General features: G+C 71.8%; 91 protein-coding genes and 2 tRNA genes (1 of these 93 only partly in view). 46 read left to right on the forward strand and 47 right to left on the reverse strand.

Annotation, left to right across the window (positions count from 1 at the left end; translation table 11 throughout):
• Positions 1–165: 165 nt before the first annotated feature.
• The 3 genes from B1759_RS13985 to B1759_RS13995 form a co-directional block, all read right to left on the reverse strand.
• Positions 166–1,917, reverse strand: a complete 1,752-nt coding sequence (locus B1759_RS13985) for an asparagine synthase-related protein (protein ID WP_143537395.1) — start codon at positions 1,915–1,917, stop codon at positions 166–168.
• Positions 1,918–1,994: 77 nt separating this feature from the next.
• Positions 1,995–2,067: transfer RNA gene (locus B1759_RS13990), tRNA-Gln, on the reverse strand.
• Positions 2,068–2,119: 52 nt separating this feature from the next.
• Complete coding sequence (locus B1759_RS13995; protein ID WP_095515678.1) at positions 2,120–2,935, reverse strand: 1-acyl-sn-glycerol-3-phosphate acyltransferase; 816 nt, start codon at positions 2,933–2,935, stop codon at positions 2,120–2,122.
• Positions 2,936–2,992: 57 nt separating this feature from the next.
• On the opposite strand from B1759_RS13995, the gene B1759_RS14000 reads away from it, so the two are divergent.
• The 8 genes from B1759_RS14000 to B1759_RS14035 all read left to right on the forward strand — a co-directional run bounded on the left by B1759_RS14000 (position 2,993) and on the right by B1759_RS14035 (position 10,483).
• Positions 2,993–3,676, forward strand: a complete 684-nt coding sequence (locus tag B1759_RS14000) for a hypothetical protein (protein ID WP_095515679.1) — start codon at positions 2,993–2,995, stop codon at positions 3,674–3,676.
• A gap of 89 nt (positions 3,677–3,765) precedes the next feature.
• The gene (gene ribD / locus B1759_RS14005) at positions 3,766–4,905 is read left to right on the forward strand and encodes a bifunctional diaminohydroxyphosphoribosylaminopyrimidine deaminase/5-amino-6-(5-phosphoribosylamino)uracil reductase RibD (protein WP_198948891.1); all 1,140 of its coding nucleotides are present in this window, start codon (positions 3,766–3,768) and stop codon (positions 4,903–4,905) included.
• Positions 4,906–4,983: 78 nt separating this feature from the next.
• On the forward strand, positions 4,984–5,508 hold the full coding sequence (locus B1759_RS14010) for a hypothetical protein (RefSeq protein ID WP_095515681.1): 525 nt from the start codon (positions 4,984–4,986) through the stop codon (positions 5,506–5,508).
• Between the two features lies 1 nt (position 5,509).
• Positions 5,510–6,634 (forward strand): TlpA disulfide reductase family protein, encoded by a 1,125-nt coding sequence (locus B1759_RS14015; RefSeq protein ID WP_095515682.1) that lies wholly within the window; start codon positions 5,510–5,512, stop codon positions 6,632–6,634.
• A 3-nt stretch (positions 6,635–6,637) separates the two neighbouring features.
• Positions 6,638–7,240, forward strand: coding sequence for a riboflavin synthase (locus B1759_RS14020; RefSeq protein ID WP_095515683.1), 603 nt, complete (start codon positions 6,638–6,640; stop codon positions 7,238–7,240).
• Between the two features lie 498 nt (positions 7,241–7,738).
• Positions 7,739–9,229 (forward strand): tRNA (N6-isopentenyl adenosine(37)-C2)-methylthiotransferase MiaB, encoded by a 1,491-nt coding sequence (miaB, locus tag B1759_RS14025; RefSeq protein ID WP_369811374.1) that lies wholly within the window; start codon positions 7,739–7,741, stop codon positions 9,227–9,229.
• Between the two features lie 4 nt (positions 9,230–9,233).
• Positions 9,234–9,716 (forward strand): hypothetical protein, encoded by a 483-nt coding sequence (locus tag B1759_RS14030; protein ID WP_095515685.1) that lies wholly within the window; start codon positions 9,234–9,236, stop codon positions 9,714–9,716.
• Positions 9,717–9,841: 125 nt separating this feature from the next.
• Complete coding sequence (locus B1759_RS14035; protein WP_095515686.1) at positions 9,842–10,483, forward strand: DUF4919 domain-containing protein; 642 nt, start codon at positions 9,842–9,844, stop codon at positions 10,481–10,483.
• 15 nt (positions 10,484–10,498) lie between these two features.
• Here B1759_RS14035 and B1759_RS14040 read toward each other — a convergent pair whose 3' ends face one another.
• Both B1759_RS14040 and B1759_RS14045 read right to left on the reverse strand, forming a co-directional pair.
• Positions 10,499–10,897 carry a ferredoxin gene (locus tag B1759_RS14040; RefSeq protein ID WP_095515687.1) on the reverse strand — a complete coding sequence of 133 codons (399 nt, stop codon included), beginning with the start codon at positions 10,895–10,897 and terminating at the stop codon, positions 10,499–10,501.
• A gap of 27 nt (positions 10,898–10,924) precedes the next feature.
• Complete coding sequence (locus B1759_RS14045) at positions 10,925–11,644, reverse strand: copper homeostasis protein CutC (RefSeq protein WP_095515688.1); 720 nt, start codon at positions 11,642–11,644, stop codon at positions 10,925–10,927.
• A 201-nt stretch (positions 11,645–11,845) separates the two neighbouring features.
• Here B1759_RS14045 and B1759_RS14050 point away from each other — a divergent pair, with 201 nt between their 5' ends.
• The 5 genes from B1759_RS14050 (at position 11,846) to B1759_RS14070 (ending at position 18,769) form a co-directional block, all read left to right on the forward strand.
• Positions 11,846–13,198, forward strand: coding sequence for a sigma 54-interacting transcriptional regulator (locus B1759_RS14050; protein ID WP_095515689.1), 1,353 nt, complete (start codon positions 11,846–11,848; stop codon positions 13,196–13,198).
• The gene (gene lptE / locus B1759_RS19775; RefSeq protein ID WP_095515690.1) at positions 13,195–13,758 is read left to right on the forward strand and encodes an LPS assembly lipoprotein LptE; all 564 of its coding nucleotides are present in this window, start codon (positions 13,195–13,197) and stop codon (positions 13,756–13,758) included. The genes B1759_RS14050 and lptE overlap by 4 nt, the downstream gene beginning before the upstream one ends.
• On the forward strand, positions 13,755–15,191 hold the full coding sequence (locus B1759_RS14060; RefSeq protein WP_158225266.1) for a glycosyltransferase family 2 protein: 1,437 nt from the start codon (positions 13,755–13,757) through the stop codon (positions 15,189–15,191). The genes lptE and B1759_RS14060 overlap by 4 nt, the downstream gene beginning before the upstream one ends.
• Positions 15,192–15,328: 137 nt before the next feature.
• Positions 15,329–16,378: a hypothetical protein gene (locus B1759_RS14065; protein ID WP_095515691.1), complete on the forward strand. Its 1,050-nt coding sequence runs from the start codon at positions 15,329–15,331 to the stop codon at positions 16,376–16,378.
• A gap of 87 nt (positions 16,379–16,465) precedes the next feature.
• Positions 16,466–18,769 (forward strand): PAS domain-containing hybrid sensor histidine kinase/response regulator, encoded by a 2,304-nt coding sequence (locus B1759_RS14070; protein WP_095515692.1) that lies wholly within the window; start codon positions 16,466–16,468, stop codon positions 18,767–18,769.
• Here B1759_RS14070 and der read toward each other — a convergent pair.
• On the reverse strand, positions 18,756–20,075 hold the full coding sequence (gene der / locus B1759_RS14075; protein ID WP_095515693.1) for a ribosome biogenesis GTPase Der: 1,320 nt from the start codon (positions 20,073–20,075) through the stop codon (positions 18,756–18,758). The genes B1759_RS14070 and der overlap by 14 nt on opposite strands.
• Positions 20,076–20,317: 242 nt before the next feature.
• On the opposite strand from der, the gene msrA reads away from it, so the two are divergent.
• The 5 genes from msrA (at position 20,318) to B1759_RS14100 (ending at position 25,594) form a co-directional block, all read left to right on the forward strand.
• Positions 20,318–20,986: a peptide-methionine (S)-S-oxide reductase MsrA gene (gene msrA / locus B1759_RS14080; protein WP_095515694.1), complete on the forward strand. Its 669-nt coding sequence runs from the start codon at positions 20,318–20,320 to the stop codon at positions 20,984–20,986.
• A 44-nt stretch (positions 20,987–21,030) separates the two neighbouring features.
• Positions 21,031–21,555: a peptide-methionine (R)-S-oxide reductase MsrB gene (gene msrB / locus B1759_RS14085; RefSeq protein ID WP_095515695.1), complete on the forward strand. Its 525-nt coding sequence runs from the start codon at positions 21,031–21,033 to the stop codon at positions 21,553–21,555.
• An 84-nt stretch (positions 21,556–21,639) separates the two neighbouring features.
• Positions 21,640–22,143 (forward strand): peptide-methionine (R)-S-oxide reductase MsrB, encoded by a 504-nt coding sequence (gene msrB, locus B1759_RS14090; RefSeq protein WP_095515696.1) that lies wholly within the window; start codon positions 21,640–21,642, stop codon positions 22,141–22,143.
• A 416-nt stretch (positions 22,144–22,559) separates the two neighbouring features.
• The gene (locus B1759_RS14095) at positions 22,560–24,110 is read left to right on the forward strand and encodes an FAD-binding domain-containing protein (RefSeq protein WP_095515697.1); all 1,551 of its coding nucleotides are present in this window, start codon (positions 22,560–22,562) and stop codon (positions 24,108–24,110) included.
• Complete coding sequence (locus B1759_RS14100) at positions 24,107–25,594, forward strand: deoxyribodipyrimidine photo-lyase (RefSeq protein WP_095515698.1); 1,488 nt, start codon at positions 24,107–24,109, stop codon at positions 25,592–25,594. The genes B1759_RS14095 and B1759_RS14100 overlap by 4 nt, the downstream gene beginning before the upstream one ends.
• A 42-nt stretch (positions 25,595–25,636) precedes the next feature.
• On the opposite strand, the gene B1759_RS14105 is transcribed toward B1759_RS14100, so the two are convergent.
• From B1759_RS14105 to B1759_RS14120, 4 genes are all read right to left on the reverse strand, one after another.
• Complete coding sequence (locus tag B1759_RS14105) at positions 25,637–27,937, reverse strand: transglycosylase SLT domain-containing protein (protein WP_095515699.1); 2,301 nt, start codon at positions 27,935–27,937, stop codon at positions 25,637–25,639.
• A 103-nt stretch (positions 27,938–28,040) separates the two neighbouring features.
• Positions 28,041–28,916 (reverse strand): YDG/SRA domain-containing protein, encoded by an 876-nt coding sequence (locus B1759_RS14110; RefSeq protein ID WP_095515700.1) that lies wholly within the window; start codon positions 28,914–28,916, stop codon positions 28,041–28,043.
• Positions 28,917–28,978: 62 nt separating this feature from the next.
• Positions 28,979–29,791, reverse strand: a complete 813-nt coding sequence (locus B1759_RS14115; RefSeq protein ID WP_095515701.1) for an EcsC family protein — start codon at positions 29,789–29,791, stop codon at positions 28,979–28,981.
• Positions 29,792–29,929: 138 nt separating this feature from the next.
• Positions 29,930–31,543, reverse strand: a complete 1,614-nt coding sequence (locus B1759_RS14120; RefSeq protein WP_158225267.1) for a sigma-54 dependent transcriptional regulator — start codon at positions 31,541–31,543, stop codon at positions 29,930–29,932.
• A gap of 221 nt (positions 31,544–31,764) precedes the next feature.
• Between B1759_RS14120 and B1759_RS14125 the strand changes: the two genes are divergently transcribed.
• Complete coding sequence (locus tag B1759_RS14125; RefSeq protein ID WP_095515703.1) at positions 31,765–32,838, forward strand: TlpA disulfide reductase family protein; 1,074 nt, start codon at positions 31,765–31,767, stop codon at positions 32,836–32,838.
• On the opposite strand, the gene B1759_RS14130 is transcribed toward B1759_RS14125, so the two are convergent.
• The gene (locus B1759_RS14130) at positions 32,835–33,713 is read right to left on the reverse strand and encodes an undecaprenyl-diphosphate phosphatase (RefSeq protein WP_095515704.1); all 879 of its coding nucleotides are present in this window, start codon (positions 33,711–33,713) and stop codon (positions 32,835–32,837) included. The genes B1759_RS14125 and B1759_RS14130 overlap by 4 nt on opposite strands.
• 380 nt (positions 33,714–34,093) lie before the next feature.
• On the opposite strand from B1759_RS14130, the gene B1759_RS14135 reads away from it, so the two are divergent.
• Positions 34,094–37,066, forward strand: a complete 2,973-nt coding sequence (locus tag B1759_RS14135) for a M36 family metallopeptidase (protein ID WP_158225268.1) — start codon at positions 34,094–34,096, stop codon at positions 37,064–37,066.
• Between the two features lie 398 nt (positions 37,067–37,464).
• Here the strand turns inward: B1759_RS14135 and B1759_RS14145 are convergent, their stop codons facing one another.
• From B1759_RS14145 to B1759_RS14155, 3 genes are all read right to left on the reverse strand, one after another.
• The gene (locus B1759_RS14145; RefSeq protein ID WP_095515707.1) at positions 37,465–39,096 is read right to left on the reverse strand and encodes an NFACT family protein; all 1,632 of its coding nucleotides are present in this window, start codon (positions 39,094–39,096) and stop codon (positions 37,465–37,467) included.
• Between the two features lie 21 nt (positions 39,097–39,117).
• Entirely contained in the window at positions 39,118–39,582 is a 465-nt protein-coding gene (locus tag B1759_RS14150; RefSeq protein WP_095515708.1) for a carboxypeptidase-like regulatory domain-containing protein, read from the reverse strand.
• A 70-nt stretch (positions 39,583–39,652) separates the two neighbouring features.
• Positions 39,653–41,587: an ABC-F family ATP-binding cassette domain-containing protein gene (locus B1759_RS14155; protein WP_095515709.1), complete on the reverse strand. Its 1,935-nt coding sequence runs from the start codon at positions 41,585–41,587 to the stop codon at positions 39,653–39,655.
• Between the two features lie 154 nt (positions 41,588–41,741).
• Here B1759_RS14155 and B1759_RS14160 point away from each other — a divergent pair.
• Positions 41,742–41,813 (forward strand) — tRNA-Thr (locus B1759_RS14160).
• 196 nt (positions 41,814–42,009) lie between these two features.
• Here B1759_RS14160 and B1759_RS14165 read toward each other — a convergent pair.
• The 4 genes from B1759_RS14165 to B1759_RS14180 all read right to left on the reverse strand — a co-directional run bounded on the left by B1759_RS14165 (position 42,010) and on the right by B1759_RS14180 (position 44,550).
• A complete protein-coding gene (locus B1759_RS14165) occupies positions 42,010–42,414 on the reverse strand; it encodes a hypothetical protein (RefSeq protein ID WP_143537397.1) in 405 nt (134 codons plus the stop codon).
• Positions 42,415–42,508: 94 nt separating this feature from the next.
• Positions 42,509–43,564 carry a hypothetical protein gene (locus B1759_RS14170; protein ID WP_095515711.1) on the reverse strand — a complete coding sequence of 352 codons (1,056 nt, stop codon included), beginning with the start codon at positions 43,562–43,564 and terminating at the stop codon, positions 42,509–42,511.
• A 225-nt stretch (positions 43,565–43,789) separates the two neighbouring features.
• Positions 43,790–44,074: a hypothetical protein gene (locus B1759_RS14175; RefSeq protein ID WP_095515712.1), complete on the reverse strand. Its 285-nt coding sequence runs from the start codon at positions 44,072–44,074 to the stop codon at positions 43,790–43,792.
• Between the two features lie 80 nt (positions 44,075–44,154).
• Positions 44,155–44,550 (reverse strand): hypothetical protein, encoded by a 396-nt coding sequence (locus B1759_RS14180; RefSeq protein WP_095515713.1) that lies wholly within the window; start codon positions 44,548–44,550, stop codon positions 44,155–44,157.
• A gap of 174 nt (positions 44,551–44,724) precedes the next feature.
• Between B1759_RS14180 and B1759_RS14185 the strand changes: the two genes are divergently transcribed.
• Positions 44,725–45,675: a hypothetical protein gene (locus B1759_RS14185; protein ID WP_095515714.1), complete on the forward strand. Its 951-nt coding sequence runs from the start codon at positions 44,725–44,727 to the stop codon at positions 45,673–45,675.
• A gap of 79 nt (positions 45,676–45,754) precedes the next feature.
• Here the strand turns inward: B1759_RS14185 and B1759_RS14190 are convergent, their stop codons facing one another.
• From B1759_RS14190 to B1759_RS19370, 6 genes are all read right to left on the reverse strand, one after another.
• A complete protein-coding gene (locus tag B1759_RS14190) occupies positions 45,755–46,159 on the reverse strand; it encodes a hypothetical protein (RefSeq protein WP_095515715.1) in 405 nt (134 codons plus the stop codon).
• A 76-nt stretch (positions 46,160–46,235) separates the two neighbouring features.
• Complete coding sequence (locus B1759_RS14195) at positions 46,236–49,232, reverse strand: BPTD_3080 family restriction endonuclease (protein ID WP_095515716.1); 2,997 nt, start codon at positions 49,230–49,232, stop codon at positions 46,236–46,238.
• The gene (locus tag B1759_RS14200) at positions 49,229–51,988 is read right to left on the reverse strand and encodes a site-specific DNA-methyltransferase (protein WP_158225269.1); all 2,760 of its coding nucleotides are present in this window, start codon (positions 51,986–51,988) and stop codon (positions 49,229–49,231) included. Before B1759_RS14200 ends, B1759_RS14195 begins: the two co-directional genes overlap by 4 nt.
• A 282-nt stretch (positions 51,989–52,270) precedes the next feature.
• On the reverse strand, positions 52,271–53,155 hold the full coding sequence (locus tag B1759_RS14205; RefSeq protein ID WP_143537398.1) for a hypothetical protein: 885 nt from the start codon (positions 53,153–53,155) through the stop codon (positions 52,271–52,273).
• Positions 53,156–53,252: 97 nt separating this feature from the next.
• Positions 53,253–53,552, reverse strand: coding sequence for a helix-turn-helix domain-containing protein (locus tag B1759_RS14210; RefSeq protein ID WP_158225270.1), 300 nt, complete (start codon positions 53,550–53,552; stop codon positions 53,253–53,255).
• Positions 53,553–53,793: 241 nt separating this feature from the next.
• Positions 53,794–54,822, reverse strand: coding sequence for a hypothetical protein (locus B1759_RS19370; protein ID WP_143537399.1), 1,029 nt, complete (start codon positions 54,820–54,822; stop codon positions 53,794–53,796).
• A gap of 98 nt (positions 54,823–54,920) precedes the next feature.
• Here B1759_RS19370 and B1759_RS20265 point away from each other — a divergent pair, with 98 nt between their 5' ends.
• The 3 genes from B1759_RS20265 (at position 54,921) to B1759_RS14225 (ending at position 56,762) form a co-directional block, all read left to right on the forward strand.
• Complete coding sequence (locus B1759_RS20265) at positions 54,921–55,148, forward strand: hypothetical protein (protein ID WP_095515720.1); 228 nt, start codon at positions 54,921–54,923, stop codon at positions 55,146–55,148.
• 182 nt (positions 55,149–55,330) lie between these two features.
• Positions 55,331–56,344, forward strand: coding sequence for a site-specific integrase (locus B1759_RS14220; protein ID WP_158225271.1), 1,014 nt, complete (start codon positions 55,331–55,333; stop codon positions 56,342–56,344).
• 4 nt (positions 56,345–56,348) lie between these two features.
• Positions 56,349–56,762 carry a hypothetical protein gene (locus B1759_RS14225; RefSeq protein ID WP_095515722.1) on the forward strand — a complete coding sequence of 138 codons (414 nt, stop codon included), beginning with the start codon at positions 56,349–56,351 and terminating at the stop codon, positions 56,760–56,762.
• A gap of 299 nt (positions 56,763–57,061) precedes the next feature.
• Here B1759_RS14225 and B1759_RS14230 read toward each other — a convergent pair whose 3' ends face one another.
• The gene (locus tag B1759_RS14230) at positions 57,062–58,195 is read right to left on the reverse strand and encodes a hypothetical protein (protein WP_095515723.1); all 1,134 of its coding nucleotides are present in this window, start codon (positions 58,193–58,195) and stop codon (positions 57,062–57,064) included.
• Between the two features lie 140 nt (positions 58,196–58,335).
• Between B1759_RS14230 and B1759_RS14235 the strand changes: the two genes are divergently transcribed.
• Positions 58,336–59,067: a YgcG family protein gene (locus B1759_RS14235; RefSeq protein ID WP_158225272.1), complete on the forward strand. Its 732-nt coding sequence runs from the start codon at positions 58,336–58,338 to the stop codon at positions 59,065–59,067.
• Positions 59,068–59,121: 54 nt separating this feature from the next.
• Positions 59,122–60,792, forward strand: a complete 1,671-nt coding sequence (locus tag B1759_RS14240; protein ID WP_198948892.1) for a hypothetical protein — start codon at positions 59,122–59,124, stop codon at positions 60,790–60,792.
• Positions 60,793–60,836: 44 nt separating this feature from the next.
• Here the strand turns inward: B1759_RS14240 and B1759_RS14245 are convergent, their stop codons facing one another.
• From B1759_RS14245 to B1759_RS14255, 3 genes are all read right to left on the reverse strand, one after another.
• On the reverse strand, positions 60,837–61,358 hold the full coding sequence (locus B1759_RS14245; protein ID WP_198948894.1) for a septal ring lytic transglycosylase RlpA family protein: 522 nt from the start codon (positions 61,356–61,358) through the stop codon (positions 60,837–60,839).
• 159 nt (positions 61,359–61,517) lie between these two features.
• Complete coding sequence (bshA, locus tag B1759_RS14250) at positions 61,518–62,693, reverse strand: N-acetyl-alpha-D-glucosaminyl L-malate synthase BshA (RefSeq protein WP_095515725.1); 1,176 nt, start codon at positions 62,691–62,693, stop codon at positions 61,518–61,520.
• A gap of 224 nt (positions 62,694–62,917) precedes the next feature.
• Entirely contained in the window at positions 62,918–63,427 is a 510-nt protein-coding gene (locus tag B1759_RS14255) for a hypothetical protein (RefSeq protein WP_095515726.1), read from the reverse strand.
• Between the two features lie 91 nt (positions 63,428–63,518).
• Between B1759_RS14255 and B1759_RS14260 the strand changes: the two genes are divergently transcribed.
• The gene (locus B1759_RS14260) at positions 63,519–64,088 is read left to right on the forward strand and encodes an outer membrane beta-barrel protein (RefSeq protein ID WP_095515727.1); all 570 of its coding nucleotides are present in this window, start codon (positions 63,519–63,521) and stop codon (positions 64,086–64,088) included.
• Positions 64,089–64,228: 140 nt separating this feature from the next.
• On the opposite strand, the gene B1759_RS14265 is transcribed toward B1759_RS14260, so the two are convergent.
• From B1759_RS14265 to B1759_RS14280, 4 genes are all read right to left on the reverse strand, one after another.
• Positions 64,229–65,410 (reverse strand): peptide chain release factor 1, encoded by a 1,182-nt coding sequence (locus tag B1759_RS14265; protein WP_095515728.1) that lies wholly within the window; start codon positions 65,408–65,410, stop codon positions 64,229–64,231.
• A gap of 88 nt (positions 65,411–65,498) precedes the next feature.
• On the reverse strand, positions 65,499–66,257 hold the full coding sequence (locus tag B1759_RS14270; RefSeq protein WP_095515729.1) for an RNA polymerase sigma factor: 759 nt from the start codon (positions 66,255–66,257) through the stop codon (positions 65,499–65,501).
• 154 nt (positions 66,258–66,411) lie between these two features.
• Positions 66,412–67,401 (reverse strand): endonuclease/exonuclease/phosphatase family protein, encoded by a 990-nt coding sequence (locus B1759_RS14275; protein ID WP_095515730.1) that lies wholly within the window; start codon positions 67,399–67,401, stop codon positions 66,412–66,414.
• Between the two features lie 61 nt (positions 67,402–67,462).
• Complete coding sequence (locus tag B1759_RS14280; protein ID WP_095515731.1) at positions 67,463–68,080, reverse strand: cell wall hydrolase; 618 nt, start codon at positions 68,078–68,080, stop codon at positions 67,463–67,465.
• A gap of 278 nt (positions 68,081–68,358) precedes the next feature.
• Between B1759_RS14280 and B1759_RS14285 the strand changes: the two genes are divergently transcribed.
• Positions 68,359–69,534 carry a DUF3410 domain-containing protein gene (locus B1759_RS14285; protein ID WP_095515732.1) on the forward strand — a complete coding sequence of 392 codons (1,176 nt, stop codon included), beginning with the start codon at positions 68,359–68,361 and terminating at the stop codon, positions 69,532–69,534.
• Here B1759_RS14285 and B1759_RS14290 read toward each other — a convergent pair.
• Positions 69,512–70,210: a LytTR family DNA-binding domain-containing protein gene (locus B1759_RS14290; protein ID WP_095515733.1), complete on the reverse strand. Its 699-nt coding sequence runs from the start codon at positions 70,208–70,210 to the stop codon at positions 69,512–69,514. The two genes, B1759_RS14285 and B1759_RS14290, sit on opposite strands and share 23 nt — an antisense overlap.
• Positions 70,210–71,904, reverse strand: a complete 1,695-nt coding sequence (locus tag B1759_RS14295) for a histidine kinase (protein WP_158225273.1) — start codon at positions 71,902–71,904, stop codon at positions 70,210–70,212. The genes B1759_RS14290 and B1759_RS14295 overlap by 1 nt, the downstream gene beginning before the upstream one ends.
• A gap of 168 nt (positions 71,905–72,072) precedes the next feature.
• Between B1759_RS14295 and B1759_RS14300 the strand changes: the two genes are divergently transcribed.
• The gene (locus B1759_RS14300) at positions 72,073–73,485 is read left to right on the forward strand and encodes an alpha/beta fold hydrolase (protein ID WP_158225274.1); all 1,413 of its coding nucleotides are present in this window, start codon (positions 72,073–72,075) and stop codon (positions 73,483–73,485) included.
• A gap of 39 nt (positions 73,486–73,524) precedes the next feature.
• Here B1759_RS14300 and B1759_RS14305 read toward each other — a convergent pair whose 3' ends face one another.
• Positions 73,525–75,084, reverse strand: a complete 1,560-nt coding sequence (locus B1759_RS14305; RefSeq protein WP_095515736.1) for an acyl-CoA carboxylase subunit beta — start codon at positions 75,082–75,084, stop codon at positions 73,525–73,527.
• A 132-nt stretch (positions 75,085–75,216) separates the two neighbouring features.
• On the opposite strand from B1759_RS14305, the gene B1759_RS14310 reads away from it, so the two are divergent.
• Complete coding sequence (locus B1759_RS14310; protein ID WP_095515737.1) at positions 75,217–75,942, forward strand: HAD family phosphatase; 726 nt, start codon at positions 75,217–75,219, stop codon at positions 75,940–75,942.
• On the opposite strand, the gene B1759_RS14315 is transcribed toward B1759_RS14310, so the two are convergent.
• Complete coding sequence (locus tag B1759_RS14315; protein WP_095515738.1) at positions 75,943–77,670, reverse strand: hypothetical protein; 1,728 nt, start codon at positions 77,668–77,670, stop codon at positions 75,943–75,945.
• A gap of 165 nt (positions 77,671–77,835) precedes the next feature.
• Between B1759_RS14315 and B1759_RS14320 the strand changes: the two genes are divergently transcribed.
• Positions 77,836–78,321, forward strand: a complete 486-nt coding sequence (locus B1759_RS14320) for a hypothetical protein (protein WP_095515739.1) — start codon at positions 77,836–77,838, stop codon at positions 78,319–78,321.
• Between the two features lie 24 nt (positions 78,322–78,345).
• Here B1759_RS14320 and smc read toward each other — a convergent pair whose 3' ends face one another.
• Positions 78,346–81,888 carry a chromosome segregation protein SMC gene (gene smc, locus B1759_RS14325; protein WP_158225275.1) on the reverse strand — a complete coding sequence of 1,181 codons (3,543 nt, stop codon included), beginning with the start codon at positions 81,886–81,888 and terminating at the stop codon, positions 78,346–78,348.
• A 212-nt stretch (positions 81,889–82,100) separates the two neighbouring features.
• On the reverse strand, positions 82,101–82,382 hold the full coding sequence (locus B1759_RS19780) for a hypothetical protein (protein ID WP_158225276.1): 282 nt from the start codon (positions 82,380–82,382) through the stop codon (positions 82,101–82,103).
• Between the two features lie 104 nt (positions 82,383–82,486).
• On the opposite strand from B1759_RS19780, the gene B1759_RS14330 reads away from it, so the two are divergent.
• Together B1759_RS14330 and B1759_RS14335 are read left to right on the forward strand one after the other, a co-directional pair.
• On the forward strand, positions 82,487–83,584 hold the full coding sequence (locus B1759_RS14330) for a L,D-transpeptidase family protein (RefSeq protein WP_095515741.1): 1,098 nt from the start codon (positions 82,487–82,489) through the stop codon (positions 83,582–83,584).
• 69 nt (positions 83,585–83,653) lie between these two features.
• Complete coding sequence (locus B1759_RS14335) at positions 83,654–83,962, forward strand: hypothetical protein (protein WP_095515742.1); 309 nt, start codon at positions 83,654–83,656, stop codon at positions 83,960–83,962.
• Between the two features lie 6 nt (positions 83,963–83,968).
• On the opposite strand, the gene B1759_RS14340 is transcribed toward B1759_RS14335, so the two are convergent.
• Positions 83,969–86,233 carry a hypothetical protein gene (locus B1759_RS14340; protein WP_095515743.1) on the reverse strand — a complete coding sequence of 755 codons (2,265 nt, stop codon included), beginning with the start codon at positions 86,231–86,233 and terminating at the stop codon, positions 83,969–83,971.
• A gap of 90 nt (positions 86,234–86,323) precedes the next feature.
• Complete coding sequence (locus tag B1759_RS14345; protein ID WP_095515744.1) at positions 86,324–87,706, reverse strand: OmpA family protein; 1,383 nt, start codon at positions 87,704–87,706, stop codon at positions 86,324–86,326.
• Between the two features lie 151 nt (positions 87,707–87,857).
• Here B1759_RS14345 and B1759_RS19785 point away from each other — a divergent pair, with 151 nt between their 5' ends.
• The 8 genes from B1759_RS19785 to B1759_RS14390 all read left to right on the forward strand — a co-directional run bounded on the left by B1759_RS19785 (position 87,858) and on the right by B1759_RS14390 (position 98,425).
• A complete protein-coding gene (locus B1759_RS19785) occupies positions 87,858–88,331 on the forward strand; it encodes an LCCL domain-containing protein (protein ID WP_158225277.1) in 474 nt (157 codons plus the stop codon).
• 51 nt (positions 88,332–88,382) lie between these two features.
• The gene (locus tag B1759_RS14355) at positions 88,383–88,928 is read left to right on the forward strand and encodes an ECF-type sigma factor (RefSeq protein WP_095515746.1); all 546 of its coding nucleotides are present in this window, start codon (positions 88,383–88,385) and stop codon (positions 88,926–88,928) included.
• Entirely contained in the window at positions 88,929–91,583 is a 2,655-nt protein-coding gene (locus B1759_RS14360; RefSeq protein ID WP_095515747.1) for a serine/threonine-protein kinase, read from the forward strand.
• 54 nt (positions 91,584–91,637) lie between these two features.
• On the forward strand, positions 91,638–94,151 hold the full coding sequence (locus tag B1759_RS14365) for a serine/threonine-protein kinase (RefSeq protein ID WP_095515748.1): 2,514 nt from the start codon (positions 91,638–91,640) through the stop codon (positions 94,149–94,151).
• Between the two features lie 126 nt (positions 94,152–94,277).
• Positions 94,278–95,084 (forward strand): YciI family protein, encoded by an 807-nt coding sequence (locus tag B1759_RS20025; protein ID WP_198948895.1) that lies wholly within the window; start codon positions 94,278–94,280, stop codon positions 95,082–95,084.
• A 152-nt stretch (positions 95,085–95,236) separates the two neighbouring features.
• Complete coding sequence (locus tag B1759_RS14380) at positions 95,237–95,614, forward strand: VOC family protein (RefSeq protein ID WP_095515749.1); 378 nt, start codon at positions 95,237–95,239, stop codon at positions 95,612–95,614.
• The gene (locus B1759_RS14385; RefSeq protein WP_095515750.1) at positions 95,611–96,879 is read left to right on the forward strand and encodes an RNA polymerase sigma factor; all 1,269 of its coding nucleotides are present in this window, start codon (positions 95,611–95,613) and stop codon (positions 96,877–96,879) included. The genes B1759_RS14380 and B1759_RS14385 overlap by 4 nt, the downstream gene beginning before the upstream one ends.
• 103 nt (positions 96,880–96,982) lie before the next feature.
• On the forward strand, positions 96,983–98,425 hold the full coding sequence (locus tag B1759_RS14390; RefSeq protein WP_095515751.1) for an MATE family efflux transporter: 1,443 nt from the start codon (positions 96,983–96,985) through the stop codon (positions 98,423–98,425).
• Between the two features lie 76 nt (positions 98,426–98,501).
• Here the strand turns inward: B1759_RS14390 and B1759_RS14395 are convergent, their stop codons facing one another.
• Complete coding sequence (locus B1759_RS14395) at positions 98,502–99,548, reverse strand: succinylglutamate desuccinylase/aspartoacylase family protein (protein ID WP_095515752.1); 1,047 nt, start codon at positions 99,546–99,548, stop codon at positions 98,502–98,504.
• A gap of 144 nt (positions 99,549–99,692) precedes the next feature.
• Between B1759_RS14395 and B1759_RS14400 the strand changes: the two genes are divergently transcribed.
• The 3 genes from B1759_RS14400 (at position 99,693) to B1759_RS14410 (ending at position 101,216) form a co-directional block, all read left to right on the forward strand.
• Positions 99,693–100,094 carry an LCCL domain-containing protein gene (locus B1759_RS14400; RefSeq protein WP_095515753.1) on the forward strand — a complete coding sequence of 134 codons (402 nt, stop codon included), beginning with the start codon at positions 99,693–99,695 and terminating at the stop codon, positions 100,092–100,094.
• 32 nt (positions 100,095–100,126) lie between these two features.
• Entirely contained in the window at positions 100,127–100,480 is a 354-nt protein-coding gene (locus B1759_RS14405) for a VOC family protein (RefSeq protein ID WP_095515754.1), read from the forward strand.
• Positions 100,481–100,601: 121 nt separating this feature from the next.
• A complete protein-coding gene (locus tag B1759_RS14410) occupies positions 100,602–101,216 on the forward strand; it encodes a PEP-CTERM sorting domain-containing protein (RefSeq protein WP_095515755.1) in 615 nt (204 codons plus the stop codon).
• Positions 101,217–101,258: 42 nt separating this feature from the next.
• Here the strand turns inward: B1759_RS14410 and clpB are convergent, their stop codons facing one another.
• Positions 101,259–103,919 (reverse strand): ATP-dependent chaperone ClpB, encoded by a 2,661-nt coding sequence (gene clpB, locus B1759_RS14415; RefSeq protein ID WP_095515756.1) that lies wholly within the window; start codon positions 103,917–103,919, stop codon positions 101,259–101,261.
• A 293-nt stretch (positions 103,920–104,212) separates the two neighbouring features.
• Here clpB and B1759_RS14420 point away from each other — a divergent pair, with 293 nt between their 5' ends.
• On the forward strand, positions 104,213–107,623 hold the full coding sequence (locus B1759_RS14420; protein WP_095515757.1) for a PAS domain-containing protein: 3,411 nt from the start codon (positions 104,213–104,215) through the stop codon (positions 107,621–107,623).
• A gap of 6 nt (positions 107,624–107,629) precedes the next feature.
• Here B1759_RS14420 and B1759_RS14425 read toward each other — a convergent pair whose 3' ends face one another.
• From B1759_RS14425 to B1759_RS14445, 5 genes are all read right to left on the reverse strand, one after another.
• Complete coding sequence (locus B1759_RS14425) at positions 107,630–108,589, reverse strand: DnaJ C-terminal domain-containing protein (protein ID WP_095515758.1); 960 nt, start codon at positions 108,587–108,589, stop codon at positions 107,630–107,632.
• Between the two features lie 73 nt (positions 108,590–108,662).
• Positions 108,663–110,339 (reverse strand): TIGR00341 family protein, encoded by a 1,677-nt coding sequence (locus B1759_RS14430; protein WP_095515759.1) that lies wholly within the window; start codon positions 110,337–110,339, stop codon positions 108,663–108,665.
• 52 nt (positions 110,340–110,391) lie between these two features.
• Positions 110,392–111,045, reverse strand: coding sequence for a histidine phosphatase family protein (locus B1759_RS14435; RefSeq protein WP_198948897.1), 654 nt, complete (start codon positions 111,043–111,045; stop codon positions 110,392–110,394).
• Positions 111,046–111,128: 83 nt separating this feature from the next.
• The gene (locus tag B1759_RS14440; protein ID WP_095515760.1) at positions 111,129–111,956 is read right to left on the reverse strand and encodes a Pycsar system effector family protein; all 828 of its coding nucleotides are present in this window, start codon (positions 111,954–111,956) and stop codon (positions 111,129–111,131) included.
• A 46-nt stretch (positions 111,957–112,002) separates the two neighbouring features.
• On the reverse strand, positions 112,003–115,343 hold the 3' portion of the coding sequence (locus B1759_RS14445; protein WP_095515761.1) for a BamA/TamA family outer membrane protein. The gene runs 418 nt beyond the window's last position; the window shows 3,341 of its 3,759 coding nt (coding positions 419–3,759); the start codon falls outside the window, past its right edge; it ends in the stop codon at positions 112,003–112,005.

Raw genomic sequence — 115,343 nt, forward strand, 5'->3', positions numbered from 1 at the left:
GAGGGAAGGGAACGAGTAAGTACGCGTCAGAGAGGCTCCACCCTGTCGTGAGATCCCACTGTTCGAGTCCGAAATCTTTTCGGGGGGCAGACACCTGCGGATAGAGGGCCCGTGGGAGGATCGGCCGAGCCTGGCGCGAGGTATGGGTCGGCAAGGAGAACGAGCCTAACGTCTTAAAAGTGCTCCGATCCCCAGGTATCGAATCCCGTCCAGTGAGACCACTTCCCAGGGCGTCGGTGCGACAGGGAGGGCACGGACGGCAGCACGCAGGCGGTCGACATCGACGAAGGTGGCGCGATCTGCCACCGCGGCGGGCGTCAGCATGGGCCCCACCCGGCGGAGAGCATCGGCCTGGGCACGGAGCAGGGTCGCGTTCCACGACGGCTCGCGCTTGCCGCCGAGGCGGACCGCGTCTGGCACCAGCCCGGCCAGGGCTTCGCGGAACGGCCTGCGGCGCAGGCGGTCGCGGGTGGCCCAGGCCTCGGCGGGAACGCCCAGCGCGACGGCCAGCACGCGGCGGTCCAGGAGCGGGTAGCGGGTCCGGATGCCCACCTCGGCGCCCGTCAGCGCCCACGACCCCGCACGCGCGCCGAGGTGGCCGCGCCGGAGGAGCCACGCGGCGTAGCCATGGGGATCGGAGGGGGGCGGTGCGAGCGTGGGGAAAGTGGCCTGCCGGAGCCATTCCACACGGGCGAAGGTGTCCTGCTCGCCTCGGAGCGCGCCCTCCCGGAGGGCATCGAACGACGGCTCGGGTCCGCTGACGCGTCGGGCGGCTCGGTACGTGCGGAGGCGTCGGAGCACCTCGACCGGATCGCGCAGCGCACGCTCGGCGACCGGCCCCCAGCGGCCCGTCCGCAGCAGGTGCGGCGTCACGAGCCGTCGCCCGCTGAAGCTGGCGGCTTCGTCGCCCCCCCAGCCGGAGAGCAGCAGCCGCGTGCCTCGCACCTCGGCCTCGCGCAGCGTCGCCGCGTTGGGCGCATGCATCACGTGGGGCTCGCGGGTCGCGTCTCCGGTGAGCGTGGCGAGGATGTCGTCGGCAGTGGGCGGCGCCCAGACGAGGGGGAGCCCCCACCGCTCGGCCGTCGCCGCGACGGCGGCCTGGTCGACCTCGGGCGGACCGACGGGTGCCGGTAGCCACGAGTAGGCTGTGGGCGAGGCGAGCCCGCGCTCCGCGAGGGCCTCCGCCGCGAATGCCGTCACCGCCGACGAGTCGAGCCCGCTCGAGAGGTGGGTGCCGACTGTCCCGGGCGGTGCGTCCGCGATCGCCTCGGCAGTCACCTCGCGCAGGACGGCTCGGAGCGCCTCCCCGATCTCCTCTACGCGTCGGAACGGAAGGCGCGGGAAGGCCTCGGGGGACCAGGTCCGGTCCTCCCGCGCGCCATCGGCGTCGACGGTCAGACGGTGGCCGCCCTTCAGGCAGGCGACGGCGCGGAGGGCGGTGCGGCCGACCGTCTCAGGCTGAAACAGCGGGTCGAGGAAGACGGCCGCCAGCATGTCCTCGTCGAGCGCGTCCGGCACGGCCGGGTCGGTGAGGACCGCCCGCACATCGCCCCCGAGGACGATCTGGCCGGGGCGGTGGGCGTACACGAGGGGGCGGAGCCCGACCGGGTCGCGGTGGGCCACGACGGCCTGTTGCCGTCCGTCCCAGACGGCGAACGCGAACGCCCCCCCCAGGCGGTCGGCGGCTTCGGCGCCCCAGCGGCGGACCGCCGCGAGTACGAGGTCGGCGTCGGTCTCCACGCCCGTCGTGGGCAGGCCGAGCGCGCGGCGGAGGGCGGCGACCTCCATCAGGTCGAGGTCTGCGTAGAGCAGGTGGACGCCGTCCTCCCCGGCCCAGGTCTCCAGTGACACCGATGCGGCGGCCAGGGGCCCGCGTACGGCGTCGTCGCCCGGACGGAGGGGAGCGGAACGGGACACCGTCACGGGGCGAGGGGGAGGGAGGGCCTCAACGAGAAAACGCCCCTGGCGGCGTGGGCCGTCAGGGGCGTCTCGTGCTGCCCGACAAGGAATCGAACCTTGAACCTCCAGATCCAGAAACTGGCGCTCTGCCAATTGAGCTATCGGGCAATCGTCCACCGAAGCGGAGCGGCCCCAAGGTAGGGGCCGGAGGGGCCGCAGATCAACCCGCTCCAGACGCCTCGGGGAGGGGACGGGTGCTCTTCGCTTCGTCTTCGCCGGTCGCCGGAGTGAGCGCGTCCGCCGCCTCGGGGGCGACGCCGCGCCACGCAGCGACGTGCTCCACGATCATCTGGCGGACGCGGTCACGCAGCGCGGGAAGGTCCGCCTCGGTAAGGCCGTCGGTGGAGACGGGAGGCAGCACGTCCAGGCGAACGTCGGCACGGGAGAACTGCCAGCCGTGCTTCGGGAGCGCGTCCATGGTGCCGTCGAGCGCGAGCGGCAGCACGGGCACGCCCGCGCGGATGGCCAGCCGGAAGGCCCCGTCGTGGAACTTCTTGACGCGGCCATCGCGCGAGCGGGTGCCCTCGGCGAAGAACATCACCGAGGTGCCGTGGTCCAGCTTCCGCTGCGCCCGGACCAGCACCGAGCCGCGGCTGGCGGGGTCCTTCCGGTCGACCGGGATGTCGTCGGCGAGCCGCATCAGCCAGCCCAGCACCGGGATGTCGAACAGTTCCTTCTTGCCGACCCACTTCATCTCCCACGGCAGCCGCGACACCACCGGGATGTCCGCCTGCGACTGGTGGTTGCTCACGACCACGTACGGGTGCTCCAGCGCGGCCGGGTCGACGCCGCCGACCGTGATGTGCCAGGCCGGGTTGACGCGCGTGATCCAACTGCCCAGCACCCGGAACGTCCGCCCGGTGTAGACGCGCGTCGGGGTGCGGTCGAAGAGCCGCACGAGCAGCATCGTGGGGAGGGCGACGAGGACGTCGAGGACGACGAAGGCCCAGGTCAGGGCCGAAGAGAGGGCTTTCATCTGCGCGCGCGCGGTCGGACGGGGGAACGCGGCAGTGCGCGCGACGATTCAGCCGTCATGGACGTGATCAAGGTCTTCACCGAGGAGCCCATCGGGCTAGAGGCGCTCGTGCCGGACGCCGAGCCGGACGCGCGCCGCCGGGACGCGCCCCCGGCGACGCTGGAGGCGATGCTCGCCCCGACCGCGGCGCCCTATGCGCGGGCCTACCTCGCAGGCACCCATCTGGGCGACGTGCGGCGGGTCGGCGTCACGGCGCTCGACGCCGCCGAGGCCTGGATCCAGCCCCTCCTCGCCTGGACGGCGGGGCGCGACGTGACGGCACTCCACGCCGACGGATCGCCCCGCGGCCTGCTGGCCGCCGAACTCGCCGCCGTCTTCCGCCGACCCGCCGGCATTCGGGCGCTGGCCGTCGGCCCGGTCGCGCCCGGCGCACTCGCCGAGGCTGCCGGTGAGGCGTCCACAGACGGCACCTCCCAGCGGCGAGACCATCTTCCGGCCCTCCGCGCGCTCCTCGACGGGGGCGCGGCCGTCCTCTTCCCCGAGACGGCCTTCGACGGCCACGACTGGAGCCTCTTCGCCCGCGCTCCCCTGCGCGACGCGCTCGCGGACGCGTTCCGTCGGCACCCGGCGCCGGGCGTCCGCCGCTTCGTCGCCCCGTACCGCCGCGCCCGCGGCGAGCACACGTTCTACTTCGAGCAGTGGGCCCTCGACGCGCTGCCCGACTGGGCGGAGGAGGTGTAGCTCGTGGCGGAAGAGTGGACATGCGAAACCGCCGACGAGTCCTCCCACCTCGGTGCCGACGCGAACGCACCACCTCCGAACTCTGAACCATGACCTTCGACGCTGCCATGGACCGCGCACTCGCGCTCGCCGCGCGCGGCGCCGGAGCCGTCAGTCCGAACCCGATGGTGGGGGCGGTCCTGCTGGGGCCGGACGGCGAGACGTGGGGCGAAGGCTGGCACCGGCGCGTGGGCGGGCCGCACGCCGAGGTCTGGGCCGTCCGCGACGCTGAGGCGAACGGGTTCGGCGACCGGCTGTCTGAGGCGACGATGGTGGTCACGCTGGAACCCTGCAGCCACCACGGCCGGACGCCGCCGTGCGCCGACCTGATCGTCGACCGCGGCATCCAGCGCGTGGTCGTGGCGCAGGAGGACCCGTTCCCCGCCGTCGCCGGGCGCGGTCTCCGACGGCTGCGCGAGGCCGGCGCGGACGTGACCACCGGCGTCCGTGGCGACGCGGCGCGGCGCCAGATCGAGGCGTTCCGGACGCACGTCACGACGGGCCGGCCGCTCGTGACCCTCAAGACGGCCGCGACCCTCGACGGACAGATCGCGACCCGCTCCGGCGACAGTCGCTGGGTGACCGGCCCCGAAGCCCGGGCGCGCGTCCACCGCCTCCGCGCCGAACTGGACGCCGTCCTCGTCGGTGCCGGGACCGCGCGGGCCGACGACCCCGCCCTGTCCGTCCGCGACGCGCCGCTGGCCGAGGGCCAGTCGCAGCCGCTCCGCGTCGTCCTCGACCGTCCGGGGACCCTCGCGCCGACGCTCGCCCTCTTCACCGACCGCGCCGCGCCCACGCTCGCCGTCGTGGCCGAGGGGGCTCACCCCGACTACCGCGACGCGCTGGCCGAGGCGGGCGGGGTCGTGTGGCGCGTCCCAGAGCGCGACGGCCACCTCGACCTCGGCGCGCTGCTCGACCGGCTCGGCGCGGGCGACGGGCTGCCCGCGGGCATCGGGTCGGTGCAGTCGGTGCTGGTCGAGGCCGGTCCGGGGCTGGCGACTGCGCTTCTGTCGCAAGACCTCGTCGACCGCGTCCTCTGGTTCGTCGCGCCGAAGCTGGTGGGGGAGGGGATGCCCGCAGTCGGGGACCTGGGGACGGCACGCATGGCCGATGCGCTCGCGCTCGTGGAGAGCCGCTGGGAAACGGTGGGTGGAGACGCGCTGCTCCACGGGTTCCTGCGCCCGGCCTGACGCTCTCCTGCGAAGCTCGGGTGAGGGCGCTTCTTCGGCCCGACTCTCAGCGACCTTGCCCCGTCCTCGCCTCCTCCCATGCTCGCGCGACTCGCCCTCCTCGCCCTGGCTCTCGGTGTGCTCCCCACCGCCGCCCAGACCCCCACGCCGGTCCTCGACGGACGCCTCGTGGTCGAGGTGCCCGAGGGGCTCGACCGGCTCACCGAGGCGCAGCTTCTCGCCAAGTACGGCGCCGCTCGCAAGCCCGCCGACGGGTTCGGTGACGCGATCCTGGCGGTCACCGTCACGGCCACCGCGATGGCGCTCCCGACAGACGACGCCGACCTCGGGCAGGTCGTCGCGGCGTTCCGCCAGCAGCTCGGAGCCACCTACGCCGACGCCGAGTGGCTCCGCGCCGAGGTCGACCGCTCGGGAGACCGGCCGGTGGGCGTGCTCGACGTGTGGCTGCCGGTGGGCAGCGGTCGGGTCCGCAACGTGATGGTGCTGGTCGCGCTCGGCGACGCGCTCGGCGTCGTGGCGGCCAACGCCTCCGAGGCCGCGGAGCCCGGCTGGCGTGAGGCGCTGGAGGCCGCTGTGGCGTCCGTCCGCCACGCCGACGCCTGACATGACGCGCCTCGCTCTGGTCCTGCTCGTCGGTCTGGTCGCGGGGATGCCTGCGCGGGCGCAGCGCGCCGGCCCGGCCTTCGACCTGCTCCGCGAGGTCTACACCGTCGTCTTCGAGCAGCCCGCCTACCGACTCGCGTTCGAGACCGAGGTCGCCGGCCCCGACTCGACCACCTCCGACACCGGGGAGGCGACGGTTCAGGTGGACCTCGACTCGGGCCTCCCGTGGCTCTCCGTCACCTTCGACGAGGGCGAGACGCGCCGCCTCGCCTTCGACGGCGAGATCTACGAGGTCGACTTCCCGCGCACGCAGACCGTCTACGTGGACTCGACCGGGGACGAACTCTGGACGGGCTCGGCGTGGGCGCTCATGATGCACCCCGCGTTCGGCGTCGGCGCGCACTTCTTCGTGCAGGATGCGACGACGGCGACGATGGCCGGAATGGACACCTCGGCCGACCGGCCCTGCGAGCGCGCAGACTTCTGGATGCCCGCCGAGGAGGAGGGGCAGGTGGGGTACTCGCTCTGCGTCGACGTGGAGACAGCCTTCCCCCTGGAGAGTCGCCTCGTCGATCCCGACGGGACCGTGATCACGGTCCGCCTCACGGATGTCGAGTGGATCGACCCGTTGCCGCGCGCCGCCTTCCGCCTCGATTCTGCCGACGGTTTCGAGCGGGTGCCCTACCAGGACGAGACGCCGCCGCTGGCGGTCGGCCTCGCGGCGCCCGCATTCTCCGTCGAGGGAGAGGCCGGTCCGCTCGCGCTCGCCGACTACGCGGGCCAGTACGTGCTGCTCGACTTCTGGGGCACGTGGTGCGCGCCCTGCGTCGGCGCCATCCCAGACCTCCAGGCCAAGGCGGACGCCTACCCGGACCTCGTCGTGCTCGGCCTGGCCGCCTACGAGACGGACGACATGGACCCCGCCGCCTTCGTCCGCCAGCGCGGCGGGAGGTACGCCGTCGCCCGGGTCGACGATGCGCTTCTCGACGCCTACCAGGTCAAGGCCTTCCCGACCTACTACCTCGTCGGCCCCGATGGCCGCATCCTGTTCGCCGGCATCCCCGACCGCGACCCCGAGGCGGAGGACGCGCTCGCGGCCCTGCTGGTCTCGCTCTTCCCCGACTGACCCATGTTCACTGGCATCATCGAAGAGGTCGGCACCGTCGCCGACGTGACGCCGCTGGAGGGCGGGCGGCGCCTCCGCATCGACTGCTCGTTCGCCGACGCGCTGCGCGTGGACGAGTCGGTCGCGGTGGACGGCGTTTGCCTGACCGTCGTGGCGCATGACGCCGCCGGGTTCGAGGCGACAGCGGTCGAGGAGACGCTCTCGAAGACGGCCCTCGGCGACCGCGCCCCGGGCGACGGCGTCAACCTGGAGCGGGCGCTCGTACTCGGCTCGCGTCTGGATGGCCACCTCGTGCAGGGGCACGTCGACACGACGGGCGTCATCGACGCGGTGGAGACGCTGGCCGACTCGCACCTCGTCCGCGTGCGGTACCCGGCCGAGCACGCCGCGTACCTGATCCCGCGCGGCAGCATCTGCGTCGACGGCATCTCGCTGACCGTCGCCCGCCTCGACGAACCGGAGGGCACGTTCGCGCTCGCCATCATTCCCCACACCTGGGACAAGACGACGGCTGCGCGCTGGACGCCCGGCGCTCGCGTCAACCTGGAGTTCGACCTCGTGGGCAAGTACGTCTTGCGGGCCGGACCGACGGATCGTCATCAGTGAATTCCCCCAGCGGCAGGACGAGGCGTCAGGAGTGTAAGGGGAATCCTTATGCGGGGTGTGGGGGATTTGTCGGACGATCTCCCATCGGCCCCGGCGTCCTGTCAGGAGAGGCACCGTGGCACGGGGAGTGCAAGGGGGATCTGCACATTTAGCCCCCTGGCATCGTGACTGCTCTCTCTCTTCCCGCCCGTCTCGTCCAGACCCCGACCGCCCTCCTGCTTCGCCTCGGTGCTTTCTCGGCCGCTGTACTCGGCGTCGCTCTCTTCTAGGTCGGTTCCCTTCGAGCGCCGGAGTCCCATCGGCTCCTCCTGCCCTTCTCTCTGAGCCCGCCCACCTCCATTCCGTCTTAGGGCCTCTCCGACTGCTCGATTCGTCTCCGCCCCGTCCGGCCCCGTAAGGCTCGGCGGGGCGGTGGCATGTCTGGGCGATGTCTCCACCGAACGCTAGCCCGGAGCCGGGGGACGCCGGGCGTAGCTTCCTGGCCGGAATCCGCTCCCCGTGATGCAGCCCATCGCCGACCTCGACGTCCTCCCGGAGGACGCCCCCGCTCCCGTCTCGTCCGCCCCTGACGTGCACTCGGCCGACGCGCCGCGCATGGTCGCGGCCCGGCCCGGCACGAATGGCCGGAGCGTCTACATCGAGACGTACGGCTGTCAGATGAACGTCGCCGACTCTGAGCTGGTGGCCTCCATCCTGGGTGCCGACGGCTACGCGCTCGCGGAGCGTGAGGAGGACGCCGACGTGGTGCTGATCAACACGTGCGCCATCCGCGAGAAGGCGGAGGACCGCGTCCGCGGGCGGCTGACGCACGTCCGGGCGCGCAAGGAGAAGAGCCAGCCCGGTCTTCAGATCGGCATCCTGGGCTGCATGGCCGAGCGCCTGCGGTCGTCGCTTCTGGAGCAGGAGCGGCTGGTGGATTTGGTCGTCGGGCCGGACGCGTATCGCGACCTCCCGCGCCTGCTCTCGGAGAACCACGAGAGCGGGCAGGCGGCCGTCAACGTGCAGCTGTCGCGCGAGGAGACCTACGCCGACCTCGCGCCGGTCCGCTACGACACCAACGGCATCACGGCGTTCGTGTCCATTATGCGCGGCTGCGACAACATGTGCGCCTTCTGCGTGGTGCCGTTCACGCGGGGCCGCGAGCGGAGCCGCCCGGTGACGAGCATCCTGAGCGAGGTCGGCCAGCTGGTCGACGCCGGGTACAAGGAGGTCACCGTGCTCGGCCAGAACGTCAACTCGTACCGCGTCGACGCCGACGGCCACGCGGTCGACTTCGCGGAGCTGCTCTACCGGATCTCGCTGCTCAGCCCCGAACTGCGCATCCGCTACTCGACGAGCCACCCCAAGGACTGCTCCGACGACCTGCTGCACGTCCACCGCGAGCGGCCGACGGTGTGCGACTTCATCCACCTGCCCGTCCAGCACGGCAACTCGGACGTGCTGAAGCGGATGCGGCGGACGTACACGCGCGAGCACTACCTCGACCTGGTCGACCGCGCCCGTTCCATCGTCCCCGGCATCGCGTTCTCGACGGACGTGATCGCGGGCTTCTGCGGCGAGACCGACGCCGAGCACGCCGACACGCTGAGCCTGATGGAGGCTGTCCGCTACGACCACGCGTTCATGTTCGCGTACTCGGAGCGGCCCGACACCTTCGCCGCCCGCAAGTTCTCCGACGACGTGCCCGAGGCGGTCAAGAAGGCGCGGCTCTCCGAGATCATCACGCTCCAGAACGCGCACTCGCTGGAGAGCAACCAGCGCCGCGTGGGCACGGAGCAGGTGGTGCTCGTAGAGGGCACCTCGAAGCGGAGCGAGGAACAACTCCGAGGGCGGACGGACACGAACCACATGGTGGTCTTCGACCGGCCGGCCGGGCTCGCCGCGGGCGACTACGCGGTCGTTCGCGTGAACGAGTGCACGAGCGCGACGCTGCTCGGGAGCTTCGTCCGCGCGACGACGCTGGCGGCCGAGACTGCGATCCCGGCCTGACCCGGTGCTCCGCCTGCGTCTGCTCGTCGGCCTGCTGGCCGTGACCGGCTGCGATGGCGCCGAGCCGCAGGCCGTCGACGTGACGCCGCTCGCGGGCGTCTACACGGGAACGCACACCGCCAATGCGCTCGGCGAGGCCCCGGTGACATCTCCCGCCTCGGTGACGGTGGCGACCGACCGGACGACGCGGGCGATCTCGTTCACGCTGGCCGTGCGGGGCGAGGCGCCCGTGGTGGTGCCGGGGACGGTCGCCGCCAGCGGCACCATCGTGGCGGGAAACCTGCTCGCGGCCTCCGCCCTGGGGATCGAGTTCGTGGCCGACCCGGCGGGCACGATCCGCGGGGTGTACGAGGTGGCTGTGGAGGACTCGGTGCGGGCGACCGTCGCGGGCACGGTCGCGGGCACCTTCACGCGCGAACGGTTCGACCTGACCCTCGTCGAGCCCGAGGCCGGCGGGGTGCGCGTCGAGGTGCGGACGGTCCGGTAGCGGGGCGTGCTGGTCGGGTGGCGCGTCCCGTCGAGCAACCATCGGGGCCATTCGGACTCTCTGTAGGACGTGGCCTGCCCGTAGGGCTATGCTGCACGCCGACTCCGTCTCTGCTGCTCTGTCCCATGCGCGCCGTCCTGCTCCTGCTCGTCCTCTGGCCCTCGGCGGTGGTCGCCCAGGGAGAACTCGCGCTCGACTCGCTCGACGCCACGGACTACGAGGACGCCGTGCGTCGCCTGCACGACGGTGATCTGGACGTGGACTTCCAGACCATGCGGTTCGCCTCCGCACTGACCGACGCCTACGACCCGTACGACACCGAGCCGCGGGAGCAGCGCCAGCGCCTCAACGAACACCTGTACCAGCACGACGCCCCCGAGGCGGCGCTGCTCGTCGCCGACTCCCTGCTGGCGGTCAACTACGTCGACATGGACGCTCACTACGGGGCCGGCGTCGCGCATGACCGACTCGGCCACGCCGACGAGGCGGCGTTCCACTTCGAGGTGTTCGAGGGGCTGCTGGACTCGCTCCTTCGCACAGCGACCGGGACCGAGGACGACCCGTTCGTCGTGGTCCGCGTGGACGAGGAGTACGTGCTGATCGCCGTCCTCCGGCTGGAACTGCGCGGTCAGTCCCTGGTGGACTGCGCCAACACGCAGTGTGACCGGATGGAACTCCACGACCCGAGCGACGGCGGCGACGTGGACCTCTTCTTCGACGTATCGCTCCCGTTCGGGCACATGCGCCGGACGATGGCGGGGCGGTAGCGGCGCCGGACCCGTCTAGGGGTTCGTGTCTGTCGCCGTGGGCAGGGGCCGCTCAGCGAACCGGTAGGCTTCCACGATGCGCCCGCCGATCAGGTGCTCCTGGATGATCTGCTCCAGCACCTCCGGCGTGCACGAGTGGTACCACGTACCCTCGGGGTAGACGACGGCGATCGGTCCGCGCAGGCACACCCGGAGGCAGTTCGCCTTGGTGCGGTAGATGCCGCCGTCCTCGGACAGACCCAGTTCCTTGAGGCGGCCCTTTAGGAACGTCCACGACGCGAGCCCGAGGTCGGTGGCGCAGCACTTGGGCTTGGTCGGCTCGGCGCAGAGCAGGATGTGGCGGCGGATCGCCGGGATGCCGAGGGTCTGGACCTGCTTCTGGAGTGCGAGGTCGGCGCGCGGGTCGTCGGACATGAGGAAGCCGTGGGGGAGGGCGTCAGCCTACGCGCGGAGCGCGTCCAGGACTGCGCGGAGTCGGCGGACTTCGATGGCGTCCACGTGGCCTGAGCCCGGCAGGGACGCGCCGCTGTGGACCTCCCGTGCGCCCGTCCGTGGCACCACCTCAGCCACGTTCGACGCACGGACGCCGCCGCCCGGCATCACGGCCAGGTCGGCCCCGAGTCGCTCGATGAGGTGTGCCAGCCGGTCGGCCCCGGCGAGGGCATTCGCCGTCCCGCCGCTCGTCAGCACCCGGCGCGCGCCGCAGGCGACGAGCGCGTCCATCGCCTCGTCCAGGTCGCGCGCCGCGTCGACGGCGCGGTGGACGATCACCGGGGAAGGGCCCGCGGTCTCGACCAGGGCCCGGAGCGCGTCGCTGGCGATCCGTCCGGTCCGGTCCAGCGCGCCCCAGACGATGCCCGCTGCGCCGGCGTCCAGCACACGTCGGGCGTCCTCGCGCATGGCCGCGTGCTCCGTCGGCGAGAAGGTCCACCCGTCCGCGTGCGCGCGCACCATCACCACGACCGGCAGGTCGGTCGCCTCGGTGACCTCGCGGACCCAGTCGAGCGGCGGCGTCAGGCCGCCCGCCGCGGCGTCGCGGCAGAGCTCGATGCGGTCGGCCCCGGACCGGGCCGCCACGAGTGCCGAGGCGGGGTCGAAGGCGGCGATCTCCAGGAGGACGCGGTCGGTCATCGACCGGCGCGGTTCCGAGCGGTCGTCCATCGGCCCCCCGCAGGCGTTTGCCGGAGCGGGACGGGGAGGAGAGGAGTGGGCATGGGGATGGAAAGCCGGGAGACGAAATGTAGGCGGCTGCGCGCGGGGTCTGCAGAGAGACCGTGGGGGCTCACGTAAGGCGCCCGGACACTCGGGCGTCCCCGGTCACGGCGCGGTCTATTTTGACCGTTCCCCTCTGGCACCCCTCGTATGGATCGGCAGGCCCTCCAGGAACGGTTCGGCATCCTCGGCGACAGCCCCGCGCTGCGGCGGGTGCTGGAGCGCGTCCGCCAGGTGGCGCCACCCGACATCACGGTGCTGCTCGAAGGCGAGAGCGGCGTCGGCAAGGAACTGGTGGCGACGGCCATCCACGGGCTCTCGAAGCGTCGCCACAAGCGGCTGGTGGTCGTCAACTGCGGGGCGATCCCGGAGGGGCTGATCGAGAGCGAGCTGTTTGGGGCGGAGAAGGGCGCCTACACCGGCGCGACCGACCGCCGGACGGGCTACTTCGAGGAGGCAGACGGCGGGACGCTCTTCCTCGACGAGATCGGCGAGATGCCGCTCCAGGCGCAGGTTCGGCTCCTGCGGGTGCTCGAGACGGGCCAGTTCAGCCGGGTCGGCGGGACGGTCTCGCAGACCTCCGACGCCCGCGTGGTCGCGGCGACCAACAAGGACCTGGGCGAGGAAGTCCGCGCGGGGCGCTTCCGAGAGGACCTCTACTACCGACTGAGCACGGTCGTCCTCAAGATCCCGTCGCTGCGGCAGCGCCGGGAGGACATCGTACCGCTGTTCGAGGCCTTCCTGGCCCGCTTCTCTCGCCAGTACGAGGCCCCCTACCTTCGCCTCGCGCCCGACGCGGCGGACCTGCTGCAGCGCTACAACTGGCCCGGCAACGTGCGCGAGCTTCGCAACGTGGCTGAGCAGGCGACCGTGATGGTCCGTCAGAACCCGCTCTCCGCCGATGTCGTCCGGCCGTTGCTGCGCGGCGTCTCGGCGTCGGCCGGGCTGACGCTGGCGCCGCGGCCCGGCGTGGGCGACGAGGTCAGCGAGCGGGGCATCCTGTACCGCGCGCTCCTGGAGATCCGTGCCGAACTGCGCACCCTCCGCGGCGAGGTGGCGACGTTGCGCACCGGCGCGGCGGCAGCGCCCTCCGAGGGGGCGATGGTCCACGTCCCCCGCCCCGCCTTCGCGGACCTGTCTCCCTACGGCGACCTCGGCGAGGTCGAGCAGGAGGTGGCCTACGAGCCTCCCGCGCCCGCACCCACCGACGCGGCCGACACGCTCTTCGAGGTCGAGGAGGACAGCGTGCGCTTCGACCCCGCCCCCGGCTTCGACCGCGGGGACTCCTTCGAGGCGGCCCCCGCGTTTCACGGCGGCCAGCCGGCGTTACCGGAGTCGTTCGAGGCCGCGCTCGCCGACGGGCTCCCGCTGCCGACGATGGAGGAGGCCGAGGCTGCGCTCATCGCCGAGGCGCTCCGCCGCTTCGACGGCAACCGCCGCCAGTCCGCCGAGGCCCTCGGCATCTCCGAGCGGACGCTGTACCGCAAGCTGAAGGAGGAATGAGGCATCCTGCATCCGGCATCCAGGGGGGGGCTCGGCGGGCGCGGCGCGCGGTCGCCCTGTGCGCAGCCCTGCTCGCCGCGTCCTGCTCGCCGATGCTGCTCCAGGGCTGCGGCGTGTACTCCTTCTCCGGCGCCACCATCCCGGCGCAACTGCAAACCGTCGCGGTGCCGCTGGCCGAGGACCGTTCGACGGGCGGCCCGCCCGGCCTGGACCGTCTCATGACGGATGCGCTCATCGACCGCTTCGTCGACCGCTCCCGGCTGGCCCTCGAGCCGGACGAGGGCGAGGCCGACGCCGTCGTCCGGGCGACCATCGAGCGGTACAGCATCGCGCCGGTGGCCGTGACCGACCAGAACGTGGCGGCGCTCAACCGGGTCACGCTATCGGTCCGCGTCGTGGTGGAGGACCGGGTCGAGTCTGCCGAGCTGCTCTCGCGCTCGTTCTCGGCCACCGAGGACTTCGCCCCCGCCGATGGCCTCCAGGGCGAGGCCGACGCCTCGGCGACGGCGCTCGACCAGATCGCCCGCGACGCCTTCACTGCGGCCACCTCGGACTGGTGACGGCCGGGCTCACCGCCCTGGCCGGGGCCGTCTACGGCGCCGCCGGGCTCCTCCTGGCCGTCCTCGGCCTCCACGCGCTCGTGCTGGCGACCGTGCGGACGCTCCTGCCGAGGCGGGACCTCCCGGCCGCGCCCGGCCCGTGGCCCGCGGTCGTCGTCCAACTGCCGGTCTACGAGGAGCCGCCCGCGCTCATCGCCCGCGTCCTCGACGCCGCCCTCGCGTCCGACTACCCCGGCCGGGTCGAGATCCAACTCCTGGATGACTCGTCGGTCGCATCGCGACGGGTGAACGCGGCGCTCTGTGCCGAGCGGCGTCCGGGCGTCCGCCACCTGCCTCGCGACGCGCGGGAGGGTTACAAGGCCGGGGCCCTCGCTTACGGACTGGCGCAGACCGACGCCCCGCTGGCGGCCGTCTTCGATGTCGACTTCCGGCCCTCGCCGCCCACGCTCCGCGCCCTCGTCGGTCCGCTCCTGGCAGACGAGGGGCTGGCGTTCGTGCAGGGGCGCTGGACGCATCCGGGCGCTGACCGAACGTGGCTCGGGCGGGCGCAGGCGGCCGTCCTGGACCTCCATTTCGCCGTCGAGCAGACAGCGCGCGACCGCGCTGGGCTGCCGCTGCCCTTCAACGGCACGGCGGGCGTCTGGCGCCGCGCCGCCATCGACGATGCCGGCGGGTGGAAGGCCGACACCCTCGCGGAGGACGCCGACCTCGCGCTCCGCGCGCAGGCACGCGGGTGGCGCGCGCGCCTGGCGGAGGACGTGGCCGTCCCGGCAGACTTCCCCGAGACGGTCGGTGCGTGGCGGCGTCAGCAGGCACGGTGGGCGAAGGGCCTCGCCGAGGTCGCGCGCCTCCGCCTCGGAACGCTCTGGCGTGCGCCGCTCCCGATGCGCGCGAAGCTCGCCTTCACGGGGCACCTCGCGTTGTCCCTGAGCCTGCCCTCGCTGCTGGTGCTCCTGCTGCTCCACCCGGTGGTCTCCGCGCTGGGCGGGATGGGCGCCGCAGCCGTGCTGGCGGGGCTGGGCCCGGTGGCGCTGGTGGGGCTCATCGGGGCACACGTCGTCGCGCTCCAGGCGCTGCACCCGGCATCGTGGCGCGGGCGCCTGCTGAGGATCCCCGCGGCGCTGGCGGCGCCCATCGTGCTCGTCGTCCCCGTCGCGCGGGCCTTCGGCGAGGCCGTCGTCGGGCGCCGGACGCCCTTCGCGCGGACACCCAAGGGGGCGTCGGGCGGGGGCGAGGGGGGAGGGACCGAGGTCGCGCTGGCGGTGTACTCGGCTGCCGGATTGGCCGTCCTCGTGGCACTCGGCGCCTGGGGGGCAGTCCCGTTTCAGACGCTGCTGGCTGTCGCGACCGCCGCCGCCGCGTGGGCCATCCGCCGGACCCCGCCAGTGGCGCGTGCCGAACCGGTGCCGTCGCTCACCCGCGCGGCGGCGTGAGCCAACCGGCGGCATGGGTGCGGCCGAAGAAGGCGACCCCGCGGCGGGCTCTGGGTCGACCGTCCCCCCCGACTTCACGACGCGTCCCGAACCCTGCGACCGGACCGGCGTGGACCAGGACACGATTCCGTAACGCCGTGTCCGCCCTCGCCCGTTCGACGCCCGCCCCGCTCCAGGTCCTCGATGCTCGCCGCGTCCGTGCCGGGGGCGTGCCGGGCACGCGGTACCGACTCCGCCGGGAGCACCCGGTCACCGGTCACGCCGACCTCGATCTCGCCCTGGGCACCTTCGAGGCCATCGTCCTCCCGCCGACCGACGGCCGGACCGGTGCGCCTGCGGTGACGCTCCTGAACGGCATCACGAAGGGGATGGACCGAAGCCTCCCCGCCGCGACGGCGCTCGCGCGGGCGGGCCTCGGCGCTGTGCTGATCGACACCCCGCTCGGCGGCTCGCGGCGGATCGCCGAGGGGCACCCCGGCCTCGACCTCGCCGAGCTGGCCCGTCGCGGCGTCGACCTGGACGTGCCGTTCGCGACGCGGCTGTTCGACGGGGTCGCGGCCGACCTCGCAGCGGCGTTCGCGTTCGCCGAGGCCGAGCACGGGCTCGGCGCCGATCGCCGGGCGCTCTTCGGCGTCAGCTTCGGGTGCCTTCTGTCGAGCCTCGCATTCGCCCGCGACGGCGTGGGCGACCGCCTCTTCGGCGCCATTGGCCACCCGGACCTTCCCGCGATGGCGCGTGGACTCGTCGACAGCTTCGCGCAGTTCTCCGGCCTGCCGCCCGCCGTGGTGGCCGGAGGTCTCCGCCTCGGCCCCGTCGCCGACGTGGCCGCGCGGCGCATGGGCGGCGAGCCTGCCGTGGGCCTGCTCCGCTTCGCCCGCCTGCTCGCGGCGCTCGGTCGGGGCGGACGCGCGCTTGACGGTCTCGACCCGGTCCGCTTCGCGCCCGAGGTCGGGGCTCCCGCTGGCGGGGGGGACCGACCGGCGCACTTCCTGGCGGGTGCCCTCGACCCTGTCGCGCCGCCGGAGGTCGTCCGCGCGGCGGCGGCGGCGTTCTCCACCTCGACCGTCGAAGTGCTGCCGGGGCTCGGGCACGGGTGGTACGTCGGCGCCCGTCCCGCCGGCGCCGAGTCGTTCGAGCGGTCGTGCGGCGCGTGGCTCGTCCGCCACCTCGCCGACTGGACAGAGTGAGCGTCTCCGCCCCGGGACCGAGACGCCCTGACGGTTAAGCGCGAGGGGAGGAGCGGCGATACCTCGGTCCCATCCTGTGGACGTTCTATGCAGCCCTCCGCAAGCCCCGACGCCGACGCGCCGTCGACGGACCGACCGATGTCGATGGTCCTCCGCTGGACCCGACGTGCCGTCGGCCGCATCTCTGGGGAGCGAGAGGCGGCCCCCATGCCCGCGGAGGCGCCGGACACGTCGCTGCTGGACGCCCTGCCCGACCCCGTCGTCCTGGTGGATGCCGAGGACCGGATTCACGCCGTCAGTCAGGCCGTCGTGGAGGTCTTCGGCGTGGATGCAGAGGAACTCGTCGGAGCGGCCCTCGCCGAGCGGCTCATCGAATTCCCTGGCCGGGAGGCCTATCACGCCTGCCTCGGGCGGGCCGCAGACGACGTCGACAGCCGCGAGGAGCCTGCGCTGCTGGCTGCCGTTCGCGCCGACGGAACGGAGGTCCCCGTCGCCCTCACCATTCGGGCGGTCCGCGACAGCGCGCTGTTCGCCGTCACGCTCCGCCACGCCAAGGCCGCCCGCGCCGACGCCATCGACGACCGGCGCCGCACCCTCCGCACGATCCTCGACGCGCTGCCCGAGGCGGTCGTCGCCGTGGACCCTCAGGGGCGCGTCCTCTTCCGCAACCGGGCCAGCGTGGGCGGGCGCTCGCGCAGCGACGCGACGCAGCGCGCCCTCCCCGACGCCGAGTGGCGCGCCGCCGAGGCTGTCATGCGCGCGGGCCAACCCGCCGTGGGCGAGGAGCCGGCCGGCCCCGCGGGCGGCATCCGGCTGACGACGCGGATCCCCGTCCGCAGCGCCTCCGGCGCCATCGTCGGGCTCGTGGCGCTCTCGCGCGACGTGACGGCCGAGAAGGCCGACGCCGCCCGGCTGCTGGACGACAAGCGTGCCGCCGAAGCCGCCGCCCGCGCCAACAGCGAGATCCTCGCCACCACCAGCCACGAGGTCCGCACGCTCATGAGCGGCGTGACGGGCATGACCCAACTCCTCCTCTCCACCGACCTCGAAGGGGACCAGCGCGACTACGCCGAGACGATCCGCACGCAGAGCGCCACGCTCCTCCGCATCGTCAACGATGTCCTGGACCTCTCGAAGATGGACGCCGGGATGCTGACGCTGGAGCGCGAGCCGTTCCAGGTGGCGAGCGTGGTCGACGGCGCGCTGGCGGTCGTGGTGGTGCAGGCCGGGGCGAAGGGCCTCGCGCTGTCGAGCGAGGTCGCCGAGGCCGTGCCCGCCTCCGTCGTCGGCGACGGGGGGCGGATCCAGCAGGTGCTCGCCAACTTGCTCACGAACGCCGTCAAGTTCACCGACGAGGGCGCCGTTCGGCTCCGCGTCGGGCTGACCGGAGGCGGCCGTGCGCTGGGCTTCGCCGTCGAGGACACCGGCGTGGGCATCGCCCCGGACCGCCTCGACGCGGTGTTCGAGGAGTTCGTCCAGGCCGACGCCTCGACCGCGCGGACGCACGGCGGCACCGGTCTGGGACTCGCCATCTGCCGTCGGCTCGTGGAGCAGATGGGAGGCGAGCTGACCGCCGCCTCGTCCCCGAGCGGCGGCTCCGTGTTCCGGTTTACCATTCCGCTGGAGGCCGCCACCGCCGTGCCCGAGGCCGACGACGTGGCCGCTGCGCCCGTCTCCGTCTCGCCCGACCCGGCCTCGCCCGCTCCGGCTCCGCCTGCATCCGCCTCGCCCGCCCCGGTCTTGCCCGCCCCGGCGTCGACCCCGATGGCGGCGACGTTCGACGCGGAGCCGGAGTCAGAGCCGGTGCCAGCCGCCGCCGACGCGCCTGTGACGAGCGCGCCTCTGGCCCCGCCGCCCCCCTCTTCAGTCGCCCCCACGCCCCCCACGCCCCCCCCGGCTGCCCCCCCGGCGAAGCCCCCGGTCGCCCCGCGCCCGCTGAAGTCGGCGGTGATGGACACCGCCTCAATCCTGCCCGCCGCGCGCGTGCTCCTGGTCGAGGACGACCCGGTGATGCAGAAGGTCACCTCGCACACGCTCCTCCGCCTCGGCTACCGCCCGACGGTGGTCAGCAACGGCGCGCAGGGCGTGATGGCCGCCCGCGGCAAGCCGTACGACGTGATCCTGATGGACATCATGATGCCCGTCATGGACGGGCTCGACGCGACCCGCAAGATCCGCGAGGACTCTGGTCCGCACCCACAGCCTGCCATCGTCATGCTGACGGCGAACGCCATGAAGAACGACCGCGTGGCGGGCATGGAGGCGGGCGCTGACGCCTACCTCACCAAGCCGGTCGAGCCCCGCGAACTGGCGGCCACCATCGAGCAGGCCATCCGCACGCGCACCCAGCCGTCCGAGGACGGCCCCGAGGCGGAGGTCACTTCCGCTTGAACGACAGCGTCAGCGGGACGCCCTCGAACCCGAATGCTTCCCGGAGGCGGTTCTCGAGGTAGCGCCGGTAGCTCTCCTTGACGCCCTCCGGGTGGTTGCAGAAGAACGCGAACACCGGCGGCTCGTCGCGCACCTGGCTGGCGTACTTGATCTTGACGTACTGGCCGCGCCACGACGGCGGCGACTGCCGCTGGACGGCCTTCTCGACGACCTCGTTGAGCCGCGCCGTCTGGACGCGCTTGCGCCGCTCGTCGAACACCGCGAGCGCGACCTCCAGCACCTTCTCGGCCCGCTGGCCCGTCAGGGCGGAGGCGAACACGACCGGCACGAAGTCCAGCAGGCCCAGCCGCTCGCGCATCTCGCGCTCGATGTCACGCGCCGTGTTGGTCTCCTTGTCCGCGACGAGGTCCCACTTGTTGACGACGATCACGAGGCCCTTCTTGAGCTGGTCGGCCTCGCGGAGCACGCGGGCGTCCTGGCTCTCCAGGCCGCGCTCGCCGTCGATCAGGATGACGGCCACGTCGCAGGACTGGAGCGCGCGCTCGGTGCGGAGCGTCGAGTAGAACTCGACGTTCTCGGTGATGCGCGCCTTCTTGCGGAGGCCCGCCGTGTCCACGAGGACCACCTCGCGGGCGTCCTCGCCCTCGCCGAGCGTCAGCCGGGCGTCGATGGCGTCGCGGGTGGTCCCGGCCACCTCGGTCACGATGGAGCGCGTGCGGCCGAGCAGCTTGTTGGCGAGCGAGCTCTTGCCCACGTTGGGGCGCCCGAGGAAGGCGATGCGCGGGGCGGTGTCCTCCTCGTCGATCTCCGGCTCGTCCGGGAGGGCGGCCACGACGGCGTCGAGGAAGTCGCCCGTGCCGGTGCCGTTGACGGCGCTGAGCGGGTACATGTGCTCGAAGCCGAGGCTCCAGAACTCGGCCGCGTCGAGCGCGCGGGTCGTGTTGTCGGCCTTGTTGGCGACCACGAACACGGGCTGCTCGGCGCGGCGCAGCATGGCGGCCACCTCGGCGTCGAGGTCCGAGATGCCCGTCAGCGTGTCGACCACGAACAGGATCACGTCGGCCTCCTCGACCGTGAGCATGACCTGCTCGCGGATGGCGGCGTCGAAGCGTTCGGCCGAGCGCGGCACCAGCCCGCCAGTGTCGACGAGGTCGAACGTGCGCCCGCCCCACTCGACCTCGCCGAACAGGCGGTCGCGCGTGACGCCCGGCTGGTCGTCCACGATGGCTTTGCGCTCTTCGGTGAGGCGGTTGAACAGGGTCGACTTGCCCACGTTGGGGCGGCCGACGATCGCGACGAGGGCCATCGGAGAGGAGGGGAGGGGGAAGGTCGAAGCTAGGCGGGGCGGACGCGTCGGAGGGCGAGGAGGGGGGGAAGATGGCGGGCGAAGGGTGTGGAGAGCCGGCGCCCGTCCACCCCGCCCGCCTCGGCGCCGAGGCGGAGGGGGTGATCCTGTCAGACGACCTCTCACGGAACGGTAACATTCTGTGAGCGAGGGAATACGGAGCGCCTCCGCGTCGTCTAGAGGGCACACCCGTCCGCCCTGCCATGCGCCGTCTCCTGTTCCTCCTCGCCCTGCCCGCCGTCGTGCTGGCGACTGTCGCCGCCGGGTGCGGCACGTCCGAGCCGCTGCCGCCCGCCGGGCCGAGCGTCGGGATGGCGCTCGACCCCGCGCTCGCCGACACCGTCGTGTTCGCGGGCGGCTGCTTCTGGTGCATGGAGAAGCCGTTCGAGGAGCTGGACGGCGTCGCCTCAGTCGTCTCCGGGTTCTCTGGCGGCACGGTCGCCAACCCGACCTACGACGAGGTCTCCCGCAAGACGACCGGCCACTACGAGGTCGTGGAGGTGATCTACAACCCGCAGGTGGTCCCGTTCGACACGCTGCTGCAGGTCTACTGGCACAACGTCGACCCGTTCGACGACGGCGGCCAGTTCTGCGATCGCGGCAGCCCGTATCGCCCGGCCATCTTCGTGCGCACGCCCGCTGAGCGCGCCGCGGCCTCCGCCACGGTGGCGCAGGTGCAGGAGAAGTTCGGCCTGCCGGTCCTCGTGCCCGTCCTGGACGCGGCCCCGTTCTACGCCGCCGAGGACTACCACCAGGACTTCTACCGCACCAACCCGGCCCACTACAACCGGTACCGCACCGGCTGCCGCCGCGACGCGCGCCTCGACCAGCTCTGGGGCGACGCTGCCGGCCACCTCGGCCCCGCGCTCTAGCCCTGCCCGCCCCGTTCGCGGGGCGGACCGACCCCGTCGACCCCATGAAAACCGTCGTTCTCTCCCTCCTGGCCGTCACGGCGCTGGTCGCCGTCGCCGGCTTCGTTCTCTTCCGACCCTCAGCCATCGATCCCATGTCCGACGCCGCTCTCAAGGACCGCCTCACGCGGATGCAGTACTACGTCACCCAGAAGGACGGCACCGAGCCGCCCTACGCGAACGAGTACTGGAACAACACCGAGCCCGGCCTCTACGTCGACGTCGTCGACGGGACGCCGCTCTTCGCCTCGACCACCAAGTACAAGTCCGGCACCGGCTGGCCGAGCTTCTGGCAGCCGCTCGACGGCGCGCCGGTCGAGACCAAGGTCGACAAGTCGCTCTTCATGACGCGGACGGAGGTCCGCTCCGGCTCCAGCGACTCGCACCTCGGCCACGTGTTCGAGGACGGCCCCGAGCCGACCGGCCTGCGCTACTGCCTCAACTCGGCCGCGCTCCGCTTCGTCCCCGTGGCGGACCTGGAGGCGGAGGGTCTGGGCGAGTACGCGGCGCTGTTCGAGAGCGGGGACTAGGGACGGGGTGTTGGGGATGTCCATTGTGGCATCTCCTTCCCCTGACACCACTCCCAGTCTCTAACACCTAATCTCCATCGTCCGATGACTCGCCTCTTCTCCCTGCTCCTCCTCGCGGCCGTGGCCGCGCCCGCGTTCGCCCAGTCGTCCGGCTGGACGAAGCCGTCGGACGCCGAGCTTCGGCGCCAGCTCTCGCCCATCGCCTATCAGGTCACGCAGCGCGACGCGACCGAGCGCGCCGGCACGAGCCCGCTCAACGACGAGCACCGCGCGGGCATCTACGTGGACGTGGTCTCGGGCGAGCCGCTCTTCTCGTCGCGCGACAAGTTCGAGAGCGGCACCGGCTGGCCCAGCTTCACGCGGCCCATCCGCCCTAACGCCGTCGCCGAGCGCATCGACCGCTCGCTGGGCATGCCGCGGACGGAGATCCGGTCGGTGCGCGCCGACAGCCACCTCGGCCACGTCTTCGCCGACGGCCCCCGCCCGACCGGCCTGCGCTACTGCATGAACGGCGCCGCGCTCCGCTTCGTCCCGCTGGACCGGATGCGGATCGAGGGCTACGCCGCATACGTCGGCGACGTCCGGTAGCTCCGCCTCGGCGCCGACGCGGGTCTACTCCTCGACGCGGGTCAGCGTCATCTCGAAAAAAGGGCGCCACGTGGCGCCGTCGTCGAACGTCATGCGGCCGGTCTCGACCCACCGGTCCGTATATGCCGGACGGAGACGGCGTCGAAGTCGGCGGGTGTAGCGTGGCGAAGTGCGAGCCCGCCTCCTTGATTCTGGCGGCTGCCGGAGCCACGGGTCGGCGTAGGCGAACGTGCCCACCGTCAGCACGGGCAGGCTAGGCCCGAGAGCGCGGCCACGGTCTGCAAGAAGACGCCGATACCCGCCCAGCAGGGGAGACCGAGTCTACCCGGACCACAGGATCGGGAGGGTCCCCACTCTCGGCGGGGCCGGACCTCCCCAGGCCGGCTCTGGTTCGACCGTCCCCTCTCCCGACTGTGATGCAGACCGCGCTCTGGTGGATCAAGAAGGACGTTCGGCTGGCCGACAACCCGGCGCTGACCGCCGCGCTGGCGAACGCCGAGACCGTCGTCCCAGTGTTTCTGTTCGAGCCTGCCGTGCTGGAGGCCGAGGAGACGAGTGCGTTCCACGTCGCCGCGTGGTGCGAGGCGCTGGCCGACCTCTCGGAGCGGCTGGGCGGCCACGTCCTCCCGCTCCGTGGCGACGCCATCGAGACGTTCGCGAGGCTCCGCGCCGTGCTCCCGTTCGACGCGATCCACAGCCACGAGGAGATCGGGTCCGAGGTGACGTTCGCGCGCGATCGCACCGTCGCCGACTGGTGTGCTTCCGAGGGCGTCACGTGGCATGAGCACCAGCAGACGGGCGTGTTTCGGGGCGGCGTCGACCGCGACAAGCGGGCCAAAGAGTGGACGGCGTTCATGCGCGGCGGTCCGCTCCCGGCCCCGTCCGCTGCCGACCTCGCCCGGGTCCGCGTCCCGCCCGAGGCGGCCGGCCTCGCGATGCCCGTCGTCAGCCCCGACGCGGTCGGGCACCCGCTCACGGAGGCCCAGCGCGACCTGCGCCAGCCGGTTTCCGAGACCGCGGCTGTGGCCACGCTGGACGACTTCTTGACCGACCGTGGGGCGTGCTACTCGGGCGGCATCTCGTCGCCCAACCTCGCCTTCACCTGTGGCTCGCGGCTGTCGGTCCACCTCGCGTGGGGGACCCTCACCGGGCGGGCGGCCTACGCGGCCACCGAGGCCCGGCAGGCGGAGGTCCGCGCCCAGACCGGCGACGCAGCCCGGCAGTGGGGGCGCTCGCTGAATGCGTTTAAGAGCCGACTCCACTGGCGCGACCACTTTATCCAGCGGCTGGAGTCGGAGCCACGGATGGAGTTCGAGCCCCTCAACGCGGCCTACGAAGCCCTGCCGACGCCTGGCGACCACCACCTGGACGCGTGGCTCGCGGGCGAGACCGGCTGGCCCCTCGTCGACGCCTCCATGCGGTGCGCGGCGCAGACCGGCTTCCTCAACTTCCGGATGCGGGCGATGGTGACGAGCGTCGCCGTCCACACGCTCCGCATCGACTGGCGCAAGACCCTCTACCCCACGGCCCGCCTCTGGGCGGACTACGAGCCAGGCATCCACATCGCGCAGACGCAGATGCAGGCGGGCGTCGTAGGCATCAATCAACTCCGCGTCTACTCGCCCGACAAGCAACTCGCCGACCACGATCCCGAGGCGACGTTCGTCAGGCAGTGGGTCCCGGAACTGGCGGACGTGCCGCCCGAGGCGATCCTGAAGCACCACGTCCGCCCTGTGCCTGGCTACCGCGAGCCGCTCGTCGACCGGCTGGTGTGGTCGAAGGGGTTCAAGGACGACTACTACGCCATCAAGGGCCTGCCGGAAACGAAGGCGCTGGCGGACGCCGTCTACCAGCGCCACGGCTCCCGCCGCCCCCGCAGTGCGCGGACGTGGAAGAGCAACGCGCCGCGAGCGGGCGAACGGCGCATCGTCAAGGCGGTGGGGGCGCAGACCGAACTCGGCCTGTGACCGCTCTCGACGCCCTCCGTCTTCGCACGCGCCGCCTCTCCGACCACCCGGTCGCCGAGGACGCCGACTACGTGCTGTGCTGGCTCGGGCAGGCGCTCCGGGCCGAGGAGAACCCGGTCATCGACGCGTCGCTCGCGCTGGGCGACCGGCTCGGCCTGCCGGTGGTGGTGCTCCACACGCTGGAGAACCGGTACCCGTACGCCTCGCACCGCATCCACCGGTTCATGCTGGAGGCGAGCCAGGAACTGGGGCCCGGCGTCGAGGCGCGGGGCCTGCGGTTCGTGCGCTACGTCCGCCAGGGCGCGGCCGACGGCGACGCACCCGGTGCGGTCGACGTGGCGGCCCGGCTGGCCCGGCGTGCCGCCGCCGTGCTCACGAACGACGTGCCGACGTTCGTCGCCGGAGAGTACGCGGAGCGGCTGGCCACGGCGCTCGACGGCCGCGCCGTGTTCGCCGTGGACGCCTGCTGTGCCGTCCCGATGAACGCGTTCGACGCGCACCACACGGTGACGAAGGCCTTCCGCGCCGCCCACACCCCGCGCCGCGCCGACCACCTCGGGCTCGACCTCCGCCAGCCGAGCACGGGCCGGTTCGAGGGCGACCTCGACGTGCCGGTGACGCCCGACCTCACCGACTGGGACGACGACGCGCTCGACGCCTTCATCGCCGGGTGCGGCGTCGACATGAGCGTGCCCCCGGCGCCCGGCTGGAGCGGGCGCCGGAGCGCGGCGCTGGACCGACTGGCGTTTGCCGTCGAGCACGTCGTGCCGCGCTACAAGTGGACGCGCAACAACCCGGCGCTGGACGACGCGACGACCATGCTGTCGCCCTGGATGCACTTTGGGGTGCTCTCGCCGCGCGAGGTTGCGGCCGCCGTGCTCGACGCCGAGGCGGAGGGGCACGTCCACGCGGCGGCGCGGTGGAAATTCCTCGACGAACTGCTCACGTGGCGCGAGCTCTACCACCACCGCAGCCGCTGGGAGCCCGACTGGGCGCACTGGGACGGCCTTCCCGCATGGGCTCGCGAGACCCTCCTCAACCACGCCGACGACCCGCGGCCGCACCTCTACTCGCTGGACGCCCTCGCTCACGGCGAGACCGACGACGAGGTCTGGAACGCCGCCCAGAAGCAGTTCGCCATCGACGGCTGGATGAACAACAACCTCCGCATGTACTGGGGCCGCCAACTCCTGACGTGGCGCCCCGACCCGCGCGACGCCTTCGCCGCGACGTGCTATCTGAACGACCGCTTCAGTCTCGACGGCCGCAACGCGTCCACGTACGGCGGCATCCGGTCGGGCTTCGGGGAGGTCCGGCCGTGGAAGGAGCGGCCGGTCTACGGGACCGTCGCGGGCAAGACGAGCGGGGCGCTGATGAAGCGCGACGGCGTGCCCGCGTGGCTCGCCGAGCAGGCCGCCCGCGAGGTGCCGTTCCGCGCCGCCATCGCGTCCGACCCGCCGCCGGAGTTCGACCGCTACCGCTGACGGCCTCGGGGCCGAGGCGGGCGAGGCTGGCCGGTGGCTCGGTCAGTCCGCAGCCTCCCCGAGGCGGGCCGAGTCGGTGCCGTAGAGGCCCTGGTAGATCGCCCGATTGCGGGTCAGGATCTTGACGTAGTCGCGCGTCTCGCGGAACGGGATCCGCTCGGTGAACAGCGCGGCGCGGCCGAACTCGGGGAAGGCACGCCACGCGTCGACCTGGTGCGGGCCTGCGTTGTAGGCGCCGAAGACGGCCGGGAGCGACCCGCCGTAGGCCTCGACCTGCTGCCCGACGTAGCGCGTGCCGAGGTGGACGTTGACCTCGGGGAGGTAGAGCAGGGCCGGGTCCCAGTCGTCGATCCCGACCTCGGTGGCTAGCGTCCGTCCGGTCGCGGGCATGAGTTGCATCAGCCCCCGCGCGCCGACGTACGACGTGGCGCGGGCCGAGAACTGCGACTCCTGACGGATGAGGGCGGCGGCCGTGAACGGGTCGACGCCGCTCGCCCTGGCCTCGGCCTCGATCATGCGGCGGAACGGGAACGGGTAGAGGATGCGGAGGCGGCGCGCGTTCGTCCCCCCGCCCAGGCCCTGCCCCAGGAGGATGGCGCGACGGCCGTAGCCTCGCGCGATGAGCGCCTCGGCGAGCGCGTAGCGGTCGGCCTGCTCGCGCCCCGCGCCCGCGATCACGCGGTCCGCCTCGGCCTCGGCGACCTCGGGGAAGCCCGCCTCGCGGAGCACGTCGACGCCGCGCAGCGCCTCGGCCACGCGAGCGTCGGCGGCGGCATCCGCCGGGGGCGACGGGCTCAGGGGGAGTGGCCAGAACGGCTCGCCGAGTGCTTCGCTCGCGAGCAGGGCGTAGTACGAGTCGCGCTCCCGCCGCAGGACCTCCCGGAAGCGGTCGGCGGCGGCGGCCGAGTCTCCGGCCGCGGCGTGGGCGCGGCCCGCCCAGTAGCGCGCGCGCAAGGCGTCGGTGCCGCGGTAGCCGTCCCAGAGGGCGGCGGCTTCGGCGTAGTCCTCCGCCAGGAACGCCTGTCCGGCGCGCCGGAGGACGGCCAGCCCGGCCCACGCGGAGCCCGGCGCCTCCTGCTCGACGCGCCGGTAGAGCGGGAGGGCGCGGTCCAGGTCGCCGCCCTGGTGGAGCACGTCGGCGGCGAAGTAGAGGTGTCTGACGTCGTCCTCCGCCAGCTCGAGGTAGATCGCCGCGGCCTGGTCGGTGCGGCCCATCCGGCCGTACGCGCCCGCCATCAGCGCGCGCACCCGGGCGGGGCGAGAGACGGCGACATTCGGGCCCTTGAGCATGGCCAGGGCATCGTCGTAGCGCTGGGCGTCGAAGAGCGCGTCGGCCGCTTCGAAGCGGATGTCCTCGCGCTGGGCGGGCGTGCCCACGCTGGCGCCGCGCCACTCGGAGTCGATCCACTGACCGAAGGCGTCGGCCGCCTCCGCGTTGAGGCCGAGCGCGCGGTCGGTGCGCGCCAGCGCGAGCCAGTCGTCGGCCGTGGGCGTGCCCTGTCGGAGGCGCTGGGCCGCGTCGCGGGCCGCCGGGCTGGCGGGGGCCTCGTCGATGGCGTCACGGAAGAGCGCGCGGGCCTCGGCGTCGCCCATCGCCTCCGCCAGCCGTCCGGCAGTGAGGGCGAACGCGGCGCGGGCGGCGTCAGAGTCGGCGCGGGACCGGGCGCGGTCGGCCAGCCGGCGGGCGGCGGCGAGGTCCCCGGAGCGTTGCGCGGCCTCGATGCGGGCGGCGTCCATCCGTCGGCCTCGCTCGCCGCCGGATACGGACCCAGCGAGCGCCTCGACCCGGTCGGTCCGGCCGTCGCGGGCGAGCGCCTCGGCCGCCAGCACGGCCCGCCACTCGGGAGAGACCTCGGTGATGGCGTCGAGGGCGCGGTCGCCCGTCTCGGCGTCGAGGCGGGCCAGCACGAGCGCACGGCGGAGGCGGGCCGCGCCGCGCTCGACGGCCTGTGTCGTATCGGCTACACTCAGAAAGGCGTCGTACCCAGCCCGCGCGGCGTCGAGGTCGTCGGCGTTGTCGTAGGCCCGGGCCAAAAGGTAGCGGCCCCGGCCGCCCTCCAACGAATCCAGCCCCTCCGCCCCGTCGAGGAGGGCGCGGACGCGGGGCCAGTCGCGCGCACCCGCCTCTGCGCGGGCCGCCAGCAGGCGCGCCTCGGCCGAGAGATCGTCGTCGCCGATCTGGCGAAGGAGCCGCGCCGCGCTCCACGGACGGTCGGTGTCGAGTAGCATTCGCGCCTCCACCAGTGCGTCGGAGGCGTCGGTCGGGGAGTCGGGGGCGCCCGGCTTGGGGCCGCACCCTCCCAGGAGGACGGCCAGAAAGAGGGGGAGGAGGGGGAGACGCATGTGGGAACGAGAAGCGGCCTCTCCCACTAGCGCCCACTACCGGAGGTTGCACCAAGCACCATGCCGCCTCCCCCTGCTTACCTAAGCGCCGAGGCGGAGGTCGCTAGGGTATGCTGTTCGCTGCCTCGTACCGCTGGCGATGCTCCCGCAGGAACAGGAGGTCGAGGGGATGGGCAGGGTGAACCCGGAGCGTCCCGGTCCCCCCAGCGAGCGACAGGTCGTCGGCCACAGTGAAGACGTACAGATCGAACGCTACATGATGCGTGGGGCAGAGGCACAGGACGTTGGCGAGCACGTCCGGTCCGTCATGGGGCCTTCCCAGCGGCCGGATGTGCGCCGCCTCGGCATAGGGCCCGGTCGGGGTCTCGATGCGCTCGCCGCAGACCTGGCAGCGAAAGTCGTAGAGTCGTTTGACGTCTCGGGTGACGGCAGAGTCGCGCACGATCCTGGAGACGATGGTGTCTCGTCGCTCGGGCGGTCGAGACGCGCCGAACAGGCCGGGCTCCTCCGCGACCCGACCTCGTGAGGGCGCGTCGGGTTCGAGTCGTTCGAGCCGGAAGCGCCACACCCGGTACCCATCCCGGCCGGGCTCGGCCCAGTAGTCGGCCACGCGGTAGAGGCCGTCATAGCGGTAGCCAGCGGCGGGGCCGTCGTGCACGTCCGCGTGCGACCCGCGGATGACACGGACCGGGAGGCCGGTGCGGAGATTGTCCACCAGCGCCCGATTGGTCCGCGTGAGCGTCTGGTCTGCGACCTGTCGCCCGGACGACCGGTCGTTCCCTCCAGCGCCGGTGTAGATCACGACGTCCCCGAAGTCCTCGTCGTCCACGTAGCCACCGTTCAGGACGACCGATTCCGCACCCTCGCCGGCTCGACCACAGATACCAGCTTGTGTCGGACGATGAAGGCCGGCCTCCCGCAGGGCCTGGCGGTTTTCGAGAATCGCGCCGACCTCGATTCCTGGAATGTGTCCGAACATAGACGTTTGCCCTCACCGCCTCGATGCCGAGGCGGGCCGTGGCAGGAGAGGGTCTCCGAGCGCTACAGCCGCTCCTTCCGCTCCAGGTACAGCGCCCGCGACAGCATCACCGCCGCCTGCGCCGTCTGGTCGGTGAACCAGTAGTTGACGCCCGCGCCGACGGCCGCGCCCGCGATCGGGATCATCTGGGCCAGCTTCTGGGCGCCCAGGTTCTTGGCGATCTCGCGCGGCACGTGGCCCATTTGCTCGCGCAGCGTGCCCTGCGCCTTGCGCCCGCGGTAGCCGCCCCCGTCGATGGCCGCCGCCGCGACCGCCAGTTCGCGGAGCGCGTCCGACTTGGCCTCGCGGCTGCCCGAGGCGGCCACGTTGAAGATGGACACCACCAGCGGCGTGTAGCCGGGACCCTTGAGCGGGAAGCCGTAGGCCGCCGCGATCTGCTGGATGAGCCGGAAGTTGATCGTGAACAGGACCGGGATGTCGGCCGCGAGCAGGAGCGCGCCGCCGAGGCCCGCGCCGCCGCCGGAGAGCGCCGCGAGGACCGAGTTCTGCGAGGCGTACTGCTTGGCGAGCGCGTCGAGTTCGTCGAGCGGCCGGTCGCGCAGCTCGCCGACCGTCTCCACCTCGATGCCCACGGCGGCGGCCTTCGCGATCACGTCGTCGGCGTCGTAGGTCCAGGCGCTGGCGTCGTTGAGCGTCGAGAGCGCCTGTGTGAGCGCGTCGGTGAGCGTGTCCGTGACCGACTCCGGGACGAACTGGTCGAAGGCCCAGTCGACGGGCTTCATCGCGAAGCCGAGCGCCTGCTGAAGGAAGGTCTCGCCGCGTTCCCAGCGGTCGATTTCGCGCTGGGCGGTGCGTTCGTACTCAGAGAGGCGCATGGAGGAGGGTGGGGGACGGGGGCTAAGACGATGCCACGGCGACAATAGATGCGTGATCCGCGAGGCGGGCTCTCGAGGGAGGGCCCGACTCACGGATCACGCAGCCGCTCGGACGAGCGGGCGGAGCGGGCGCGAGCCCTACTCCGTGCTAATGTCGTACTTCTTGAGCAGCCGGTACATCGTCGCCCGGCCGATGCCGAGGTCGGCGGCGGCTCGCTCGACGTTGCCCTCCTGAAGCGTGTACGCCCGCTCCACGGCGCGCCGCTTGAGCTCCTCCAGCGGGACGATCAGGTCGTCCGGGGCGAGGCCTGCGATTCCGTCGCCCGACGCCTCCGGCGCGGCTCCGCTCGGTGCGCTCCCGCTCGGCGCGGGAGTCGCGACCGGCAGCGGGGGGAGGTCGTCCCAGGACTGCGGCGCGGACGCCGAGGTGGCCGCTGGCGCAGCCTCGGGCACCACGGAGGCGGGGCTGGCAGCGCCGTCGCCTGACGAGCCGCGTCCCGAGGCCCCATCGCCGCCGTGCGGCGCGGTCCCCATGCGCTCGGCCCACGGGCGGATCGCCTGCGGCCCGCCGATCAGCAGGTCGGCCGGGGCGATCTCGTCGTCGTCGGCGATCAGGATGGCGCGCTCGATGGTCGACTTCAACTCGCGGACGTTGCCCGGCCACGCGTAGTCGAGCACCGTGCGGACGGCGTCGCCGGAGAGGCGGCGGCCCTTGAACTGCGGGTGCGCCGCGACGTAGGCCTCCAGGAAGCCCTGCGCCAGCAGCAGCACGTCGTTGCCGCGCTCGCGCAGCGGCGGCAGCGCGATCGGGAACTGGAAGAGGCGGTAGTAGAGGTCCTCCCGGAACGTCCCCTCGCGGACCATCTGGAGCACGCTCTTGTTGGTCGCCGAGATCACCCGGCACTCGAACTTGATGGTGCCCGTCCCGCCGACGCGCGTGACCTCCCGCGTCTGGAGCGCCCGCAGCAGCTTCGCTTGCAGCCCGAGGTCCAGCTCGCCGACCTCGTCGAGGAACAGCGTCCCGCCGTCGGCCTGCTCGAACTTGCCGATGTGGCGCGCGTGGGCGCCCGTGAACGAGCCTTTCTCGTGGCCGAAGAACTCGCTCTCCATGAGCTCCTTCGGGATCGCCGCGCAGTTGACGACCACGAACGGCCCGACCTCCGGCTCGCCGGGCGGCGGCGTCGAGTTGAAGTGGATGGCGCGCGCCACGAGCTCCTTGCCCGTCCCGGACTCGCCCTCGATGGCGACCGTCAGGTTGCCGCGCAGCGTCTTCTGGACGAGCTGGTAGACGCGCTCCATGGCCGGGCTGTCGCCGACGATCTCCTCCATGCCGTACTTCTGCGCCACCTCGGCACGGAGCTGCTCCACCTCGCGGGCCAGCTTGACGCGCCCCTTGAGGCGCTCCACGACCATGTCGAGCTTGACGAGGTCGTCCTGGCCCTTCGTGATGTAGTCCGTCGCGCCGCCCTTCATGGCCTCCACGGCGACCTCGGCGGTGCCCTGGGCCGAGATCATCACGATGGGCAGGTCGGGCGCGAAGAGCTGAAGCCGCCGCAGCGTCTCCATGCCGCCGATGCCCGGCATCATGATGTCGAGGAAGACGAGGTCTGGCTTGAGGCGGTCGAGCGCGTCGAGCGCGTCCTCGCCGGAATGGAACACCGACACCTCGTGGTCCTTCGGCTTGTCGAGCCGGTACGAGAGGAGGCGGGCGTAGTGCTTGTCGTCGTCGACGACGAAGATGCGCGTGGTCACGGGGTAGGAGGGGGAGGAGGGGGACAGGTATCGCACATCCCCGGCCACGCTTGACCCCGCGCCGTTCACGCCGGACGCCGGACGCGGACCGGCTCCGTTTGTCGCCGTTGTTTTCTCACAATGAGACGGCGCGGAGGTCGCTGGCCCGAGCCCCGGCACCGGCCGGGGGCGAGGTGGGGGCACGGCTACATTCGTGGCCTCCCCATCCCGCCACCTGCTCGATGCGAATCGCGCTCCTCGCCCTGCTGCTCTGCCCCCTCGCGTCGGCCCAGCCCCTCCGTGTCGACCTCGTCCCGGGGGAGGCGGACCTCGGCCTCAGCTACAGCCGCGCGTCGCTGGGGGAAGACGGCACCGCGTCGCTGACCTGGCGGGACCGCGATGCGCCCGTGGAGGTCACGGTAGCCGATGGGACCCTCCGGCACGCCGATCGGTCCGTCCCACTGGAGCCGCTGAACGACCAGGTGTCGTCCGCCTCGATGGCCATCGAGGGCCTGGGGACGCTGGCCGTGCTCGTGCGCGAGGGAAGCACGGGCCTGCTCTACACCCTCTCCGACCTCCGCGTGGGGACCGCCGTCGTCGGGGAGCACCGTACCGGGGTGGCGATCCGGCGGCAGGCCGGGCAGTCGAGCTTCGACGGGGCCCACCTCTTCGTGGACCTCGACGGCGACGGCGCCCTCCGAGGGGCGACCGAGGTGGACAGCCTCGGCGTGTTGCACCAGCGCGAGCGGGCCGCCCCGGGGGAGCCGTTCTCGCTCGACGGTCGTGCGCTCGTCCTCGATGCGGTGTCGCCCGACGGGACGGCCCTGTGGCTCGACGCTCCGGCATCGGACGTGGCTGCCGCGCCGGGCTTCGTCGGGCCGGACATCCGGCTCACGTCCCTCGCCGACGCGGCCCCGCGTGCGGTGTCCGACTTTCGCGGGCGGACCGTCGTGCTGCTCTGGTGGTCCACCACCTGCACGTTCTGCGAGCAGGCACGGCCGGAGATGAACGAGGTGGCGGCGCGCTACGCCGACGACGAGGAGGTCGTCTGGCTCGCCCCTGCAGGCCACGCCGATGTCGACCGCGACGTGCAGGCGGGCGAGGTCACGGCCTTCCTGCAGGAGCGGCCGTACACCGCCGAGGTGCTGCTGGCCCCGGCCGACGCCCTCGGGGCCTACGCCGTCGACGGCTACCCACACTACGTCGTGCTCGCGCCGGACGGTCGTGTGGTGCTGGACGAGAGCGCCGCCTCCGAGGAGCGGGGCGCCCAGATCGAGGCCGCCATCGCGCTCGCGCGGGCGGCCTCTGCGGACTAGATCCAGATCAGCCCCGCGATGCCGATCGCGAAGCAGTAGTAGGCGAAGTACTGGAGCGAGTGCCGCTGCACCAGCACCCGCACCGCGCGGATGGCGAACACGCCCGAGGCGAACGCCACCACGGTGCCCACGAGCAGCGGCAGCCAGCCGGTCGTCATGCCGACCTCCAGCATGTCGAGCGTCTTGAGCAGCGTCGCGCCGAGGACGACCGGCAGCAGCATCAGGAACGAGAAGTCGGCCGCGTCCTTCCGGTCCACGTTGAGGTAGATGGCCGTGCAGATCGTCGAGCCCGAGCGGCTGATGCCCGGGATGAGGGCGCACGTCTGGGCGATGCCGATGAGGACCGACTTCAGCGGCGAGAGCTCGCCGTCGGGGTCCGGGCGGAGGCGCGTCAGCAGGAGCAGGACGCCCGTCACGATGAGAGCGCCGCAGACGAAGCGCGGGTCGCCGAAGAGCGCCTCCAGCCGCTCCTCGAAGAGGATGTAGCCGAGGAAGGTCGGCACCATCGTGATGAGGATGAACAGCGCCAGCCGCAGCGACGGCACGCGCCCGCCCGACGGCTGCGGCTGGTAGTGGATCTCCGAGCCGGGCGTCCGCTCAATCGGCCCTGGCCGAATGGCCTGCGCCCAGGCGCTCGGCGTGGTCAGCGCGCCGAACGCGTCGGCGAGGATGCGGCCGATGCGCTCGCGGTAGACCACCAGGATCGAGAGCGCGGTCCCGAAGTGGACGAAGACCTCGAAGGTGACGTCGTTGGCGTTCGACGTGTCCAGGCCGAGCAGGTACTCACCGAGCACGAGGTGCCCGGAGGACGAGATCGGAAGGAACTCGGCGAGGCCCTGGACGAGGCCCAGGAGCGCGGCTTGCCACCACGTCATGTGCGGAGGGGGAGAGGGGGCGCCAACCTACGCCGGGGCTGCGGCGGCCGTCCGTGGAGCCTCGGCGATGCATGCCGGCGCTCGGCAGCCGGTCCCGCCTCGGCTCCGAGGCGGGTAGGGGAGGGCGTTCAGACGCGCAGTGTGGAACGATCCCGTGTTTTCCCCTAGGTGTGAAGGGATTGACAAGTCTTGGAACGGCGGTAGATAGCGCTCCCGACTGGGGCTCGACCTCCGCTGGCAGGGAGGTCTCCCAGGGAGGCCCACGGCGCGACTGCGCCATGCGCACTCGTGCGCGGACTCGCCTGATCCCTGTCGGAGTCCGCGGCACGCACCGCGAGACGGGAGGAGGCGAGGCGACCCCCCAGCCACCCTCTCCCTACATGGCTCGTTTTGCTTCCCGTGCCGTTCTCGGCCTCCTCGTCCTCCTGAGTGCGCCCGCGGTGCTCGCCCAGTCCGCGGTGGACTCGGCCACCGACTACCTCCGCCAAAACGCGACGGCCGTCGGGCTCGCCCCGGCGGATCTCGCCGACCTCGTCGTGGCCGACCAGAACGTCAGCCGCGTCTCGGGCATCACGCACATCTACTACCAGCAGGCGATCGACGGCATCCCCGTCTACGACGCCATCGTCAACGTCGCCGTGGGGCGCACCGGCGCCGTGCTGGCGGCCGGCAGCCGCGCCGTCCCGAACCTCCGCCGCGCCGTCCGCAGCGACGCGCGCGGCCTCGGCGCGGCCGAGGCGGTCCAGGCCGCCGGGCGGGCGCTCGGCATCCCCGTGTCGCTCAGCGGCTCGCCGGAGCCCCTGACCGGCCTCGGGGAGGGCGTCGCCTTCACGGACGCTGTCTCGGGCGAATCCGTCCAGGCGCGGCTGATGTACGTGCCGGTGTTCCGGGGCGGCGTCGAACTCGCCTGGGTCGTCACGATCTCCTCGACCGACGGCGCGCACCTCTGGCAGGCGGCCGTCCACGCGGGCAGCGGCGCCATCATCCACCAGGACGACCTCGCCAACGAGGAGCAGTGGGCCGCAGACGACCACCTGCCCGCGGGCTGGGCCGTCGTCGCGCCGACGGCGCCGGAAGCCTCGCCCTCGACGCTGATGGACCTCGCGCGCCTGACCGACACCGCCCCCGTGGGCGCCACCCCGGGCGCTGTCAGCATGTACCGCGTCTATGGCGGCAACATCGAGAGCCCGAGCCACGCGGGAAACGCGACCCAGGACTTCCGGACGCGCATCTTCACGGCGGGCAACCCGGAGGCCTCGCCGCTGGGCTGGCACAACACCGGTGCGGCCTCCTACACGATCACGCGCGGCAACAACGTCCACGCGGGCGTGGACCTCGTCTCGCCCAACGGGATCGACGAGGGCACCGAGCCCGACGGCACGTCGCGCCTCTGGTTCAACTTCCCGTTCTCGCCGTCCACCCAGCCCGCAGCGGAGTACCGACCCGCCGCGGTGACGAACACGTTCTTCTGGAACAACATCGTCCACGACGTGACGTGGTTCTACGGCTTCGATGAGGAGGCCGGCAACTTCCAGACGGTCAACTTCTCGGGCCTCGCCGACGGCAACGACGCCGTCCGTGCCGAGAGCCAGGACTACAGCGGCACCAACAACGCCAACTTCTCGACGCCGCCGGACGGCTTCGCGCCGCGGATGCAGATGTACGTCTGGACCAACCCGCTGCCCAACGAACTCACCTACAACGGCCAGACGGTCGTGATGACGGGCGCTGCGTTCGGTCCCAAGTTCCCGCTCTCCGGCCTCACGGCGGCAGGCGTCCTCGTCACGGACGGCACGGCGCTGCCGAACGAGGGGTGCAACCCGCTCGTCAACGGCGCCCAGGTCGCGGGCAAGGTGGCCATCGTGTACCGCGGCTCGTGCGCCTTCACCATCAAGGTCAAGAACGCCCAGGACGCAGGCGCCGTCGGCGTCATCGTGGTCAACAACGCGGGCGGCAACCCGGGCACGCTCGGCGGTGCCGATGCGACCGTGACCATCCCCGCGGGCATGGTATCGGACGTGAACGGCGCGGCCCTCATCAGTGCGCTCCCGACCACCGTGACGGTCCGCAACCTCGGCGCGGCCGTGCTCGACCGCGACAGCGACTTCGACAACGGCATCATCGTCCACGAGTACGGTCACGGCATCTCGAACCGCCTCACGGGCGGGCGCCTCACCACGAGCTGCCTCGCGACCACCTACTCGGGCGGTGGCATGACGTTCGAGAGTGAGCAGATGGGCGAGGGCTGGAGCGACTACTACGCGCTCCTGCTCACCGACACCAACACGGACGGGCGCGGCATCGGCACGTACGCCGTCTACCAGCCGACGGACGGTCAGGGCATCCGCCCGTACCGCTACAGCACGGACATGAGCGTCAACCCGATGACGTACGACTACATCAAGACGGCCGTCGCCCCGCACGGCGTCGGCACGGTGTGGGCGACGATGGCGTGGGACATGACGCGCAACCTCGTCGGCCGGTACGGCTTCGACCCCGACATCTACACCGGCACGGGCGGCAACAACATCGCCCTGCAGCTCGTGACGGAGGGGCTCAAGCTCCAGCCCTGCCGCCCCGGCTTCGTGGACGGCCGCGACGCCATCCTCGCCGCGGACGTCGCCATCAACGACGGCGCCAACCAGTGCCTCATCTGGGACTCGTTCGCGCGTCGCGGCCTCGGCGCCAGCGCCGACCAGGGCTGGTACTACGACAAGACCGACGGAACGGAGGCGTTCGACCTCCCGCTTTCCTGCGCGACCTCCTCGATGGGCGTCGACGCGGTCCAGGCGCTCGTGGCGAGCACCGCGCTCACGGCGGGTCAGGGCGAGCAACTGGTCTCGAAGCTGACCTCGGCGCAGCAGGCCCTCGCCGCGTCGCGCCCGCGGCCGGACATCGCGCTCAACCGCGTCAACGCGTTCATCGCGAGCGTCCAGACGATCGGCATGCAGCGGCTCACGGATGAGGAGGAGCAGAGGCTCGTCGACATCGGTGCGGGCTACATCAACCGGATCAACGAGTTCTACCCGGGCACGGCGGCCCTGGCCGCGTTCGGCGGCACGGCCTCGGCCTCGGCCGGTCTGCCGACCGAGTTCGCGCTCGACCAGAACGCGCCCAACCCGATCGGCGCAGGCTCCGCGACGATCCAGTTCGCGCTGCCGGAGGACGCGCAGGTCCGCCTCGTCGTCTACGACGTGATGGGCCGCGCCGTCGCCGAGGTCGCCAACGGCGCCTTCCCGGCGGGCTTCCACCGCGTCTCCGTCGACACGGGCGCGCTCGCCAGTGGCACGTACGTCTACCGCATCGAGGCGGGCGACTTCACGGCCACGCGCCAGATGACGGTGGTCCGCTAGCGACCAGACGGATCCGGCGCCCTCCGGGGCGTCTCGGCGGGGCCGGGCGCATGTCGCTCGGCCCCGCCGTCATGTTCGGCCCTGCCCGCCTCGGGCTCGGGGCGGACCAGGGCCGCGCCCCACCGCTCTGCGGAGGCTCACCACGCCTTCGCCGAGGCTCACCACGCCTTCGCCGAGGCTCACCACGCCTTCGCCGAGGCTCACCACGCCTTCGCCGAGGCTCACCACGCCTTCGCCGAGGCTCACCACGCCTTCGCCGGGGCTCCCCATGCCTTCGCCGAGGCTCCCGATGCCTTCGCCGAGACTCCCCGCGCCTTCGCGGAGGCTCCCCATGCCTTCGCCGGGGCTCGCCACCGCTCCGCCGGGTCTGCCCACGACTCCCCCCGAGGCGGACCGGGTCAAGGGGCCTCCGGCACCACGTCCAGCACGTCCTCGCGGTCTACCCGCACCAGCCCCGGCGCGCCTCCCTTGATCGGGCGGACGTACTTCTTCTCGGTCACCGTCACCGGCACCACCGACTGCGTCTTGGCCGTCGAGAACCACGCCGCCAGCCGGGCCGCCTCGGCGACGGTCTCAGGCGGGACCACCGTCGACCGCCCGGCGCGCTTCACCACGACGTGGCTGCCGGGCACCCCGCGGGCGTGCAGCCACAGGTCGTGCGGGCTCGCGACGCGCGTCGTCAGGTGGGCGTTGCCCTTCCCGTGCTTGCCGACCAGTGCCTCGAAGCCGCCCGGTAGCGGGTACCGTCGGAACGGCTCCTGCGGCCCGTCGTCGGCGCGCGAGCCGAGGAAGCGGGCGAGGGCGTCGGCCTCGGTTTCCTTGAGGGTGCGGAGCTCCGTGACGGTCGTCGTCGCGCGGACGCGCGCCAGCAGGTCGGCGGCGGCCTCCGCGGTCGCGTTCACGTCCTCCCAGCGCGCCTCGGCCGACGCCCGCGCCCGGCGTGTCTTCCGCGCCTTGTCGTAGTACCGCTCGGCGTTCTCGATGGCCGTCTTGGCCGGGTCGAGCGGGATCTCGACCGGCGCCCCGTCGCCCAGGATGTCGGGTAGCGTAATCGCCTCGTGCCCCGGCCCTTGGCCCCCGGCGGACGCCATCAGCAGGTGTCCCCACGTCTCGTATCGGTCGGCCCGCGACGGTTGGGACAGCTCCTCCAGCATCGCCTCGGCCGAGCGGGCGCGGCGGGCGGCGGCGGCGGCCAGCGGCTTTTCGAGCGGACCGTAGACCTCCCGGTACGCGCGCTGCGCGAGCGACCGCTTCGACCACACGCCGAACGCGGCGTCGACGCTCTCGAACGGCTCGGCCCGCCAGTCGGCCTGGGGCGCCGCCTGGGGGACGAGGGCGAACGCCTCGGCCAGCGGACCGCGCCAGTAGACGACCGGCTCGGGCTGCTCCAGCGCGGCCTGGAAGGCGCGGACGGCCTGGAACAGCGCGGCCTGGTCGGCTCCTGCGGGCGACGCGTCCGGGTCCCACCCGGCGCGGCGGACGGCCTCGGTGGCCAGCCCGCGCGGGAACAGCGGCACAGCCGAGGCCACACTCTGCGCCAGCGTCTTCCGCTCCTTCCACCGGTCCGCGAACGCCTCCAGCGTCTCCACCTCGGGCGCCGGGCGGACGGCGGGCGCGGGCTCGCCGAGGTGCGTGTCCTCGTCCAGGAAGGCGGCGCGGACGATGCCGTCGGCGTCGGTCCAGAGCGCGTTGGGGCGCGACCCGAACAAGACGATCTGGAGGCGGCTGCCGTCGGTCAGGTCGAGGAACAGGTGTCGGTCCCGCTCGGCCACACGCACGCGGGAGATCCTCCGCCCGACGACCCGCGCCAGCACGTCGGCCGTGTTGCGCCGCTGGCGGCCCGCGCCGTCGGTGCGGAAGACGAGCGTGAGGGCGGGGTCGCAGATGACGCGGAGGGTCGTCGGCCCGGCGTCCGAGTCGAGGCCGAGCGACAGCTCGCGCGGGCTCTGCGTCCACGCCTCCGTGACGACGGCGCCGCCGAGGCGGGCGTCCCACTCACGGGCGAGGGCGCGCAGGGTGTAGACATCCATGCCCCAAGGTCGCCCCGTTACTCAGAAAGAGACCGTGTATCGGTACTCGGGATCCGGGTAGCACACGTTGGGTTGCCTCACATGTGCAACAACCCGTGCGGAGTAGATGCCAGTCTGGATCATCGAATAGTCCCAGGGGGCGTGACACATATAGACGGGCCCTGGGTAACCATTCACTAAGGCCACAGGCAGCGGAGTGGTCGCTCTCCTGCCTACTTGGACGTGGTCTCGAACGTCTTCGTATCCCGGATAGCTGATCTGGACGTCATGCGATCCCGCCGGCACGCCGAGGATGGTGTAGGAGCCGTAGACATCTGTAGCGGCCCCTCGCTGAAGGCCGGGGAGGTACACATTGGCCCCGATGAGCGGGTGGCCCGTCTCCGCGTCCGTCACCACGCCCGCGATCGTGCCCGCCTCGGTCGAGTCGGCGGCCGACTGCGCCGAGGCGGACGCAGTGAGGAGGAGGGCGAAAAGGACGAAGCGCATGGGGGAGGACGGGAGGCGACGCACTGGGAAAAGGAAGCGACCACGCCGAGTGCGCACAAGGGCAGGCGCGCTACCCCGCGCGCTCGGCCAGCTCCGCCCACCGGTCCACGTCTGCCTCCAGCTGGGCCGTAAGCGCGGCCAGCTCCGCCGAGAGCGCGATGACCGCGTCCGCCTCGGTGGCGCGCTCAGCCAGCTCGGCCTCCAGTTGGGGCTGCCGTTCCTCGTTGGCCGCGATCCGCTCTTCCAGCATCGCCAGCTCCCGCTTCTCGTTGTAGGAGAGCTTCTGCGGGGCGTCGGCCGGGGGCGTCGGCGTGGGAGCCGAGGCGGGGGGAGGGGGAGCCGACACCGCGGCCTTCCGGGCCACCTCCGCCGCGACACGCGCCTTCTCCTCGCGCGCCGCGATCTCCTGCCACGCCGAGTAGCTGCCTGGGATCTCGCGGATGGTGCCGTCGCCGTCGAACCGGAGCAGGTGCCCCACCGTGCGGTCGAGGAAGTAGCGGTCGTGGGAGACCACCACGACCGCCCCCGCGAACGTGTCGAGCGTGTCCTCCAGCGCGACGAGCGTGGGGATGTCGAGGTCGTTGGTGGGCTCGTCGAGCAGGAGCACGTTGGGCGCCCCGAGCAGGATGCGGAGCAGGTAGAGCCGCCGCCGCTCGCCGCCCGAGAGCAGCCCGACCGGCGTGTAGTGCTGGTCGCGCGGGAAGAGGAAGCGCTCCAGCATCTGCGCCGCCGTGATGAGCGAGCCGTCGGCCATCTTGATGTTCTCCGCGATCTCCTCGACGTAGTCGATCATCCGCTGCGTGCTGCCCTCCTGGTTGGCCGACGCGAGGGCGCGGCTCTCCTGGTCGTAGTAGCCCAGCGAGACGGTCGGCCCGCGCTCGACGCGTCCGGCGTCGGGGTCGAGGCGCCCCGCGATCATTTCCAGCAGCGTCGTCTTGCCCGTCCCGTTGGGACCGATGATGCCGAGCCGGTCGTCGCGCAGCACCTCGTAGGTCAGGCCGTCGATCAGGTGCTTGTCGCCGAACGACTTCGACACGTCGTGCAACTCGATCACCTTCTTGCCCAGCCGCGTGCTCACCGTCTCGATCTCGATCTCGCCCGGCCCCGCCTCGGGCTTGGCGTCGAGGAGCGCGTGGGCGCGGTCGATGCGGGCCTTCGACTTCGAGGTGCGGGCCTTGGCGCCGCGGCGGAGCCACGCCAACTCGCGCGTGGCGAGGTTCTGGCGCTTCGACTCCTCGGCCGCTTCCACGACCGCCTGCGCGGCCTTCTGCTCCAGGTAGTCGCCGTACGAGCCGACGTACCGCTTCACGTCGCCGCCGCCGACTTCGAGCATCCGGTTCGTCACACGGTCGAGGAAGTACCGGTCGTGGGTGACCAGCAGCAGCGCGCCCGTCCACGAGCGGAGCAGGCCCTCCAGCCACTCGATGGTCTCGGTGTCGAGGTGGTTGGTGGGCTCGTCGAGGATGAGCAGGTCGGGGCGCTCGACGAGGGCGCGGGCCAGCGCGGCGCGCTTCTTCTGACCGCCCGAGAGCGTCCCGACGATGGCCTCGGGGTCGGGCAGGCCGAGCCGGTCGAGTGTGGCGCGGGCCTGCGCCTCCAGATCCCACCCGCCGACGGCGTCCAGCCGCCCTGCCAGGCGGACGACCTCCTCGGCCAGCGCGGCATCCTCCGGCGACTTGTCGAGGCGGGCCAGCGCGTGGTCGTAGGCACGGACCGCCGTTGCGGCCGGCCCATCGCCCGCGACGACGGCGTCGAGCACGGTCGCGGCCTCATCGAGGTCGGGCCGCTGAGCCAGCACGCCGATCCGGGCGCCGGGCGTGACGAGCACGCTCCCGCTGTCCGGGGGCTCGGTGCCTGCGGCGAGCCGGAGCAGCGTCGTCTTGCCCGCCCCATTGGCGCCGATCACGCCCACCTTCTCATCGGCCTCGATTACGAACGAGACCTCGTCGAGGAGCGGCTTGGTGCCGTAGTCCTTGCGGACGCGGTCGAAGGTCAGGAGGGCCATGGGAGCAGCGAGGCGGGCGGAGTCGCAAGATCCGCCCGCGCGACGCGCGTCTCGTGTCGGGGCGACGGTTCACAGGGTTTTCGGCCGGGCCCATCTTGGCGCTCCCCGTCCGTCCGTCGTAGGTTTCCCATCCGCTGGCGCTCGCGCCAGTGACGCCAACGTAGCTCAGGGGTAGAGCAGCTCACTCGTAATGAGCAGGTCGACGGTTCAAATCCGTCCGTTGGCTCTCTCGGAAAACGCCCCTCACGGTATCGTGGGGGGCGTTTTCCGTTAGTATCGGCTTGGCGCTCCGAGAGGTCGATTTTGGTAAGTACGGCATATGTACGGCAAATCCGCGCGCCAACGTGCCCCTGCGTGCGGTCTACGGACGTCCCTGGCGGGCCTCATGTGGAGGCGTCACGTGACAGTCCTCGTCCCGACTCCTACATCCGTAGTGGCGCCCGCCTGTAACGGCTCGCGTACCACCGAGCCGCCCACCGTACTGGAAATGAGAGGATGAATGCGGGCACGACTGTGATCGCGGCCAGCATGGAGAGGATGAAACTCAGCGGAGAGTAGTTGATGGAAGCCTCGTACTCGGCGATGTCCTCGGCCGAAGGTGGGGGGCCTATGGTCCCTCCGATGTTGTAGGGCTCGCTCATGCTGACTTCCCAATTGTGGACGTAGCGGTTTAGGCTGTGGAAGTCCATGACGTAGTGGCCGCTGGCGCCTACGAGCGCGGCGACGGCAAACCCGAGCACGGCATAGTCGCGGAGTTGCAACTTCCAACCGGCCGAGCGCCAGCGCTTGATCACGGCCGGGGCGAAGGCGAAGAGCGCAGTTAGCACGACTAGAGTCGCGACCGGGTACGCAGTAGAGACGGATAGCGCCAGCGGGAGCATAGCTGTTGCGGTACTCAAGGGTTCTGACTCAGCCGTTCGACTAGGGTTCGGCCGTCACCTCTTCCGCCTCGGGCGATGCGTGGGCTTCCCCAGACCGAGACGGCAGAGGCGCGCGGATGGGAAGGTCGGCGTAGACGCTTCGCCGGTCTCCACGGGCGGGGAGAGTGCGCCGGGCGGCGTCCATCTGGAGGCCGTGCACGTCGGCGCGGCGGCGTTCCTTCGCCTCGACCTCGCGGAGCTTGGCGACGGTGGCCAGGGCGCGGAGGTAGCGCGTCTGTGCGGCGCTTTGCCGACGCTCCCACATGGTCGCCGAGTCGTTGTAGAACGTCCCCGTGAGGGCGGACACGTAGCCCCGTCGAACGCCGTCGAGGATCAGGCGGGCGTCAGCGGCGTGCCGACACGCGGCGCGGACGAGCGGGCCGTCTGTCTCCTCCCGTAGATCGGCCTCCATCGAGGCGGCTTCGGTCTCAATGATTGTGCGGACGGCAACATCATCTCCCCCGGCGGCGAAGCGCGCGGCGTACTGCCGGGCTTGCTTTGCCGAGAGCCCGTAGGCGATGCGTGGGCCTTCGAGTAGGATGCGCCGCAAGTCCTCCACGGCGCCGGGAGGCGGATCGGCGCCCCGGCACTTCCCGATGGCCTCGGCGAGTCCGTCGAGAGCGTCGGGGTCGGTCTCCACAAGGGTGCCCCCCACGAACATCTCGGAGTCGGGCGCGGGAGTCTTCTTCTTTGGCATCGGGGCGGGCCTTTCGGCCGGGTGAGAGTCGAGGGTGAAGGGGGGCAGTGTGAGGCCACGGCGACGCCTCCACTGGCCACGGTGGGAGCGGTGCCCGGTGGCCACGAGGTAGGCATCCCTCCAGAGCCGTAGGCGGGCCTCAGAGGCGCGGAGGGCGTTGAGGGCGGCGTCGATGGGGCCGAAGGTGCAGGCCAACTCTCGGCGGCGTAGAGACGCCTCCAGGCGTCGCCCTTCCGCGTACTCGGCGATACACTCGGACACCGGGCCGGTACCGAGGTAGACGGACCGCACGCGCCCGTCCTCGGTGCGCTCCTTGCCGTAGTAGTAGCGTCGGCCGTTGCGGCGTGTCTCCCATCCCATCGGCTCACGAGGTCGGGTGTTGTGCTACGCCTCGACTCACCCCCGCTTCGGGGGCGGCTCGTCGGTCGGCACTGGCCTTCAGCGGACGAATCAGTACCTTGGACATGGTCAATCGGGGTTGAGCCTTCACGGGCTCTGTCACGGTTGGTTTGTGGGCGTTCGGCTCGCGTCCCTCGCGGGATGCGGGCCGTTCGTCGTTCATGGGGTTACTCCGCGTTCATGGGGTTACTCGACGCGGTAGAGGGGACCGCTGAGGGTGGCCCCGGTCAACGCGCCGATGATGTCGAGCTGGAGCGCGGCGACGCTGGGGCCGGTTTCGCGGACGGCGTTCGAGATCGCCGAGACGGTCGGCGGCTTCTTCCGGTCAGGGTTGAACTCGGCGACGGCAGCGGCGGCTTCCGCCTGTTTGAGCCGGGCGGCCTTGATGGCCTCGGCGGCGGCGTCGCGGAGTCCCTCGTAGTCGAGGTAGCTCCCCCGCTCTGGAGCGGGGGCAAGAGGACCTGTAGACATGGGAGCGGGGAGGTGTGTGGTCGGGAGAGGTCGCCCGCCAAATCAGGCGAGAGGTCGGCAGGGTACGCGACGCGAGACAGTCAAGCAGCAGCACGGGCGGCCGTCACCGCCTCGGCACTGAGGGCGCGGAGACGGTCGGCCTCGACAGCGGGCGTCTTCGATACGCGGACGTACCCGGTCGCGGCCGTCACCGTTGCCAGCCCGCGCGAACGCTCGGCGGCGCGGAGGTCAGAGAGGTACTGAGCCGTCTCACGCTCTTCCTCAGAGTAGGCGTACGTCCGGCGGACGCGAGCCTCCAGCGTGAGACCGCGCACGCAGAACCGGCCGTCGTCTTCGTCCTCCAGGGCGCGGAGGATGACGGGAGCGAGGGCGGACAGTTCGGCGTCGATCCGGTCGCGTTCCTCCCGGAGATCGAGGTAGCGGGCGAGGTCGTCGGGATCATCGAGTCCGCGAAGGGACGGAGGGCGGGGAGTCATGGGGCGGGGTTGGTTTGTGTAGAGAAGGTACAGCGGGGGGCTGTATACAGTCAAGCTGTCCGCTCGAATCAGATTCAGCCAAGGGCTGAAATAAATACAGTCATGGGCTTGACAAGTACAGCCCAGGGCTGTATATTGGGATCACAAACCAACCGGGTTCACGCCCATCCCCCGATGACCAACACGACCGCCCCCGCCTCCACCCTCAACCTCGACGACCTCCGCGACGAGTTCGCCCGTGACTTCGACCGCGTCAGCGGCGCGATCTGCGACGACGGCGCCCGCACCGCCGATGCCCTCTGGGTTCGCGTCTGCGACGAGTCCGGCGCCAACGCCGACGATCCCCACGCTTGGGCGGCCGACGACGTGCAGAAGGCCTACACGGCCCTCGCGGAGATCGCCGAGAACGTCAGCGCCGACGATCTCGCCCGCGAATGCCGGTACATGGCCGACGATCTCACGGCCTCCCTAGAGGCCGACGCGATGGAGGCGGAGGCCTTCACCGTGGACGCCGCGGCCGACCTCGGCGGCGTGACGCCCTTCCAGGCCCGCGCGCTCGCCATCGCAGCCGATGCCGTGGAGGTCGTCGCTCACATGGAAGCGGTTGGCGTCCGCTTCGACGCTGCCGCGAAGGTGGACGACGCGGAGACCTACACGATGGCCGCGGGCGGCTCGGCGCTCGCCATCCCGTCGAAGCTCGCGGCGACGACGGTCTTTCAGGACAACCTCGCCACGCTCGCGGAGGTCATCCACCCCCGCGCCTACTACCCGGCGCGCATCCACCGCGGCGACAACTGCCTGATGGTCCTCGCGGACATGGTCCCCGGCGACCCCATGACGGCGGAGGTCATCGGGCAGATTCAGCCCAAGCACGAGGCGTGGATTCGGCCGATCCTCCGCACCGGGGAGCACAACGTCACGACGGACCGTGTCCCCTCGATCCGCGTCTACGTCACGGCGGTGACCGGCGGCACGCCCGGCAAGCCGACACACGGGTGCAACATCGTCTTCACCGGGGCGGCTCAGGCCGTCCGGGACGCCCTCCGCGCCGAGGCACGGGACGCGGCGCAGGAGGCCGCGTACGGCTCCGGGATCGTCGCCTACATCGACGCCGAGACGGAGTAGGCGGGAGAGACCGGACACAGGGAGGCCCGCCCCGGTTCGGTACCGGGGCGGGCCTCTGTCCTTTGGCGAACGGGAGCCGCTAGAACGGCACCCCGCCCGGCGGTAGCGTCACCATGCCGCCGGGTGTGTCGCCGATCAACTCGTCTCCGCGGAGCGCGTCGAGGACCGAAGCGACCGCGTCGGCGTCGAGCTGGAGGTAGGCCCCGGCTTCGACGGCCCGCGCCATGCTGAACCGCTCCCCATCCATCGCCAGGTAGAACCGGGCCGCGCCGGGTGCGCTCGCCTCGGCACGCTGGAGGAAGGGGGGACAGGGAGCGCCACCGGGGAGACCGACGCGAGACCGCTCGCGCGTCTTGCGCTGGATCGAGGCGCCGAGGTCGGCGACGGTCCGGCGCTCCTCCGGTGTCAGCCGCTCATGGCGCTCGGCAGAGAGCGAGTCGAGGGGGTTCCAATCGGGCGGGATCGGGGACGGACGGCGGGCCATGGGAGCGACGGGAGACGGCACAGAGCGGCATCCTACGAAGGGCCGGGTGACGGATGGCCCGTCACTTGGGAAGCGGTCAGGCAAATGCCGTGACGTTGCGAATCCGGTCGAGCAGGATCTGAGGATCCCGGCATTCGATGAACCTCCAGTGTCCGAGTTGACCCCACCGGGAGACGGCCCTGCACCATCGCTGCGCAGCCTCGTGCTTCGCCCGGTCCTGTTCGGTCTGACGTCCCTTGGTCTCGATGATGAGCATCGAGCCGTCCGCGAGGCGGACTAAGAAGTCTGGGAAGTAGGCGTGCGAGGTCCCCAGGAACTCATAGGCGATGCTCATCTCCACGCCGTCGTTCTTGACGTAGCACTGGATGAGCCCTTCCAGAGCCGCTTGCTCCAGACGGAACGCAGCCGCCTGCTCCCATTGCCGTGTGTCTGCGACGACTTGGTTGACGTGGCTGTGCATCGTCGGATAACACGGCCTCGTCGTCTTGAAGTTGACGGACGCCGTCGAGCCAGTCGGCCGGTATCTGTTCAAGACCGGGAGGAGAGGGGCCTCTCCTCCGGCGTCGTCGGGCTCGATGGCGTCGAGGAGCCGCTCGATGACAAGCTGGGTATAGCGTTCGAGGCCTAACTCGCGAGGGTCCACGTCGCGGAAGCGGACCTTCCGTCGTACGTACTCCTCCACAAGAGCATAGACCTGAGGGAAGAGTTGATGCCGCGACCGGCCTTTGAGCTTGGGCGCTGCGCCTTCACCGTCGCCCCCCACGTACACCGTGAGCCGGTCCACGATCTGGCGTGCAATCTCAAACTGGATCGTCTGTAGGTGCGTCGTCTCGTAGTACGCCCGGCGGTCTTGTAACTCGGTCTGGAGTTGGCCGAGAGCGGCAGGCGTACCCGTCTGGTAGCCCACCTGCGGCTTGACGAACGCAGCTGTCGGGGTGAGGTCTGGAGCGACCACGACCTCCTCCATCGCCCCCACGTCGGCTCGGATAAGGTTCTGCTTCAGCGCGAAGGCGTAGCCCTCCACGATGGGGAAGCGGATCTCAAACGCCGAGCGTTCCTCCAGGGCCACGACGTGTTGCTTCGGCTTGTCCTCGGGCGCCTTCTTCTCTTTCTCACGTCCCCGGAAGGGGATGACTGAGAACGGGATGCCGTACACGTCCACGTATTCCTCAGTCAGCCGTCCCGTCTCGGGGTCGGGCGTGTAGTCCATGCGGCGGAGGCCCCGACCGACGACCTGCTCGCTGAGGAGTTGGCTGCGGAAGGCGCGGAGGCCGAGGATGTGGGTGACGTTGTTGGCGTCCCATCCCTCCGTGAGCATCTGGACCGACACCACGCACCGAACCTGCTCGCCGGGCTGACCGACCTCGCCGACCGTTGCGATGAGGCGGCGGAGTGCTTCGGCCACGTCGCTCTTGCTCTTGGACGGGTCCTCGCTCTCCGCTTCGGCAAGGAGCTTGGAGTCGATTCGAACGGTACGGAGTTGGCCGGGTGTGTTGGCGAACTCCGGGCGGACCGCACTCGGGCCGTAGACCGTCTCGCCGTCCTCGACACGCTCGCCGGAGATCTTCTCGTAGAAGAGCTGCGCGAGGTCGGTGTTGTCGAGGACCACGATCATGACGGGCGGGACGTTCTCCTGCCCCGGTGCTGCCTCAGCATAGTAGTCGAACCGTTCCTTCCACTGCGAGGCCAGCGTCTGCACGGCGTCCTCGGCTTCGCGCCATGCGGCATCCGGCTTCGGCTTTCCGCCGGGGAGTTTCTCGCCGGGCTGGAGCGCGTCCATCACGCTGTCCCACAGCGCGAAGTATTTCGGCTCCGGGCGGCCGGTCGTATCGGAGACTGGAAGGCGGGGCACCTTCGTGATCCCGCTCTCGATGGCGTCCACGAGCCCGAAGTCCGAGACGATCCACGGGAACGGGGTGCCCTGCGCATAGCCGCTCGACTGGAGGTAGAACGGGGTCGCCGAGAGGTCCACGCAGAAGGCGACCCCGCACGCGGCGTTGATCTGGTCGAGGCCGCTCACCCAGACGGTCGCCTCCTCCCAGTCGTCCTTGCTCTCACCCTTTGCCCGCTCCTCCATCGACTTCGGCCGGTAGGCGTGGTGGGCCTCGTCGTTGAGGACCATGATGGGGCCTGCGTCAGCGAGATCGCCGAGGCGCTTCTTCGCGAATGCCTCTGGGCTCTCCTCACCCTTGTTCACCACCCGGTACGTGTTGTCCCCCTCCTTGTGTGGCGACTCTGGGAGGAAGTTGTGCCAGTTGGTCACGAGCACGTCGCCTGCGTGGAGGCCGTCTCGGAGCGTGCTCGGGACGACATCGAACTCGTCGTAGTAGTTGCTCTCACGGTCGGGGCGGAGAACCTGGAGCCGCTCCTTGACCGTGAGGTTCGGGCAGACGATGAGAGCGGCGGCCGGGAATCGCTCGTCCGTGGGGTTCCGGTGCCGGTTACAGAAGGCCCACGAGATGAGCATCGCCATCACGACCGTCTTGCCCGAGCCAGTCGCCATCTTGCTTCCGTAGCGGCGGAGGCCGGGGAGCGAACGGTCGGCGGGCTGGTCGAGGACGGTGGGCACGAGCGATCCCATCATCTGCTCTGCGAACTGAGGCTTCTTCCCCTCTGTGAGGGCGTCGAAGTCCTCGCGGCTGAGCTGCGGGGTGAACCTCGGCTTCCGGCCCGAGCCCAGGATCTCCGTCAGGTACACAACGGTCTCGACGGCCTCGCGCTGGCAGAAGAACAGCCGCCGGGGGAGGTCGTCGCGCGACCAGTGCCGGAGGAGTTGCTTGGTGACGGGCGTGGCCGCCTCGTAGCCGCTCTCTCGCCAGCGGCGAACGTCGGCGCGGAGCCGGTTGACGAGAGGGAGGTCGTCTCGGCTTTCCTCCGTGAAAAGGGCTGTCTGTGCGGTTCCGGTCTTCTCGGTCTTGTACCAGTAGAATGCGTCGCGGCGGCCGGTCTGCTCGCTCGGGGCACCCGTCTGCTCATCGTAGACCCAGTGCGAGGTCGGTTCGTCGTAGGGGTTGTTGAGGATGGGCTGCGCGACCGGCTGGATCGGCAGTTCCTGCTGTCCGTCGTAGGTCATCGCGCGGCCTCGGTCTGGTAGGTAGCGCCCCCGACGGTGTGGACACGGAGGGCCTCGTTTCCGCGCGGGTCGATCACCTTCACGGCGACACGCTTTCCGGGCTTGAAAGGGAGGCTCTCGGTCCCGCTCAGTCGCGCGAAAGCGTCGGCGTCTACCTGCGTCTTGAGCGCGGCTTTCAGCTTCTTCCACGCGGTCTTGTCAGGGAAGAAGGCCTGGCTGACGCAGAACGTCCGGCCGTCGTAGTCGTGATCCACGAACCACGCCGCCACCTTCTGAGCCTTCGTGGGCACGAGGGCGTTCTTGACGGGATCGTACACGTCCATGCCCTCCATCGTTACGCGAACATGGCCGTCCTCGTCTGCCTCGACGCTCGTACGCGGCTGGCCGAAGACGGTGAAGAGTTGGGACTGCGCTGGCTTCTTCAGCAAGTCGTCCATCACCACGTCCGGCGCGACCGTCGCGAGGTGCGTGCGGACCCGGGGATTGGAGTCCGCTTCGATGGCGGCCTGGGCGGCGCCGTCGATGTTGAACCCTGCGAAGAGGAGGTGGTCGTAGCCGCCCCGGCTTGCGGCGAACAGGGCTTCCTCGACCTGGACCGCCGTGATGGGGCCGTGCTCGGGGCCGAACGAGACGGCGATGCGTTGCTCGGTGCCGTCGCCGGAGGTCCATTCGCCCTCGGCGTGGAGGACCGAGTGTGCCATTCGGTCGAGCCGGTCGAATCCCTGCGTCGCGTTGCCGAGGAAGCTGGCGCCGTCCTCGCGGAGGAGCCGCGTGAGCTTGTCGAGGTAGGCCTCGGCGTTCGCAGCGTCAACGACGGCGTCCGCCGATTCGCCGTTGCCGAAGGAGCCATCGAGCGCGTCAGGGGCGCCGCCGATGGGACTCTCGGTCGCATCGGGAAGCGTGGCTTCGGCCGGGAGTACGGCCTCGACGGTGAAGGGGCCGGACACGCGGACGACCCCCTTCTCTACTTCGGGCTGGTCGTAAAGCGTTTCGTGCGCTGCATTCGCGGCGACGGTTTTTTGCACCTCGTCGCGCTTCTTCGCCCACGCCTTCCGGTACGCCGCGACGGCTTCGGCGAGGGCATCAGGGTAGTCCTCGTCGGCGTCGAAAGGGACAGTCCAATGTTCGAATGTGTCCTCGGGGAGTACCCAGCGTCGCTCGTCTGCGTCGGTTACCGCGCGCTTGCCTTCCTCCTTCTCCTTCGCTTTGAGCTTGGCCGCCAGCTTCGAACGGAGCGAGCCGTCCACCTCGGCCAGCGCCTCGTCAAGCTGGCCGAGGTGGCCGTCGAGAACCTCACGATGTTTGTCGAGGGCGGCCCCGAGCGTCGGGTGGTTCGTGATGGCCCCCATTGTGATGTGAGGGACCGTCCGGTGCTTGAACCCTCGCCCTGGGTCGTTGGATTCGTCGGCCTTGACGGCGAAGTAGGGGTAGCTCGCTGTGAGAAGCCGCTGGCGTGCGATTGCAACGCCGACGCGGCTCGTGTCGATGGTGATCCACCGACGGCCCCACGTCTCCGCGACGTAGGCCGTCGTGCCGCCGCCGCACGTGGGGTCCAACACGAGGTCGCCCGGATCCGTGGTCATGAGCAAGCAGCGTTGCACCACCTTCGTGGAGGTCTGGACGACATACTTCTTGCTGGATGCCCCTTGCGTGTCGGTCCACATGTTCGTCATCTCCTGGACGGGATAGTCGTCTAGGCGGAATACGTAGCGTGGAACGTTGCGTGGCACCTCTATACGGTCTGCGTTTAGCAGCTTTTCGAACCCTTCTGGATTGGTCTTCCAACTCTTTCCGCTTGCGGGTGTGTAGTCCTCTCCCTTGATCTCGGCATCGAATACGCAACTCTCCGTCCGGCCAGCCGAGACCATGTCTGTCAGCGTGAACGGCTTCGATTCTTTCGGGAGCGGCGACTGCCGGTCTCGCTCGCGCTTCGTCATCTTCCGCCGCGCGCCGTTCGATAGTTCTAGGTTGGTGAACTGTGTTCCACGGCCGTACTCCCGCTCTTGGTAGAGCTTGTGGAACTTGACGTGCTCAGCGTCCCGGGCGTACCACACGAGGTAGTCGCCGATTCCAGCGAGGTACTTCGCTCGGAGCGGGATCTTCGTTCGGAAGGTGATGACAGACATAAAGTTCTCCGCCCCAAATACCTCGTCTAGGATGGCCCGAACGCGGTGGAGGTTCTCGTCGCTGATCTGGACGAAGACGCTCCCACGCTCGTGGAGCATCTCGCGGGCCATCACGATTCGGTCGCGGAGGTAATCGAGGTAGCTGTGGATGCCGAGCCGCCACGTATCTCGGTATGCCTTGACCATCTCGGGCTCGCGCGTCAAGTGGCTCTCGCCGTCCTTTACGTTCTTGTCGCCGACCTTCGGCTGGAAGTTGCTCGCATAATTGATCCCGTAGGGCGGGTCGATGTAGACCATTTGGACCTTCCCCGCCAGCCCCTCGCGCCGAGCGAGACTCGCCATCACCTGGAGCGAGTCGCCGAGGATGAGACGGTTGGCCCAGTCCACGTCATGCTCGTAGAACTTGACGGCGTCGCCGAACGGGAGTTGGGGATCGGCGAAGAGGTCGCGCTGCACGTCCTCCCGCTGCGCCGCCCGAATGACGGCCTGGGCGCTCACCCGCTCGTGGACGTTGAGTGCTACGGGCTCTACCTCGAAGGCGTGCTTCTCTCGCTTGCCCGTCCATTCGAGCCACGGCCGAGTGTGCTTGAGCAGTAGCCGCGCCTCTTCCTCGGAGAGAGGCCGCTCCATCGCCTCGGCGAGCAGCCCATCCAGGTCGTCGGCCTCGCCGGTCTGGTCAAAGCGGAGCTTGGGCGGGAGGTGCGGGTCGTAGCGGTGGACGTGCTTTGGCGTCTCCGCCACGCGTCCTTGCGCCGCAAGCCCGGCGGGCGGGAGGTTCTTGCGGGTGGCGTCATGCCGGTAGTCTTGAACGTCGCGCGAAGCCATAGAATCAAGAAGAGGAGGGCCGCGAAACTACGGGGGCTGTTAGGTGAGTGTGGGCAGATCTGAGGGGGGCGCTCCGTGCGTGGTGCCTCACAGGCACATCCGATGTGCGGCCTCCGCGACTGCATTGTCGAGTTCGGCGAGTAGAGGAGAGGGACGGGTGAACTTGGGCTCTCGGGTGATCCGAAGCACCTCGTTCCGCCTGTCGCTAGCCCGTTGCCTCGAAATGATGCGTGCCTTGCGATGCGCCGCGATCTCAGCCAGCACGTTTCCGACTCCCCGGTGATAGATCTGCTCGACGGCGAGGGCACGAAAGAAGTCTGTAGCACGGAGGTCCGTCCGAAGCTCCCGCCCCTTCTCCACCTTCCCGTACCAGTCGCTCCACTTCCCAGCGACGTGCAAGCGGAACGCCTCCTCGCAAGTGTTGGAGAGCGTCAGCCCTTTGCCGAGCTGCTCGGCAACGCCTCCGTTCCGGTAGGACAGCTCTAGCCTCAGCAGTCCCCCAGGCACAGAGCACCCCGACTGCGCTCCCTTGTCGTAGAAGTGGTATGAACGGCGATGGGTGATGAACTTGAGCGTCTCGCCTCCTCCGTTTGGGTCTTGCACCGTGAGTCGCTTGTGCCGCCCCAATGCCCACAGGAGAGGGAGGTAGACGCATACCGGAGTTGAGAGCGAGAGGTCGGCGTAGATCTCAATGCGAGTGACCTCCGCCGTGCCCATGTCGAAGCCGAGAGCGTCCGACAGCCTCTCGGTTGCGAGAGTCGCCACTCTCGACGGAACCGCCCCGTCAGCGTATCTGGCGAGACCTCCCCGGAGCCGAAGCGTGTCGTTTCTCAGTGAGTAGCTGAACGGGCCGAGTGCGCCTCTCCAAATGACCGACCCGTCTGGAAGCGTGACCCTTGACGGAGGCGGTAGCCGATTTAGCACAGCCTCAGCCGAGGGCACGTAGGCTCGGAGGTTGACGCGATCAATCATCCCGTCTGTCCGGTCTCTTGCCCCCTCGCGCGGGTTCTTAGTGGTGCCACCAGAGCCCGTCCGCCTCGGTGTGCCAGAGGGGCAAGAGAGAGGGGTCTCACAGCGTCCGCGCATTGCGCCGGATGAACGCCTGCAGCGCCGACGGCTCGAACCGGCGCACGCCCCGCCCCGTGCCGATCCGCACAACGGGGATCTCCCCCGTGGCGACGAGGGATTCGACGGTCCGCTCGGACACGTTGAGGCGCGCGGCGGCTCCAGCGAGGTCATAGAGGGGCGGCTCTCCTATCGACGGGCGGTCTCTAGCGGCGGCGAGTTCCTCGCGGACGGCGCGGCGGAATAGGGCCTCTAGATCGGCGAGAGCGTCGGGGGGCGGCGTGTCAGGGTCCGGGGAGGGCACGGCGGCATCGGCGCGGCGCGTCCGGTACGAACGCAAAGCGGGCTCCCCTTCGGTGCCGCCGAGGTGGGGAGCCCGCTTGCGCTCGTCCCGGGCGTACCGGGCGGAAGGAAGATCGGGAGGGGCCGGAGGAGTGGGACCTCAGCAGCCGTCCTCGGCGGCGATCACAGGATGCAGGGCCGTCAGCCGTCATTCCTAGGTCATCCTCCCGTCAATTGCCCGTCATCCTCCCGTCAATTGTCCGTCATCCCGGCGGGTCCTCTCCAACGGCGGCGAAGAGTAACGCGATGAAGCCCTCGAACCCGTCCGCTCCCTTGTAACCCAACTGTCGTTTGACCGTTCGCAAATTGGCCTCTGTGAGATCCGTGGCGTCCCGCAACGCTTTGAACGGTGCCCCCCGCTTTCGTCGGAATCGAGAGGGATCCCGCCGAAACGCCTCCCTCAACTGATCGGCATACTCGTCGGCTATGTATCCCGAGACTCCGGGGGCTGGGGGCGGTGTCGCTCCCTCTCCCTGACGTGCTGTCGAGGGTGCAGTCTCGGCTGTGGGCTTAGGGGGCCGAGGAACAAAGGGCTTCACGACGCCCGCCCTTACGAGCACGTCGCCAGGCCAGAGCGAATACAGCTTGCCACGGACGATGCCGCGATCTGGGAAATTACTCTCGGCCTTGTAGGTCTCACGGGTTCCGTCATCCTCATTGTCCGGTAGAGGCGTCTCGATGCGTTGGTTTCGGGCGTTTCCAGGGAATACCGCGTTTCGGTTCGCCTTCAACTGGCTTCGAACAAATCTTACGAGATCGGGATAAGTGTCGCCGAACTCGCTTGTCGATGCATACGCGCGGTGAGCCGCCTCCTCATACCGATCCATTCGTTCACGTAGTCCCGCAAGGTATTCGAGTCTGCGAACCGGAGTCGGGAGGGTGTTGAGCCACTCCTCTACTTCTATCTGTGGTGGAGGCTGTAGTGCCAACGCGGCGGGTAGGGCAGAGGCGCGCTTCTCCTCAGGTGTTTGGGTGGACGGGAGTCCCGACAGCAGGCTCGGCCCTCTTTGTCTCCAGTCCGGCACCTGTGCTTTCCTCAGTTCGCCCCGCTCCAATGCACTATTCATTTGGTTACGGAGTGAGGCCGGATCATTCGAGGCGTGCCGTTCGAGATAGGCTTGGTCTGCTTCCACGACCGTTCTCAGATAGGCGCGCTGGTCACCGACTAGCAGTAGTTGATCCAGCTCCGCAAGGACGGTCCCCCAACTAGGTCGGCGGTACGGAGTGCTCATGTTCTACGGCGGCGGAATGAGTCGAGAGGATACCGACGAGAGTTGCGACGGCGCAAGACTCTTGTTAGCTTGGAGTCCTCCCGCTTTCCCGCTGACAGATGGCAGGCACAGACTTTATCTCTACCGCCGAGGTCGCACGCCGGAAGGGGTGCACCGGGATGGCCGTCCGCAACGCGATCCAACGCGGGGACCTCAACGGCCGGAAGCTTGGCCCCGTCTGGGCCGTCGCCGACGACGAGTCCCTCGCCGCGTGGCAAGTCAAAGAAACCGGCGGGCGCACGCATCGCCAGAACCGGGATGCTGAGATAGCCAACGAGGAGGCATAGCCATGGCACAGACGAGCACCTACCGCGCCGAACTTCCCGACGGCTCCCGTATCGAGCGGTCTTACCGCGTCGAGGAGGGAAAGAAGGTCCCTCGTGGCAACTGGCAATGGGTCGTGTACGATCCTGACCGGCGGCCGTCTCGGAAGCGGGTGAACCTCCGCACGAAGGACAAGGCAGCGGCCATGTCCCGTGCCCTCGAACACGCGCGCGACCGCTCCCTCGGGACCTTCGACCCGTGGGGACAGGCCGCCTCGACGGGCGTGTCGGTCACCGAGGCGGCGGCGGCCTACATCGCCAGTCAGAAGCGCGCAGGCCGGGCCGAGGGCACGGTGAACTCAGCCGAGCGCCTCCTCTCTGCGTTCGAGCGGTCGCTTCCCGCCGGGTGCAACGTTGCGCACGTCGAGCCCATGCACGTCGAGCGGTTCGTCTCAGCGCCGAAGCCCGGCAAGGAAGGGAAGCCCGGTCCGCCCAAGTCGGCCGGGACCCGTCGGCGGTATCGCGCGGTGCTCCGTCACTTCTTCGCGTTCTGCCAGCGGCGCGGCTACACCCGCACCGATCCGACGGCCGATCTGGAGGCCCCGACCGGCCGGGCCAACCGCCGCGATCACGTCACCGAGGCGGAGGCTGCCAAGATGCTTCGCACCCTCGACGCCGCCGAGGTGCTTGACGGACGTTCCTACGGCTGGCTCCGCGACTGGCTCGTCTTCGGCATGGGCACAGGTCTGCGGCCCGGCGAGCAAGCGGGCCTTCGCTGGAGCGACGTGAGGCTCTCGGAGGGAGCCCTCCGCGTGCGGGGGACAAAGACCTCGAGCTCCGCTCGCCCGGTCCCCGTTGCGGGCGACGCGCTCGCCGTGCTCCGCCAGCGGTCCGAGGCCCGCGCCGACGAGAGCGATAGTCTCGTCTTCGTCGGCTCCCGAGGCGGGGCCGTCGAAATGCGCCACCTGTCGAAGCGGTTGAACGCCCTAGCGGAGTCGGCCAAGGTGAAGAAGAACGTGACGGCCTACAGCCTCCGGCATTCCTACGGGACGCGCATGGCAGCGGCGGGCGTGCCTCTCCTCGACCTCGCTCGGATCATGGGCACGTCGGTTGCGATGATCGAGCGGCACTACGGGCACTACTGCCCCGAGCGCGGCGCGGCGCACGTCCTCCGCGTGTTCGGCACAGAGGCTATGGCATCCACCTCGACTTCCGTCTAGCCAGATGCCGACGACGCTTCCCCTCGTCTCTCCCGACCTCCACGTCTTGATCTATGAGGGCTTCGAATGGACAGGGGGGGCGTACGTCGTCCGGGCAGTGGACGAGGCCGGGCAGCCGTTCCGAGTGTCTCGGCTTCTCGGCACCGACGAGACAGGAGTGCTCTACATCGGGAAGGCGAAGGTCTTTGGGAGCCGGGTAGTCCACCTGCGGAAATGCGTCCTGCCCAAGTTCAAGACGTCAAACCACGCGGTCGCCTACAAGCTCGATAACCACGACGGGATTCGGTCCGCCTTCCCACCGGAGTGCATGGTCGTTGACCTGTACGGGGATCAAGACCCGAGGGGGAAGGAGAAGGCCCTCCTCTTGGAGTACTTCTACGCCTTCGGCGAGTCGCCCCCATTCAACAAGTCCGACTAGCAGAGCCGTCGAGTCCGGCAGAAGTACGGCAAATGTACGGCAAGGGGCTGCGGATTCTTGCAGATCCTCGCGGAGGCACTCTGCACAAATCTCCGATTTTAAGGCGGTCGGGCCGGTTTGGATCTGTCGCGACACCCCGCTTGACGCACTCGTAATGAGCAGGTCGTCAGTTCAAATCTGACCGTTGGCTCTTAGACGCCTCTCCCGATGCCGGCCGGGGGAGGCGTTTTTCGTGGCGTGTCCTCAGCGGACGACCGCGGTGGTCTGGACAATCAGCCTCGGGCCCGAGGCGGGTGAGGTCAGACCCCGTAGCCTTGCACGTCGCCCGCTACATCGGCGGCAGTGGCGCCGGAGAGGAGCTTCATCGACGCGGGCTCGGCGCGCCTCTGAAGCAGTTCCAGCGACAGCCACACCAACTCCCCCATCGTCTGAGCCTCGCGGAAGTCGGAGATGGCGTAGTGCCGGGCAAGGCTCTCGCCGAGGGCGGTCACCGACGCTTCGGGCGCGATCAGGTCCTCGCGCATGACCGCCATCAGCTCCGCGTAGCGGCCGTGCGTGACGCGCAGGCGCCCCGCCATGAGCGCCCGCTCCTCGCGCTGGTACTGGTCCACGGTCGGCTCGGTGAGATGCTGCAGGCCGAACTGGATGACCGGGTTGTTGGTCGGGAAGTACTGCGGCAGGTAGACCTGGCGGCGGGCGTGGTGGCTCTGCTGGTCGAAGTCGATGGCCCGCATCCGGAAGTGGAGCTTCTCGAAGTCCGGCGTGATGTCCACGACCCAGTTGCCCGCGTGCATGTCGCCGAGCAGGCGCACGAAGCAGCGCTCGTTGAACTTGACGAACTCCTTCGACAGGCGGACCTGATCGAACCGGTTGTCGGGCAACTGGTCGCGCATGAAGGCGTCGCCGGGCAGCCCGATGATGTGTTCCTCGATGATGGTCTGGTCCCGCAGTTCGGTGCCGTCGACGCGGACGAGGAAGTTGATCGAGTTGGGCGAGAGGATGTGCTCCAGCTCCAGCCCGTAGACGCGGCTCGCGTCGGCGCGCTTGACGTAGAAGTAGTCGAAGTTCTCGTTCAGCCGGTTCACGATCCGGACGCGGAACGGAAGGGTGTTGCCGTACAGGCAGAGGTCGATGCGGTCGATGTAGAGGTGCTCGACCGTCGAGCGGTCTCCGGCCGACTTGAGGAGCGCGTAGGTGGTCCGCAGGGCGTCGTGGATCTCGACCTGCTCGGCGGGCCCGTAGAAGACGCTGCTCCAGAGCGTGTCCTCGCCCCGCTCGTCGTAGAGCGGGAACTGGCCGACGTGGCGCGCGAGGTCCTCGTAGCGGACGCCGCCGTCAGCGAGGCGCCCGTACCCGGCGAGGTAGTCGGCGAGGTGGTCGCTGACCGGGTAGGCGGGCTTCTTCTTCGAGATCAGGTTGCGGCGGGCGTCCACAGTAGGCAGGAGAGGTGGGCCAGATACGCAGGCCCGGCGGGGACGTTCGAGGCGTCCTGTTCTTCGACGCGGTCGGCCCGGTGATCTTCGAGTCAGTACGCATGAGGTATACTCGTCTTCGATCACGATGCCCTCTGCGCATGTCTGTTTGTCTTAAGTACCTCGTTTTATTTGCATTCGTGGCGCTGGGTGCTCCAGCGGGCGCACAGCACGGGCCTCCGCCGTCCGCATCCGGATTCGTCGTCGATGCAGCGGATGTCCTGCCCCTCAGCACCGAGCAGGAACTGAACCGGCAGCTTCAGTCCCTCGACGACTACACCTCGGTGCAGATGAGTGTCGTCACGGTTGCATCGTTGGGTGGGCTTCCTGCTCGAGCCTACGCGACCCGCTTGATGCGGGAGTGGGGCATCGGGCAGGCGGGACTGAACAACGGCCTGTTGGTGCTGCTCGCCCCTGCTGAGAGCGAGGTCTACGTCAGTGTCGGGACAGGACTGGAGTGGCAGATCCCGGATGCTGTAGCCGGGAGGGCGGTCGAGAGCATGGTGTCCCACTTCGCGACCGGCGACTTCGAATCAGGACTCCGGGCTGGGGTTGACATGCTGGCTGAGAGGGCCACGTCGGTGCCGTGGGATGTCCGCTACACGGGACTCGATGCGTTGCCTGAGAGGAGGACGCGTGCAGTCGGCGCTGTCGTTGAGATGAGGGGCCAGTTGAGCACAGACCGGAACTGGCTGATGACTGGAGGCGAGCGTGTAGCGCTCAGGTATCCGCCCTACTGGGAGGATGGGCGAAGGGGTGAGCCTTCGAGCGTCGTCGGAAGGATCGTGATCGCGGAGCCGCTCACCGTGCAGGTACTGGGCGTGATCGAGTGACGCGAGTGGGGGGGCTGCGGGGTATCCTCCGTCACGCCCCCACCCTCCGCCCCGATGCCCGCCCGCCCCACCTCGGTCGTCCTCTGGACGCTGCTGCTGCTGGCTGCCCCCGTCGTCTCCGCCCAGGCCGCCCCCGAGGCCAGCCGCGGGGCGGACACGCCTGAGGACCTGCACGCCCTCTTCGCCGACTGGCGGGCCTTCGAGCGCCCGCCGATGCGCGACGGGGCGCCCGACTACACCGCCGAGACGTTCGACGCGCGGCAGCCCGCCTTCGAGGCGCTCCGCGCCCGGCTCGCCGCCCTCGACACGACCGGCTGGGCCGTGCCCGACCAGGTCGACTGGCACCTCGTCCGCGCGGAGATGAACGGCTACGACTTCAACCGGCGCGTGCTGATGCCGTGGGCCCGCGACCCGGCTTACTACCGGTCCGTCTGGATGGGCCGCAGCGACGTGCCCGCCCACGAGGGCCCGACGCACCACGCCGTCACCGAGGTCTGGACGTACGACTTCCCGCTCTCGGCCGACGCCGAGCAGCGCCTGATCGCCGACCTGAGCGTCATTCCGCCGCTGATGCGGCAGGCGCGTCTCAACCTGACCGGCAACGCGCGCGAGCTGTGGGTGGCGGGCATCCGCCCCATGCGGCAGCAGCGCGCCCACCTGGACGCCCTGCGCGACCGCGTCGCCCCGACGGCCAGCGAGGCGTTGCTGGAGATCATCCAGGAGAGCGCCCTCGCGACCGACGACCTGGTGGCGTGGCTGGAGGCCGAGGCGCCGGGCAAGACCGGCCCGTCGGGCATCGGGCGGGAGAACTACACGTGGTACCAGCAGAACGTCCACCTCGTGCCGCTGACCTGGGAGGACGAGGTTCGCCTGCTGCAGCGCGAACTCGACCGCGCGTGGGCGTCGCTGGCACTCGAGGAGCACCGCAACCGCGACCTCCCGCCGCTCGACCTCGCCACGACGCCCGAGGCGATGGCCGCCAAGTCCGACGAGGCCGTCCGGCGCCTGATGACCTTCCTGGAGGACCGCGACATCCTGACCGTGACCGACTACATGGAGCCGGCGCTGTTGCCCCACCGGGTCCAGTTCGCGCCCGAGGCGACGCGCAACTTCTTTCTGATCGGTGCCCACTACGATCCGCTGCCGCTCACCACGCACTGGTACCACTGGTTCGAGCTGGCGCGGATGGACCTGGAGCCGCACCCGAGCCCGGTCCGCCGAGGCGCGCTGCTCTACAACATCTGGGACAGCCGCAACGAGGGCACGGCGACGGGCGTCGAGGAGATGTTCATGCACGCCGGGCTCTACGACGACAGCCCCCGCTCGCGCGAGCTGGTCTGGATTCTGCTCGCCCAGCGCGCCGCCCGCGGCCTGGGCTCGCTCTACGCTCACGCCAACGAGATGACGATGGAGGAGGCCGGGGGCGTCCACATGACCGGCACGCCGCGCGGCTGGATGTCCACCGAGCCCGACCTGCTGATCTTCGAGCAGCACCTCTACCTCCGCCAGCCGGGCTACGGGACGAGCTACGTCACTGGCAAGTATCTCCTGGAACGGACCCTGGGGGATGCCACCCGTCTGGCCGCGGCGCGCGGCGAGGCACTCCCCCTCGGCACCTTCTTTGACCGCCTCAACGCCATCGACAGCGTCCCGATCTCGCTTGCGCGCTGGGAGATGACGGGCCTGGACGACGAGATCCGCGCGCTCTCCGGGGACCGGCCGTAGGAGCGGTCTTCAACTCGCTCTTGCCCGGCACTCCCGCTCCAGCGTTACAGCCGCTCGATGCGCACCCGCGCCGTCCCGGACTGCACCATCCCGATCCGGCGGGCGGCGCCCTTCGACAGGTCGAGGATGCGCGAGCCGTGGAACGGTCCCCGGTCTGTCACGCGGACGACCACGCTGCGCCCGTTCCGCTCGTTCGTGACCCGAAGGCGCGTGCCGAAGGGGAGCGTCCGGTGGGCAGCGGTCAGGGCGTCCGGGTCGAAGCGCTCGCCGCTGGCGGTGCGGCGTCCGCGGAAGCGCTCGCCGTAGTAGCTGGCGCGGCCGGTGCCGATGTGCACCCCGCGGGCTTCCACCTCGGCGAAGCTGTCGGAGGGGTCGGCGGTGGCGAGCGCCACGAGTGCCGTCGAGTCTGCCGCGGCGACCACGATACCGGGCACGGGCGTCCACACCAGCGCCGCGTCGAGGGGGGTGGCCTCCGAAGACGGCGTCGACGAGGTCGCCTCCTGCGCCGAGGTGGGCAGGGCGAGGGTCAGCAGCGCGGCGACGAGCAGGGGACGGACGGGGCGCACGCCCCAAGTCTACGGCGTCGATCCCGAGGTGCCATCCCTCGTCTGTTCATGCTCTTCGGTCGTCTGCCCGCCGCGGCATCTGCGCCGGGTGAGACGCGAGCGGTGAGGGGCACGACGGCACATCGCGAGCGTCCACTCGTCGCTGCGGGCGCCTCCACCTCACGCCGTGACGGCCTCCACGACCCGCGCGTAGTGCGCTTCGTACTGCGGCACGATCCGGTCGATGTCGAAGTGTTCGACGGCGCGGCGGCGGGCCGCCTCCGCCATGGTGGCGTGGAGGTCGGGCCGCGTGAGGATGGTGCGCGCGCCCTCCGTCATGCCCGCGATGTCCCCCACGGGGCGGACGAAGCCCGTCTCGCCGTTGAGGTTGAGCTCCGGGATGCCACCCACGTCGCTCGACACCACCGGCACGCCGCAGGCCATCGCCTCCAGCGCCGCCAGCCCGAACGTCTCCGACTCAGACGGCATCAGGAAGAGGTCGGCGATAGACAGGATCTCCTCGACCGGCTCCTGCTTGCCGATGAACCGGACATCGCCCCAGACGCCCGCGTCGCGGGCCGCCTTCTCCGCCTGGGCGCGGTCCGGGCCGTCGCCCACCATGAGGAGCTTGACGCCGCCGGGCTGGCCGTGGCGCGGGTGGCCCTCCGGCCAGGCGCCGCCCGCGTGGAGCTTGGCGAACACCTCCACCACGTCCGGGGCGCGCTTGACGCGGCGGAAGTTGGAGACGTGCGCCAGGAGGCGCTCGCCGTCGGGCGCGATGGCGGCCTTGAAGTGATCCTTCGGCTGCCGCGCGAAGCGCGCCGTGTCCACGAAGTTGGGGATGACCTCGATGTCGGCCGAGACGTCGAACGAACTGTAGGTCTCGCGCCGGAGGTAGTCGCTCACCGCCGTGACGCCGTCACTCGCGTCGATGGAGTGCTCCACGACCGGCCGGAAGCTGGCTTCCTTGCCGACGAGCGTGATGTCGGTGCCGTGCAGCGTCGTCACGATGGGGATCTGGACCCCCTTGCTCCGAAGGATGTCGCGCGCGAGCACGGCGCTCGTCGCGTGCGGAATCGCGTAGTGGACGTGGAGCAGATCCAGCCCGTCGTGCGTCGCCACGTCGATCATCTTCGACGCCAGCGCGAGGGCGTACGGCGGGTACTCGAAGAGCGGGTACGTGTTGACCCGGACCTCGTGGAAGAACACGTTCTCGACCATGTGCTCCAGCCGCAGCGGGAGTGCGTAGGCGATGAAGTGGACCGTGTGGCCGCGTGCGGCCAGCGCCTTCCCCAACTCGGTCGCGACGACGCCGGAGCCGCCGAAGGTGGGGTAGCAGGTGATGCCGATCGTCATGGGGCGCCGAACGCGGGGAGGCGGGCGGAGGTCCGCCTGCGAGGAAGGATCACACGCGGACGGCCTCGCCCCCGTCGGCCTTACGGAGGGACAGGGGAAGGGGGCCTCACGCGCGGTCACCAGAAGGCCCGCCCCGGCGCGAACCGGAGCGGGCCTTTCTGTGGAGACGCCAGAGGGAGAGGACCAGGGACGCCCCGCACCCACCGGCCTCCGAGCTTCGCAGACTACCCGATCTCGCGGAGTTCGACCCGCACCGTCACGTCGGCGCGGGTGATGCCGCGGTAGTCGTTCGAGACACGCTCCAGGTTCACGGCCTCGCGGAAGATGTCGGCCTTGAGCCGCTCGTCGCCGCCCTCGAAGTCGATCTCGGAGGGGAGGAAGATCTCCTCGACGGCTCGGCCGTCGTCGAACGACACGCGGACGGTACGCCCGCGGATCTCGTACGTGCCCCGCGCCATGACCTCGTCGACGCGGTCGCCGCGGAGGCGCTCCAGCCGGACCGTGCCGTCCTCCTGGAGGAACAGCGTCAGGTCTTCCGAGACCTCCTCGCCGAGCGCGCGGTAGTCGCGGACGGCATCGGAGACGGGGTCGAGAGTGAAGGTGGTGAACTCGTACCGCCCGGCGACCTCGATGGCCGTCAGGTCGGGGGCGCCGCCGAACATGCCGAGGGCGCCGCACCCGGACAGGGGGAACGCGAGGAGGGCGACGAGCGCGAAGGAGGCGAGCGTGCGCATGGGGTCTGAGGAAGAGGTGAGGAGGGGAACACGGTAACACCGGGAGGGTCGTGTGCGCTCTGCTTCTCTTTCCCCCTCCGGTCCCCCCACCATGACCCGTCTCCTCTCGCTGGCCTGTCTCCTGGCCCTCGTGGCCGCTCCCGCCTCCGCCCAGGTCTCGGTCGGCCTCGGCGTCGCCGGCGGCGCCAACTTCGCCTCGCTGCAGGACGCTGGCAGCATCGACCTCGACCGATCCATCGGGTACCACGTCGGCCTCTTCGCCGACATCGGCGTCCCGTTCGTGTCCACGCGGGCGGGCGTCTACTACGTCGACGCGGGCTCCTTCGACGGCGTGGCCACCGACGACAACTCGTCCGCCTACGTCGCCATTCCGGTCGACGTCCTCTTCAAGACGCCGACGCCGCTCGCGCAGGCCTACGCGCTGGTCGGGCCCGAGCTTCGGATCCCGGTCGCCGGGCTGGAGACGTTCCCGGAGTCGGACTACACCGTCGGCGCCAACCTCGGGCTGGGCGTCCGCGGCGGCGTGCCGCTGATCGGGCCGAGCGGCTTCGTCGAGGCGCGCTACGGCTTCGACCTGACCGGCCTCCGCGACGCGGACGTCGAGGAGGGGCCGAAGGTCAAGGTCCAGATGATCCAACTCCGCGTGGGCGTCGGGATTTGAGCGTGAGTAGGTAGGGGCTCCCGCTCCTCGCTCCCGCTCGCCGAACGAGAAGAGGCCCGTCCCGGAGTTGATCCGGGGCGGGCCTCCTTGATGTGAGCGAGCGGCGAAGTCTTGACGCCTCGCCGCTCCTTGCTCTCGGCTCAGAACCGCAGCAGCGCGGCGGCGGGGCCGTGGGGGGCGAGGGCCTCGCGCCCAGCGTCCGAGTGGACGAGCTCCAGGCTGGCGCCCTGCTCCATGGCCTTGTCGAGCATGAGCTCCACGAGGTCCGGCACGGCCCGCACGTCGCCGCCGGTGGCCGCGTACGTGCCCTCGGTCTGGGTGGTCAGCATGCCCGAGGTCTGGTCCACGCCTCCGGGGATCGTCTGGTCGCCGTCGACGACGAGCGTCATGACGCGCTGCTGGTTGAGCATCTCCAGCGTGTCGTCGAGTCCGACGACGGCGCGGGACGAGAGCAGCTCCTGCACCTTGCCGAGCGTCTCGACCTCCTCCTTGGCCTCGACCTCGCGCTGGGCGGCGTCGGCGGCCTCGGCCACCTCGGCCGTCGAGGCGAGCGTGTCGCAGGGGAAGTTGCCCGCCACCTTCTGCCGGGTCGACTGGTCGAGCTTGTCGAGGAAGTCCGCCTCCATGTCGGCCGGGGCCGAGTAGAGGACGTGGCGGGCCTCCAGCGTCTTCGTGATCAGGTCGAGGGCATGCGCCGAGCGCTGAGCCTGCTGGCGGCGCAGCTCGGCCTTGCGGTCCTGCTTCTGGTCCTTCGAGACGAGATCGGTGACGGCGAATTCCTCGCCCTCCAGCTCATAGACCTCCTCGACGAGCCCAATCTGGGCGAAGAAGAAGCGGCTCTTGTGCATCGAGAGGAGCGCCAGCACGAAGCGGTCGTTCTCGTCACGCACGCGCGCCAGCGGACGGACGTACGGGTTGTCGGAGACGTGGACCATGTTCGGCAGCGTGACTGCCGTGCCGATCTGCTCGAACAGCCCGATCTCCTCGCACGCGAAGAAGACGACGCCGCGGCCGGTCCGCGGGAGCCCTGCCTCCAGCGCCTCATGGATGCGCTCGCACTCGCGCTCGACGGCCTTCTTGTGCTCGCCGGCGTCGGCCAGGGCGCGGTCGCAGAGGTCCTTCAGGTTGGTCTGCCAGGCCGACCCGATGCGCGACTCGGGCGTCATGTCGAGGTACAGGCTGACGATCGGGGCGCCGTCGGAGCGGCTCTCGTTGAGGCGCGTCAGGTGGTCGGCCGAGAGGAAGTGGAAGCCGGGTGTGGTGGTCCGGCGACGCAGTTCGGCGAGGAGGGAGTCGCGTTCGGTGGGGGAGAGGGCGGACATAGACGAAGGGAGTGTGGGAGGGAGAAGGGAGGAGGGCGCGGGGAACGGCGTCTGCCGGTCTGTCCGTGCCACCCTGCGACGCGTTCCGTCAGGCGTCCGGCAGTGGGTCGCCGGTGTACGAGTCGATGGCCGGGTCGTCGTCGTGCGCGTCGTCGGTCGAGCCGAGGCGGGTCAGAAGGCCCTCACGGGCGAGGTTCATCGCGGCGGCGGTGTCCTTGAGCGAGGCGTCGAGGATCTGAGCGACCTCGGGGAGGCTCACCTCGAACTCGTCGTGCAGGACCACGGCCTGACGGGCCTCGGCCTGGAGCGACGCGTCGGCGAGGGCGGCCTGATCGTCGGCCGGCAGGTCGTCGACGGTGTCCTGGCGGAGGGTCGGGTCGGCGGGCTCAGAGCCGGCGATGATTTCCTCGTACGTGTCCACGTCGAACGGCTGGCGGAACTCGTAGAACTGCTCCCCGACGGCGTCCTGGTCCTCGTTCGTGGGCAGCTCCTCGTCGAGCGAGATGGCCTTGCGCTCGGCGTAGCGCTCCTCGCGGCGGGCGTAGCGAGCCAGCGAGCGCGTCTGGAGGCCGAGGAGCCACGCGCGGAAGGTCATCCGGTCGCCGTCGTAGCGCTCGCGGCGGTCCCAGGCGCGCAGCAAGGTCTCGCCGACGAGCTCGTCCGGCGTCAGGTCGACGACGGCTGTCGGGTCGACGGGCTCTTCGGAGACCACGTCGCGCTCGACGGACAGCTGTCGCTCGGCGGCGTCGTGAAGGGTAGCGATGAAGGGGGCGAGGGCCTCTTCGAAGGCGTCGCGGTCACCGTCGAGGGCGCGGCGCCAGGGCTCTCGGGCCGGGCGGTCGGTCATGGGAGGGAGGGGAAAGCGAGAAGGGAGCCCGACCGCTTCGGGGCCGGTGGGTGTCAACCGGGCCGGGGCACGGGAGGATCCGCCCGGACGGGAGGAACGCGTTCAGGCGCAGTCCATGTCTGCTATGCCCCGCCGCCTCGGAGCCGAGGCGGGCCTACTCGGCGAGCGTGACCACAATGGGGAAGTGGTCGCTCACCGTGCGCGGGTCGTGGCTGTGGACGTAGCGCACGTCCACCACGCGGCGGTAGAGCGCCGGCGACAGCAGCACGTGGTCGATGGCGCTGAACTCGCCCGCGTCGAACTGGCCGTCGCCGTTGCGGTCGTAGAACGATGTGAAGCGCTCGGCCTGCGGCACGTCGCCGATCACGTTGACGAGGTCGTCCTCGGGGCCCGGCCCGGCGCGCTTGACGGTCGCCAGCACGTCCGTGATGGGACGGTAGCCGCCGCGGTCCTGGACCTGATCGTCGAGGTCGTTGAAGTCGCCGAGGGCGATCACCTGCCGTCCCGCCTCGATCTCCTGCTGGACCAGCTGGCGGATGACCTCGGCCTGGGCCTCCCGGCGGTCGCGGCGGTCCACGTCGTCCGGGCGGGCGAGGAAGTGGACACCGATGACGGTGACGGGCGTCCCGTCAGGCAGCGTGAGGCGCGCCCACAGGTTCTTCGAGACGCCGTACCGCGCGTCGCTGACGCCGACCGTCGCGCGCTCGTTCGTCCGCCCCTCGGCCTCGACGGGGAAGCGGGACAGCAGCCCCACGTCCTGCCCCGTGAACGAGTCCAGACCGTCGACCAGCACCGCGTCGTAGCCCAGGTCGGCGAGGCTCTCGTCGGCCATCCGCTGGAGCGTGGCGAGGTTCTCGGTCTCCGGGATCAGAACGAGGTCGGCGTCGAGGGTGCGAACGACCGCGGCGATGGCGTCGCGGTGGGCGCGGGCCGCGGCGGGGTCGCCCTTCCACGCGAACGTCGCCTCGCCCTCATCGCCCTCGCCATCGAACAGAAACTCGCCGTTGAAGGTGGCGATGCGGATGCCGTCGGCGCTCCAGACGGGCGGCGCCTCGACCTCGAACGGGCTCGCTGTCGGGCCGCTGGTGGGCGCGGGGCTGGCGCAGGCGCCGAGGAGGGCGAGGAGAACGAGGAGGCGAGGCATCGGCACAAAAAAAGGGGCGCGCCCGTCGGACGCGCCCCCTCAGCCGGGGATCCGGAGTCGCCTATAGATGCAGCGCCGCCGCGACACCGGAGTAGAACCGGAAGCGGCGCGGGTCGACGCGGTAGCCGGTCGGGTTGACGGGCGCATGGCCCGTCGACCAGTTCGGGGCGCGGCCTCCCACCATCGAGCGCTCGCTGTAGAAGTGGCGCGTCCGCTTCGGGAAGGGGCGCTCCGACGCATCGGCGTGGTAGACCGCGTGGGCGACCTCCAGGGCCTGGACGAAGGCGGGCGAATCCGTGGAGGGCGCCAGCGACGTGTACAGGCGCCGCTTCGGGCTGCCGGGGTTGAAGGCGCTGAACTGGTACGGGTCGAGGACGGTGCCCTCGTACGTCGTGACCCCGCGATAGCCGGTCTCGACACGGTTGCGGATCACCCAGGCGACGAGCTCCTGCTCCTCGGCGCGCTTCGTCTCCGAGTAGATGCACCGGGCCAGCCACAGCACGTCGTCGGTGACGGCGTCGAGGTCGAAGGCCGGCGGCGCGTCAGAGACGAGCATCACCGGCACCGGGGTGGTGTCGGTGGTGGTGGCGTGGATCGTGTAGAAGAGGCCGAGGAGTGGCAGCGAGCCAGCGATGACGACCGTGAGTCCCGTGGCAGTCTTCCTGAGAGCAGTGCGCATGCGTGTCCGGTGGGTGAGCCTGAGTCCGACGAGTGGGGTTCAACGCGAGAACCCGGCCGGAATCGTGAAGGCGTAGCGGAGGCGCAGTAGAGGCGGTGCGAAGTGAGGAGGACACGGGGAATCCAACGTCCTGGCGCGCTCCAAACCGTGTGCCCAAACGGTCTTTTCACAGGCCCTGGGGGTCTCGGGCGCCCTAGACGCGGTGTTATGGCTACCGCTCGCTGCCGAGTGGCGTCCGCCGTGGACACCGCTCTGACTCTCTCACTGGACACTCCGCCATGCCGTCCTCCGGTCTCCGCCTCCTCGTCGACGCCAACATCCCGGACGCCGAGACGGCCTTCGGACCTCTGGGAAGCGTGCGCACGATACCTGGGCACGCCATCACCCGCGACGCCCTGGCCGAGGTGGACGCGCTCGTCGTCCGGAGCGTCACGCGGGTGGACGCGGCGCTGGTGGAAGGGACGCCCGTGCGGTTCGTCGGCACCGCGACGGCGGGCGTGGACCACGTCGATGAGGACGCCCTCGCGGGGCTCGGCATCGCGTTCGCGTCGGCGCCGGGCTCCAACGCGGCCTCGGTCGTGGACTACGTGCTGGCCGCGCTGCTCGCCGTCGCGGCACACCGCGGTGAGACGCTGGCCGGGCGGACGCTCGGCATCGTCGGCCTCGGGGAGGTCGGAGGGCGGCTGGCACGGCGGGCGGCGGCTCTTGGGCTGGACGTGCTGGCCTGCGACCCGCCCCGCGCGGCAGCGGGGCATGCGGACCACGACTACCACTCCCTCGGCGACGTGCTCGACCAGTCGGACATCGTCTCACTCCACACACCGCTGACCACGCCCGCTCAGAGCCCGTGGCCCACCCTCGGCCTGATCGCCGAGGCGGACCGGCTGCGCCCCCACGCGTGGCTCGTCAACGCCGCCCGCGGGCGCGTCGTCACGCCCGAGGCTGCGTTCGCGCTGGCCGCCAGCCGCCCGGTCGTCCTCGACGTGTGGCCCAACGAGCCGCAGCCCGACCCGGCGCTGGTCGACGCGGTCGCGCTCGGGACGCCGCACATCGCGGGCTACGCGCTCGACGGCAAGCACCGCGGCACCGCCATGATCGCCGCCGCGCTGTATGCCTGGGCCGGCCTCGGCCGCCCGGCAGAGCGCCTCGGCGACTCTGCCCATCTCGTCGCCGAGGTCACAGATTCTTCCGGGGGGGTGCCGGACCCGACCGCTTGGCTCGACGCCCTCGCTCGCCAGGCCGCCGACATCCGCGGTGACGACGCCCGCTTCCGGGCTGCGCTGGCCGGGACCACTGGGGACCGCCGCGCCGCCGCCTTCGCCGCATTGCGCAAGACCTACCCCGTCCGCCGCGAGATGGATCGCTACACGGTCCGCGGCCCGATCCCGGAGGCGGTGCAGACGGCGGTGTCGGAGGGGCTGGGGATGCGCCTCAGCCTAGCAAGCGGGCTTTGAGCGTCTTGTAGCGCGTTCGTCCCACGGGGATCTCCTCGCCCGATGCAAGGACGGCCGTATACCGGCTCCCCGCGCGGACGGTCAGCCGGACGACCTCGTCGATGCGGAGGAGGAAGGAGCGGTGGACGCGCTCGAACGCGGGCGGCAGCACGGCGAGCAGTCGGTCGAGCGACTTGTCGTGGACGCGCCGGGTGCCATCGCGAAGGACGAGCTCGGCGTAGGACCCGGCCGCCTCCACGTAGGCCACGTCCGCGACCGGGATCAGGTCGATCCGCCCCACCCCACGCACGGCCAGGACGGCCGCGGCGTGCTCGGCGCGCCGCACGCCGCGGAGCCGCTCCAGGGTGGTCCGCAGTCGGTCCACACCGAACGGCTTGCCCACGAAGTCGAGCACGCCGATCTCGAAGGCCTGGAGCGCCCGGTCGGTGTGGGCCGACACCACGACCGTGTGGAAGGCACCCGCGACGGACGCCGTCAGCAGGTCGAAGCCATCGCGTCCGTTGAGGTTGAGATCGAGAAAGACCACGTCGACGTCGGCCTCGGCGAGGTGGGCCTGCGCCGAGGCGAGGTCGCGGCACGCGGTCACCTGGGCGATCTCGTCGCCCGCCTCCTGACGGAGGAGGCGTTCCAGGCGTCGGGCCACGACGGGCTCGTCTTCGACGATGAGGATGCGCATCAGGCCGACAGCGGAGGGAGAACCGGAAGGTCGAGCCGCGTGACCCAGGCGTCACCTTCCACCGCCGAAGCCAGCGTCCACGGCCCGGAGACGCTCTCCGCCAGACGCGCGCGGACGTAGCCGAGACCCCCTCGCTCCGGTCTGGAGGGGGCGTCGAGGTCGGCGAGGGGCGTGGTGAGGGTGTACCGCCGCGTGGTCCCTGCCCGGTCCTCTCGGAGCCGAAAGCGCACCGTGCCGTCGGCGTAGGCGTTGTGCGTGATGGCGTTCTCGAGCAGCGTGTGGATCACCGCCGGAGGGATCGGCGCGGTGCCGTCCACACTGTCGGCGTCGAGGTCGAAGCGGACTTCGCGGCGGAAGCCCATCACGTCGAGGTGAGCCCGGCACAGGGCGAGTTCGCGGGCCATCGGGATGAGGGGCTCGCCCGAGACATCCGCCAGCATCCGGAGTTCGTCGGCCAGCGCCTCCAGCACGCGGACGCCGGTGGCCGGGTCGGTCTCGATCCACTCCATCACCGAGGTCAGCGTGTTCATCAGGAAGTGGGGCTGGAGGTGCGTCTTGAGGAGCTCGGCCTCCAACCGTGCCGCCTCGGCGCGTGCCACCTCGTAGCGTCGCCGCTCGTCCCGGGACTGCAACCCGAGCGACGCCAGCAGCCCGGCGAGGAGCACGCCGAAGGCCGGGAAGAAGGCCGTGTCCATGAACCGGTAGCCGGTCGCGAGCAGCGCCAGCAGGCAGACCGCCACGCCCACCAGACCGAGCCACGCGCCGGGCCGACGGCGTCGGGCGGCCCACGCCGTGATGCCCAGGGCGGACGGGAGCGCGACCCAGAAGACGAGCAGCGCCTTCGTGTCGTACCCACCCGGAGACAGCAGCGCGAGCCCGACCGCGAGGGCCAGCAGCCCCACGACGCGCCATCGCCGCGGGACCTGAAACTGGACGAGAAACACCATCGGCAGGAGCAGGGCGACGATGCTCGTCAGCCCGGTCACGGCCAGCAGGCGCAGCAGGTGGAGGTCGTACGTGTAGCCGACGACCCAGCGCCAGCTCTCCGCCGCGAGCAGCGCCGCGACCGCCAGGCACAGCACCGCCACCAGCAGGTACGGCGTTCGCCGTCGGTCAACCGCCCAGAGCACGCCGTAGTAGAGGGCGACGAGCACGAACCCGCCCAGGAACACGAGCGCGAGCAGAGAGCCGCGGGCGGAGAGCGCCGCCAGGGTCGGGAGGTCGCCCACGGTCATGCCATGGACATACCCGCGAACGCTGGCGGGGCGCCGGAACGTCGACATGCGCAGGGCGAGGGTGTGCGTGCCTGAGCCTGCGAGGGAGTCGGGCACGGCGTAGACGGCGTCGATCGGCCCCGGCACCTCGCCCGCCCGCGTCGTCCCGACCTGGCCGCTCTGCCCGATCCGGACACCGTCCCAGTACACCTCGCGGGCCGCGACGGCATATACCGCGATGCCGAGCGGAGCCGCGCCAGGGTCGAGGGCGACCTGCGTCCGGACCCAGAAGACGGCCTGGGTGTCGGGAGGGGCAGAAACCGACCGAACGAGCCAGTCGGCGTCGTCCCAGCCGGGCCGCGCCCAACGCGCGTCGTCGCCCAGGCGGACACGCACCTCATGGATTGGGGTCACCTCTTGCGCGCGGCCCGCACCGGAGAGCAGGGCCAGCACGACGAACGCGGCGAGGCGGAGGGGCACAGAGCGGGGCGACGTCATGTGTCCATCCTACGCCGCGTGTCGAGGTTGTGTGAGTCGTTCACGCGGCAGGCGAGCCGTTCACCCGTGGGCGTGTATCCCATTCGGGCAGGGGGCCGTGAGGCGGGCAGGCCGATCCAGCCTCCTGTTCACTTCGTCCCCCGCGCTCCCATGCTTCGTTCCTTCCTGCTCCTCACCCTGGCCGTACTCGCGTCCGCGTCGGCCACTGCTCAGTCCGCCCCGCCCCTCACCGTCGAGCCGTACCTGTTCGAGGCTGGCGACGGGCGGTCCGTCGAGGCCGAACTCGGACGATTCCACGTCCCGGAGAACCGGGCGCGGGCGGACGGGCGGACCCTCGAACTCACCTTCGTCCGCTTCCCGAGCACGAGCCCGACGCCGGGCCCGCCCATCGTCTACCTCGCGGGCGGCCCCGGCGGGTCGGGAATCGGGACGGCGCGGGGCACGCGCTTCGACCTCTTCCAGTCGCTCCGCGAGGTCGCCGACGTGATCGCGTTCGACCAGCGGGGCACGGGCCTTTCAGAAGGCCCCCCCGAGTGCCCGCACCAGGTCACGCTGTCGCTCGACGCGACCCCGCGGGAGGCCGTCGCCGACGCCTATGCCGACGCCACCCGGGCGTGCCTGGCCCACTGGCGCCGCCTCGGCGTGGACCTGGGCGCCTACAACACCGAGGAGAGTGCCGACGACCTGGACGCGCTGCGAGAGGCGCTGGGCGCGGACCAGATCTCGCTCTGGGCGATCAGCTATGGCACGCACCTCGCGCTCTCGACGATCCGGCGCCACCCCGAGTTCATCGCGCGGGCCGTGCTCGCAGGCGTCGAGGGGCCCGATCACACGCTCAAGCTGCCGTCCGACCAGCAGGCCTTACTGGTCGAGATCGACCGCCGCAACCGGGTCCAGAATCCGGAGGCGCCGTCGCTCCTCGCCGACATGGAGGCCGTCCTCGACCGGCTTCGGACCGACCCCGTGACGGTCGAGACCGAGGTCGAGGGCGAGGCCGTCGCGGTCGGCGTCGGCGCGTTCGAGGTGCAGTGGCTCGCGGCCAACCTCCTCGGCGGGCCGGAACTCTCGATGCAACTCCCGGCGCTGTTCGCGGCCATGCGGGCGGACGACTTCTCGGGCGTGGCGCCGTGGCTCGTCTACCTCAAGGCCCCCGCTCCGATCGGCGCGATGTCGTCGGCGATGGACGCGGCCTCCGGGGCCTCGCTCCTGCGCCGGGCTCGGATCGCGAGCGAGGCGCGGCGGACGGTGCTGGGCGACGCCATCAACGTTCCCGGTCCCATCCTCGGCGCAGTGCTCCGGGTGCCCGACCTCGGTCCCGCTTTCCGCCAGCCGGTCGTGTCGGACGTGCCGACGCTGTTCATCAGCGGCACGCTGGACGGGCGGACGCCGGCGAGCAACGCCGACGAGGTCCGCGCCGGGTTCTCGCGCCACGCCCACCTCGTGATCGACGGGGCCGGGCACTCGGACCCGCTCTTCCTCGGCTCGCCCGTCATCCTGGAACGGATGCGGACGTTCTTCGGCGGCGCGATGGTGCCGACCGAGACGATCCCGATGGCCGAGTGACCGTCCGGCCCGTCCGCCTCGGGGCCGCACCGAGGCGGGCTACAGCGGCAGGTTGCCGTGCTTCTTGCGCGGTAGCGTCTGGACCTTGTTCGCCAACATGGTCAGCGCGCGGATGAGCCGGCCTCGGGTCTCCGACGGGCGGATCACGTCGTCCACATAGCCGCGCTCGGCGGCGACGTAGGGATTGGCGAAGTGCTGGCGGTACTCCTCCGTGAACTGGGCCTCGGCGGCGGCGGGGTCGTCGGCCGCCGCGATCTCGCGCTTGCGGATGATCTCGACGGCGCCCTTCGGCCCCATGACCGCGATCTCGGCCGTCGGCCACGCCAGGTTGAGGTCGGCGCGGATGTGCTTCGAGTTCATCACGTCGTAGGCGCCGCCGTAGGCCTTGCGCGTGATGACGGTCAGCTTGGGCACGGTCGCCTCGCAGAAGGCGTAGAGCAGCTTGGCGCCGTGGCGGATGATGCCGTTCCACTCCTGGTCGGTGCCCGGCAGGAAGCCCGGCACGTCCTCGAAGACGACCAGCGGGATCCCGAACGCGTCGCAGAAGCGCACGAACCGCGCGCCCTTGACGGAGGCGTCGATGTCGAGCACGCCCGCCAGCACGGCCGGCTGGTTCGCCACGACCCCGACGCTCTTGCCGCCGAGGCGGGCGAAGCCGACCACGATGTTGGCAGCGAAGTCGGGGTGGATCTCGAAGAACGTGCCCCCGTCCACGACGCGCCGGATGACCTCGTGGATGTCGTACGGCTTGTTCGGGTTGGTCGGCACGAGCGCGTCCAACTCGAGGTCGGCCCGGTCGGCGGGGTCGCTGGTGGCGGCCGTCGGCGGGGCGTCCTCGCAGTTGGAGGGCAGGTAGGCCATCAGCTCGCGGATGCCCATCAGCAGGGCGCCCTCGTTGGCGAACGCGCGGTGGCAGACGCCCGACTTGCTGGCGTGCGTGTCGGCGCCGCCCAGTTCCTCCTGCGTCACCTCCTCGTTGGTGACGGTCTTGACCACGTTCGGTCCGGTCACGAACATGTAGCTCGTCCCGCGCGCCATGAACACGAAGTCGGTGATCGCGGGGGAGTAGACCGCGCCGCCCGCGCACGGCCCGAGGACCGCCGAGATCTGGGGCACGACGCCGGACGCCAGGGTGTTCTGCAGGAAGATGTCGGCGTAGCCGCCCAGCGCCGCGACGCCTTCCTGGATGCGCGCCCCGCCCGAGTCGTTGAGCCCGATCACCGGGTAGCCGTTCTCCAGCGCCAGCTCCATCAGGCGGACGATCTTCTCAGCGTGGGCGAGTCCCAGCGAGCCGCCGAAGACGGTGAAGTCCTGCGAGTAGACGGTCACCGTCCGCCCGTCGATGGTGCCCCAGCCGGTCACGACGCCGTCACCGTACGGCCGGGAGTCCTCCAGCCCGAAGCCCGTCGCCTGGTGGCGGACGAACGCGCCGGTCTCGACGAACGAGCCGGGGTCGAGCAGGATCTCAATGCGCTCGCGGGCGGTCAGCTTGCCCTTGTCGTGCTGGCGGGCGACGCGGGCCTCGCCTCCGCCCTCGCGGGATTCGGCGCGGCGGGCGTCGAGGTCGGCGTAGAGGGCGTCGGCGGTCGGGTCGGACATCGGTCGGCAGAGGGAGGGCCGAAAGCTACCGCCGCCGCTCCGCCGCCTTCGGCCGCCCGCCCAGTCGACGGTCGGAAGGACGAGCGCCCGCGCTCGCACGGAGCCATCTTGCCGCACGCCCCTCGCCTCCCCATGCTCGACCTCCTCGCCTTCGACCTCGACGGCACCCTCGCCGACACCGAGGACCTCAAGGCGAAATCCTACGCCTGGGCGGCACACCGCCTCCGCCCCGACCTCGACCCCGCGACCGTCGAGACGGCCTACGCCGACTGCATCGGCTTCTCGCGGCGCGAGATCTCCCAGATGCTGCTCGATCGGTTCGACCTGGAGGCGGCCGCGCGAGCGCACGACCCGGCCGTCGCGCCCTGGGAGAGCTACGTCGGCCTGCGGCTGGAGCACTACCGCGCGATGCTGGCCGACGGCGACCTCGTCCGCGCCCACGCCCGGCCTGCGGCGACGCTGGTGCGGGAGGCCCACGCACTGGCCCGGCACGTCGCGCTCGTGACCACCAGCGGGCGGCAGAACGCCGGGCTCGTGCTCGCCGCCCTCGGCCTCGGCGATGCGTTCGACGACATCATCACAGCCGACGACGTGGTGAAGACGAAGCCCGACCCGGAGGGCTATCGTCTCGCGCTCAGCCGAGCGTCGGCCCACCCGGCGCGGTCGCTGGCCATCGAGGACTCTCCGGCGGGCGTCCGCGCTGCCGTCGCTGCCGAGTTGCCCGTGCTCGCCGTGCCGGACGCGCTCACCCGCGAGGGCATCCAGGCGCTCGTCGGGGCAGGTGCGCTCCCGGCCACCTCCGTCCTCGCCCCAGACGTCCTCGCTGAGGTCGTCCGCCGACGCGCCGAGGCGGTGTAGCTACCGCCGGTCGAAGTGGTCCTGGACCGCGTCGATGAACGCGACCATGCTCTCGGTGTACGGGTTGACCGAGTGGGCGCGCAGGATGTCCGACGAGATGATGCCCGTCGCCTCGGTGTAGTTCGCCGAGCGGTCGATGCGGTCGAGCGTTCGGTGGTAGGCGCTCGGCGAACCGTCGAACAGCTCAGTGACGAAAGTGTCGCGGCGCTCGCGTGCGCCGTCGCCCAGGACGCGGGTCTCCAGCGTGTCGAGCGCCGGGCTCTCGCCCGTCTCGCCCACAGGCGCCGAGAGCGGGGGAGGAGAGGGGAGCTTGGCGGCGAGGTCGGACTGGGCGAACCGTTTCCAGAGCGGCTCCTCATCGTCGGAGGCAGGCGTGGGAGGGAGCGGGGTGTCGTCGGCCCGCTCTCGGACGAGGTGTTTCCAGAGCGGCTCGTCGTCGTTGTCGTCGTCGAGGGGCTGGGCCGAAGGCGCCTCGGGACTCGGCGACTCGGGCTCGGAGCGTTCGGTCGGGGAGGCGGTCGCCGGAGGCAGGTCGGGGAGCGGGGCAGGGGGGCGTGCCGCGACGGGCTCGGCCGCCTCGGGCGACTCGTCGGGTTCCTCCTCGGGGAAGATGAACGACGCGCTGGCCGGCGGCGTCACCGGGGGGGCGACCGCCTCGGGCGTGATGAGCGGGTTCGAGCCCGGCGCCTCGTCGGGCTCGGCGAGCGGTTCGGCGACGGCATCGCGGACCTCCTCCATCGCGTCGGCTTGAGAGAGGGGCTCCTGGCGATGGTCGTCGGTCCTTCCGGGAGCGTCGGTCGCGGGAGCGTCGTGCGACCCCGCAGGCACCGGCGGGCCGAGGACTTCGGACTCGTCCACCGCGTCGAACTCCGGCGCGAGGTACTTCGACCCGATGGTCGGCGGACGGACCCCCTCGGCGATGGGCGGGACCGGGGGCGCCGTCAGGTGGGGCGGGTGGGTGGCGACCTGACGCCCGCGGGCGCCATCGTCGGTCGGGACGAGCGTGCGGGCGAGGAGCGCGTGGAGGTCAGCCGAGGTGATCGCGTCGATCCCGTCCAACTCCGCCGCCAGGGCGTCGACGCCCTTGGCCTCGAAGAGCGGGCGCAGAAGTGAGGTCGGGACCGACCCCGCGGGGCTGCCGACCGGGCCGACGAGCGCGAACAGCGGCCCGAGGAGCGTCGTCCAGTCGTCGGGGCCGAACGTGGACACCATGCGGCGGTCGATCCGGCGGAAGAGCTGCTCCAGGCTGACTCGGTCGATGGCGCCGAGATCCTTGCGGTCGGCGTAGCGGGCGGCGATCTGCGGGAGGTACGGGTACGGCCCGAAGGCGCGGACGCGGTCCAGCGCGATCTGGATGGGCAGCGACGCCCGGCCGCCAGCGAAGGCGACCGCTGCGAGCGTGTCGGCCGGGCGGATGAGGTGGGCCAGCGCCAGTCCCGCCGCCTCGCGGACGGCCTCCGGCCAGACGTCGGCCGGGATGTGAACGGCGGCGCGGGCGGTCTCCTTCCACACCTCGGTGGCCTCGCGGATGGCCTCGGCGTCGAGCCACGCCGACGACCCCGGGGCGGCGGCGTCCACGGCGGCGCCGAGGCGGGCCTGGAGGAGGGTCACCAGTGGCGCTGGGAGCGGAGCCAGGTCGGCGGCGCCGCGCGGCCGGTCGGCGGGGACCTCGGCGAGGGCCCGGCGGGTGAGGGCCTCGGCGGTGGCGTCGAGCGCGGCGTCGGTCATGGCGGGCGTGGAGGGGGGGTGAAGCTACGTCCGGACGGGGGGCGGCCGTTCCCCCGAGCGTCCTCGTCTCGGGTCCCCGGCGTCGGGGAGGGCGAGCGGTGCGGGCCGCGATAGGTTCTGGGACGCGAGCCGAACGACCGGCTCTCCGTCTCCTTGCCTGACCCCATGCGACTCGCCCTTCTTTCCCTGCTCCTGATCGCCGTGGCCGGGTGCGCGGGGCCGCCTCGCGCGCCGTCCTGCGACGGCCTCGTGCTGGACCTGGAGCGCGGCACGCTCAGCGGCGTCGCCCCGACGGCCTCACCCGCCGCGTTCCAGGCCGCCTTCCCGTGCGCCACGGGCGAGACCGAGGAGGGGGGGCTCTACAACTTCGGTGGCGGCGTCTTCTACCTCGACCACGACTTCTACGCCTACACCCACCGCGACTTCATCGAGGCGCGCGAGGACTTCGCGGGGAGGACCGTCCCGGCTGCCGTGCTCGGCTCGTCGGCTGCCCAGGCGGATGCGACGTTCGGGACGCCCGAGCGCGTCGAGGACGGCGCGCGGCTCTACGACCGGCGCTACGGGTGCCTCCGCGTCGAGGTCGTCGGCGGGGCGGTCAAGGAGGTCGGCGTCCACGCCCAGACGTGTGCCGAGGTGGAGGTGCCGCGCTGACCGAGCCCGCCCGGGGGGACCGGGCTAGGCCTCGACGGCCGTCTCCTCTTCGTCGAACCGGACGCCGACGAGGCGGCTGATGCCAGGCGTCGGCATCGTCACGCCGTACATGCGGTCGGCAGCCTCCATCGTCAGCTTGTTGTGGGTGACGAGGATGAACTGCGTCGAGTCGGCGAAGGAGCGGATGAGGCGCATGAAGCGGCCCACGTTGGCGTCGTCGAGCGGCGCGTCGACCTCGTCGAGGATGCAGAACGGCGACGGCTTGACGAGGTAGATCGCGAACAGGAGCGCGGTCGCGGTGAGCGTCTTCTCACCGCCGGAGAGTTGGGTCAGCGAGACGGGCCGCTTGCCCTTCGGGCGGGCCGTGATCGAGACGGGCGCCTCCAGCGGGTCGTCGCCGTCGAGCGTGACGTCGGCCGTGGCGTCGCCGCCGAAGAGGTCGGCGAAGATCTTCTGGAACGCCTCGCGGACCTGGGAGAACGTCTCGTCGAAGCGCGCGCGGGCGGTCTCGTTGATCTCGCGGATGGTTTCGAGGAGCGACGCCTCGGCGTCGGCGAGGTCGGTGCGCTGGCCCTGGAGGAAGGCGAGGCGCTCCTGCTCCTCCTCGTAGCTCTCCAGCGCGAGCGCGTTGACGGCGCCGAGGTCGCGGATCTTGCGCCGCAGGTCCGGGATCTCGGCGCGGGCGGTCTCGGGCTGGAACAGCTCCTCGGCCTGGAGGCGGTCGAGTTCCTCGTTGGCGTCGTCGAGGTCGGCGCCGTGCTCCTCCTGAAGCCGCTCCAGGGTCGTCTCCTGCCGGGTGGCGACCTCGGCGAGGCGGCGCTCCGCGTCGGCGCGGGCCGTCGCGGCGACTTCGCGCTGCTGGCGGAGCTCGCGCAGGCCGCGCTCGGCGTCGGCGATGCGGGCGCGGCCCTGGAGGACGGCCGTCTCGGCGTCGGAGGCGGTCGTCTGGAGGGCGTCGGTGCGGCGGCGTTCGGCGTCGAGGCGGGCGGTGACGGTCTCGGCGGCGGCCCCGGTCTCCGCGATCTCGGCCGCGAGGCGCTCCGCCTCGGCGTCGCGGTCGGCCTGCCGGCGGGCGATGTCGGCGCGGATGGCGCGGGCGCGGTCCCGCGCGTCGCGGGCGGCCTGCGCGGCCGACTGGGCGCGGGCGTGGGCAAGGCGGGCGTCGCTCCACGCGGCCTCGGCGGTCTGGCGGGCGGCCGAAGCCGCGTCCAGCGCGGCGTCGGCGCGGGCCTGGCGGGCTTCGGCGTCGGACGCGGCGAGCCGCCGAGCCGATGCCTCGTCCTCCAGCGCATCCGCCTCCGGCAGGGCCTCGATCTGCTGGCGGAGCTCGTCGGCGCGGGCGCCGAGGCGGGCGGCCTGGGCGTCTCGCGCGGACGCCTGGGCGTCCGCGCGGGTCACGGCGTCGCGTGCCGCGTCGCGGGCGGTGCGGGCGGCGTCGCGTGCCTGCTCGGCCTGCCGACGCGCCTGCTCAGCGGCGTCGCGGGCGGCGCGGGCTGCCTCGGCGGCGGTCTCGGCCGCGTCGCGGACACGCTCGGCCTCGGCCAGCGCCTCGGCCGCGTCTGCCAGCCGCTCGCGGACGCCGAAGCGCCCCGCGCCCTCGGACGGCGTCGCCGAGCCGCCGTGGACGGCGCCGCTCGCATCCGTCCACGCGCCCTCGCGGGTCACGAACCGGGCGACGGGGTAGGTGTCGCGCAGCGCCCGCGCCTCCATCAGCGAGCCGACCACGAACGTGTTGCCCAGCAGCGCCTGGAGGAGCGGCTGAAGGCGCGCATCCGCTTTGGCGAGTGCCAGCGCGGGCGTCGAGCCCGGAGGCGCGGGCGACCGCTCCGTCTGCGTCTTGCCGACGCGCGAGAGGACGAGGAAGGTCGCCCGGCCGCGCTCGGCGGCGCGGAGCCGCCCGATGGCCGCGTCCGCCGCGTCGTCGTCGGGGACGACCAGGGCCTCGGTCCAGGCGCCGAGCGCCGCGTCCAGCGCGAGCCGGTCCGCCTCGTCGGCGCCGACGAGTTCGGCCAGCGGCGGCGCGTTCACCTCGGGGTGGGCGGCGAGGAAGGCGACCGCGCCGTCGCCTTCCGGCCCGGCCTCGACGAGCGCCTGCAGCAGGTCGGCCTCGGCCTTCGCGGCGCGAGCGGCAGACCGGGCCGACTGCCGCTCGGCGTCGGCGGCCTCGAAGGCCGAGCGGGCGGCGTCGCGGGCCGCGACAGCGGTGTTGACGGCCTCGGACGCGGCCTGGAGGTCGGCCTCGGCGGCGTCGAGGCGGGCGTGGTCGGGCTGGGCCTCCGGGGCGGACGCCAGGGTGGCGCGTTCGGCCTCGACCCGCTCGGCCTCGGCGGTCAGCAGGGTGCGGCGGTCGCGGGCGCGCTCGACGGCCCGCTCGGCGTCGCGCAGGGCGGACAGCGCCTCCGCAGCGCTCGCCCGAGCCGACTGCGCGGCCTGCCGGGTCGCCTCGGCGGCGTCGCGGGCCTCGACGCGCTCGCCGTCGGCCACGAGGAGGGCGGCGTCGCGCTCGGCGAGCGTCGCCTCGGCGGTCTCGATCCGGCTCTCGGCGTCGGCTTCGTCCGCAGCGGCGTCCTCGGCGCGGGCCGCGTCGGCGTCGCGCTCGCGGGCGATGCGGTCGAGCGCGCGGCGCCCCGCCTGCTGGCGCTCGTCGCCCAGCCGGATCTCGGCCTCCAGCGCCTGGACGGTCTCGGCGTGCGCCTGGAGCGCCCGCGCGGCCGACGCCATGTTCTGTTCGAGGCCCACGAGGGCCGTCCGCGCCTGCTCGATCTGGGCTTCGCCCGCCGCCACCTGTGCGCCCAGGCCCTCCGCCTCGGTGCCCCGCGTGCGGACGGTCGCCTCCAGCGCGTCGCGCTCGGCCTGGAGCCGCTCCACGTCGTGGGCCGCCATCGCCAGCTCCAGCCGCCGCAGCCGCGTGGCCAGCCGCTCGTGCCGCGCCGCCTTCTGCGCCTGTCGGCTCAGCGAGCGCACCTGCTTCTCGACCTCCTCGATGATGTCGTCGAGGCGGGTCAGGTCGGACTGCGTCGCCTCCAGCCGCTTGAGCGCCTGCGCGCGGCGGCGCTTGTACTTGGTCACGCCCGCGGCCTCCTCGAACAGCCGGCGCCGGTCGCCTGCGTTCTCCGACAGGATGTCCTCGACCATCGACAGCTCGATCACGGAGTACGCCCCGGCGCCCATGCCGGTGTCCATGAACAGGTCCAGGATGTCGCGCAGGCGGCAGACGGTGCCGTTCAGCAGGTAGTCCGAGTCGCCGTTGCGGTAGAGGCGCCGCGTGACCGTCACCTCCGAGAACTCGGTCGGCAGCACGCCGCGCGTGTTCTCCACCGTCAGCGAGACCTCGGCCATGCCCAGCGGCTTCTTCCCCGACGAGCCGTTGAAGATGACGCCCGCCATCGACTCGCTCCGGAGCAGCCGCGACCGCTGCTCGCCGAGCACCCAGCGGACCGCGTCGATCACGTTCGACTTGCCGCACCCGTTCGGCCCGACGATGGCCGTCACGCCCGGGGAGAAGTCCACGGTCGTCTTCTGGGCGAAGCTCTTGAAGCCGTGGAGATCGAGCCGACTGAGGTACACGCGGGGCCGGGGAACGGGCCCCGAAGATACCGTCCGTGTTCGCGGCGCCACCGGTCGCGGCCGACGCCCCCAAAGGGAGAGGCGCGAGGTCCCACCACGGCCCCCGCGCCTCGGCCGCTGAGCGATCCCGCACAGCAGCGTCCCTTGCGTGCGTCCTACGGGCGAAGAACGGATTCGTGACAGCGGCCGACCGTCTTCACACGAGGACGGCCTCAGTCGTCGATCGCCGTCGTCGGGTCCTCGTCGACGGCCTCGTCGCCATCGGTGACGCGGGGGCTGGACTTCAGGTCGTCGTCCATCGTGCGGCCGACGTAGGCGTTGCCCGCCTCGGCGACGCGGGCGCCGTCCTCGACCTCCGCGGCAGCGGGCGCAGCGTCCCCGTCCGGGTCGATGGCGTCGTCGGCCTGCTCCTGCTCGGGGGCGTGCGGGGTGGGCGCCTGGCTGTCGGAGGCGACGTAGCGGTGGTCGTCGGGCGTGGACTGGTCGGGATGCATGAGAGGAGGGGATGGAAGAGGCTCTGTGAACCACCGAGGAGCGGGAGGGTTCGGGCGCGAGCGTCGGCGCCCGTACGTTGTGGCGTCTCCCTGAGCGTCCCCCCATGGCTCGTCTGACCGCCCTCGCCGTCCTCCTCGTGCTCGCCGCGCCGTCCGCGCAGGCCGTGTCGCCGAACCCCGCCGCCCGGCTGGCGGACGCGCTCGACCGGTACCGCGCCGTCGCCCAGGCGGGCGGCTGGCCGACGATCCCGGAGGTCGGCCCGCTCGTCTACCCCGGCGGCACCGACGCCACGCAGGTGCCCCTGCTCCGCCGCCGCCTCCAGGCCGAGGGCGCCCTCGGGGCTGCCGCGCCCACCGGCGACACGCTCGACCCGGCCCTCGCCGCCGCCCTCGCCGCCACCCAGGCCCGCCTCGGCCTCGCCTCCGACGGCATCCTCGGGCCCAACACGCGCGTCGCCCTCAACGTCCCGGCCGCCGAGCGTGCCCGCCGCATCGCCCAGGCCGTCGAGCGGCTCCCCGCCCTCGACCTGCCCACGTCCGGCCGCTTCGTGCTCGTCAACCTGCCCGAGTACCGCGTGCGCGGCTTCGAGAACGGCCGCGAGGTGATCACCATGAAGACCGTCGTCGGGGCCGACGCCGACGGCTGGCGCACGCCCACCTTCCGCGACGAGATCGAGTACCTCGTCTTCCGGCCGTACTGGAACGTCCCGACCTCCATCGCGATCAACGAGTTGGTCCCGAAGGGCGCCGACGCGCTCGCCGCCGAGGGCTACGAACTCGTCCGCAGCTTCAGCGCCGACGCCGAGATCCACCCGATGACGCCGGAGAACCTCCAGCGGCTCGTCGACGGCCACCTGCTCATCCGGCAGGGCGCCGGGCCAGCCAACGCGCTCGGCCTGCTGAAGATCATGTTTCCGAACGCCAACAACATCTACCTCCACGACACGCCCGCGAAGGGCTTCTTCGCGCGCGACGAGCGGGCGCTGAGCCACGGGTGCGTGCGCCTGGAGCAGCCCGCCGCGATGGGGGCCTGGCTCCTCGGCTGGGACGAGGCCGAGGTGCGGGCCGCGATGGAGTCCGGCACCCAGTCGCAGGTGGACCTCGCGACCCGCGTCCCGGTCGTGATCGCCTACCTCCCCGCCTGGGCCGACGACGACGGCGCCGTCTGGTTCGGCCGCGACCCCTACGGCCTGCTGGGGTAGCCCACCCCGGCCCCGAGGCGGCCGGACTCGTCCCCGTGTGCGACCTTGCGGACTCCCCTCCGCCCCGTCATGGCCACCGACTACTCCCTCGTCGGCAAGCGCGTCCGCGTGCACCTCTACACCCGCGAGGGCCACCTCCTCGGCGCCATCGAAGGCCGCGTCGCCGACGTGTCGCCGGGCGTGACCGTCGGGCAGGACGCCGCCGGGCGCGACATCAAGAAGGACCTCGTCTACGTCCTCGACATCGTCCCCGGCCGCGGGCCGGACGGCGAGGAGGTGCCCTACACCAACTCCGCCGGGACGGAGGGCGAGGGCTGGTTCGCCGTCCAGGACGTGACGGTCATCGAGGGCGACGGGCCGCCGCTGTTCGCCAACTGACGCCGCCTACTCGACGCCGAGGTCGAGGATCGGGGTGCCGGGGACGATTGGGACGAGACCGCTGCGGATGCTGCCCAGGTTGACGCCCGCCAGGCTGTTGTCGTCGTAGCCGTCGTCGGTGGAGGCCACGTTGAAGTGCCCGACGACCGTGCCGCGCGCCTCGGGGACCGCGCAGCCGCTCGACGAGGTCTCGGGCCACCGGAGCACCTCGAACTGGAACGAGCCCGCGATCCGCCCCTGGGCGGCCTCCTCCAGCACCAGCTGGCCCGCCGTGCAGGTCACCGCCGGACAGTCGGAGCCCCGGGCCATCTCGCGCTCCTCGGCCGCCTCTTGTGCGGTCATCGTGCAGACCTCCCAGCCGCCCATCGCCTCGGCGGCCTCCCGGAGCCCGGCCGGAAGCGTCCCCGGCGTCGCCATGGATCCGCTGCTGACGCCCGCCCGCATGCCGTCGAGGAACGCCTGCGGGAAGACCATCACGCCGAACTCGGGCACCTCGTCCTCCGGGTAGAGGTCCTCGTCGACGGCCCCGGCGAGGATCTGGGCGCCGCCCTCGCGCCCGGAGAGGAGCGCGTTGAGCGTCATCTGGCACTCTGTGCCGCCGGTCTGCCCGACGAAGGTGGCCATCAGGCGCGTCATGCGCTCGGCGCGGGCCTCGTCGGCCGCGGCGGCGATGTCCGGCTCGGCCTCGACCCGGGCGCGGGCCATCTCGGTGTCCATCTGCTGGCGGAGCTGGGCCATCTGCTCGGGTGTGATCCCGGCCGCCATGCCCTGCCGCTCCAGCCGCCTGAGCGTCACCTCGACGTCGTCGATCATGTCCTCCATGTCCTGCACCATCTCCGGAACCGCCCGGTCGAGGTCGCGGCCCACCTCGTCGGGCGTCATCAGGTCGAAGACGGCCTGTGAGCGCCCGCCGCCCTCGCACGCCCACGGGCCGGGGCCGCGGACGCTGAAGCCGGGGGGGAGGGCCCCGCCGGCGTCGATGGACTCGCCGAGGCGGTCGCCGTCGGGGCGTGCGGCGTCAGGGCGCGGGGCGGAGAGAGACGGGGCGGCCCCGTCGGTGACGGCCTCGCCGTAGAAGCCTTCCGCCTCGATGCGTACCGTGAACATGGCGGGACCGGTCGCGGCGGCCTCCTCGGCCACGTTCGCTACGCGGACCAGCAGCGTCGTGTCGGAGAACACCTGGACGACGTGGGTGAACGGCGTCGAGGCGAGGGCGGGCCGCCCGGCCACGCTCTCGCCGACGACGAGGTGGAGCGGGTCGCGGGCGTCGCCGAGCGCGCCGCCGTCGAGCGCCTCCAGCGTGAAGCGAACCGGGATGCCGCGGACCGTCAGGCGCGCCTCGTCCACGTTCACGCGCACCTGCATCGCGGTCGAGGCGAGGGGCAGCAGCGTCCCCTCGACGTCGTGGACCGCCGGGGCGTCCAACTCCAGCGTGGGCACGGTCGAGAAGTAGCGCTCGTCGGTGTGCTCGGCGAGGTACCGGGGGACGAGGTCGTACAGGCCGTTCGCGTACGCGCGTGGCGCTCCGAAGTGCACCGCTGCTGCCCGCAGCCCCGCGTCCACGGCCGCGACGCCGGCCTCCTCCCAGCCGGCCGACTGCTCGAACACGAACCGCAGCGGCGCCAGCGCCGACGTGCCCCTCGGCACGAGCATCTCACCCACGCGGTACCAGAAGTGACCCAGCGGGTAGATGTTGGCCGTGAGCGTGCTGGTCAGCGGCAGCGAGAGGTCGGGCCGGCCGGTCATCCCGAAGTCGCCGTGGAGGTGCTGGTTCCAGGCGTACTCCGCCGCCGTCGCGGTGCCCTCCACGATCCAGCCGTGCGCCTCGGCTTCCGCGTCGTACGGGGCGAGCGTCGTCTCCTGGACGGCGTGGAACAGCTCGTGGACCGGCGTCGAGAGCCGGTTCGCCGCCTCCAGATCGGCCCGGCCGACCGTCGCCGGGTCGATGAGCTCTCCCGACGGCATCCGGAACATGCCCGAACACAACGAGAGGGACACGTAGTTGTACGAACCGAGCTCCTTCTCGCACTTCGTCGCCACCTGCCCGACCACCTCCACGACGTAGCGGTCGGCGCTGCGGGTGAGTGTGGGCGCGCGGAAGCCGAGGTCGCGATACCACGTGCCTGCGGCGACCAGCGTCTCGGAGACCCACGCCGCCCGGTCGGCCGGGACCTCGCGGGTGCTGATGCGGACGCTCCACGGGGCGAGCGACCACTGCGCCGAGACGGGCGCGGCGACGAGGAGGGCGAGGAAGGGGAGCAGGCGACGCATGGACGGGAGAGGCGCGAGGGCACCCGCCTCGGGACCGAGGCGGGCAAGAGGGCGGCGCGGCGAGGCCGGCTCGTGCGCGCCGTGGGACGATCAGAGCAGCACCACCTCCACGCGGCGGTTCTGCGCGCGGCCCTCGGGCGTGTCGTTGCCTGCCGCAGGCTGGTCGGGACCCATCCCGACGGCCTCCAGGCGCGCGCCGTCAATGCCCTGGCTGGTCAGCCACGCCGCGACGGCGGCCGCGCGCTCCTGGCTGAGGCGCCGGTTGGCGTCCGCCGAGCCCGTGTCGTCGGTGTGGCCCTCGATGCGCAGGCGGACGGCGCTGTTCTGGTCCAGCATCCGCTGCAGGTCGCGGAGCGTCGGGGTGGACTCCGGCCGGAGCCGCGCCGAGGCGGTGTCGAACAGGATGCCGCCGAGCGCCACGCGGCCGTCGGCCTGGAGCTTGTCGTAGAGGATCTCGCGCCCGCCCGCGGCCACGCGGATGTTGTCGACCAGGATCGGCCCGTTGTAGCCATCGTCGATGGCCGCGACCTCGCCCGCGACGGCCCAGAGGATGCGGTCGGTGCGCTGCACGTCGGCGTTGGGGACGTTCGCGACGCGCTCCGTGCCGATGTACATCTTGACGTAGCTGCCGTCCACGGCGATGCGGACGGGCACCATGGCCTCCTCGTGGGCACTCTGATTCTGGAGCGACGAGCCGCCGTCGTCGGACGAGACGCCGGTCTGGAAGAAGCTCCCGACGCGGAACTCGGCCGCGGTGTGGTTCTTCAGGTCGCCGTGGAAGGTGTGGAAGTCGTCGTCGGGGTCGGTCAGCGGGCCCGTGCCGAGGACGGTGTAGTTCCAGTTGTCGCCGTGGTACAGGTCGAACTCGATCGTGAACCGCTCGGGCAAGACCTCCGGGAGGGGCAGCGCGATGGCGCTCGCGTTGCCGAAGCGGAGCATCTGGTTGCCGTTCTCTTCGACGACCTCCATCACGCCGTCGTGGAAGGTCACGCGCCGGGGCACGTTGCCGACCAGGTCGGACTCGAAGTCCTCGACGAACAGCGGGCGCTCGCCGGGCACGAAGTCGTAGTTGGCCCAGGCGCCCTCGCCGGGGCGGGCGCTGGCCGGGGCCGCCGCCCCGCCACCCGAGGCGGACCGGACGACGGCGTCGGATGCGTTGCCCTCGCCGACGGGCGCGCCGGAGCGGTCGACCGGCGCGCCGTCGGCGTCGGTCAGCACCACGTCCTCGCCGCGCGACTGGGCGTCGTCGATGCAGGCTTGATCGGTGAACACGCACCGGACGGCGTTCTCGCCTGCATCGAACATCCCGTCGATGGCGGCCTCGGTGGCGCGGCGGGCGCGGTCCTCGGCCTGCCGTTCGACGGCGCGCTCGGCCCCACGGCGGGCGGCGTCACGGGCGCGGCGCCAGATCTGGGCGTCGGCGGTCTCGGCGACGGTGAGAGACAGAAGCAGGAGAAGCAGGAAGCGAATCATGAGATCAGGTGGACTGGGGGAGGTCGCCCCCACTACGCGATCCTGCGGGACGAGCCGTCACCATACCCGCTGGCCCTCCGTGGCGGGAACGGGGCGCGGATTGCGAAGGGGAGGGGGACCCCATCTCCCAACCGGCCCCCAGGCCCACCCCATGCGATTCCTGACCCTCCTCTGCCTCCTCGTCCTCGTCGGATGCTCCGCCGCCTCCGACGCCGTCCGCTCCCTGCCGGGCACGCCCACGCCGAGCACGCCCCCCGCCCAGACCTTCGAGTACGACGTGCTCCACGGCGCTGCCGACTGGGACACCCAGGTCTCCGACTACCGGGGCCGAAACGGCGACATCGTCGCCTTCGACTGTCAGGGCGATCCGAACGAGACGCCCCCGAGCGGCGCGGGCGCCGTCTACGGCGGCGGCGCGGACGGCCGCGGCCTCTTCACCGACGACTCCCGCGTGTGCTGGGCCGGCGTCTTCGCGGGCGCCATCCCGCGCACCGGCGGGCGGCTATACGTCGAGGTCCGCCCCGAGGCGGACACCTTCCCCGGCGGCTACACCCGGAACGCGGTGTCCACGGTAGACTGGCCGTCGTACGAGGGCGGCGGGTTCGTCGTCCTCGGCGCGCGGTAGGCCGTCCCCGGGCTCGCGCGGTAGGTTCCGGCCTCACCCGGACCTCCGCGCGTGCCCGACTCCCTCGACGCCCTGCTCACCGCCTCCCGGCAGGGAGACGCGTCCGCGGCGGCGGCCCTCTTCGAGGCGACCTACGACGAACTCCGCAGGCTCGCCGGACGCGTCCGACGCGGGCGCGCGTCGGCGACCCTCAACACGACGGCGCTCGTCCACGAGGCCTTCCTGCGGCTCGCCGAGGGGGCCGCGGCGGAGAGCCGGGCGCACTTCCTCGCCATCGCCGCCAAGGCCATGCGCCACGTCGTCGTGGACGATGCCCGGCGCCGCCTCGCCGTCAAGCGCGGCGGCGGCGTCGAGCACGTCGCACTCCGCGAGACGCTCGTCGGCGAGGGCCCCGCGCCCGACCTGCTCGCCCTCGACGAGGCCCTCGACCGGCTGGCTGAGGTGGACGCCCGCGCCGCCGCCGTCGTCGAGTGCCGCTTCTTCGGCGGCCTGACCGTCGAGGAGACGGCCGGCGCCCTCGCCGTCTCGCCGCGCACCGTCGAGCGGACGTGGCGCGCGGCCCGTGTCCGCCTCTTCCAGACCCTCCGCGACGACTAGATGCCCGCGCCCCCGGACCGCCGCCAGCAGGTCGATGCGGTGTTTGCCGAGGCCGTCGACCTGCCGCCGGGCGACCGGGCGGCCTTCCTCGCCCGCGCCTGCCCGGATGCCGGGATGCGCGCCGAGGTGGAGGCCATGCTGGCCGCCGACGCCCAGGCCGACGCCTTCTTCGCCGATGCCGCCCTCCACCTCGCCGACGTCGCCGAGGAACTCACCGCGCGTCCGCCCGAGCGGGCCGGGCCGTGGCGCCTCGGTCGTCTGCTGGGCCGCGGCGGGATGGGCGAGGTCTACCGCGCCGAGCGCGCCGACGCGGACGCCCCCGGCGGCTTCGCGCAGCAGGCGGCCGTCAAGCTGGTGCAGCCCGGGCTCGCGCCGGGGCTCGTGGCTCGCTTCCACGCCGAACGGCGCATCCTGGCCGGGCTCGACCACCCCGGCATCGCCCGGTTGCTGGACGGAGGGACCGCCAGCGACGGGCGGCCGTACCTCGCGATGGACCTCGTGGAGGGGGAGCCGATCACGACCTACTGCGACCGCCACCGCCTCGGCGTGGACGCGCGGCTGGCGCTGTTCGAAGCCGTGTGCGACGCCGTCGCCTACGCCCACCGGCGGCTGGTCGTCCACCGGGACCTGAAGCCGGCCAACGTGCTCGTCTCCAACACGCCGGACGGCCCGCGTGTGACGCTGCTCGACTTCGGCGTCGCTCGCCTGCTGGACGATGAGCGCGACGCGACGCGGACGGTCCTGCACGCGCTCACTCCGGAATACGCCGCCCCCGAGCAACTCCGCGGCGACCTCCCGACGACAGCCACCGACGTGTATGCGCTCGGCGTGCTCCTCTACGAACTGCTCGCCGGGCAGCGACCCTTCCGGCTCCCGTCCCGTCTCGCCGCCGAGGCGGCGCGGGTCGTGCTGGACGAGCGGCCGACCGACCCCAGCGTGGCCGTCCGCCAGACGACCGTGTCGCCGAAGGGACACCCCCCGGCGACCACGCCCGACGCCATCGCGGAGGCTCGGGCGACGCGTCCGGACCGGCTCCACCGGCGCCTCCGTGGCGACCTCGACCGGATCGCTCAGGTCGCGCTCCGCAAGGAGCCCGCGCGGCGGTATGCGTCGGCCGAGGCCCTCGGGCGCGATGTGCGGCGCCACCTGGAGGGGCTGCCGGTGGAGGCCCGGCCGGCGTCGGTCGCGTACCGGGTCGGGCGGTTCGTGCGTCGCCACCGCGGGGCCGTGGCGGCGGCGGTGCTGGGCGTGCTGGGACTCGCCGGGTGGGCCGCCACGGCGACGGCCCAGCGGGCGCGCATCGCCACCGAGCGGGACCGCGCCGAGCGGTTCGCGGACGTGCTGGAGACGCTCTTCACCGAGGCCAACCCCTACGCCGACGACGCCGACCGACTCACCGCGGCGACGCCGCTCGGGGACGCCCTCCACGCCTCTGCCCGACGCGTCGAGGCGGACCTCGCCGCCGACCCCGAGGCGCGGTTCCGCCTCCTGGCCTCCATCGGGGGCTCGCTGGCGGGCATCGGCGCGGACTCGCTCGCGGCGGACGTCTTCGCGACCAACCGCCGCCTCGCCACCGCCGCCTTCGGCCCCGACGACGCGCGGACCATCCGGGCGCTGCGCGACGAGGGCGCCCACCTCGGGGAGACCGCCGACACACCCGCCGACCGGGCACGCGCCGACACGCTCCTGCGCCGCGCGCTAATGCGCTCCGAGCGAGTCCACGGCGCGACGGCCCGGGAGACCGGCGAGGCGGCCATCGACCTGGCGACGTTCGTGAAGGACGAGGGAGAGATCGAGGACGCCGAGCGACTCGCAGCCCGCGGGGTGTCCATCGCCCGGCGCCACCGGCCCGAGGCGGACCTGGCGACGGCGCTCATGATCCACGCGCTCATCCTCGGCCAGCGTGGGGACGCCGCCGCGGCCTGGGAGGCGGCCCGGGAGGCGGCCGAGATCGCCCGCGCCGAGCGCCCCGACGACAGCGCGAACCTGATCTCGGTGCTGGCGAACGCGGCTACCGCGGCCGAGGCGGCCGGAGCCCCCGAGCAGGCGCTCGCGCTCGAACGGGAGGCGGCAGCGCTCGCCCACGACCGGCTCGGGCCCAGCCACCCGACCACCCTCACCGTCCGCGCAAACCTCGCGACGACGCTCGCGGGCCTCGACCGCTACGCCGAGGCGGAGGCGGAGCACCGGGCCGTCCTCGACCAGCGGCTCGCCCGGGACGGGCCGCTCAGCGTCGAGGCGGCGATCTCGTTTAACCAGCTGGCGGGCGTGCTGCGGCGGGCGAGACGGCTGGACCAGGCCTCCGCCACGTACGGCCGTGCCGCGACCGCCTTCGAGGCGTCGCTCCCCGACACCCACCCGTACCGCGCCATCCCTTACGTCGCGCTGGCGTCCGTCGACGCCGACCGCGGGCGCTTCGCCGACGCCGAGCGCCACGCCCGAGCCGCCCTCCGGCTCGCTGCCCGGTCCTTCCCGGAGGACGACCCCATCCACGGGCACGCGCGGGCGCGGCTGGGGCGCTCGCTCATCGGCCAGGGACGCCGGGCCGAGGGCGTCCGCGAACTGGACGCCGGGCTGGCACACCTCCGCTCGACCCTCCCCGCCGACGACGAGGGGCTGGCCGAGGCGGAGGGGTGGCGCCGCGCAGGACGCTGAGGGTCAGAGCCGGCGAGGGGCGTAGACTGCCACGGCCCGTCGCGTGCGTCTCCGATGGGCCGCCCATTCCTCATGACCGCCGACCGCTGGGCGCGGGTCGAGGACCTCTTCGACCGCGCCGCCGACCTGCCCCGCGCCGACCGCGCCGCCTTCCTCGACGCCGCCTGCCGCGACGCCGACGGCACCCCCGACCGCGCGCTCCGCGAGGAGGTCGACCGGATGCTGGCCCTCGACACCGGCGCCGACGGGTTCTTCCACGACCTCACCGGCGGCGGGCTCGGCGTGCCCGACGACCCGATGGCGGGCGTCCCCGAGCGCGTCGGCCCGTGGCGGTTGGTCCGTGAGGTGGGGAAGGGGGGCATGGGGACCGTCTACCTCGCCGAGCGCGACGACGGGACGTTCGCACAGCGCGCCGCCATCAAGCTGGTCCGCCCTGGCCTGGCCGACGACCTCGTGGCACGCTTTCGGGCCGAGCGGCACCTGCTCGCGCGGCTGGAGCACCCCGGCATCGCGCGCGTGCTCGACGGCGGGACGGCGCCCGACGGCCGCCCCTACCTCGCGCTCGAATACGTCGACGGCGAGCCCATCACGGCGTTCGCCGACCGGCGCCAGCTGTCCGTCAACGAGCGGCTGGCCCTCTTTCAGGACGTGTGCGACGCCGTCGCCTACGCCCACCGGCGGCTGGTCGTCCACCGGGACCTGAAGCCGTCCAACGTGCTCGTCGCCCAGGGCGAGGACGGCGTGCGGCAGGTCAAGCTGCTCGACTTCGGCATCGCCAAGCTGCTGGACGACGACGCGGACTTCACCATCGCCCTGACGGCCCCCGAGCGGCGCATCCTGACGCCCGCCTACGCGGCGCCGGAGCAGGTCCGCGGCGACGCCGCGACGACGGCGACCGACGTGTACGGCCTGGGTGTGCTGCTCTACGAACTGCTGACCGGCCAGCGGCCCTACCAACTCGACCGGCGGGTCCGCCAAGCCATCGAGCGGGCCGTGCTCGACGCCGACCCGACCGAGCCGTCCACCATCGTCACCACAGGTGCCGACGCCGCGGCGCTGGCGTCGGCCCGCGGGACGGAGCCGCGCCGGCTTCGCAAGCGCCTCCAGGGCGACCTCGACCGGATCGTGCTGATGGCGCTCCGCAAAGAGCCCGACCGCCGGTACGGCTCGGCCGAGGCGTTCTCCGCCGACCTCCGCCGACACCTCGATGGGCTGCCGGTCGAGGCCCGCCCCGCGTCGGTCCGCTACCGCGTCGGCGCGTTCGTGCGTCGGCACCGCGTCGGGGTCGGGATCGCGGCCGGGCTGGCCGTCCTGCTCGTCGCCTACGCCGCGACCGTGACCACGCAGGCCCGGCGGATCGCGGAGGAGCGCGACCGCGCCGAAGCCGTCACCGACCTGCTGGTGGGCCTGTTCGACGGCGGCGACCCGGACGTGGCGCGCGGCGACACGCTCACGGCGCTCGCCCTGCTCGACTCCGCGGCCGTCCGCCTCGGCGTGTCGATGGGGGAGGAGCCCGCGCTGCGGAGCCGCCTCCAGGTCGCGCTCGGCCGCATCTACACCCAGCAGGGCGCCTTCGCCCGCGCCGACTCGCTCCTCGGCCCCGCCCTCGCCCAGGCCCGCGCCGACGGCGACCCCGGCGCTCTGGCGGACGCCCTCTACCAGGCTGCCGAGGTCCGCTACTGGGTCGGCGACTACGCCGAGGCGGAGGCCCTCCACCGCGAAGGGCTCGCCCTGGCCGAGCGGATCGGCCGCCCGGCCCGCGAGATCGCCGAGCGGACCAACCGCGTCGGCATCACGCGGGCCCGCCAGGGCGATTACGCCGACGCCCGCCGCACCTACGAGACCGCGCTCACGATTCTCCGCGGTGCCGTCACTTCGACCGACCCGGAGATCGGGCGGACGCTCGCCAACCTCGGCGTGCTCGACTACTACGAGGGCCGGTTCGCCGAGTCGGAGGCGCGCTACCGTCAGGCGCTCGCCATCCTGACGCCTGCGCTGGGGGGCGGGCACCCCGAGGTGATCATGAACCGCCGCGAGATGGCGTGGCCCATCGGCGACCAGGGGCGGGCCGAGGAGGCGGTCGAGATCCTGACCGAGGTGGACCGCGCCAACCGGCGGCTCTACGGCGAGGGGCACCCGACGGTCGGCAACACCCTCGGCGAGCTGTCGCGCTACCAGCGCGCCGCGGGCGACCTCGACGGCGCCGAGGCGAGCGCGCGGGAGGGCCTCCGCCTCCAGCGCGCGCTCTACGGCGACGACCACGCCTACGTCGCCAACAAGATGCTCGACGTGGCCCTGGTCCTCCGCGAGCGCGGCGGCCTGTCCGAGGCACGTCGGCTCGCGGACGGCGCCCTCGCCATCCAGCGCGCGACGCTCGGCGCCGACCACCCGTACACGGCGGCGGGGCACGGGCACGTCGCCCACATCGCCGCCCTCCAGGGCGACCGCGCCGCGGCCCTCCGCCACGAACGCGAGGCGCTTCGCCTGTTCGAAGCCGCCTACGGACCCGGCCACCCGCGCACCGACACGTCGCGCGCCCGCCTCGCCCGGCTCACGTCCACGCGCTGACGCTGCCCGCCTCGGGCCGAGGGTGGGCGAGAAAAAAATCGACGGGACGTGTCGATCTGCGTCATGCCCGTTCGTCGGGTGGATAGAGTGGGGGAGAGCCCCCCGCCGTCCCAGACCCTCCCGACGATGCGCTTCATGATTTTCCGCAAGGCCGACGCCCAGACCGAGGCCGGCCTGCTTCCCTCGACCGACCTCCTGACGGCCATGACGGCCTACAACGAGTCCCTCTCCCGCGCGGGCGTGCTGCTGGCGGGCGAGGGCCTCAAGCCCTCCGCCGAGGGCGTCCGCTACCACTACACCGGCGGCGAGGCCACCGTCACCGACGGCCCGTTCGCCGAGACCAAGGAACTCGTGGCCGGCTTCACCACGATCCAGGCGCGCTCGCTCGACGAGGCCGTCGCCTGGGCTCGCCGCTGGCCCGCCGAGGACGGCGACGTGACGCTGGAGGTCCGCCAGGTGCACGAGCCGGTCCCCTCGTTCGGCACTCCGGACCCCGCCCGGCGCCAGTTCATCGCCATCTGGAGCGCTCCGCCTCAGGCCGAGACCCAGACCGAGCCGTCGGCTGAGATGCAGCAGGCCATGGGCCAGCTCATGGCCGACACTGCGGCGGCGGGCGTCCTGCTCGAAGCGGGCGGGCTGCTCCCGTCGGCGGTCGGGGCGCGGGTCGTGTTCGAGGACGGGACGCCGACCGTCGTGGACGGGCCGTTCTCGGAGTCGAAGGAGGTCATCGGCGGGTACGCCGTCTACCAGGCCGACTCGCTGGAGGCCCTCCGCCCGTGGTCCGAGCGGTTCGGCCGGGTCGTCGGCGACGGCACGAGCGAGATCCGACCGGTCTACGGGGCCGAGGACTTCGGCGAGGCCTTCACGCCGGAGCTCCAGGCACAGGAGGACCGCCTCCGCGCCGAGGCCGCCGCTCGTACCCAGACTGACTGATCCGCGACTGGGGTGGGAAGCGGGGATGTCACTGCCGTCCGCGTTCCTTTCGACCCGAGACCCGCGTCGGTCCGATCCGGCACGTGACGCGGGTCCAGCCGAGGGGCACGGACCCCTCGGCACGCAGCGCCCCGTTTCCACCCCTTCGACTCATGAGCCAACTCGTCTACTTCGAAATCCAGGCCGACGACCCCGAGGCCACCGCGACGTTCTACGCTGAGGTCTTCGGCTGGACCGCCGAGCGCGACCCGGCGCTCCCCATCCCGTACTGGCGCATCGAGGCCCACGGGATGCGCGGCGGCATTCTCCAGCGCCCGGCGCCCGTACCGGCGGGTTCACACGGCACGAACGCGTACGTCTGCTCCTTCGAGGTCGCGGACTTCGATGTCACGGCGGAGGCCATCCAGGCGCGCGGCGGGCGCGTGGCGATGGACAAGTTTGCCATCCCCGGCGTGTGCTGGCAGGGCTACTTCCTCGACCCAGCGGTCAACACGTTCGGCCTCGTCCAGCCCGACCCCGAGGCGGCGTGACCGACGCCGAGCCCTCCGCTGAGGCGGTCCGCGCGGCCGTCGAGACCACGTGGCGGCTGGAGTCCGCCCAGCTGATCGCGACGCTGGTGCGGCTGACCGGCGACCTTGGCGCGGCCGAGGATCTCGCCCACGACGCCCTCGTGGCGGCCCTCGAATCGTGGCCCACGACCGGCATCCCGCAGAGCCCGGGCGCGTGGCTCACCACGACGGCCCGGCGCCGCGCGCTCGACGCCCTCCGCCGCGCGCCGATGCTGGACCGCGCCCACGCCGAGATCGCCCGCGACCACGAGGTGCCCGACGCCGCCGCCGATCTCCACGACGCCCTCGACGACCCCGTGGGCGACGACCTCCTGCGGCTCGTGTTCACGACCTGCCACCCGGCGCTGAGCACCGAGGCGCGCGTCGCGCTCACGTTGCGCCTGTTCGGCGGCCTCACCACCGACGAGATCGCCCGCGCCTTCCTCACGCCCGTGCCGACGGTCGCCCAGCGCATCGTGCGCGCCAAGAAGACCCTCCGCGACCTCGGGGCGCCGTTCGAGGTGCCGCGCGCCGCCGACCTGCCCGCCCGGCTCGCCGACGTGCTGCGCGTGGTCTACCTCGTCTTCAACGAGGGCTACACGGCCACCTCGGGCGACGACTGGGCGCGGCCGGCACTCTGCGAGGACGCCCTCCGCCTCGGCCGCGTCCTCGCCGCGCTCCTGCCCGACGAGCCGGAGGTCCACGGCTTGGTCTCACTCATGGAGGTCCAGGCGTCGCGCCTCCCCGCGCGCGTCGGCTCCGACGGCGAGCCGGTGCTGCTGATGGACCAGGACCGGTCGCGGTGGGACGGCCTGCTCGTCCGCCGCGGGCTGGCGGCGCTGGACCGGGGCGCCGCACTCGCAGGCGGAGCGCCCGGCCCGTACCTCCTCCAGGCCGCGATCGCCGCCTGCCACGCCCGCGCGCGGGCGTCCACCGATACCGACTGGGCCGAGATCGCGGCGCTCTACGCAGCCCTCTACGCGATCCACCCGTCCCCCGTGGTGGAGCTGAACCGGGCCGTCGCGGTCTCCTTCGCCGAGGGGCCCGCCGCCGGACTGGCCCTCGCCGACGCCCTGGCCGAGTCGGGCACCCTCGACGGCTACCACCTCCTTGACGCCGTCCGCGGCGACCTGCTGGACAGGCTCGGCCGGGCCGACGAGGCGCGCGCCGCCTTCGAGGCCGCCGCGGCCCTCACCCGCAACGAGCGCGAGCGGACGCTCCTCCTCGACCGGGCCGCCCGCCTCTGACCCTCCCGCCTCGGCGCCGAGGCGGACGGGGTCATGGTTCACACACGCGACGCGCCTCTGTCGCTCGCCCGGGCGAGCTTGAGCGACCCTCTTGCCGCCCGCGATGACCTCTCCTGCCACCCCCGAGGCCGACGGGTCCGATCCCTCCGCGCCCGACGCACCGCGGTCGCTGGGGCGCGAGATGCTCGCCGCCCTCCGGGGGACGGCCCGCGACTACACCGAGGGGCCCATCGGGACGGCGCTGCTGCTGCTGGCCGTCCCGATGGTGCTGGAGATGGTCATGGAGTCCGTCTTCGCCGTCGTGGACGTGTACTGGGTCGCGTCGCTCGGCGCCCCCGCCGTCGCGGCCGTCGGGCTGACCGAGTCCGTCCTGTCGCTGATGTACGCCGTCGCGATGGGGTTGTCGATGGCGGCCACGGCCGTCGTCTCCCGGCGGATCGGGGAGAAGGACCCCGACGGCGCGGCGCGGGCGGCGGTGCAGGCGGTCGCGGTGGCGGCCGCGGCCTCCATCCCGTTCGCCGTCGTCGGCATCTGGTACAGCGACGGCCTGCTGACGCTGATGGGCGCCGACGCCGAGACGGCGGCCGTCGGCGCGGGCTACATGGCCTGGATGCTGGGCGGCAACGCCGTCATCATGCTGCTGTTCGTGCTCAACGCCGTCTTCCGGGGCGCGGGCGACGCGGCCATTGCGATGCGCGTGCTGTGGCTGGCCAACGGCATCAACCTGATCCTCGACCCGATGCTGATCTTCGGCTGGGGGCCGTTCCCGGAGTGGGGCGTCACCGGCGCGGCCATCGCCACCACCATCGGCCGGGGGATCGCGGTGCTCGTCCAACTGATCGTGCTGCTGCGCGGGAGCCAGCACCTCCGCGTCCTCGCCCGCCACCTCCGCCTCCAGGCCGACGTGATGGACCGCATCGTGCGGACCTCCCTCGGCGGGATCGCGCAGTTCGGCGTCGCCACCACGTCGTGGGTCTTCCTGGTCCGCATCGTGGCCGAGTTCGGGGCAGACTCGCTGGCGGGCTACACCATCGCCATCCGCATCTTTCTGTTCACGCTGCTCCCCGCGTGGGGGCTGGCGAACGCCGCGGCGACGCTGGTGGGCCAGAACCTGGGCGCCGGGAAGCCCGAGCGCGCCGAGCGGTCGGTCTGGATCGCGGGCTGGGTGACGATGGCGCTGCTCGGCCTGGTGTCGGTCGCCTACGTCGTCTGGGACGAGGCGCTCGTCCGGCTGTTCACCGACGAGGCGGGCGTGGTCGCGACGGGGGCCGAGTGCCTCCGCGTCCTCGCCTACGGGTACGTCATCTTCGCGTGGGCGATGGTGATCCCCCAGGCCTTCAACGGCGCCGGCGACACGCTCACGCCGACCTGGATCAACCTGGCCTGCTTCTGGGCGCTCCAGGTGCCCGTCGCGTGGGCGTTGGCGTTCCCGCTCGGGCTGGGCGAGTTGGGCGTCTACCTCTCGATTACGATCGCGAACCTCGCCGCCGCCCTCCTGGCCGCCGTCCTCTTCCGCCGCGGCACCTGGAAGGCGACGATGGTGTGAGGACCGGTGTTCGGCTCCCGTCGACTGTGCCCGCCTCGGCGCCGAGGCGGGCCGGGTCGCCGAGGCCGCGCCCCGGTCAGTGATCCGCCTCCACCGGCTCCCGCCACCCCGAGAGCCGGTCCTCGTACGTCGCCAGCCGCGCCTCCGCCGTGTCCGGCGCATCCAGCCGGGCGACGTGGAACAGCGCCTCGCCCTCGTACACCAGCGGCAACTGCGTCTTGCCGATGATGAGCCCCGAGTCGCGCGACAGGACCGGCCGCGAGTGGTCGCCCAGCGGCGCCGTCAGCGTGCCCACCTGCTCGCCCTCCTCCACGAGGTCGCCGATGTCGCGCGTCATCTGGAGCGTGCCGCTCTCCTCGGCCCGCGTCCACCCGCTGCTCCGCGCGATCAGCGGCGGCACCACGCGCGTCGGCGCCGTCTTGGGCAGCATCCCGAGCCCGCGCATCACCGAGACCACCCCCCGCAGCCCGATCCGCACCGACCGCTCGTCCAGCCGCAGCGCCTCGCCGGCCTCGTAGAGCAGCACCGGCACGCCGTGCTCCAGCACCGTCTGCCGCATCGAGCCGTCGCGCAGGTTGGCGTGCAGGATCAGCGGCACCCGAAACCCGTGCGCCATCGCGACGGCGTCCTCCTGGTCCAGCGACACCCGCACCTGCGGCAGGTTCGTCCGGTTCAGCGCCCCCGTGTGGAGGTCGATCCCGTGCGTCGCGTTCGCCACCACCTCCTCCATGAACGTGTGCGCCAGCCGCGACGCCATCGACCCGGTCGGCGAGCCGGGAAACGAGCGGTTCAGGTCGCGCCGGTCGGGCAGGTACCGCGACCGCGCCGTGTAGCCGTACACGTTCACCACCGGCACCGCGATCAACGTCCCGCGGAGGTGCTTCAGCAACCGCAGCCCCAGCAGCCGCCGGATGATCTCGACGCCCAGGATCTCGTCGCCGTGGATCGCCGCCGACACGAACAGCCGCGGCCCGTCGCGCCGGCCCCGCACCACGTGGACGGGCATCGCCATCGCCGCGAGCGTGTAGAGCGGTGCGATGGGGAGGCGGATCGTCCGCCGCGTCCCGCGCGGGATCTCGGCGCCGCCGATGACAAGGGGCTCGGGCAGGGGGGAGGGGGTCATGCCGGGAGACTACGGATCTTGCCGCCTCGGTGCCGAGGCGCGGAACCTCAGGGCCGAATCCGGTGACAGGCGCCCTCCGGCGATCGCGTACTCAGGACGGTCCCGGGGCCCAACGCCCCGCTTTCCTCCTCAGCCCCTCTCGCCATGCGCCGCCTTTCCTGTGCCCTTCTCCTGCTCGCGTCCGTCGCAGGCTGCTCCTCCTCCGACCAGGCCGCCCCGGCCGTCGAAGTCGCCCAGACCGTCGATGCGACGTGGAGCACCGACGCACGCGTAGGCCGCGAGGCGATGGGCCGGTACGCCTTCGTCTGTTCGCCGAACCCGCCCGAGAGCGACCGGGGCGCCATTGTCTGGGGCTCCGGCCCCTACACCGACGACTCGAGCGTCTGCCGGGCGGGCGTCCACGCCGGTGCCATCACCTACGCCTCCGGAGGGCGCGTCGTCATCGAGATGCGCCCAGGCCAGGAGCAGTACGTCGGGAGCGTCCGAAACGGGGTTGAGACGGAGGACTACGGATCCTGGGGGGGCAGCTTCGCCGTCGTTCGCTAACCTCGCTGCGACTCCGCCCCTGCCCGAGCCCTATGCCCACGCACCACGCCATCGACTACATCGAGTTCACCGTCCGCGACCTGAGCGAGGCCAAACGCTTCTACAGCGACGCCTTCGACTGGGTCTTCACCGACTACGGCCCGAGCTACGCGGGCATCCAGCGGCCCGGCGGCGACGGTGAGGCCGGCGGCATGGAGCAGTCCGACACGCTCCGTCCCGGCGGCCCCCTGGTGATCCTCTACTCCGACGACCTGGAAGCCAGCGTAGCGGCCGTCGAAGCGGCAGGCGGCACCGTCTCTACGCCGCCGTTCGGCTTCCCCGGAGGGCGGCGCTTCCACTTCACCGACCCCAGCGGCAACGAACTGGCGGTCTGGGCCGAGAAGTAGCCACCCCGCCCCGGCGCCGTGGCGGGCAAGACGGCACAGGCGGCGTGACAGGCGAACGAGGCAGACGCGGTAGTGGGGGTGGCTCCAATCAGGCGCCGTTTCTTTTTGCCTCCCCGGACCCATGCGCTCCCTCCTCGTTCTGCTCGCTCTCCTCGTCGCCACCGGCTGCTCCCAGCTCGAACAGGTCGCACGCGACACCCTCAACGGCACCCTGTCCTCCTCGCCGACGACCTACGACACCGCTCAGGGGGAGCGGGTCCGGTTTGCGCTCGGCGCCGTCGCCTTCGCCGACCGCGTCGACTCGTTCCGGCCGACGCGCGAGTTGTCGGCGGCCTACGCCGACCCGTCCCAGGCCGTCGGCCCGCCGGACTACGACACCGACCGCTGCCCCAGTGGCGACGAGTGCTACCTGACGCTCACGAGCGGCGGCGTGGCCGTGTTCGAGTTCACCAACAACACCCTCTACGACGGCCCCGGCGATGACCTCGCCATCTTCGAGATCGGCCCCGACGTCGAGGCCATGACGGTCGAGATCTCCGTCGACGGGCGTGACTACCTGATGCTGGGTCGCGTCGAGGGCTCGTCGGCCCTGCTCGACATCGCCGGGCGCGGCCGGAGCGGCGCGCAGTACCGGTTCGTGCGGCTCACCGACGACCCCGAGCAGGGCGGCAGCGGCGGCTCCACGCCCGGCGCCGACGTGGATGCCGTCGGCGCGATCCACGCCGAGCAGCGCTGACCTGACGCCCCCGCCTCGGCACCGAGGCGGGGGGACCCGGTCCTACGCTTCGGCGGCCGGGGCCATCGGCCCGACGGCCTCCGGGATGGCCTCGCCGGCCGGGACCGTCTCCAGCGAGACGCCGCCGCCCGGCGCCGCGTCGATCACCACCGCGTCGCCGTCGGCCACCAGGCCGCCGAGGATCTGCTCGGCGAGCTTGTTGGCGACCTGGCGCTGGAGCACCCGCTTGAGGGGCCGCGCGCCGAACGCGGCGTCGAAGCCCTCGGCCGCGAGCGCGTCCTTGGCCGCGTCGGTCAGCACGAGGCGCAGGCCGTGGGCCTTGCGCGCCATCGCCCGCGTCCGCTCGAACAGGATTTCGACGATGCGCCGGATCTGGGTCCGTCCCAGCGGCCGGAACACGACCGTCTCGTCGATCCGGTTGAGGAACTCCGGCCGCAGGCGCGTCCGCAGCATCCCCGTCAGCTCATCGCGCAGGGCGTCCATCTCCGACTCCGAGATCTCGCGGTCGGTCCCCAGGCGCTGGGTGATCAGCTCCGAGCCCAGGTTGGAGGTCATGATGATGAGCGTGTTCGAGAAGTCGACCACGCGGCCCTTGGAATCGGTCAGACGGCCGTCGTCGAGCACCTGCAGGAGCACATTGTAGACCTCCGGGTGCGCCTTCTCGAACTCGTCGAGGAGGACGACGGAGTACGGACGCCGCCGCACGGCTTCGGTCAACTGCCCGCCCTCGTCGTAGCCGACGTAGCCGGGAGGCGCACCGACCAGTCGCGACACCGTGTGCCGCTCCTGGTACTCGGACATGTCGATCCGCACCAGCGCGCCCTCGTCGTCGAACAGCTGCTCGGCGAGCGCCTTCGCCAGCTCCGTCTTGCCGACGCCCGTCGTGCCCAGGAAGATGAACGAGCCCAGCGGACGGCTCGCCTCCTGCAGGCCGGCCCGCGAGCGGCGCACCGCGTTCGACACCGCCTCGACGGCCTCGGGCTGCCCGACGACGCGCTGTTCGAGGGCGTCCTCCAGGTGCAGCAGCTTCTCGCGCTCGGTCGCCAACATCCGCGAGACCGGGATGCCGGTGGCGCGCGAGATCACGTCCGCGATGTCCTCCGCGTCGACCTCCTCTTTGAGCATCGCGCCGTTCGACTGGACCTCGGCGAGCCGCTCCGTCGCCCGGTCGATCTGCTCCTGGAGGCCGGGGATCTGGCCGTGGCGGATCTCGGCGACGCGGGCGAAGTCGCCCTGCCGCTCTTGCTCGGCCGCCTCGGTCTTGAGGGCCTCGATGGAGGCGCGGGAGTTCTTGATGGTCGTCACCAGGTCGCGCTCTTGCTCCCAGGTCGCGCGGAGCCGGTCGCGCTCCTCTTCGAGGTTCGCCAGCCGCTCCGAGATGGTCTCCACCTGGGCATCGTCGCCCTCACGCTTGACCGCCTCCCTCGCGATCTCCTGGGTCCGGATCTCGCGCTCGACGGAGTCCAGTTCTTCGGGCGTCGAGTCGATCTCCAGACGCAGGCGCGACGCCGCCTCGTCGATCAGGTCGATGGCCTTGTCGGGCAGGAAGCGGCTGGTGACGTAGCGGTCCGACAGCTCGGCCGCCGCCACGATGGCGCCGTCCGTGATGCGCACGCCGTGGTGGACCTCGTACCGGTCCTTGATGCCGCGCAGGATCGCGACCGTGTCCTCCACCGACGGCTCGGCGACGAGCACCATCTGGAAGCGGCGCTCCAGCGCCTTGTCCTTCTCGAAGTACTTCTGGTACTCGTCCAGCGTCGTCGCGCCGATGGCCCGCAACTCACCGCGCGCCAGGGCGGGCTTCAGGATGTTGGCCGCGTCCATCGCGCCGTCGCCGCCGCCCGCGCCGACCAGCGTGTGGATCTCGTCGATGAACAGGATGATCTCGCCCGCCGCGTCCGTCACGTCCTTGACGACCGCCTTGAGGCGGTCCTCGAACTCGCCGCGGTACTTCGCGCCCGCGATCAGCGCGCCCATGTCGAGTGCCAGGATCCGCTTCGACTGGAGCCCCTCGGGCACGTCGCCTTCGACGATCCGGATCGCCAGCCCCTCCGCGATGGCCGTCTTGCCGACGCCCGGCTCGCCGACCAACACGGGGTTGTTCTTCGTCCGCCGCGAGAGGATCTGGAGCACGCGCCGGATCTCGTCGTCGCGCCCGATCACCGGGTCGATCTGGCCTTTCCGGGCCGCCTCGTTGAGGTCGCGGGCGTAGCGGTTGAGCGCGTCGTACTTGGACTCGGCGTAGGGGTCCTGCACGCGCTGGCCGCCGCGCACCTCCTGGAGCACGCCCAACAGCGTGTCCTTGGTGACGCCCTGGCTCTTGAGCGCGTTCGCCGTCGGCCCGTCGCCCTCGGCGAGCGCCATCAGCAGGTGCTCCGAGGCGACGTACTCGTCGCTCAGCGTCTCCGCCTCGGCGAGCGCCCGGTCGAACGCCTTGTTGAGGTCCTGGCCGATGTACTGGCCCGACACGCTGGCCCCGGTCACGACAGGCAGCTTGTCGACGGCCCGCTCGGCGAGCGCAGCGAGGGTCTCGGCATTCGCACCGAGGCGGTCGAGCAGGGTGGGGATCAGGCCGCCCTCGTCCTGCAGGAACGCCTGCAAGAGGTGCGGGGGCTCGACGCCCTGGTGGTTCTTGGACTGCGCGATCTCGAGGGCGCGCTGGACGGCCTCCTGGGCCTTGACGGTAAACTTCTGCAGGTTCATGGTCGGGGGGCGGGGCGGCCGGGGCCGCGTGTTCGAAGTCGGTTTCGACGCGTCGAGAGCGAAGGGTGTGCCATCGGGGCCTCGTCTGTCACCCTGTCAGCCGTTATTGGCGAAGGGCGGGTCGTGCTCGCCCGCCCGCTCGGTTCCACGGGGAGAGGGGGGGGACGCCCTGCCGCCGAGCGCGGCCGTTTCTCCTCCGAACCGGTGCACAGGGACCGGGGGGGTGACGAGGCCTCCGGTTGAGTCCACGGTGCGAGAGGCCGATATCCCCCGCGCGCTTCTCTGTCTGGCCCGTGTCCTCGTCCTCCCGTCGTCCGTCCGCCGTCGTCCAGGCCTTCCGCTGGCTGCTGCTCATGGGGGCGCTCACCACCTTCGGCTTCTGGTGGATGTACCAGGTCGTCGGGCCGAGTCCCCACGACATGCTGTGGCTTCGGGCCGTCATGGCCTCGCCGTTCCTGGCCATCCTCGCCGGGACGTACACGAGCGAGTGGGTGCGACGACACGTCTGGTGGCTGGCACTGGGGGCGAGTGCGATGATGAACGCGTACTTCTCCACGCTCGCCGTGCTCAGCGGTTTCGGAGAGGCCTGGACCATCGCCATCCTCACGGCCACCTCCGCCGCCATCCTCGCGCTCGCCTCGTATGCGCGGAAGCCGCGCCACGTGTGGGTCGCCGCGGTCGTGAACCTGACCGCCAGTTCGATTCCCCTGTTCGTTCTCGGGGCGGATGGCCTGCAGACCACGCTCACCCTCGCCTATGCCGGGGTGCTGGCGACGCTCATCTCGTTCGCGGCGGTCTCCCAGGTGCGGACGCGACACGCCTATCGCGCGCAGCGCGACGCCGCTGCCGCGCAGGGACGCCTGCTCCGGACCGTCATCGATGCCATCCCCCAGCACGTCTACGTCAAGGACCGGGAGGGGAGGTGCCTCATCCGCAACCGGTACAGCGCCGAGCAGATGGGCTTCGACGATCCGGAGGAGGCGGTTGGCCTGACCGTGTTCGACCAGTCGGAGGACCCGCAGGTCGCCGCCGACTACTGGGCCCAGGAGGACCGGGTGATGCGGGCCGGGGAGCCGGACCTCGACCACGAGGAGCCCTACGCCTTCGACGGCCAGACCGGCTGGGTGGTGACGTCGCGGGTCCCGCTCCGCGACGACACCGGGGCGGTCGTCGGTCTCGTCGGGGTGACGCGGGACGTGACCGAGCAGAAGACGGCGCGGGCGGTCGTGCTGGAGGCCAAGGAGGCCGCCGAGGCGCGGGAGGCCGAGGTGGCCGAGCAGCGCGCGCTCCTCCGCACGGTCATCGACACCATCCCGGACCACATCTACGTCAAGGACCGCGAGGGGCGAGCCACGCTCCGGAACCTCGCCAGTGCGCGATCCCTCGGCTACGAGACCCCCGAGGACGCCGTCGGCTACGCCGATTCGGACGTCGACGCCGACCTCGGCGCCCTCACCCGCGCCGACGATCTCTACGTGATCGAGACGGGCGCCGCCATCCGCGACAAAGAGGAGCAGGCGCTTGGAGGGGGCTGGCTGCTCACCACGAAGGTCCCGCTCCGGGACCGTGACGGCGCGGTCACCGGACTCGTCGGCGTCAGCCGCGACATCACGGCCCAGCGCGAGGCCAAGGCGGCGCTCGTGCAGGCGAAGGAAGCCGCCGAGGCGCGAGGGCGTGCGCTCGCCGAGCAGAGGCAGCTCCTCCAGACGCTCATCGACGAGATTCCCGACGCCATCTACATCCTCGACAACGACCGGCGGTTCCTGGCCCTCAACCGAGGCGCGGCCTACTGCTTCGGGCACCCGGCCGAGGAGATCGTCGGGAGGACGCCGGACGAACTGTTCGCCCCCGCGCTGGCGAAGAGCTTCCGGCAGAGCGACGAGTCCCTGCTCGCTGCCGAGGGAGACTTCCTGCGGACGGAGCACGACTTCACGTTGCCCAGTGGGCAAACGGTCCGGGCGGTCACCTCCCGCTTCGTCACACGCGACGCGTCCGGCGCCGTCGCCGGCCTCGTCGGGGTGAGCCGGGACGTCACGGCCGACCGGGCAGCGCAGAAGGCGCTCATCGAGGCCAAGGAGGCTGCCGAGGCGGCCACCCGGGCCAAGAGCGAGTTCCTGGCCAACATGAGCCACGAGATCCGGACGCCCATGAACGGCGTTATCGGCATGACCTCGCTCCTGCTGGACACCGCGCTCGACCGGGAGCAGCACGACTTCGTGGAGACCATCCGCTCGTCGGGCGAGGCGCTCCTGACCATCATCAACGACATCCTCGACTTCTCGAAGATCGAGGCCGGGATGCTCGACCTCGACGTGCAGCCGTTCGACATCCGGACGTGCGTCGAGGCGGCGCTCGACCTGGTGGCCCAGCCGGCGGCTGAGAAGGGCGTCGAACTGGCCTACCTCGTCGAAGACGGCGTGCCGCGGACCGTCCGCGGCGACGTGACGCGCGTCCGCCAGGTGCTCGTCAACCTGCTTTCGAACGCCGTCAAGTTCACCCACGAGGGCAGCGTCTGCGTCCGCGTCGACGCGGCGCCGCACGATGCGGAGGCCGGGACCACCTGCGAGGTTGAGTTCGCGGTCGAAGACACGGGCATCGGCATCGCGCCCGACAAGATGGACCTCGTGTTCGAGAGCTTCTCCCAGGCCGACGCCTCGACCACCCGCAAGTACGGCGGAACGGGCCTCGGCCTGACGATCTGCCGCCGCCTCGTGGACATGATGGGCGGGACGATGGAGGCCGAGAGTCGCCTCGGCCAAGGGTCCACGTTCCGCTTCTCGATGAAGGCCGAGGTGGCGCCGTCGGAGCGGCGCGTGTTCCTCCGGCGCGAGCAGCCCGTGCTGCAGGGCCGCCGCGTGCTGATCGTCGACGACAACGACGTCAACCGCGAGATCCTGACCCGCCTCGCCTCGCGCTGGCGCATGGTGCCGGACGCCGTCGCCTCGGGCGCGGCGGCCATCGACACGGCCCGCGCGGCGATGGTGGCCGGGCGGCCCTACGATCTCGTGCTGCTCGACATGCAGATGCCCGAGATGAACGGCGTCGACACGGCCCATGCCCTGCGGGCGCTTGCGCCCGACGCGCCGCCCGTCATGGTGATGCTGACCTCCATCAACCGGGAGGGCGGGCTCCGCGAGGAGACGCGGGCGGCTGGCATCACGGCCGTCCTGTACAAGCCCACCAAGCCGTCGCAACTGTACGACATCCTGATCGACGCCTTCGACGGTCGCCCGGCCGCCGCGGCGCCTCAGGCGCAGGGCTCGACGTCCTGGATCTCGCGTGCTCAGCCCGCCGCAGCCCTCCGGATCCTGCTCGCCGAGGACAACGTGGTGAACCAGAAGGTGGCCGTGCGCCTCCTCGACCGGCTCGGCTGCGCGGTCGACGTGGTCTCCGACGGGGCCGAGGCGGTCGCGGCTGTGGTGCGGCAGGCTGACGCAGACACCCCCTACGACCTCGTGTTCATGGACGTGCAGATGCCGGTCATGGACGGCCTGGAGGCCACCCGCGCCATCCGCCAGGCGGCCGAGGTGACGCAGGCGCCCTACATCGTCGCGCTGACGGCCAACGCCATGCAGGGCGACCGCGAGGAGTGCCTCGCTGCCGGAGCCGACGACTACCTCGCCAAGCCGGTGCAGCTGGACAGCATGCAGGCGGCGCTGGACCGCGCCCTCGCCGCCCGCCGCGCGTCGAGGGAAACGGCGTAGGCCGCGCTAAGCGAGCCCTTCGGCCTCGGCCCAGGCGCGGAGGCCCTCGGCGGCCCCGTCCGAGAGCGTCGGCACGGAGACCTCGATGAGGACGAACAGGTCGCCCTGGCCCGCGTCGGTCTCCACCCCCTGGCCTTTGACGCGGAGGCGCCGCCCCGGCTGCGTGCCGGGCTTCACCTTCAGGCGGACCGTCTTGCCGGTCGCGGTGCGTACCTCCCGAGTGGTGCCGAGCATGGCTTCGACGGCCGTGATCGTCTCGGTCGTGATGAGGTCGTCACCGTCGCGCGAGAACCGAGCGTCGGGCGTGACGCGGAAGGTGATGAAGAGGTCCCCTGCAGGCCCGCGTGGTCCGGGAGCCGTCTCGCCCTTGCCGGTCAGCTTGATCTTGAAGCCGTCGCGGACGCCCTTCGGGATCGTGATGCGGACCGTCTCACCGCCGGGCGTTCGGAACTCGCGCTTGCCCCCGGCCAGTGCCTCCTCGAACGTCAGGCGGACCGTCGTCTCGACGTCACGCCCGCCCCGGAAAGCGGTGTCGCCGCCGCCGCCCGCGCCGCCGAAGAACTGGTCGAAGATGTCGCCGAGGCCGCCGCCGCCACCGAACGTGAACGCGTCCTGGTCTCCGCCCGGCCCCGCGCCCGTCGCGTCGACGCGGACGTAGGTGCCGTCGGGGGCGCGGTAGTAGCGGCCGGGACCGCCGGGGCCGGGGAAGCCCCCGAACGGCGTCCCCTCGTACTGCCCACCGTAGGGATCGCGTCTGGCCCGGTCGTAGGCCCGCCGCTTGGTCTCGTCGCCGACGAGGTCGTAGGCGGCCTGGATCTCCTTGAACCGCTCTTCCGCGGCCGGGTCGCCCGCGTTGCGGTCCGGGTGGTACTGCTGGGCGAGCGCGCGGTACGCCTTTTTTATCTCCTTTGCGGAGGCGTCGTCGGCGACGCCGAGGGTCGTGTAGGGGTCCGAGGTGGAGGGCACGGGGGCGGGAGAATGGGCCCGGTGGTACTCCCTCCCGGCCCGCCGCTGTTCCGGCCTCGCGCGCTCCGGTGCGTCAGGGCGCCGTGCCCGCGCGAGCCGAGTCGGGCGCGAGTGTGAGACGGGCCCGGGGCGGCGAGGCACTCGGCGTGAGCCGGATGCGGGAGGCGGGGGCGCCCGCTGCGAGCAACCGGGCGCGAGCGTCGCGGACCGCTGCCGTGTCGCCGTCCAGGACGACGCCGAGGCGGGGGGTGCGGGCGAGCAGCGCTGCCAGCGAGGTCGCCGCTGCCGAGTCGGGCAGCGCGCGAGGGGCCGTCACGATGGCGCGAGCCGAGGCCTGTCCGGGATCCAGCTGGAGCGCTTGCGCGGCCTGTCGGGCGAGGAGTTGCTCCGCCTCGGGCGGTAGGCGGCGGGCGGCGGCGTAGACGACGGTGAGCGTTGGCTGTCCGTCCGTCGACACGTCGAGGGCGCCCTCGACGACCTGGACGCCGTCGGGCAGGGCGAGGGCGCCCAGCACCCCCGCCAGCCGACCGCGGACGGACGCCAGCGTCGCCGCCACCGAGGCGGGCTCGGTGGTCTGCGGCACCGACCGCACGGCGGGCCGCTCCGGGAGCGCGTTGGCGAATGCCGCCAGGTCGCCGGAGGACGCCAGGATCTGCTCCAGCACGAGCGTCACTGGCTCCCCGGCCTCCTCGCTCGCCTGGGCGGCGAGTTCGGACTCGGCCGCGTCCGGGATCCACGCCTCCGTCGCTACGCGCAGCCGGGCGGACGACCCCGCCTCGCCGTAGGTGACCTCGCGGTCGATGACGTACGCATCCTCGGCGCGAAGCTGGGCCTCGACGGCGTCGATCGCCTGGCTCACCCGCCCCTCGCGGACGACCTGCCGCAGCGACGAGGTCAGCGGGACGGCCACGGCGGCCATGAACGCCACCACCAGCAGCACGCGGGCGAGCGGGCTCGCCAGGCCCGGCAGCCGGTTTAGCCAGCGCGCCTCGTGGATGCGCGCCGCGAAGCCCGTCGAGCCCTCCGTGGCGTGCCACGCGCTTGCCGCCTTCACCACGGGCGCCCGGTGCATTCCGATGATGAGGAACACCAGCATCCCGCTCAGGACGATGCCCGCCAGGTTCGCCCCGAACAACAGCAGCGCGCCCTTCGCAATGGCCACCTTGCCGATGGCGATCCCGAATCCCGCCACCCCGAGCGGCGGTACCAGCGCCACGGCCACGGCCACGCCCGGGATGGACGCCGAGAGCCGCGCCTCGCGCGACGCCGTTACGACGGCACCCGCCAGGCCCGAGAACACCGCGATGCCCAGGTCGAGCGTCGTCGGGCGCGTCCGGCTGGCGATTTCGTCGGTCACGCTGTGGAACGGCAGCAGCACCGTCAGCAGGGCGGCCAGCGCGACGATGCCCGCGGCGCCCAGCAGGATCGTCGCGGCGGTCTGCACGAACAGTCGCCCATCGCCGACGGCGAGGGCCAGCGACAGGCCTAGCAGCGGGCCCAGCAAAGGCGCCACCAGCATCGCCCCGATGACGACGGCGGTCGAGTTGAGCACGAGCCCCAGCGTGGCGATGGCCCCCGAGAGGAGCAGCACGAGCCAGAACGGCAGGTCCGTGTCGGTGGCCGCCTCGGCGGTCTCGCGGTACAGCGCCGGACGGTCCCAGGTGCGGAGGCCGAAGTGGCGCCGCGCGGCCTCCTCCATCGGCGAGTCGTCGTCGGAGGCCTCGGCGAGGACCGGGTCGTCGGTGGGCATTCGGAGAGGCGGGGCGCGGCGACCGGGACGGTGAGGGGGCCGAGGCGGAGGGCTAGGCCTCCGGCTGATCGGTCGCGTCCACGCCGCCGCGAGGCAGCGAGGCCGGGCGGAGGGGCTTCGCCTTGGGGGCCGCCGCCTTCTCCGCCTGCGCGACGGCCTTCTGGCGTGCCTCGATGGCCTTGTCGATCGTCTTCTTCAGCTTGCGATACGCGTTGGGCCGGAGGTCGGACGGAGAGAGCAGCCCGGACAGGACGCCGCGGCCCGGCGCCACGTCCGCCCAGCGCTCGACCTCCAGGCTGATGCGCGCCACGGTCGCGGTCTTCATCTCGATGCGCCCGCCGCCGATGAGCAGCGACACGAGCGCGCTCCACGTCGGCTGATGGCCCACCACGATGAGCGTGTCGGCGTCGTCGTCCTCGGCCTGGATCTCGCGGAGAACGGCCTCCGGGCTGGCCTCGTAGAGGGCGTCGGTGACGCGGGCCGGCCCGGTCCACCCCCCTGCCTCGGCCGCCGTGGCGAGCGTCTCACGAGCCCGCACGGCCGACGACGTGAGGGCGCGGTCGGGCACGACGCGCGCCGTCGTCAGGAAGCGACCCATCTTGCGGGCTCCCTTCTGGCCGCGCGTGGCAAGCGGCCGGGCATGGTCGTCCCCGAAGTCGACGTCCCAGTCGGACTTGGCGTGGCGGAGGATGAGGAGGGTCTTCATGAGCGACGGAAGGGGCCGGGAACGGCGCCGAAGGATAGGGGCTCCCAGGGTGGGAGGCGAACCGCACCGCACCTGCGCGGAGCTTACGGGAGGATGCCCGGGACGGTCGTCGTGCCTCCCGAGGGGGGCACCGTCGTGAGGGCCGTCCCGCTGGGGTCGAAGAGGGCCGCGTACGTGAACACGATGATGAAGCCGATCACGCCGACGACCAGCGCGACCAGGAACGCGCTGTACGACCGCTGGAGCATCTCGTACTTCTTCTGGAGCACGCTCCCGACGCCGTAGATGTCCTTCATCATCATCTCGTAGGTCCGGGTCGAGTCCATCACGACCTCTTTGAGCGTGTCGACGAACTGGCTCTCGTTCATGTGGCTGAAGTTGCCGAAGAAGAGCAGGTTCTTGCGCTTCGTGAGCACTTCCTCGGGCGTGACGACGGTGCTCTGGACGCGCGGCCGGGCGGCGAGCACGGCGAACACGAGCGAGATCAGGCAGCCCAGCAGGAACAGCGACGTCGGGATCAGGAGCCAGGGGTTCTTCTCGATGCCCGGCGCGATCGACGCGATCATGATGGACACGATCAGGCCGTTGATCGAGATCATGATGTTGGCCTTCGCATCGGCCAGCGACGAGAGGTCCATGTTGACCCGGTAGCTGGTCCGGAACAGGGTCTCGATGCCGCGCTTGGTGCCGAGCTCGGCGAGCGCCTGGTCGGCCGCCGAGACGGCGCCGTCCGACGGGCCGACGGCGGTCATCTCCTTGGTCTTCTTTTTCTTCTTGTGCGGCGCGTCGTCGGGGGCGACCGGCACGTCGCGCGCCCCGGCCACCTGGCTCATGTCCACGGTGGCGCCCGCGGCAGGCATGCCGTCACCGGCGTCGTCGGCGACGGAATCGGGAGTGGGGGAGGGGTCCATGGGGGAGGCGGAAAGGGGGGCGGCCTGAACGGTCGGGGAGGCGGCGTCAGTAGGCGAAGCCGACGCCGAAGGTGAACAGCGTCGCCTCGTCGGAGGCGCCGACGGTGAGGTTGACGACGGCGGCGTCGAGGACGCCGATCCACAGGCCGCCGCCGTAACCGAGCTGGAGGTCGTCGCTGCTGAAAGTCGGGGTCAACTGGAACGGAGTGAGTGGCGGGACGCAGTCGCCGGTGATGCCGCAGTTCACGTACCGGTTGTCCCAGACGCGGCCGGCGTCGACGAAGCCGAGGGCGCCGACCTGGAGCGGCAGCACGTAGGCGTCGACGTTGAACAGCTTCATCCGCGCCTCGGCCGAGGCCGACGCGGCCGTCCGACCGGTGAACCGCTCGCGGCGGTACCCGCGGACCGTGCCCGGCCCGCCGAGCACGGCGCCGTCGAAAAACGGGAAGTCGCCGATGCGGTGCTCGGCACCGGCGCGGAGGGCCAGCGTGAGCTGCGGCGCGAGGCGGACCGGGATGTAGGCGACCGCTTCGCCGCCGACGGTGCCGTACGTGTCGGCGGGGCCGGTCAGCCCGGCGAAGACCGAGCCTTCGGCCATCACCCGGAGGCCCTGGAAGGGATTCGGGCCGAGCGACGCCGTCGACGCCTCCAGGCGCCCGAAGCCGCCCGCATGCGCCTGCGCCTCGAACGACGCGTCGGGGAGCTGCGAGAGGGGCGTCGGGCCATCGTCTGGCAGAATCGCGAGCTCGCCTCGCGAGGCGTCCGCGAAGCGGGCCGTCGGGCCGACGATGAGCCGGAGGCCCTGGCCCAGCGGCGTCCCGAAGCCCGCCCGTGCACGGACCTGCGCGAGGTCCACGCGGGCGAGGTCGCCGGGGATGTTCCGCGAGCCGTTGCCGAGGCCGTAGAAGTTGCGCGCGTAGCGCGGCGTCGATGCGAAGGCGTCCACGTCGAGGTCGAACGCGCCGACGGCCTTCTTCATCCGCCCCGTGTAGGAGCCCGCGACCCCGCTCGTGGTCGTGGCGTAGTTCACCGAGAGCGTGTGCGTCGCGGCGAACGGGCGGAGCCGGAAGCCAGGCACGTTCCACACGGCCGTCGCCCCGATCAGGACGCCGTCGGTGGCGCGGTAGCCCGCGGTGGGGAACAGCTTGCGGTCGCCGAGCACGTGCTCAGTCTCGTCGTAGCGGTTCACGTCGGGGTCGTCGGAGCGCTGGTCCTCGACGCGGGGGCCGAGGTCGGAGAGGGTGGCGCCGTCGGGCGTGTCGTAGATGGCGACGTGGCCGGCGGGGGCGATGATCTCGTCGTCGCCGGCCCCCGCGATCACGCGGAGCGCGATCCGGTCCGGCCCCTCGCCGGTCAGGCGGAACACGTCGCGCCCGGCGAAGCCGTACAGGCGCACCTCCTCGGTCTCCGACGGCAGGAACTCGCGGCGGTAGAGCTCGCGCCCGTCCTCGCCGCCCTTGTACGAGCGGACGGTGACGGTGAGCCGCCCGTCGGGGGAACGCACGGCGTCGAAGGCCTCCCGCTCGTCGCTGCCCAGCACGTCGACGGTGTGGGCCTGGAGGTCGTAGTACTCCTGTGCCATCTCGGCCAGGCGGTCTCGGCGCCCGCGGAGCACGGTCGTCCAGTAGTCTCCCACCTCGGCATAGATGGGCTCCGGAAGGGCGCGGACGGCGCGGTCGATGGCAGCGTCGGTGAGCGACGCCTGGAGGCTGGAGATGGCGGCCTCCCACTCGGCCGCGTCGAGGGCGTTGAGGAAGCGCCGGTCCTGGTAGAAGCCGTTCTGCATCAGCCCGCGGACGCTCTTGCTCTGCTCCCCGAGCCCGTTCAGGCGACGGTCGTAGAACTTCTGCAGCGGGTACTGGAGCAGCCCGCCGATGTCGTAGAGCGCGAAGTCGCGGTCGCGGGCGATGGGGCGGTAGATCTTGCCCTTGGTGGAGTCCTCGCCGGTGAGCGTCGGGTCCAGGTCGCCGGGCTCGAAGGCCGCCCAGCGCCACTGGTCGGCGTGGCGGTCCCAGTCGGCGATGAACAGGTCGAAGAGGCGCGCCCGGAGGAAGGCCTCCTGGTCGACGCGGTGGTCCTGGTCCTCGCGCAGGTCCTCGCGGAGGTTGGCCGACGACCCCACGTCGTACATGCCTTCGAAGCCGGGCACGTCCGACATGTCGTCGTCGGGGCGGACCTCGAAGAGGGCCAGCTTGTCGCCGAACGTCTCGCGGTAGCGCCCGAGGCGGGGGTCGTCGGGGATGTAGACGATCTCGGGCGACGGCTGGGCGACGCCTGCGGCGCGGGCCAGCGGCGCGGCCACGAGCGAGGCGTACGGGTTCATGGCCGCGCGGAGCTCCAGCACGAGGTCGCCCACGAGGCCGTCGCGGAGTTCGTAGGGCACCTGGGAGAGGCCGCTCTTCTCCAGCAGGCGGAGGCCGTACTCGTGGCCGTCGCCGCCGAGCAGGCGGAGGGAGGTCGTCTGCTGGCCACCGCCCATCTTGACCGGCTCCAGCCCGCCGAACTCGGTGCCGAGGTCGATGGTGCGGAACGCGACTGGCGTCTTCCAGGAGTCGCGGTAGTTGCGGCCCAAGAGGGCGCGCGTCAGGCGGTCGTTCTGGAACCGGTCCGTCTGGAAGTCCTCATCGGCGGCGCGGGTCACGACGGCGTCGGTGTCCGGCAGATCGGCCGGGTCGATGGCGTCGGGCAGGCGGTCCGGCACGAGTTCGGCGTTGGGGCCGGAGATCTCGGCGCGGAAGACGACCTGCGGCGTGCCCGCGCCATCCACCTCGACGGTCTCGGTCCAGAGGCGGCCGTCGGCGAAGTAGACGAGGCGCTGGTAGCCGGGCTGGGACGACACGTACTGCGCGCCGCCCGCGCCCGCCCGCGCCGTCTCGCCGCCGCCCGTGCCGGACACGAGGTGGGTCTGCGCCCGGAGCGTGTTGATGACATCGTCGTAGGTCTGGAGGATGCGGTCATGCGAAGCCGCCCAGACGAGGCCGTTGTGGAGGCCCGCCACGCGCCCGAGCGAGGTCCGCAGCGCGCGGTAGCGAGGCGAGGCGAGGTCCTGCGCGCTGAAGCCGACCGTCCGCGCCGCGAGGCCCGTGAGCGGGTCGCCGCGGAAGCCGCCATAGGGCCCGCGCGAGATGAGCGGGTGGTGAGCCAGCACCACGATCCGGTCGTCGTCGCGGTCGAGCACGATCTGCTCCAGGACGCGCGTCACGTCGCCCGGCGTGCGGATGTCCTGGTCTTCCGCCTCGCCGTCGGGCCGGTCGGCCGCGTCGACGAGCCACCACGCGGTGTCGAGGGCGATCAGCCGGAGGCCCTCCGCGGGCGACGACTCGCGCGGGCCGCCCGCCTGGTCTCCCGGCGTCAGCACGTCGGTGTCGAAGGCGTCGTCCAGAATGT

The sequence above is a fragment of the Rubrivirga sp. SAORIC476 genome, assembly GCF_002283555.1.
In the GTDB taxonomy this organism is placed as follows: Bacteria; Bacteroidota; Rhodothermia; order Rhodothermales; family Rubricoccaceae; genus Rubrivirga.

Bases quoted from the DNA above. Each gene is read 5' to 3' on its own strand.
- B1759_RS14040 (WP_095515687.1), bottom strand. From the start codon at position 10,897: ATGTCCGACGACCCGCGCGCCGACCTCGCACTCCAGAAGCAGGTCCAG.
- B1759_RS14275 (WP_095515730.1), bottom strand. From the start codon at position 67,401: ATGCCTCGCCTCCTCGTTCTCCTCGCCCTCCTCGGCGCCTGCGCCAGC.
- B1759_RS14110 (WP_095515700.1), bottom strand. From the start codon at position 28,916: ATGTTCGGACACATTCCAGGAATCGAGGTCGGCGCGATTCTCGAAAAC.
- B1759_RS14220 (WP_158225271.1), top strand. From the start codon at position 55,331: ATGTCCCGTGCCCTCGAACACGCGCGCGACCGCTCCCTCGGGACCTTC.
- B1759_RS19785 (WP_158225277.1), top strand. From the start codon at position 87,858: ATGCGATTCCTGACCCTCCTCTGCCTCCTCGTCCTCGTCGGATGCTCC.
- ribD (WP_198948891.1), top strand. From the start codon at position 3,766: ATGACCTTCGACGCTGCCATGGACCGCGCACTCGCGCTCGCCGCGCGC.
- B1759_RS14170 (WP_095515711.1), bottom strand. From the start codon at position 43,564: ATGGGATGGGAGACACGCCGCAACGGCCGACGCTACTACTACGGCAAG.
- B1759_RS14200 (WP_158225269.1), bottom strand. From the start codon at position 51,988: ATGGAGCGGCCTCTCTCCGAGGAAGAGGCGCGGCTACTGCTCAAGCAC.
- B1759_RS14360 (WP_095515747.1), top strand. From the start codon at position 88,929: ATGCCCGCGCCCCCGGACCGCCGCCAGCAGGTCGATGCGGTGTTTGCC.
- B1759_RS14330 (WP_095515741.1), top strand. From the start codon at position 82,487: ATGGCTCGTCTGACCGCCCTCGCCGTCCTCCTCGTGCTCGCCGCGCCG.
- B1759_RS14380 (WP_095515749.1), top strand. From the start codon at position 95,237: ATGAGCCAACTCGTCTACTTCGAAATCCAGGCCGACGACCCCGAGGCC.
- B1759_RS14095 (WP_095515697.1), top strand. From the start codon at position 22,560: ATGCAGACCGCGCTCTGGTGGATCAAGAAGGACGTTCGGCTGGCCGAC.
- msrB (WP_095515695.1), top strand. From the start codon at position 21,031: ATGAAAACCGTCGTTCTCTCCCTCCTGGCCGTCACGGCGCTGGTCGCC.
- B1759_RS13995 (WP_095515678.1), bottom strand. From the start codon at position 2,935: ATGAAAGCCCTCTCTTCGGCCCTGACCTGGGCCTTCGTCGTCCTCGAC.
- B1759_RS19780 (WP_158225276.1), bottom strand. From the start codon at position 82,382: ATGCATCCCGACCAGTCCACGCCCGACGACCACCGCTACGTCGCCTCC.
- B1759_RS14205 (WP_143537398.1), bottom strand. From the start codon at position 53,155: ATGATTGATCGCGTCAACCTCCGAGCCTACGTGCCCTCGGCTGAGGCT.
- B1759_RS14335 (WP_095515742.1), top strand. From the start codon at position 83,654: ATGGCCACCGACTACTCCCTCGTCGGCAAGCGCGTCCGCGTGCACCTC.
- B1759_RS14045 (WP_095515688.1), bottom strand. From the start codon at position 11,644: ATGGACGACCGCTCGGAACCGCGCCGGTCGATGACCGACCGCGTCCTC.
- B1759_RS14290 (WP_095515733.1), bottom strand. From the start codon at position 70,210: ATGCGCATCCTCATCGTCGAAGACGAGCCCGTCGTGGCCCGACGCCTG.
- B1759_RS14000 (WP_095515679.1), top strand. From the start codon at position 2,993: ATGGACGTGATCAAGGTCTTCACCGAGGAGCCCATCGGGCTAGAGGCG.
- B1759_RS14195 (WP_095515716.1), bottom strand. From the start codon at position 49,232: ATGACCTACGACGGACAGCAGGAACTGCCGATCCAGCCGGTCGCGCAG.
- B1759_RS14190 (WP_095515715.1), bottom strand. From the start codon at position 46,159: ATGGCCCGCCGTCCGTCCCCGATCCCGCCCGATTGGAACCCCCTCGAC.
- B1759_RS20265 (WP_095515720.1), top strand. From the start codon at position 54,921: ATGGCAGGCACAGACTTTATCTCTACCGCCGAGGTCGCACGCCGGAAG.
- B1759_RS14155 (WP_095515709.1), bottom strand. From the start codon at position 41,587: ATGGCCCTCCTGACCTTCGACCGCGTCCGCAAGGACTACGGCACCAAG.
- B1759_RS14440 (WP_095515760.1), bottom strand. From the start codon at position 111,956: ATGGACCCCTCCCCCACTCCCGATTCCGTCGCCGACGACGCCGGTGAC.
- B1759_RS14365 (WP_095515748.1), top strand. From the start codon at position 91,638: ATGGGCCGCCCATTCCTCATGACCGCCGACCGCTGGGCGCGGGTCGAG.
- B1759_RS14125 (WP_095515703.1), top strand. From the start codon at position 31,765: ATGCGAATCGCGCTCCTCGCCCTGCTGCTCTGCCCCCTCGCGTCGGCC.
- B1759_RS14015 (WP_095515682.1), top strand. From the start codon at position 5,510: ATGACGCGCCTCGCTCTGGTCCTGCTCGTCGGTCTGGTCGCGGGGATG.
- B1759_RS14180 (WP_095515713.1), bottom strand. From the start codon at position 44,550: ATGACTCCCCGCCCTCCGTCCCTTCGCGGACTCGATGATCCCGACGAC.
- msrA (WP_095515694.1), top strand. From the start codon at position 20,318: ATGCGCCGTCTCCTGTTCCTCCTCGCCCTGCCCGCCGTCGTGCTGGCG.
- B1759_RS14020 (WP_095515683.1), top strand. From the start codon at position 6,638: ATGTTCACTGGCATCATCGAAGAGGTCGGCACCGTCGCCGACGTGACG.
- B1759_RS14430 (WP_095515759.1), bottom strand. From the start codon at position 110,339: ATGCCCACCGACGACCCGGTCCTCGCCGAGGCCTCCGACGACGACTCG.
- B1759_RS14010 (WP_095515681.1), top strand. From the start codon at position 4,984: ATGCTCGCGCGACTCGCCCTCCTCGCCCTGGCTCTCGGTGTGCTCCCC.
- B1759_RS14285 (WP_095515732.1), top strand. From the start codon at position 68,359: ATGCCGTCCTCCGGTCTCCGCCTCCTCGTCGACGCCAACATCCCGGAC.
- B1759_RS14270 (WP_095515729.1), bottom strand. From the start codon at position 66,257: ATGACCGACCGCCCGGCCCGAGAGCCCTGGCGCCGCGCCCTCGACGGT.
- B1759_RS14175 (WP_095515712.1), bottom strand. From the start codon at position 44,074: ATGTCTACAGGTCCTCTTGCCCCCGCTCCAGAGCGGGGGAGCTACCTC.
- B1759_RS14070 (WP_095515692.1), top strand. From the start codon at position 16,466: ATGCAGCCCTCCGCAAGCCCCGACGCCGACGCGCCGTCGACGGACCGA.
- B1759_RS14405 (WP_095515754.1), top strand. From the start codon at position 100,127: ATGCCCACGCACCACGCCATCGACTACATCGAGTTCACCGTCCGCGAC.
- B1759_RS14435 (WP_198948897.1), bottom strand. From the start codon at position 111,045: ATGAAGACCCTCCTCATCCTCCGCCACGCCAAGTCCGACTGGGACGTC.
- B1759_RS14320 (WP_095515739.1), top strand. From the start codon at position 77,836: ATGCGACTCGCCCTTCTTTCCCTGCTCCTGATCGCCGTGGCCGGGTGC.
- B1759_RS14315 (WP_095515738.1), bottom strand. From the start codon at position 77,670: ATGACCGACGCCGCGCTCGACGCCACCGCCGAGGCCCTCACCCGCCGG.
- B1759_RS14340 (WP_095515743.1), bottom strand. From the start codon at position 86,233: ATGCGTCGCCTGCTCCCCTTCCTCGCCCTCCTCGTCGCCGCGCCCGTC.
- B1759_RS14115 (WP_095515701.1), bottom strand. From the start codon at position 29,791: ATGCGCCTCTCTGAGTACGAACGCACCGCCCAGCGCGAAATCGACCGC.
- B1759_RS14135 (WP_158225268.1), top strand. From the start codon at position 34,094: ATGGCTCGTTTTGCTTCCCGTGCCGTTCTCGGCCTCCTCGTCCTCCTG.
- B1759_RS14150 (WP_095515708.1), bottom strand. From the start codon at position 39,582: ATGCGCTTCGTCCTTTTCGCCCTCCTCCTCACTGCGTCCGCCTCGGCG.
- B1759_RS14185 (WP_095515714.1), top strand. From the start codon at position 44,725: ATGACCAACACGACCGCCCCCGCCTCCACCCTCAACCTCGACGACCTC.
- lptE (WP_095515690.1), top strand. From the start codon at position 13,195: ATGAGGCATCCTGCATCCGGCATCCAGGGGGGGGCTCGGCGGGCGCGG.
- B1759_RS14035 (WP_095515686.1), top strand. From the start codon at position 9,842: ATGCGCGCCGTCCTGCTCCTGCTCGTCCTCTGGCCCTCGGCGGTGGTC.
- B1759_RS14310 (WP_095515737.1), top strand. From the start codon at position 75,217: ATGCTCGACCTCCTCGCCTTCGACCTCGACGGCACCCTCGCCGACACC.
- B1759_RS14255 (WP_095515726.1), bottom strand. From the start codon at position 63,427: ATGCGCACGCTCGCCTCCTTCGCGCTCGTCGCCCTCCTCGCGTTCCCC.
- B1759_RS14345 (WP_095515744.1), bottom strand. From the start codon at position 87,706: ATGATTCGCTTCCTGCTTCTCCTGCTTCTGTCTCTCACCGTCGCCGAG.
- B1759_RS14240 (WP_198948892.1), top strand. From the start codon at position 59,122: ATGCCCGCCCGCCCCACCTCGGTCGTCCTCTGGACGCTGCTGCTGCTG.
- B1759_RS14280 (WP_095515731.1), bottom strand. From the start codon at position 68,080: ATGCGCACTGCTCTCAGGAAGACTGCCACGGGACTCACGGTCGTCATC.
- B1759_RS14050 (WP_095515689.1), top strand. From the start codon at position 11,846: ATGGATCGGCAGGCCCTCCAGGAACGGTTCGGCATCCTCGGCGACAGC.
- B1759_RS14225 (WP_095515722.1), top strand. From the start codon at position 56,349: ATGCCGACGACGCTTCCCCTCGTCTCTCCCGACCTCCACGTCTTGATC.
- B1759_RS14395 (WP_095515752.1), bottom strand. From the start codon at position 99,548: ATGACCCCCTCCCCCCTGCCCGAGCCCCTTGTCATCGGCGGCGCCGAG.
- B1759_RS14260 (WP_095515727.1), top strand. From the start codon at position 63,519: ATGACCCGTCTCCTCTCGCTGGCCTGTCTCCTGGCCCTCGTGGCCGCT.
- B1759_RS14390 (WP_095515751.1), top strand. From the start codon at position 96,983: ATGACCTCTCCTGCCACCCCCGAGGCCGACGGGTCCGATCCCTCCGCG.
- B1759_RS14145 (WP_095515707.1), bottom strand. From the start codon at position 39,096: ATGGATGTCTACACCCTGCGCGCCCTCGCCCGTGAGTGGGACGCCCGC.
- B1759_RS14305 (WP_095515736.1), bottom strand. From the start codon at position 75,084: ATGTCCGACCCGACCGCCGACGCCCTCTACGCCGACCTCGACGCCCGC.
- B1759_RS14400 (WP_095515753.1), top strand. From the start codon at position 99,693: ATGCGCCGCCTTTCCTGTGCCCTTCTCCTGCTCGCGTCCGTCGCAGGC.
- B1759_RS14130 (WP_095515704.1), bottom strand. From the start codon at position 33,713: ATGACGTGGTGGCAAGCCGCGCTCCTGGGCCTCGTCCAGGGCCTCGCC.
- B1759_RS14300 (WP_158225274.1), top strand. From the start codon at position 72,073: ATGCTTCGTTCCTTCCTGCTCCTCACCCTGGCCGTACTCGCGTCCGCG.
- B1759_RS20025 (WP_198948895.1), top strand. From the start codon at position 94,278: ATGCGCTTCATGATTTTCCGCAAGGCCGACGCCCAGACCGAGGCCGGC.
- B1759_RS19370 (WP_143537399.1), bottom strand. From the start codon at position 54,822: ATGAGCACTCCGTACCGCCGACCTAGTTGGGGGACCGTCCTTGCGGAG.
- clpB (WP_095515756.1), bottom strand. From the start codon at position 103,919: ATGAACCTGCAGAAGTTTACCGTCAAGGCCCAGGAGGCCGTCCAGCGC.
- B1759_RS14105 (WP_095515699.1), bottom strand. From the start codon at position 27,937: ATGCGTCTCCCCCTCCTCCCCCTCTTTCTGGCCGTCCTCCTGGGAGGG.
- B1759_RS14235 (WP_158225272.1), top strand. From the start codon at position 58,336: ATGTCTGTTTGTCTTAAGTACCTCGTTTTATTTGCATTCGTGGCGCTG.
- B1759_RS14265 (WP_095515728.1), bottom strand. From the start codon at position 65,410: ATGTCCGCCCTCTCCCCCACCGAACGCGACTCCCTCCTCGCCGAACTG.
- msrB (WP_095515696.1), top strand. From the start codon at position 21,640: ATGACTCGCCTCTTCTCCCTGCTCCTCCTCGCGGCCGTGGCCGCGCCC.
- der (WP_095515693.1), bottom strand. From the start codon at position 20,075: ATGGCCCTCGTCGCGATCGTCGGCCGCCCCAACGTGGGCAAGTCGACC.
- B1759_RS14410 (WP_095515755.1), top strand. From the start codon at position 100,602: ATGCGCTCCCTCCTCGTTCTGCTCGCTCTCCTCGTCGCCACCGGCTGC.
- bshA (WP_095515725.1), bottom strand. From the start codon at position 62,693: ATGACGATCGGCATCACCTGCTACCCCACCTTCGGCGGCTCCGGCGTC.